The organism is Bacillus sp. FSL R5-0286, from assembly GCF_038593245.1.
Lineage (GTDB): Bacteria > Bacillota > Bacilli > Bacillales > Bacillaceae > Bacillus > Bacillus altitudinis.
The window spans coordinates 749,312-864,654 of the sequence record NZ_CP151977.1; the positions used below are offsets into that span (position 1 = coordinate 749,312).

Consider the following 115,343-nt stretch of genomic DNA (forward strand, 5'->3'; position numbering starts at 1 on the left):
AACGTTTGAAAAGATTTTCGGCATGAGTCCATCTCGGCTCATGGCAAAGGTTAAACGAACCTGAGCGTAGACAAGTGCAATTAACACTGTCGTAATCCCGATAATAGCACCTGCCGATATAATACCAGCGACACTATTTAGACCAACCACTTGTAAAGCAAAAGCGACAGGGTCACTGACATTCAGCTTCGTGTAGTGAACCATGCCTGTTAACACAAATGAAACCCCGATGTATAAAATCGTACAAACACCGAGCGCACCAATAATTCCGATCGGCATCGCTTTTTGTGGGTTTTTGACTTCTTCAGATGCATTAGCGATTGCATCAAATCCAAGGTAAGCAAAAAAGACAGTGGCCGCTCCAGCAATCACGCCATGGAAGCCCATCGGCATAAAAGGTGTCCAGTTTTCAGGTTTAACGTAAGCAAAGCCTGAAATGATAAAGAGGAGGACAATGGCAATTTTGATGAGCACAATGATGTTATTCAGCTTTGTGCTCTCTTTTACGCCTCTTGAGACAATAAAGGTAATGAGTAAAATAATGAGTGCGCCTGGCAGGTTAAAGATGGCCCCATCAGCGGCTCCGGGTGCAGCCGATAAAGCCTTCGGTATGTGCAGACCAAATCCACTGAGCAGTGATTGAAAATAGGATGACCATCCGCTTGCCACAGCAGAGAGCGCAACAACATATTCAAGCATTAAATCCCAGCCCATTAAAAAGGCGAGGAATTCTCCAAGTGTTGCGTAAGAATACGTATAGACACTTCCTGACACTGGAATGGACGAGGAAAATTCAGCGTAGCAAAAAGCAGCAAGGGCGCATGCGATCGCAGCCAAAATAAAAGATATAATAATCGCAGGTCCCGCATCTTTCGCAGCCGCAACCCCCGTTATCACAAAAATTCCAGTCCCGACCACACAGCCAATGCCAAGCAAGATTAAATCAAATGTATTCAAAGAACGGCTCAGCCGCTTCGTTTGACTTTCAAGCATGAGCTGGTCGAGAGACTTTTTTCTAAATAAAGAACTCATGTTGACCTCCTAATGGATAAATCTAAATCTTTTCGTAAGACGAATGTTAGTATATGCGTAAATGACAATTTAGTCAATTGGTTGAAAAACGCTTTAAATCGCTAAAGTATTAAATGTCACAAAAGGCTAATGTGTATCAAAAGACATCCGCCGTCATGTGACAGGCGGATGTGATAACAGGAGATTTACGTTTGTTCAGCAAATATTTTTTCGTTGTACAGCACACTAGGATGGGTTGGGTAATGGGATGAGGATGCAAGATGATGGGTTTTGGCTTGAGCCAAATCACCGAGCTGATAATAACAATAGCAAAGCTGAAGGTGAGGATACCATGTTTTATATTGTGTTAGTGTAAAGGCTGTTTCGATTTCAGGCGCTTTCAGTGCCTGCTCATACCAATAGATGGCCGCTTTGTATTTATTTTGTGCTTTGAAATGATCCCCAATCCGGCAGCAAAATTCTGGACGGGGCTGATCATATAAGAAGGATCGCAATAAGGAGGATAAGGCGGCTTCCTCAAAACCGACTGCATAATAGCAGTCAGCTAAATTTTGGCATGTGCGAATTTCATCCTCAATCCAGCATTGTTTTGTGGCTAAAAATTTGTGATAAAAGCGAATCGCCTTCACATGCTGCTTGTTATCTCGTAATTCATTAGCGAAGTAAAAGAGATCGCGAGGCGTCATCTCTTCGCCTTTTGCAAGCATGTTTTCATAAATGCGCAGATTGCGTCCAGGTTCTCCAGCGGTTGTTTTCTTACGCTTTTGATGGGTGACGGCGATATCAGCCGGTAAGATGTTGCCATACACCTGAAGAAACTCATGAACGGCCCCATACCACTGAAAGTTCAAGGCACGCTTGACGAGCCGATTTCTTCTATATTTAAAATTCACCTGACCGTCCTCACTAAATCCAACATGGTAAAACATCGAGACGGCATCTACTGCGGGATCAAGCGTCTGTTTGAGCTGAATCAGTTTTTGCTGGTCCTCTTCAAGTAGGACATCGTCGGCATCCAGCCATAAGATATACTCTTTAGTCGCATGGGAAAATGCGAAATTGCGTGCTTTTGCAAAATGCTGGACCCATTCAAAGTCGAGTACCTTTGCTGAAAAGGAGTGAGCAATGTCCTTTGTTTGATCCGTTGATCCTGTATCAACAATGATCATCTCATCTACAATGTCTTGAACAGAAGACAGGCAGTCAGCCAAAACCTCCTCTTCATTTTTCACAATCATACATAAACTAATGGTTATCATCTTTAGATCACCTCTTCATAGTGTATCGAGCATCAAAAGGAAACATTCTTTTCAGAAGCGGGTTTTTTAAAACTAGTTTTCTGCTACTGGCTGATTTAAAATAAAGGAAGAATCTATGTAAGGGCTGATAAAATGAGTTTATTGAATGTAGAAGGATTATATAAAACCTATGGCGAAAAAACGCTGTTTGACCATATCTCTTTTCATATAGAACCAAAGGAACGCATCGGGTTAATTGGACCGAATGGAACAGGGAAGTCAACGCTTTTAAAAGTCATTGCAGGACTTGAATCATTTGAGGAAGGCGACATCACAAAGGCAGGGACACTTGATATCGAATTTCTCGAGCAAGATCCTGAAATGAGCGGGGATGAAACGATTCTCGACTATATTTTTTCAGGAACAGCACCGATGATTCAAACGATGAAAGCCTATGAAAAGGCGCTGGCTGATTTAGAGCATGATCCACAAAACGAGGCAAAACAAGAAGCACTTATGCGTATGCAAAATAAAATGGATCAGGACGACGCATGGGATGCGAACCTTTCGGCGAAAACGATTTTGACAAAGCTTGGCGTTAAAGATGTGAGCCGATCTGTTCATGCGTTATCAGGCGGACAGAAAAAGCGTGTGGCGATCGCCAAAAATTTAATCCAGCCTGCGGGTTTGCTGATTTTAGATGAGCCGACAAACCATCTAGACAACGCAACCATTGAATGGCTTGAAGGATATTTGAGTCAATACAGCGGGGCTGTCATTCTTGTCACCCATGATCGTTATTTCTTAAACCGTGTCGCCAATCGGATTTATGAATTAAATCAGGGGCAGCTTTACACATATAAAGGAAATTATGAAGTCTTTTTAGAAAAAAGAGCGGAACGAGAAGCAGAAGCTCAAGTAAAAGAAACGAAACGTCAAAACCTGCTTAGACGTGAGCTTGCATGGCTCAGAAGAGGGGCAAAGGCTCGAACGACAAAGCAAAAAGCACGTATCGGCAGAGTGGAAGAGCTGAAGGATCAAAAGGGACCTGATGCAAAGGGAGAGCTTGATTTTGCGATCGGTTCTCACCGGCTTGGAAAACAAGTGATTGAGGCAGAAGAGATCAGCATCACATTTGCTGGTCAAACCCTTGTGGACCAGTTCAGCGATTTAGTCGTGCCAGGTGATCGTATCGGATTTATCGGACCGAATGGAGTGGGCAAAACGACTTTACTCAATTGCCTGGCGGGTAAAATCGAACCGACGAATGGACAATTGACCATTGGACAAACAGTCCGCATTGGCTATTACACGCAGGACCATAACGAAATGAATGAAGAGCTGAATATCATTGATTACATCAAAGAAACAGCTGAAATTGTCAAAACGGCAGATGGCGTCATTGTGACAGCAGAGCAGATGTTGGAGCGATTTTTATTCCCTAGATCCATGCAGCGCACGTTTATCCGCAAGCTGTCAGGGGGAGAGCGCCGCAGATTGTATTTATTGAAGGTATTGATGGAAGAGCCGAATGTTCTCTTTTTAGATGAGCCGACGAATGATCTTGATACAGAGACGCTCAGCATTTTAGAGGATTATTTGGAGCAGTTCCCAGGCGTAGTCATCACCGTGTCGCATGATCGTTATTTCTTAGACCGAGTCGTCCATCGTCTGCTTGTGTTTGAAGGGAATGGACGTATTTCACACTTCCAAGGTGCTTACAGCGATTACATGGAGCAAGAAAAAGAACAGAAGCGGACAGAGACAAAACCAGCTGAAAAACAAGGAGAAGCTGCACCGAAAAAGAGGAAAAAACTATCCTATAAGGACCAGCTTGAATGGGATGGGATTGAAGATCGGATACAAGCACTAGAGGACAAACACCAGCAGCTCGAAGCCAGCATTGCTGAGGCTGGCAGTGATTTTGGGAAAATTCAAGAGCTGATGGACAAGCAAAAAGCCGTCGCTGAAGAACTAGAACAAGCAATGGACCGCTGGACAGAACTGTCGCTGATGATTGAGGAATTAGAAAGTAATGAAAAATAAAGGTTGGCAAAAAAACTGTAGAGACATTCTACAGTTTTTTTTGATAAGAACATTTGGCATAAGCATCGTGCTGATGAATGGATTCTTCATTTCGACACTCAATTTGAAAGCCTTTAATCCAGTTTTGTTCGTACAACTCTGCCGCAATTAATCTCGCAACATCCTCTACAAAACGTGGATTTTCATAGGCCTCTTCTGTCACGTGTTTTTCATCTGGTCTTTTGAGTACAGGGTAAAGGGGCGCACTCGCATTAGACTCGATGATCTGCAGTAGATCTGCTTTCATGTCATCAGGGAGTTGACCTTGTTCAAACAGCTCTACCTGAATAGATACAGTACCGCGCTGATTATGTGCGCCGTATTCACTGATTTCTTTTGAACAAGGACATAGCGTTGTCACTTGAGCAGTGCAGCCAATATGACAAATCCATCCGTTTTCTTCATGAAAGTGGATGTCGTATTGCACGTCTGCATGCATCAAACCGGACTTTCCGCTGATGGGACTCTTTTTTTCCATGTACCACGGAAAGGAAACTTGAATCGAGGCAGATGGCTGATTCATATGCTTGGCAAGCTGTGCGGTCAATTCTTTTAAGGAATCCACATCAACCGGCTTTCCGCTCTCATAAAAGGAGTGAAGCTGCTCGGTGAGACGGCTCATATGAATGCCTTTTTGATGAGCTGGCAAATATGTACTCAGCGTAAAATTAGCGGAAGAGGTTTGGTGCTGTGGAGCCGTTTTAGACAAAATATGTACAGGGTACGACACACGGCAAATTCCGACCTGTTCCAGATCAAAATAATAGTCTTGTTCGGTTTGTTGGATGTCTATCATGTCCTCTTTTTGACAAGGTTTTGATCTAGCGCTTGGCGGGACAGAACCGAATTGTGCGTGTCGTTCTTTTTTGGATGGAAATGAACGCATAGGGTACCTCCTTTAAAACGTAATGGTTCCTATTTATTCTGCATCAAACCACAATAGAAATCAAGTCATCAAACATTAACGTTTACGTTAAGGTAACAAAGGTGTATAATAAAACATGAATTGATGAGCAGGAGGCACTGGCGATGGAATGGATGAAAATTGATCAAGTGGCGAAAAGAAGCGGTCTGACGAAACGGACGATTCGTTTCTATGAAGAGATTGGTTTATTATCAGCACCAAAGCGGACAGAGGGCGGTGTCAGACTTTACTCAGAGGATGACATGGAAGAACTGGAGAAAGTGATGCAGGCCAAAGAAGTGCTTGGCTTTTCTTTACAAGAGCTTCAGTCGTTTATGGAAATAGGAAAACAGCTTGAGCTGAATAAAGAAGGCTACTTGCTGTCACTTGACCCGAAGGAACGATTAGAGAAACTGTTAGATATTGATGCGCAGCTGACTGTGCAGCATCAATTGATTACAAAAAAGCTAGAAACGATTCAATCCTTTAAAAAGGATCTTGAAATGATGAAAGAAAGAGCGGCTCATGCCATTGAGCAATTACAAAAATAAACACCTCAGCGTGTTTATTTTATTTTGTTAAACAACTGTAGGAAAGGTTCTGATGGAATGAAGGAAGAAGAAGTGTTGAAACAGCGTACAAGTCTGCTTAGGCAGCCAAAAGCCGTCTGGGCCGTTGCCTTTGCATGTGTGATTTCATTTATGGGCATAGGGCTTGTAGACCCGATTTTGCCAGCCATTGCATCACAATTACATGCATCTCCAAGTCAGGTGTCTCTTTTATTTACGAGCTATTTGCTTGTCACCGGCTTTGTGATGTTTTTTACCGGTTTTATTTCTAGTCGGATTGGTGCGAAATGGACGTTATTAATCGGACTTATTTTTATTATTGTCTTTTCTGCTTTAGGGGGTACCTCTTCAACGATTAATGAATTAATCGGCTTTAGAGGGGGATGGGGCATTGGGAATGCCTTATTCATTTCAACGGCTCTCTCTGTCATTGTCGGCGTGTCTGTTGGAGGAAGTGCGAAGGCCATTATTTTATACGAGGCTGCACTAGGTCTTGGGATTTCGGTTGGGCCGCTCCTTGGCGGTGAGCTTGGAACGATCTCTTGGCGCGGGCCATTCTTTGGTGTGGCAGTGTTAATGCTCGTTGCTCTTTTAGCCATTACCTTTATGCTTCCACCTATGCAAAAGCCGCAGAAAAAGGTGAAGTTATTTGAAGCTGTTGGAGCCTTGAAATATAAGGGGCTTTTAACGATGGCATCTGCTGCTTTCTTATATAACTTTGGATTCTTTGTTCTTCTAGCTTATTCGCCATTTGTGCTTCATCTTGATGAGCATGGTCTTGGCTATGTCTTTTTTGGATGGGGATTATTTTTGGCTGTGACATCTGTCTTCTCAGCGCCGGTCATTCATCGCAAATTGGGTACATTAACAGCTCTTGTTGTTCTCTTTGCATCGTTTGCTGTGATTTTATTCGGCATTGGAATATGGACATCACATGTGGTCGTGGTCATTTGCGGTATTGTCATTGCAGGGGGAATCCTCGGCATGATCAATACGGTGCTTACGACGGCTGTGATGGGATCAGCTCCTGTTGAGCGTTCAATTGCATCATCTTCATACAGTGCTGTACGATTTATTGGTGGTGCGATTGCGCCTTGGATTGCGGGAGTACTCGCTGAAACTTACACAGCAAGCACCCCTTATTATGTAGGGGCGGCTGTTGTTCTCTTAGGAATGGTCATCCTGCTTCTTGGCCGTAAGCATTTGGTGAATATCCAGGCAGGTCATTAATAGAAAAAAGCCTCATATCTTTTGAAAAGATATGAGGCTTTTTTGTCGTTATAATACTTTGGTTGTCCAGGATTCACAATTCCAAGTTTCAGTGGCCACATCTTGATAAAATTCAGGTTCGTGGGAAATCAATAGGACGCTGCCTTTATATTCTTTTAATGCGCGCTTTAATTCTTCTTTGGCATCGACATCCAAGTGGTTTGTCGGCTCATCGAGAACAAGTAGGTTGGTTTCTTCATTGATCAGCTTACAAAGGCGGACCTTCGCTTTTTCACCACCACTTAAAACAGACACACGGCTTTCAATATGTTTTGTCGTTAAACCGCATTTGGCAAGGGCAGCTCTGACTTCATATTGTGTGTATGATGGGAAGGTGCTCCACACCTCTTCGATACAAGTGTTGCTGTTTTGTTCTTTTACTTCTTGTTCAAAGTAGCCTATATGCAGGAATTCTCCGCGTTCCACCTCACCAGAAATGGGGGAGATTTCTCCAAGAAGACTTCGGAGCAGTGTCGTTTTTCCGATACCGTTGGCACCGTATAATGCAATTTTCTGCCCGCGTTCCATTTTTAAATTCAATGGACGAGAGAGCGGTTCGTCATACCCAATGACTAAATCCTTCGTTTCAAAAATCAATTTCCCTGATGTACGTGCAGGTTTAAAGTGGAATTCTGGTTTTGGCTTTTCCGCTGCTAATTCAATCATGTCCATTTTATCGAGTTTCTTCTGACGAGACATCGCCATATTTCGAGTGCTGACACGTGCTTTGTTTCTCGCGACGAAATCCTTTAATTCAGCCACTTCTTGCTGCTGCCTTTTATACGCTGCTTCTAGCTGCTGCTTTTTCACTTCGTACACTTGTTTAAATTGATCATAATCACCAACGTATCGCGTGAGTTCTTGATTTTCGACATGATAAATCAAGTTAATGACACTGTTTAGGAACGGGATATCATGTGAAATGAGGATAAATGCATTTTCATATTCCTGCAAATAGCGCTTCAGCCACTCAATATGCTGTTCATCTAAATAGTTGGTCGGCTCGTCAAGAAGAAGAATTTCAGGCTTCTCTAACAGCAATTTCGCAAGCAGTACTTTTGTACGCTGTCCGCCGCTCAGCTCTGTCACATCACGATCGAGCCCGAGATCTGTTAACCCAAGACCTCTTGCAATTTCCTCTACCTTGGAATCAATGATATAAAAATCATTGTTCGTCAGGGCATCCTGAATGACGCCTACTTCTTCTAAAAGCTTTTCCAGTTCATCAGGATCTGCTTCACCCATTTTTTCATAAATGTCATTCATTGCGGCTTCCATTGAGAATAAATAATGGAATGCATCTTGAAGGACTTCACGAATGGTTCTTCCTTTTTCAAGCACGGTATGCTGATCGAGGTAGCCGACACGGACATTTTTTGCCCATTCGACCTTTCCTGCATCTGGCTCAAGCTTGCCAGTAATAATATTCATAAACGTTGACTTTCCTTCACCGTTGGCGCCGATCAAGCCGACATGCTCGCCTTTTAATAACCGGAAGGAGACTTCGTGGAAAATGGCTCTGTCGCCAAAGCCATGACTTAAATCTTTAACAGATAATATCATTTTTTACACCTCAAATAGATTCAAAACGGCTAGTGCCTCTCATGATTATATCGAACTGTCCGGCTCGATAAAAGCATCAAAAGAAAAATTGCGTTTCAAAGCTGATTTTGAGATACTTAAGGATAGATTGAATGAGGATAAAGGAGATCAACATGACGGAAAATTGGGCATTTTTGAAAGAAGCAAAGCCATTTATTCAAAAGAACTTTGAAGCGGCTGGCTTTGAGAAGCCAACAGCGATACAAGAACAAACAGCAGAGTGGATTACGGAAAAACGCGATGTGATCGCAGAATCACCGACTGGAACAGGGAAGACCCTAGCGTATGTTCTGCCGCTTTTAAATAAAATTGATGTGAGTATCAAACACCCGCAAGTCTTAATCTTGGCACCTTCAAGAGAGCTTGTGATGCAAATTTTTGATGTTGTGCAAGAGTTCAAACAAGGTTCAGACATCAAAGCTATTTCCTTAATAGGCGGGGCAAACATCAAGAAGCAGCAGGAAAAGCTAAAAAAACACCCGAATATCGTGGTGGCGACACCGGGTCGCGTACAAGAGTTAATCAAAATCAAGAAACTGAAAATGCATGAAGTGAAAACGATCGTGTTAGACGAGGCAGACCAGCTTCTTGTCCCAGAGCATATGAAAACGATCCAAGCGATCATTAAATCCACATTAAAAGAAAGACAAATTCTTTGTTTCTCTGCGACGTTGAAAGAGGAAACCGTTCAACAGATTAAAGACATTGCATCTGAACCAGAGGTATTGAGAATTAGCAGAAGCCAAGAAGAAGCGCAGAAGGTAGGGCATTATTTCCTGTTATGTGATCAGCGTGACAAGGTGAAATTACTGCAAAAGCTATCACGGCTTGAGGACATGCAGGCACTCGTCTTTGTGCGAGATATTACGAATTTGAGCATTTATGCAGAAAAATTAGCGTATCACCATGTCGACCTTGGCGTGCTTCACAGTGAAGCGAAAAAAGCAGAGCGTGCTGTCATCTTAAAGGAATTTGAACAGCGTGAATTCCCGCTTCTTCTTGCAACAGATATCGCAGCAAGAGGGATCGATATTGACGATCTGCCTTACGTGATCCATGCCGACCTGCCAAACGAAGAAGGCTATATCCACCGTTCAGGCAGAACCGGCCGCGCAGGAAAAGAAGGGGCTGTTATCAGCCTAGTCACACCTCAAGAGCATTCAATGCTTAAAAAAATGGCGAAAAAGCTAAATCTTTCGCTTCAGGAAATTGTTTATAAGCAAGGTCAGCTGCACCTTGCGCCCAAGCAAGCATAAAAAAAGGACCCTGCCGTTTGGCGGGTCCTTTTTGTGTTATGAAATTTTGACAAGTTGTTTTCCGACATTTTCCCCTTTGAATAGTCCAAGGAATGCATCTGGAATATGGTCAAAACCTTCGATAATGGTTTCTTTGTAAGTCAGTTTGTCTTCTTTTACCCATTGTGCGAGATCTTTTGCCGCCTCTTCAAAACGATCAGAGTAGTTGGCAACAATGAAGCCCTGCATCAATGCACTTGTTTTAATGAGTTTTGTTTGCACACGAGGGCCAATGTCTTCGCTTGCACTAATGTTATAAGAAGAAATGGCGCCGCAGACTGGAATACGTGCAAAACGGTTCAAATGATTCATCACAGCATCAGAGATTTCGCCGCCCACATTGTCAAAATACACATCGACACCGTTTGGACAGGCTTTTGCAATGGCGTCATCTAAATCATTTGTTGTTTTATAATTAATGGTTTCATCAAAGCCCAGTTCTTTTAAATAAGCCAGCTTATCATCAGATCCGGCAATTCCAACGACGTGGGCACCTTTGATTTTAGCGATCTGTCCGACAACAGAACCAACGGCACCTGCGGCTCCAGAAATGACAACAGTTTCGCCTTCTTTTGGCTGACCAATCGCAAGAAGTCCAAAATAGGCGGTTTGTCCTGGCATGCCCAAAATCCCTAAATAATAAGATAACGGCGCAATGGATGGATCAATTTTTGTCAGAGACTCTGCTTTGGCAGTAGAATATTCCTGCCAGCCAAGGAATCCAAGTACAAAATCACCTTTCTCAAATTGAGGAGATTTGGACTCGACGACTTCTCCGACCACTCCACCCTGGATCACTTCATTGAGTTTAAACGGAGGTGTATAGGATTTTGTATCTTGCATTCGTCCTCTCATGTAAGGATCTACAGACACATATTTCGTTTGAATCAAGACTTCGCCATCTTGCGGCGTTGGTATATCAACTGTTTCAAAATGAAAAACATCTTTAGTAGGTAACCCTTTTGGACGTTTTGCTAATTGAATTTGTTTTTGTTGACTCATGTCAAATCCTCCCTTTCACTTGCAACCTAGATTTACATTAACATGATGCTTCTTTTCGTTCAAAACATACGGTCTTTTCCAAGCACATACAAAAAAGCAGCCACCATCTAAAAGAAGGGGACTACTTTTTTTGAAGAGAGACAGAAAGGAGCGGCGGGAGACAACCAAACAGTTGATACTCATCCGCATCACGTTCTTTTAATAAATATTCATTTGCATTTTGCATGGAGGCTTTCATCATATCGTGCGTCACAAAAGGAAAAAGGATATTTAAATATGAGGACAACAGGTCTTGTGGATCTTGTTCGATTGACTCGATATCTCCAATGTTAATAATAATAGAAAAGAGATAATCGATGCAGATGTGAAAGTGCTGTTCAGCAAACAAAGTAAGCGACTTTGCTTTTGATTCTTCAGGATTCCATTTTTGAAAAAGCTGTTTCACCAAATCACTGACAACCCATGCATTAAACTGCTGCTCAGCTGAAAAATAATACATCAGCTCCACCCCATTTCTAGCCTCCAGTATAAGAATTGTACAACAAATGACAAGGAATGAATACAATTTTTCAGAAAATTTAGTCATTTTTATAGTCTTTTTGTCAAAAATAAGTCCATAGACGCATTAAGTTCACAGAGTAAAATGGATGTGCTGGAGGAAGGTTTAATGACAAAAGTGACGGGTAAAAGATTCGTAAGACGTTAAAGGAGGAATAATAAATGAAACCTGTTGTAAGAGAGTATTCAAATGATGAAACACTTCAAAGAGATGTGGAGCAATTAAAACAACTCGGTGTTGCAAGAGAGGACATTTATGTTCTGTCCCATGACGATGATCGAACTGAGCGTATTGCAAGCAACGCAGATGCCAATACGATAGGTCCAAAAGAAGTTGGACTCAAGCATGCGGTTGGAAACATCTTTAGCAAAAAGGGAGATGAACTCCGTAATAAGATTCACGAAATTGGTTTCTCAAAAGAAGAAGCTGAGACATTTGAAGAACATTTAGACGAAGGAAAAGTTCTTCTCTTTGTGACTGACCATGAAAAAGTGAAAAATTGGGCATAAACGCCATCGTAAAAAGCCTCTTACTTTTGTAAGGGGCTTTTTTTCATGCTGCGATAATTAAAATCTACCATCTGTCTTTTTCACTATAATAAGAAAGGTTGGAAAATTGGGATAAACAGTAAAATGTCTAATTGAAAATATAAAAATATCAAAGGATACCATCAAAAAAATGAAAAAAGTAGTGAAAATATCACAAAAAACCATTCGGGAAATAATTATGATATCTTTATTTTTATTTCAAAATGAAATAAAAAACTTGTGTAATTTAGTAGATAAATTTCTTAGTTCTATTGGTTTAAGTTGTATTTTTGTGTAGAAATAAGTGTTTTAAGGTCAAAAAACCACAAAATATACCTGTATTTTCAATTAGAAAATCATTCTAATGTTTAGGAAATAATTTGTTGACAAAATAATCTAAAAACAATATATTTGGCTTAATCAAGTCATTATGGAAGTAGTTGTTAAATTTTTGATAGGTGGATTTCAGGATCAATTCGGTAAATGATGATGCATTAAGACCTGAGGCAGAGCGATACGGAAGAAATATCTATTAGACAAAAAGAAATGGATGATAGATAGCTTAGAATGGTAGATTCGTTTTTCTACTATGCCTATTTCTCAATGATATTGTTCAAGGTATTCAGAGGATCATCATAAAGAAAACGCTTTCTAAACGCTATTAAGGAGGTGAACCCATATGAAGAAAATGTATAACAAACTGAGGCGCTGTAATAGTTGAATGGCTGTGGTTGTATGTGAAGATGAGTGCTGAAAAAGAAGAGTGACATGTGGGATGCTTCTCTCCTTTTTCAGAAAACAGATTTCCTAAAAAATCCATCTTTCATTTTATCATAAGGCTTTTTGCTTGAAAACCACCTTTGTTAGGAAAGGTGATTGTGAATTGAAGGAGGTCACGTGATGAAAAAGGCTTTGTATCATGAAGACAGCGGGTTGTATTTAGAGAAAATGCGCATGGCTTTTCAAGAACACTATGAGCAAAGAACAGATATGTGGTCCACTGATCCATCATTAACAGATGCTGCTGTGATGTCTCTCAAGGCATGGCGTTCCAGGGAAAAGGATGCACTTGCTTCTGTGCTGGATATCGGCTGCGGGAACGGCAGGGCTCTTGAACATTTACAAGGACTGTCGGCATATACCGGCATTGACCTTTATGAGCATGAGGAATGGCAAGGATTAAAGAAGAGAAAAGAGGTTCCTGTCCATTTTTATCATCAAGATTTTATGTCCTGGTCGATGAATCAAGGGCGCGAGCTGACGTTTGATCTGATTTTAGATCATGGCTGCTTTCACCATCAGCACCCTGATGACCACGAACGATACTTAAAGCAGATTTCCTCGCTGCTTCATGAAGGTGGTGTGTTTTCCCTTGTTGTATGGGGAGAAGAGTGGAAAACAGGCTTAATCGGAGAAGATGGACGCTTCCATTTTTCATTCTCAGATACTCAGCTTGGAGAAAAGATTTGTACATCAGGACTTGAGCTCGTTTCGATTACACCATTACAAGCGAAGGCTGGGATCAGCCAGCATCATGTCATTGCTGTCAAAATCTAGTGCAAAGGAGGATAAACGCGATGTTTGATGTGATGGTTCTTGGTGCATACCTAGGCGGGTGTCATGCTTCAATCAATGTAGCTGAATTGAAGTACGGACTATTCATCCAATCAAAGGGTACAACCGGATGACGTGCATTTGAAGGACCAGAGCTTCTAGTAAAGGAGAAAGCAGCTCGAAGCTAGCAGAGATATTCTTTTAGAGAAAGAGCATGTCAGTTTCCATTCAAGAATCATCAAATGGTGTTGCTCTCTTACAGAGAATACAGCGTATGAAGCTCGATTTCTGCTCCTTTGTACTGGACAAGTGACAGTCTAAAAAGAGTCTTTATGAAAGGTACTGATGGATGATTGGCATCGCACATCTATTCAGCCAGTATGACAGGAAATTTCTCCTGAGCCATGATTCTAGCTGGAACCGGTGCTCAGGATGCAAAGGGAGTGCATACACATATTCATCACGCCATCACTGCGCTGAGAGAGTTCAATGGGGTGCAGTGATGAATAGGGGGAGACAAATGAACAAGTTTGTAGCTGAACTACAATCAATGATTCATCATTTTACATTTCAAGAAAAACACTATTTGCTCGTGGGGCCAGTGAACCTGCCGATCTCTATTGAACATGAAGAAGTGCAGTTTACATGGTATGCCTTTGCGTCTGTAGAAGCTGATACAACGCCAACGGTTGAGTCTATTGTACAAATGAGTACCGAGCAGCAAACATTTTCCTCTTGTCTCCTTTTTGGCGACTTTGAAAATGAAGTGCCGCCGCTTGTGCGAATTCATAGTGTCTGCCAAACAGGGGATGTGTTTGGGTCACTGAAATGTGATTGCGGTCCACAGCTTGCATCATCGCTAAAAAAAATCACCGATTACGGAAAAGGCATGCTTGTGTATATGGCCAATCAAGAAGGGCGCTCTATTGGGCTAATGGCCAAAGCCTTCACGTATAAATTACAGGAAATGAAACTGGATACATTTGAGGCGAACAGGTTGATCGGCTGCGGAGATGATGATCGGCATTACGAGGAAGCAGCGGCTGTCTTGCACTATTTAAACAAAGGGAAACCATTGCATCTCTTAACCAATAATCCAGATAAAGTCGATTCCATTGCTGCTTACGGTCTTCCGGTTTTACGGTTTGATCATACGGTAGAAGCCTCTCTCTATAATGAAGCATATTTAAAGGCAAAAGCAGCATCAGGGCATATGGTCGATGAGAAGAAATTAATTAATCAGTAGATGAGTTTATTTAAAGAAGGCGGGAGAAAAGCGTGAAACCTGATATCAATTGGATTCAAATCCCAAGCGGCTATGCGACGATTGGAAGTAATGAAGAAGATATGAAAAAGGCATCAGAATTTTGGAAGGACAAACTTCTGAATCCAGCCTATGGCCGTGAGAAAAAATTTCAAAAATGGCTGTACAAAGAATTTCCATCTTATCAGCCGTATATGAGCGAATTTTTCATCTCAGATACGGTTGTCACCAATGAATGGTATCAAAGCTATTGCGACGAGACAGGAAAGCCTTATCCAGAGAGCTTGACGAACCTAGAACTTGGCGGGGGAAAAGACCATCCAGCTTGGGGCATGGACATCGAGGAAGCTTTCTCATTTTGTCAGTGGCTGAGCGGGAAGCTTGGATATGAGGTATCGATCCCTACTGAGGAAGAATGGGAATATGCTGCCAGGGGTAATACGAGACATCAATATCCTTGGGGAGATGAGTTTGATCCCTCTTACTGTAATACGCACGAATCAAATATTGAAAAAACGACACCTGTCCGTCATTACGAAAAAGGAAGATCTCTATTTGGACTATATGATATGGGTGGCAATGTCGAAGAATGGGTCAACACCAAGTATCACATATATGAAGGCGGAATTGAGGTTGTAGATGATTTAACCGAGACACTCGGCAGTGATTACTACATTTTAAAAGGTGGCTCCTTCGCAAGAGGCGGAGATTTATGCAGAGTCGCAAGAAGACACGGGAAACACCCAGACCCTGTTTTTCGATTTACTGGTTTTCGTGTAGTTACTCGTCAAAAACAACATATAAAGGTGGGAGTGTAAAACCATGCATAGAGGACCGATTACATCCGTTTTATCAACTCAGCATGACCAAATTGTCTACACAGGTGGCTATGACCGCTGTATTTATAAATGGGACCGTGCCACGGGAGAAGGAACATTCATTGGCAGTCACGAGCATATCATCAACTCTTTATCCCTTTCGGAAAATGGAACGTATTTAGCGAGTGCATCGTCAGACTATACCATTCAATTATATGATACTAGCACACATACAAGAATTCGTACGCTATATGGTCATGCGGATGACGTGGAAGCTGTCGCATTTGCAAAGCAGGATACGCTTCTTGTATCGGTGTCCAGAGACAGAAGATGCTTAGTTTGGGATATTGAAACGGGAGCCATTTTAAGAGAATTTCATGGACATAGCAAGGATGTATTAGCTGTATGGATTCATGAGGATAAAGCTTATACAACTGGTGACGATGGCTATGTCCTTGTATGGCTCTATGAAACAGGAGAAATTGTAGGTGAAATTGGCCCGTTTGATTATGAGCTGGATACCATCAGCGGCAGCAATCAAAAAGAAGTATTCGCCCTTGGTAGAGACGATGGCACGGTCATCATTTATGATGCCGCTACATTACAGGAGAAAAAAATCATTAAAGCTCATTTACAAGGTGTGAAACGTGTAAACTTTTCGCCGAGCGGTAACTACTTGCTTACAGCGGGTTATGACCATTTAATTAAGCTGTGGAATTATGAAACCGGTGATTTAATTGATACGCTGCTGCCTCATAAATATCAATGGGAGCGCTCGCTTGTTTGGACAGAAGACGAGCAAGCCATTTTAGGAGCCAGCTTTGGGAAAACGTATTGTGAATGGTCAATTCAAGAAGGAAAAGTGATCTCTGATGAGCAGGAATTGGCGACACCTTCTATTAATGATATTGCGTTGACTGAAGCGGGTGATATTATCACTGCATCAGATGACGGAAAATTCAGAAAGAATGGAATCGAAATCGCAAAATCAACAGGTGTTCTCACAAATGGAGTGGCTGTTGCACGGGATGGAAGCTATTATGCATGGGGCGATCATGCGAGTCAGGTGCATATTGTACACGAGTCATTGCAGCAAATGGTCTCTTTTGATCTCAACACAGGTCCTGTCAATAGTGTGTATTTCCATGAGGAGGATCGTCAATTTTATATCGGCACTTATGGCGGTTATGTGCATGTCATTTCGACAGAACACTTAAAGGAAATTGGCCGTTCTAAAGCACATGATTGCGCGGTCAAAGCATTAAAGGTAGAAGGAGATCATATCATCACAGCGGCAGTTGAAGGAACCATCTGTCTTCTCGATAAAAAGAGTTTGTCCTTAACAGCAGAATATATCGGGGCGACAGAGCTGTTAAATGATGTATTTATTGATAGCAAAAGAGATCGTATTGCCATTGTCAGCCGTGATAAAAACGTCCGATTGTTTGATTTGCATACAGGCAGAATTTTAATTCAGCACAACGAGCATCAATATTCCATTAAATCCATCACTGTGACAGACTCTGGCTATATTGTGAGCGGAGACTATTGGGGGTATATTGTGGTATGGAATCCAGAGCTAGATGTCAATACAGGTCCGATTCGAATTGCTAAGAATGGTATTAGTGCCATTAGACAACTAGGAAATGATGTGTATGCAAGCTCATATGACGGTGGTATTTATCATATTCGAGAAGATGGCACACATACGGAAGTACTGCGCTTATTTGAACAATTTCCGAAAGAAGTAATCTCTCATTAAGAAAAAGAATGTAAGCGGGGGATTCTCATGATAAGTGTTTGCAAGGAACATATGAAAAAAGGTCTGACTGTACTCAATTGTCCGCATGTGCTCCTCATTAATAAATATGAATGTCGCAAATGCTGTTTTTGTAAACAACGAGCATCATATAAACTGTTTTATTCCTTGCCTTACTATGATCGATCTGAAAAGAAACGGCTTGAGAAAGTATAGTACATGAGAATAGAACTCCTTCATTTTCTGAAGGAGTTCTTTCCCTTGAGAGAAGAAAGGAGCCCGAGATGAAAGACGATGTTTTTTATATGAAGCTGGCGATTGCCAACGCGAAGGCGATGAAAGGACAAACCTCACCCAATCCGCTTGTTGGTGCAGTGATTGTTCAGAGCGGTGAGATCGTTGGGATTGGTGCGCACATGAAGGCGGGCGAGCCTCATGCTGAAATTCATGCGCTGCAAATGGCAGGAGAAAAGGCGAAGGGAGCTGACATGTATGTGACACTCGAACCTTGTACACATCACGGAAAAACAGGCCCTTGCACCGAAGCGATCATCAAAAGTGGAGTGAAGAAAGTGTTGATTGCCACCCAAGATCCGAATCCGGTTGTTGCAGGTAAAGGAATTGCCTTTTTGAAAAAGGCTGGAATTGAAGTGGAGCAAGGGATATGTAAACAGGAAGCAGATCGTTTAAATGCGCCTTTTTTTCATTTGATGCAAACAAACCTTCCTTATGTCATTTTAAAATCAGCTATTTCGATAGATGGGAAAATTGCCACGGCTGATCAAGAAAGCAAATGGATCACTGGAATAGAAGCGAGAACAGAAGTGCAGCGCTTACGTCAAGAAGTAGATGCGGTGCTGACAGGAGTGGAAACGATTATTCAAGATGATGCCGGCTTAATTGTAAAGGATTTATTCAACCATCAGCCCATTCGTGTCATTTTAGATTCAACATTAAGGATACCGCTTCATGCCAAATGCTTAACAGATCATAGGGCAGAAACCATAATTTGTACATCACAAGATTATGATCATCAAAAGTATCAACAGTTGATACAAAAAGGTCATCAAGTATTTGTCACAAGCGGAGAACACCGGACAGATCTTCAGGATGTGTTACACCTGTTGAAGAAGCGCTCTGTGATGTCAGTGCTTGTAGAGGCAGGGGGTAGTGTGAGTGCGTCATTTTTAGAAGCATCCCTTGTGAACGAAGCTGTTATCTATATGGCACCTTTATTAATCGGAGGGAAAGATGCACCTACTTTTTTTGAAGGAGAAGGTGTGAAGAAACTAAAAAAGGCGATCCGTCCAGCGGATATTGAATATAGTATGGTAGGAAAAGATTTAAAAATGACGATGACATTTTAACGATGGAAAGAGGTCCTTGCACGTAGAGTGCAAGACCTTTCAAATTTTTTGATAAAAATAAAATTGTACATACACCTTTATCGATCATGATGAATACGATGGATGGGGGTGATTCTATGAGAAAATGTAGACAATGCGGAAAGATATACCCAACTCATTCGACAGACCACTACCAAAAAGGAAGCTGGTATGATGCGTATAAGGATGATGGCTGGGAATGTGATAGTTGTAAGAAAGGTAAATCAGACAAACCAAGGAAACCAGTAAAAAATCCATGCTGCGGAAAAGATCCTTGTGTGTGTGTCATTCAAGGACCGCCAGGGGGAAGAGGAAGGAGAGGGCCAGCAGGTCCGGCGGGTCCAGCGGGTCCAGCCGGCCCGGCAGGTCCACAAGGCCCAACAGGCGTTGGGTTAACAGGGATTGTAGCATTTGATCCAGCGGTAGCCCCGGCGTATCCAGTAGGTCAAGTGGTGACATATGATGGCAGTACGTATGTGGTAAATTCAGCACCACCAACAGGTACGCCTGATACATCGCCGGATTATACGCTTTTAGCAGCTGCGGGCGCAACAGGTACAGGACCAACAGGTGTCACCGGAGATCCAGGTCCGACGGGTGCAACAGGAGCCACTGGTGTAGGTCTAACTGGAGTCGTTCCTTTTGATGCGGCAGCGGCACCAGGATATCCATTGGGTCAAGTAGTGACATATGAAGGTGGAACGTATCTTGCAAACACAGCATCACCAACGGGTACACCGGATACATCACCAGATTATACGCTTCTAGCCGCTGCGGGTGCGACAGGAGATACGGGTGCAACCGGAGCAACAGGAACAGGAGCAACAGGAGATACAGGCGCAACTGGAGCGACCGGAGCCACAGGAGATACGGGTGCCACAGGAGCAACAGGAACAGGAGCGACTGGCGCTACTGGAGATACAGGCGCAACCGGAGCGACCGGAGCCACAGGAGATACGGGTGCCACAGGGGCAACAGGAACAGGAGCGACCGGCGCTACTGGAGATACAGGTGCTACAGGAGCGACCGGAGCCACAGGAGATACGGGTGCCACGGGAGCAACAGGAACAGGAGCGACCGGTGCTACTGGAGATACAGGCGCAACCGGAGCGACCGGAGCCACAGGAGATACGGGTGCCACAGGGGCAACAGGAACAGGAGCGACCGGCGCTACTGGAGATACAGGTGCTACTGGAGCGACCGGAGCCACAGGAGATACGGGTGCCACAGGGGCAACAGGAACAGGAGCCACGGGTGCAACGGGAGATACGGGAGCGACTGGAGCAACCGGAGCCACGGGTGCAACGGGAGATACAGGAGCGACAGGAGCAATCGGAGCGACCGGTGCAACGGGAGATACGGGAGCGACCGGAGTAACCGGAGCCACAGGAGTAACGGGAGATACGGGAGCGACCGGAGTAACCGGAGCCACAGGAGCAACAGGAGATACGGGAGCGACCGGAGTAACCGGAGCCACAGGAGTAACGGGAGATACGGGAGCGACCGGAGTAACCGGAGCCACAGGAGCAACGGGAGATACCGGGGCAACCGGAGTAGGGTTAGCTGGTATTTTGGCATTTGACCCAGCAACAGCTCCAACCTATCCAGTAGGTCAAGTGGTGACATATGAAGGTGGAACTTATATCGTAAATACAGCGCCACCAACTGGCACACCAGATACGTCTCCAGATTATACGTTATTGGCAGCCGCAGGTGTGACAGGCGCCACGGGAGATACAGGAGCGACCGGAGTAACCGGAGCCACAGGTGTAACGGGAGATACGGGAGCGACCGGAGTAACCGGAGCCACGGGTGCAACGGGAGATACGGGAGCGACTGGAGTAACCGGAGCCACAGGAGCAACGGGAGATACGGGAGCGACTGGAGTAACCGGAGCCACAGGTGTAACGGGAGATACGGGAGCGACCGGAGTAACCGGAGCCACAGGTGTAACGGGAGATACGGGAGCGACCGGAGTAACCGGAGCCACAGGTGTAACGGGAGATACGGGAGCGACTGGAGTAACCGGAGCTACAGGTGCAACGGGAGATACGGGAGCGACCGGAGTAACCGGAGCCACGGGTGCAACGGGAGATACGGGAGCGACCGGAGTAACCGGAGCCACGGGTGCAACGGGAGATACGGGAGCGACCGGAGTAACCGGAGCCACGGGTGCAACGGGAGATACGGGAGCGACCGGAGTAACCGGAGCCACGGGTGCAACGGGAGATACGGGAGCGACTGGAGTAACCGGAGCCACAGGTGTAACGGGAGATACGGGAGCGACCGGAGTAACCGGAGCCACAGGAGCAACGGGAGATACCGGGGCAACCGGAGTAGGGTTAGCTGGTATTTTGGCATTTGACCCAGCAACAGCTCCAACCTATACAGTAGGTCAAGTGGTGACATATGAAGGTGGAACTTATGTCGTAAATACAGCACCACCAACTGGCACACCAGATACGTCTCCAGATTACACGTTATTGGCAGCCGCAGGTGTGACAGGCGCCACGGGAGCAACCGGTGTCACCGGAGATACAGGTCCAACAGGAGCGACCGGAGTAACCGGAGCCACAGGTGTAACAGGAGATACGGGTGCAACAGGGGCTACAGGCGCCACAGGTGCGACAGGTGTAACAGGAGATACGGGTGCAACAGGGGCTACAGGAACAGGAGCCACGGGCGCAACCGGTGCAACAGGAGCCACAGGTGCGACAGGATCAAGTGCGATTATTCCATTTGCATCTGGTACGCCAGCTGTTTTAACCACAATCGCAGGCGGTCTAGTTGGAACATCTAGCTTGGTCGGATTCGGTAACTCGGCGACAGGTGTCAGTATTGTAGGCGGAATCATTGATTTAACCGGAGCAGCAGGCACATTGTTGAACATGGCATTCTCCGTTCCAAGAGCAGGAACCATTACTTCATTTGCCGGCTATTTTAGCACGACAGCAGCCCTTTCTTTAGTTGGCACGAGTATTACTGTAACTGCTAGTCTGTTTGCTTCACCGACACCAAATAACAGCTTCACTCAAGTAGCGAGCGTCACATTGGCTCCAGCGTTAACCGGGATTTTAACGCTAGGGGCTATTACAAACGGCATCGCTACTGGTTTAAATGTACCAGTCACACCAGAAACAAGATTACTTGTCGTATTCTCGGCATCAGCTACAGGTCTTTCCTTAGTGAATACCGTAGCAGGCTATGCAAGTGCTGGTTTATCCATCACGTAATAGGCACACAGGGATGACTCAATACTGAGTCATCCTTTTTTTGTCTGTGTGAATTTTCTCTTAACTTCATGAGAAAAAATGATATGATTTTCTTAGAGTCTATTCGGGTGAATCTACTGAATTAGGGGTTGTGGCGGTGAGGATGGGCAAAAGGAAAGTCACTTTACAAACAAAAATTTTGGGGTTAATTATTGGTCTTTTACTTGTTGTTATTGCCTTATTGACCATTTGTTTTGGTTTTTTGCAGACATCAGAAAGGCAGAGCCAAGCTGAACAGCTGGCGGTGCAAACTGCTAGAACGATATCTTATATGCCGCCTATTAAAACATCGGTGGCCACGGGAGATTCGCAAAATGAAGAACAGGCTGTGCTTGAGCAAATGAAGGAGCAAGTAAGAGCACATGCCATTTTCATCACCAATCAAAAAGGAAAGGTTCTTTTTCATACGAATCATGAGGATGTAGGGAAAACCATCAGTGTGTCGGAAGGAAGAAGTACACTGCTATTTGGAGGAACCTCCATATCAACGGGTGATTCTGATGGTGAAACCGTTGTCAGAGGAAGTGCTCCGATCATGAAAGAAACTGGCAGTTATGAAGAGATTATTGGGACAGTCAGTGTCGAATTTTTAAAAAGAGATATCGATCAAGCGACAGCTCATCAACTATTCAAATTAAGTTATATTGCCCTTCTTGTGCTCTTGCCTGGGGTTTTTGGAGCGATTTTTTTAACAAGGAGTATTCGAAAAGATATATTAGGGCTTGAACCGCATGAAATTGCTTCATTATATCGAGAAAGAGAAGCGATGCTGCATGCGATTAAAGAGGGAATCATTGCATTTGACCGTAAAGGTGCCATTACGATGATGAATACGTCAGCTGAACAGATGCTGCGCGTCTCTTCAACGCTGCCTCTTCATATTGATCAAGTGTTGCCAAATGCCAATCTTCTTTCCTATCTAAAGGTAGAGATGATTGAACCTAACATAGAATCAGTCGTCAATGATAAAACCTTCGTGCTAAATGTCAAAAAAGTGGTGCAGGACAATCGAGTATTTGGAGGAATTGTGAGCTTCAGGGAGAAAACCGAGCTGACAAAGCTGCTGGATACATTGACAGAGGTCAGTCAATATTCAGAAGACCTTAGAGCACAAACACACGAATTTTCGAATAAGCTGTACGCTATTTTAGGCTTGCTTGAGTTGAAACAAGTGGATGAAGCCATTGAGTTAATTAAAGAAGAGTATACACTTCAAAATCGCCAGCATGATTTACTCATGAAGCAAATTCGCTCTCCGAAGATACAAGCCATTTTACTTGGGAAGTTAGGAAAGGCATCTGAGAAAAAGGTTCATTTTCACATTGATGAAAATAGTTCATTGGAGCCGCTCCCAGCCCATTTAAGTTTATCTCACTTTATTACCATCATTGGCAATCTCGTAGACAATGCGTTTGAGGCTGTATTGAATAAAGAGAAAAGAGAAGTCAGCTTGTTCATCACAGATATTGGATTTGATATTATCATAGAGGTATCTGATTCAGGGGACGGTGTAGATGAAGGAGCCATTTCACAACTTTTCACAAGAGGACATTCATCAAAGGGAGAAGGGCGAGGTTATGGACTTGCCAATGTCAAAGAAGTGCTAGATGAACTTGGGGGCTGGATTGAAGTTGCGAACCAAAAAGAAGGCGGTGCCATCTTCACTGTTTACATACCGAAAGGCACAAAGGGGGAATAGGTTGTGATAAAGGTACTCATTGCGGAAGATGATTTTCGAATCGCTGCGATTCATGAATCTTATATACAAAAGGTACAAGGCTTTCAAGTGGCCGGCAAGGCAAAGAGTGCAAAGGATCTGTGGGAGGCACTTCAAAAAGAACAAGTGGATCTCATTTTACTTGATGTCTACATGCCTGATGAGCTCGGTACGAACCTTTTGCCGCTGTTAAGAGAGCGCCATCCTGAAGTGGATGTGATCATTATCACGGCTGCAACGGAAACGATGCTGTTAAGAGACGCATTGCATTATGGAGTCGTTCATTATTTAATCAAACCAGTGACCGCCCAAAAATTCACGCAGGTTTTAACCGAATATAAAGAGAAGAGAGAGTTAATCAATTCAAAAGAGGAAGTCAATCAAACGATGATTGATCTGTTTTTTGGTCAAATACAGGAAGAATCGCAGCAAAAGGATGAGCGAGACTTGCCAACAGGCATTAATTCACTGACTTTGGACAAAGTGAAAACATTCATGGCAGCAGAGATGAACGGAATTACAGCGGAAGAACTCGGAGAAAAAATGGGCGCATCACGTACAACAGCAAGACGATACGTAGAGTATCTTGTGACAACGGGAGAATGCCGGGCAGAGCTGGCGTATGGAATCATTGGTAGACCAGAACGAAAATATTATCCCGCCAAAAAACAAACGGAGTCATAAAAATGAAAAAAGGAATACTCTTACTCATTTTGGTCTGCCTTTGTACAACGCTCACCTTTAATGAAAAAACAGCAAAAGATTCTTTTCTGGAGCACAGCCCATTATATATTGTGGTATCAGGTGTACCTGATGGCGGATTTGACCAAACAGCTCAAGTGATGAAAACCGTACTAGAACAAGAAAAGCTGGTGAAGGAGCCTGTGCATATTCTTTATCAAAGAGGCGGAACGGTTGATAAAGGATGGACCTATATGATGGAGCGAGATGCCAATTATATTAGTTTAAATTCAAGCTTATTATTAAGCCGTAATTTGCTGGGCAGCAGTAACGTGACCATGAATGATGTCACCCCGCTTGCTATTCTTGCGGAAGAGTGGCAGGTAGTCGCAGTGCCAGTTGATTCTCCTTTCTCAAATGGAAAGGAGCTATTACACGCATTAAAAAAGAAACCAGATTCCTTAAAAATTGGGTTTGCCCCGGACTTTGGAAATGATGATCAAATCTCATTTGCACGGGCTGCCGAAATGGCAGGAATTGATCCGTACCGCATTCAGTTTTTAAAATTTGATAGTGCAGATGATTTATTCCAAGCGCTCATTGACCATGAGGTAGATGCGGCAACTACGACCTTTACGGAGGTTCGCCATGATTATGAAAAGAAAAGACTGAAGCTTGTTGCGACCACAACGAATCAGCGTTTAGAAGGATTCAAAGACGTGCCCACTTGGAAGGAACAGGGGATTCCGCTCATCTTCTCTCATTGGCGTGGTGTGATGGGACCAAAGCAAATGAATCAGCACGACATTCGAGCATGGGATCAGCTTCTTCAAAAAATGACGCAAACGAAGTCATGGAAAAATCAGTTAAAACAAAAAGGCTGGACAGGCCGCTATATGAACAGTAAAGAAGCAAAGGTCTTTATGGAAGATCAATTAAGGCGATATGAGCAATTTATACAAGGAGAAAAAGCGGTCAAATAAGACCGCTTTTTTTCATGGAACCAACAAACAACACAATTGCACAAAATGAACAAAAAGCATTTATCGACCAAAAAAGAATTAAAATTCATAATATTTACTTCAATTCAGGCGTCAGATATCATGACAGAAAGGGTTGGAAATGGGATACCAACATTTAATGAAAGCGTATACAACATAAGGGGTGAACAAAATGTTAGCGATCTTAGGATTTCTTATGATGGTTGTATTTATGGTTTTAATTATGACGAAACGTATGTCTGTTCTAACGGCATTGGTATTAACACCGATTGCATTTGCTCTTATTGCAGGTTTTCATTTTACAGAAATTTCAGACATGATTGTCAAAGGTGTACAGCAAGTTGCACCAACGGCGGTCATGATCATGTTTGCCATTTTGTACTTCGGGATTATGATTGATGCAGGTTTATTTGATCCGATGGTGGCAAAAATTTTAAACATCGTCAAAGGCGATCCATTAAAAATTGTTGTCGGAACAGCTGTCCTGACGATGCTTGTCGCACTTGACGGTGATGGAACCACAACGTACATGATTACAACAACAGCGATGCTTCCGTTATTTACACTGCTTGGCATTCGTCCGATTATTTTAGCGGGTATCGCCGGAGTCGGCATGGGGATTATGAATACGATTCCATGGGGAGGGGCAACACCTAGAGCGGCAAGTGCACTTGGCGTTGATCCATCACTTTTATTTGGCCCGATGATTCCAGTCATTGGCGCAGGGGTTTTGAGCATGATTGTGGTGGCATACTTTCTTGGGAAGTCTGAAAGAAAACGTCTTGGTGTTATTGAGCTCGAACAGCCGATTCATGCAAATGAAATGGCAGCGGCACTGCAAGATGATATTAAGCGACCGAAACTTTGGTGGTTTAACCTGACACTGACTTTGCTATTGGTTCTCTTGCTAGTGTCAGGAAAAGTAAGCTTAACGGTTCTGTTTGTTCTTGCCTTCTGTGTTGCCATTATCGTGAACTATCCGAATTTAGAGCAGCAGCGTGAGCGGATTGCGGCTCATTCAACAAATGTTTTGGCGATTGCTTCGATGATTTTTGCGGCAGGTGTTTTTACAGGCATCTTAACTGGGACGAAAATGGTTGATGAAATGGCGATTTCGATTGTTTCAGCTATTCCAGAGCAGCTTGGCGGGTTTATTCCAGTCATTGTCGCGCTAACAAGCGGGATCTTCACTTTCTTTATGCCGAATGATGCATACTTTTATGGGGTACTGCCGATCCTATCAGAAACAGCGGCAGCATACGGTGTCGATAAAATTGAGATTGCGAGAGCATCTATCATTGGTCAGCCGATTCATATGTTAAGCCCACTTGTTCCATCGACTCATTTACTTGTTGGACTCGTTGGGGTATCACTAGATCAGCATCAGAAATTTGGCATGAAATGGGCGGTTCTTGCAGTCGTCGCCATGACGGTGATGGCGGTTCTCATTGGGGCCATTTCGATCTGGTAATGAGAAGAGTGTCTGCTGCTTATGCAGGCGCTCTTTTTTAGGTCCTATTGCAGGGCAAGCTCCATTCATTTGCCCTATATAAAGCCATACATGATTCCTCCAAAAGATATATTTTTGAAAAATGCTGACACTTTTGCTGTTTTTTTCTTTATAATGCAAATCAACGAAGGGAGAGGATAGCATGTCCAAACAGAAAAGTACCATTCTTTTTGCTGCTGTATGCCTCATGGCAGGAAGTTTGTCGATGGTGACCCCAGCTTCAGCGAATGCAGAGACCCCTTATTATGGAAAAAGCTATGAGCAGCCAGCCTCGGTTCAAAAACTGTATCCTGAGCCTGACGAAACGTTTGATACCCCTGCTTTTCAGAAAAAAGGAAAAGCATTTACCACACAAGAAGAGCTTCAAGATTTTTTACGTGACATTGTCAGTAAAAGTCCTTACGCCACGCAGAAACAGATTGGAACATCCATTGAAGGCAGGTCCATTCCAGCCCTCTATTTTACAAAGGATCGCCACATCTCTCCACTGTCAAAAAAGCCAACGATCTGGCTTCAAGCACAAATACACGGAAATGAACCAGCCTCCGGTGAATCTGCCCTTGTCATCGCCAAACGACTAGCAGGTGATGAAGGAGAGCGTATACTGAGCCATGTCAACGTCATCATTGTCCCAAGAATCAACCCAGATGGTTCTTATGCATTTGACCGCAGGCTTGCAAACGGAATGGATGGCAACCGTGACCACATGACATTAGAATCTCCAGAGCTGACAGCCCTTCATCAAGAATTTAATCGCTTTGCACCCGAGGTCGTCATCGATGCCCATGAATATGATGTCGGTCAAAAGCAGTTCGAAGACATCGGTGCATCAGGTGCTCTCAAGTATCACGATTTGCTGATATTATCCGGTAAGAATTTAAACATTCCTGAAAGCATTCGATTAACGTCAAATGAATTGTACGTCAACGGAGTGCGTGAAGCATTGACGAATAAGGGATTTTCCAACGATTTATATTATACAAACACAAGAGGGAAGGACGGAAAGATCGACCTTTATGAAGGCGGAACCGATGCACGAATTGGCCGAAATGCCCTGGCGCTTTCACCAGCTTTATCATTTCTTGTAGAAAGTAGGGGGATTGGAATTGGCAGAGAGGACTTTACTCGGCGTGTGGCAGCACAAGTCACCACTCATGAAAAAATCATTGAGACAACAGTGAAGCATGCTAAGCAGGTGAAGCAGCAAATGGTGACGGAGCGGCTGAAACTTGTGAAAAAAGGTCTTCAATCAAACGATGATGATCAAGTAGTCATTCAAGATGCTTTCAAGGCGCCTGTGAACGATTCACTTGAAATGGTGGATATTGAGAAAGGACAAACCACCAATGTCCCAGTGCGTTTTCATAGTGCAAGTGATGCGGTTCCTGTATTGACAAGAGAACGGCCAACAGCTTATCTCATTCTCCCTGGACATGAAGGGGTAGATCGAAAACTTAGAGCTTTAGGACTGAAAAGTGTGACTTTGCCAGTTGGCATGAAAGTGCCAGTTCAAGCCTATGAGGTGACAAAACGAGTGGAAACAAGCAAAACAGATATTCAGCTTGAAACGAGACTCGTTGAAAAGAAACGTCAGCTACCAAAAGGAACAAAGGTATATGTGACTGCACAGCCAGAGACCAATTTGTTGTCACTTGCCCTTGAACCAGAATCAAAAGACAGCTATATGTCATCAGGTTTTATTGCATCGAAAGTAGGCGATGAACTACCAGTTTACCGATTCTTGTTATCTCAAAAGACGTTAGGTATAAATAAAAAGGACTAAAATCAAGTTCATTTTAGCCCTTTGTCAACCACCCTAGAAGCGGCACAGTGCGTGCCGCTTTTTCTATTTTCGTCCAGCTCTGATCTCATCGGTCATGCCTTCATACGGCGCTTCTGCGATAATCGTTTCATCGTTTACCCCAGCATGGTGGATGTACGTAATGTCTGCGAATTCTGGTACGACATACTTCGGATAGGTTTCATATTTTTCACGGGATTCTTTCATGAGGTCGATATAGTCATTTTGATAGCAAACGGTGATATCTGGACGTTCATGCACCCATTTTGGGAAGAAAATGACGCCATGCATACGTTTCTCTTCAGGCATAAAGTTCAAAGACACGTCTGTCCCAGTCGGTTCCGTCCAGGAAACTTTGTATACCCCTTTTGTCAGTTTCACAATATTCACTTCTTGATCACGAACCCAGCGGCCTCCAACCATTCCGCTATGAATGCGGTAATCAATGGTGTGATCATTTTTAATGTAAATCTCATATTCCCAGCCATTTTCATACGTATAAATCATATGAAGTCCAACGAATTGATCCATGTTTATTCCTTCTTTCAATTAAAATGATGTTGTTTCAAACATGTCATAATTTACATATTTATTTTAGGGTGTATGGTATACTATTGTCAAAGAATATGCGTTGGAGGCATGTCATGAGAGTACTGAAATATGCCATTCTTGGCTTACTAGATCAGCGTGAGCTGACGGGATACGATATGAAGAAACACTTTGAAGATTCCCTTGGACAGTTTTGGAGTGCGAAGCATAGTCAAATATACCCTGAATTAAAGCGGCTAACAGAAGAGGGTTTTATTGAATTTGATATTCACATACAAGGAAAGAAGCTAGAGAAGAAGGTCTATCAAATCACTGATGCAGGAAAAAGAGAACTGCATGAGTGGTTAAGGAAAAAAGGCCCGATTCCAGACACAACAAAAGATGAATTTATGTTAAAAACGTTCTTTATCTCATCTATGGATCAAAAAGAAGCGGCCGGTCTCTTCTCACATCAGCTGCAGGAGCGAACAAAGAAAGTAGAGATGCTTGAACAGAAACTGAACGTTTTAACAGAAGAAGATCCATCTGCCCAATCACTGCATTCAACACAATTCGGGCATTATTTAGTGCTGACAAGAGCAATTGAAAGGGAAAAAGGGTATGTTCGCTGGCTCCAAAAGACCCTTGAAGTCATTGATTCATCCATTGTCTAAGGACAATCGTCGCACGTTATGATAAAAAATGGTTTGAAACAAGTGAATTTATCAATAGAAACCGCTACAATGGATATATTCGTATTAAAGTGAGGCGAGTATGTTTGAGTAACCAAGAAGCGTTGTGGAATGAAGCAGAAGCTTTTATTTCTGTATGCTATGAAGAATTAGGCAAGTCAAATGAAGAAAAAGCAGCACGTCTGCATGAAATAAAAAAAGAAATTGAGTCTGACGGGATGTATACTCATACGCAGGAAGAATTAGCTCACGGGGCAAAAATGGCATGGCGCAACAGCAACCGGTGCATTGGGCGCTTGTTTTGGTCAACACTGCATGTGCATGACTGCCGGCATGTGACAACAGAAGATGAGGTGAAAGAGGCACTCTTTCATCATATTGAGTATGCGACAAATGGGGGTAAAATCAAACCGTCCATTACCATCTTCCCACCAGAGAATAAGGGGCGGAAGGAAGTCGTTATTTATAATCATCAGCTCGTTCGTTATGCGGGATATGAGTCGGAATATGGCATCATTGGGGACGAGGCATCACTTGAATTAACCAAGTTGTGTGAAGCGCATGGCTGGAAAGGCGAAGGCACGCATTTTGACCTTCTGCCACTTATGTTTCAGCTAAAAGATCAGCCGCCGGTTCTGTATGATCTTCCGAAAGAGATCGTTCAAGAGGTAGAGATCACCCATCCTGAATATGATGGATTCGGTGATTTAGGACTGAAATGGTATGCTGTTCCGATTATTGCTGATATGAAATTAGAAATTGGTGGCATTCATTACAATGCGGCACCGTTTAATGGATGGTATATGGGAACAGAAATTGGCGCACGAAATCTAGCTGACGAAAACCGCTACAATATGCTGAAGAAAGTCGCTTCTATTTTAGGACTGGACACGACAAAGAATGCGTCACTTTGGAAGGACAAAGCCATTGTCGAGTTGAATGTGGCGGTTCTTCATTCTTACCGGGAAGCAGGGGTGACCATTGTGGATCATCATACAGCTGCCCATCAGTTCAAACAATTTGAAAAACAGGAAGAAAAGGCTGACCGTAAGCTGACTGGTGATTGGACATGGCTGATTCCGCCAGTATCACCAGCTGCTACGCATATCTTCCATCGTCACTATGACAATACGATCGTGAAACCGAATTATTTTTATCAGGAAAAACCCTACCACGGGACGGAAAGAGCCTAGCGAAAAGCTAGGTTTTTTTGTATGAAATGAGTCTTTTGAATGTTGTTTGATTTGGAAAATGATGGTTTAATGTCGGTGGAATCAAAAAGGGGGAATATAGATGAAAAAAATGACGTTGCTCATATTTTTGGCTGTATTCGGTTTCAACGGATTTCTACCGCTAGGTGATGAGAGAGCTAAAGCAACTACTGGAACAATGGTTCAGAATGACATCGATTTAAAGGTGACAACCGATCGTTCAACTTATACTTCGCTTCATCCTCAGGTCAACGTCAACATGACCGCAACAACAAATGAAACACTTTATTATACAGCTGCTATTCGAAAACTTACTTTCCCAGTGACACCAGTCTTTACACACGAAAAGTCTATCTCTGGACAAAACGCTTTCGCAGCACCTACTCGTTTATTACTTCCTAACAGTGGATCAGCCAACTATGATGTTCATGTGAGTCTCTACAAAGATGTTTCACGTACAACCTTGATTGGTTATTATGTTGCAAACCCATTTACTGTTGTGAAATAAAGGATACACATCAACTATCCTCTAATCCGAAAGTCTTGATAATGGGCGAACTTGGTGAGCGGCTCCATGTCCAAATGTGTGACTTTTGAAAATGGACTACCTTTACGCACGGTCTCTAAAAAGTCAAAAACCTCCTGCTGCTCTCCTTCTACTTTTAACTCCACGTGACCCTCATCTGTGTTGCGTACCCAGCCTTTTATCCCTCGATTGACGGCCTCTCCTTGAACAAAATATCGAAAACCGACTCCTTGCACTCGTCCTTTTACAATAGCGTGATAATGAACCAATGTCATCTCTCCTTTTTTCTCATCGTACCATAACCTGCCTCGTTCCTTCACGTACCGACTATGATTTGACTGTCAAACCATGTAAAATAAAAACAATCAGACAATCAAAGGAGATGGCAAGAGTGGGGCAGACAAGGTACGACATTGAAGGAATTCAAGTAGGACAACCTATCACCACCTATGTGAATGGTAAAGAAATCAAAACAGCCATCAACAAAAAGCGTATTCACGAGCCTGTTTATTTGAGTAAGCTCAATTTTGATGGAGATGGTCAGGGTGATTTGGTCCATCACGGAGGTGATGATAAAGCCATTTGCGTCTTTCCATATGATCACTATACTTATTTTGAGCAATTTTTAGGAGTGTCGTTACAGGAGGCAGCTTTCGGTGAGAACGTGACCGTGCATCAGCTTGTAGAGACAGAAGTCCGTATTGGAGATGTATTTCAGTTTGGGGAAGCGATTGTTGAGGTCAGTCAGCCAAGACAGCCGTGTGTGAAGCTCTCTCTTAAGCATGGAAACATGAAGCTTGTGAAGGAAGTGCAGCAAACGGGATATACCGGTTTTTATTTGCGTGTGCTGAAAGAAGGAATGGTCTCTCCTGATGAAGCTCTTGTGTTAGTCGAAAAAGCGCCCCATCCCATCACTGTCCACGAAGTCAATGAAGTTAAATACCGTCAAGTAGATCAAAACAGGCTGAAAGCAGTTCTTGACGTAGATGCCTTAGCAGATGTGGTCAGGAAGTCTTTAGAAAAACGTGTTCAGCCCATATAAAAAAGCCGTACATCTGATATGGATGTACGGCTTTTCAACATTTAAGAGCTCGTTTTCTTTTGCTCAAGAAGATTTGCAAGGAAATAAGTTTTAAAGCTTTGAAGCTTTCTTCCTTCATGCTTGGTCACACCAAGCTTCTTTAATTCTTCGACATACCAGCCTTTGCTACCATAATGCATGATAGAAAACTCCTTTCAATGGAAACTGCCTGCATTGTAACATCTCAAAAAAGGACGTGAAAAGTGTGCAGGTGTTTAGAAATGAAAACTGATTCTATCTGCCTATGATCCATGTATATGCTGGAAATAATTATTTATGAATTTGGCGGGTTGAGGGTAACAATGATCATGCCGACTGTCATAATCATGATGACAATACCGAGGTAGGTCATCATGGATTGTTTTTTCTTAATACCTACAACCGTTAAAATAATACTTTCAATAAAGAAGATAACACCGATGATGATGAACCACATATCAAATAAGACCCCTTTCGCATATCTTTGCCTATTTTACCACAGGCATTTTTGTTTAGTCGTGACAGATTCGTGAAACGGGCATGAAAAAATCCCCTCCAGTGAAGGAAGGGACCCGCTTGCTTACAGCTTTGTTAAAATAATCGGTTCGTCTTTTGTGATCACAATCGTATGTTCAATCTGTGCGACCAGGCTCTTATCAGGTGTTTTAAATGTCCAGCCGTCATCCGCTTGATATATCGATTCAGCATTTGTTGAAATGAAAGGTTCAAAGGCGATGACTGTCCCATTCTTAAACAAAGCATTATCGAATGGATCATAATAGTTCAAAATATGGTTAGGTGCTTCATGCAGGCTTTTCCCAATACCGTGTCCTGTCAAGTTCTTAATGACGGTAAATCCTTGTTCTTTCGCTGTATTGTAGACCGCACGGCCAATTTGATTTTGTCTTTTACCGGCTTTCGCGTGCTTTAATCCTTCAAGGAATGCATCCTCTGCACACTGGCATAATGCTTCAAGACGAGCATCTCCTGTACCTAAAACGAATGAAATCCCAGTATCGGAATAATATCCATCAAGCTCTGCTGAGATATCAATATTAATGAGGTCGCCCTCTTGTAAAATGGTTTTTTCACTTGGAATGCCATGTGCGACTTCATCATTGACACTGATGCAAGTCGTACCGGGGAAATCATATTCTTTTTCAGGAGCTGAATTGGCTCCATGCTCTTCTAATATTTTTTTCCCAATCAAATCTAATTCTTTTGTAGACATGCCTGGTTTCGCTTGGCTTTTCATTTCTTCTCTTGCCAAAGCGACAATTCGGCCGACTTTTTTTAAGGCTTCTAACTCATGATCATGTTTGACAATCACTGTTCATTCCCGCTTTCTATAACTTCATTCTATTCAATAGCTTACCACATTTTACGCCAAAAGAGTAAAGGGTGAGATTCGGGTGAGATGTGGACAAATTGGTATAGATAACTAGATGTGCATATGATATATTTTTTATGAACATCATGAGAGATTTGTTCATGATGATGACGAAGGGGGGAGAAATAAGATGGTGTTTCAGTTTTTTCAAAAGTTAGGAAAATCATTTATGCTTCCAATCGCTGTGCTTCCTGCAGCGGGTATCATTTTGGCTATTGGGCGAGAAGATGTATTCAACATCCCGTTTATTCATGCAGCAGGAAATGCAATTTTTGCGAATTTGGCTTTAATTTTTGCTATGGGTGTAGCGATTGGTATTTCAAAGGACGGTAACGGGGCAGCGGCGTTATCTGGAGCGATCTCTTATTTTATTTTGTCAGCTGGTACCACGTCGATCAATTCGACCAACAATATGGGGGTATTGGGTGGTATTTTGTGCGGACTTTTGGCAGGTTACGTTTACAATAAATTTAAGGACACGAAACTGCCGGAATACTTAGGTTTCTTTAGTGGAAGACGGCTTGTGCCAATTATGACAGCACTTTTTACCATTCTATTAGCAGCCGTTTTTGGATATGTATGGCCTCCAATTCAAAGTGTGATCAATGATTTGGGAGAGTGGATTTTAAGTCTTGGAGCAACGGGTGCCGGGCTGTTTGGCTTCTTTAACCGCTTGCTCATTCCATTAGGACTTCACCATGTGCTGAATAATCTATTTTGGTTTCAATTCGGTGAATTCAGCGGAGCGACAGGTGATTTAGCACGGTTCTTCAAAGGCGATCCAAGTGCAGGTGTCTTTATGACTGGTTTCTTCCCAGTGATGATGTTCGGGCTGCCGGCGGCATGTCTCGCGATGGTTGTGACCGCAAAGCCTGAAAAACGAAAAGCAACAGCCGGTCTTATGATTGGAATGGCACTGACGTCATTTATTACAGGAATCACAGAACCAATTGAATTCTCATTTATGTTTTTATCTCCACTTTTATATGGTGTTCATGCGATATTAACTGGTCTTTCGCTCTTTATTGTCAACACCTTAGGCATTCATAGCGGTTTCGCTTTTTCAGCCGGTGCGATTGATTACGTTTTAAGTTTTGGAATTGCGCAAAAGCCCATTCTGTTACTTGTGGTTGGGGTCATCTATGGCGTGATTTACTTTGTTGTTTTCTATTTCCTGATTAAATTGTTAAAGCTAAAAACACCGGGCAGGGAAGATGATGACATCGAAGATATTCCAGGTGATGATACACATACTGCCGGAGCAAGTATGCTCGTAGAGGGACTAGGCGGCAAAGACAATATCACCACAATTGACCATTGTGCGACCCGTCTTCGTTTAACAGTAGAAGATACCAATTTATTAAATGAAGGTACATTGAAAAAAGCAGGTGCCAAAGGGGTACTGACGTCAGGAAAAACTTCCGTACAAATCATCATTGGAACAAATGTCGAATTTGTAGCCGATGATCTTCGCAAGGAAGTCGCTCGGGACTAAAAAAAGCGTTCAGCCAGATCAAATGGGCTGAACGTTTTTTTGTTTTCGCTGTTCGATCACCAGTACAATGCTGATGACAACAAGTAAAAACCATGAACTGATTTTACCAAGATGGACGAGAGACCAAGCATGCTGCTGATTTGGATATTGCCATGCTCCTAAAAAGGTCGTGACATTTTCGGCCACCCAAATAAAAAAGCCAATCAGCAAAAACGAGATAACAAGCGGCATACGAAAGGTCGATGAACCGACCTGAAAGGACACGGTTGTTTTTCGAAACACAACCACTAGGAGTAATGTCAGCCACCAGCGTAAATCATAGATCCAGTGATGAGTAAAGAAATTGAGGTAAATACATAAACTGATCCCAATCGAAAGATACGGCTGAGGCCATGCTTTCACCTTCACGTGAAGCCGAGTCAGTGCCTGATAAATATAGCTTGCCACGCTCGCATACATAAAACCGCTATAGAGCGGAACCCCAAATATTTTCGTATAAGCTTCTTCAGGATAGGACCATGAACCCATATGTACTTTGTAGATTTCTAAGCCTATTCCAATCACATGGAAGAGACAAATAACCTTCAACTCTGTCAGCGTCTCAAGCCGTAGCATCAGCATTAGAAGCTGTGCCATAAGGCAAAGCAGAAGAATAAAATCATATCGATGAAGAAAAGGAATAGACACGACCTTTGATAGGGCAAGCACCGTAAAGATCATGACAGGAAATAGACAAGAGATGGCCTGTAAATAAGCAAAATGAAATAATGTTTTCATACAAAATGTAACCCCTTTTCACTGTCTGAAATAACTTAGACGGTGATAACAAGGGAAAAGTTTACCTCAACTAGATATTCGTGAACAATTTGTGAATATATATGTGAAAAGGATCACAAATGATATTTCACATAGTATAATAAGATCATAAAGAAAATGTGAAATATTTCACATAATTTAAAAGGAGGCATCATCATGTTTACAAAATTCTTACAAACGAATGTATGGGCAGCGGTTATCCTTTTGGCAGCAAGACTTTATATCGGATGGACTTGGCTGACATCTGGTATTGGAAAACTAACAGGCGGATTCGATGCATCAGGATATTTGCAATTTGCCATAGCTGAACCTGTTGTGAAAGATGGACATCTTGTTTATCCGTTCTATGTCTGGTTTTTAGAAAATGTCGCGTTGCCAAATGCCGGACTCTTCAGTGTCATGGTCATGTGGGGAGAAATCTTAGTTGGTCTAGGACTAATTGTTGGATTGTTCACAACAACAGCAGCCTTTTTTGGAAGCGTGATGAATGTCTCTTTCTTACTAGCTGGAACCGTCTCTGTTAACCCGCTTCTTCTTCTGATCGCCGTCTTTATCATAGCAGCGAAAGGAAATGCCGGAAAATTTGGTCTTGATTATGTAGCAGGTCCAGTCCTTAAGCGAAAACTGAAAAGAAAGCCGCATTTAGAAGTGGCATCATAATAAAGAAAAGCATCCTGAGCAAAAATTCAGGATGCTTTTTATTTAGGAACCGGCTTTGATGAGGTTAATATGCACCACAGTCAGCTCGTGCTGACTGATATCTGGATCATGTCCGACGATAAATTCGAGCTCATAATCACCGGTCTGATAAACGTATTTCTTCTCTTTTGTTTGCGGGATGGTGCTGACTGAATCTGCTGATCTAAGCTGTTTCTTTAATAGGGAAGGAGTCATTCCTCCGATATTCGTTTCTTTTTCTACATTTGTTCCAAAATAACGGATTTCGTTAATCTTGCCTTTTTTGTCATAGTGAAAAGCAAATCCAGGGTTGCCCATCTCAGCATGATACAAATCAAAGCCGCTTTGACCCGTTTCTGGATAAGGCTGTCCTAGTTTATGCCGAACGTCTTTTTTTGTTTGAACCCCTATTTTGAGTCCTTCTGCATAGTATGGCATTTGTCCTTGATGTGCTAGCTGATAAATGCTGTTTAGCGCTGCTTTCGGCCCTTGAGGAATGGACTGTTCTGTCTGCGTTTGGGTCATGGTGTGCGCTGAAATCGCCGGGCTAAAACCGAATAAGGTGGAAGAAGCGAGTGAAGCGGTCACGACAAAAGCTGCTGTTTTTTTCATGATTAATCAATCCCTCCTTCTTCAACTATACCCGGTGCCATGTGGATCAAACGTAAAAAGCCCCAGCTGATCTTGGATCGGCTGGGGCCTTAAATGAGAAAGTTATTTGGAAGACGAGCTGGATTCATCTTTGGCGGAAGAGGAATCTTTTTCATCCTGTACTTTCTTTGTGTAGTCATAATCATTGCGCTCAATTGGTGTAAAGCCTTTAGGTTTGTAGAAACGGAGTAAATCTTCCGTGACAATCTTATCAGATGTCTCTAACATCTTTTTCACCGTTTCGTTTTCTTGTGATGCCTTTTCAGTCGGCTCGATTTTTTCACCTGTTTTGTTGCTGTAATAGTTGTTGCCTACTTTCGTGTAGTCCTTCGACACGAAGTCTCCATTTCTAAATGGCACAAGCTCTTTAAAGTTCTTCGATAAGATATCAGAACCAGACATTAAATAGTTCTTCGTATCATCTCCGAGCAGGTGGAGAAGGGTAGGCGCAACATCGACTTCACCAGAGTATTTATGAATCTGTCCGCCTTTTACGCCTGGCACATGGATAAAGAGCGGCACACGCATAAGCTGGGCATTTTCATAGTCTCCAATTTTTTCGCCAGTCACTTTTTCCATCGCTTCATTATGGTTTTCTGAAATGCCGTAGTGGTCACCGTACATAATGACGACGGTATTGTCATAGAGACCAGATTTCTTCAAGTCATTAAAGAACTGTTCAATGGCTTCATCTAAATAATGAGCAGATTGGAAGTAGTTATCAACGACGGAGTCTCCGAAGTCGCCAGGTTCAAAATCAGTATCACCTTCATCCATACCAAATGGGAAGTGGTTTGACAGCGTAATGAATTTTGAATAAAACGGCTGTTTCAGATTTTCAAGCATTGGCATGGATTCTTTGAAGAACGGTTTGTCTTTCAATCCATAGTTCTTCGTATCTTGTTCATTCATATCGTAGTACTCAGAATCGTAAAATCTGTCATATCCAAAGGACTTAAACATTTCATTTCGGTTCCAGAACGTTTTCGTATTCCCGTGGAATTCAGCGGACGTGTATTGGTCCTTTTTCAAAATGCCAGGAAGCGCCTGATATGTGTTTTGAGCTTTGTTAATAAACACAGAGCCTTGTGATAATGGGAAAAGCCCCGTATCCATCATAAATTCCGCATCAGATGTCTTTCCTTGTCCTGTTTGATGGAAGAAGTTATCAAAATAAAACGTTTTGTTGTCATGGGCTAATGAATTTAGGAAAGGAGTGACCTCTTTTCCATTCACCTTGTAATCAATGACAAAGTTTTGCAGTGATTCAAGAGAAATCGTAATAACGTTCATGCCTTTCGCTTTCCCGTAATAAGCCGGGTTAGGATCAGCGCTGTTCGCCTTTAGATAATTCTCTACATCTGTTACGTCACTTGAATTTGCCAGGGCACGCTGGCTGTTTGATTTCACATTTTGAATGGCATCAAACACCGTAAAATTATAAGCACCCAAGTATTTGACTAAATAATTGCGGTCGAACGATCTTGATAAAAGCTCTGGGCGATCAATTTCTGCTGCGATTAAGTTGACAACAAAAATCAGAACAGAGGACACAAGAACGAGTCTAAACGATTTTGTTTTTTGAACAGGTACAGTCGCTGTACTTGTTTGCTGCTGTCTTTTCATGCGGACTGCGAGTACGATCAAGATGATAGTATCGAGAAAGTAAAACATATCAGTCCAACGCATGAGTGAAAATGCACTATCACCTAATTGTCCGCCATTCGTTCCTGCCTGCATCACTGTAGGCAGCGTGATAAAGTCATTGAAGAATCGATAGTACACGATGTTTGCGTAAAGTAAAAAAGACATGAAAAAGTGAATCACAATGATAGCGGCAGGCTGCCATTTTTTCTTGAACAATAAAGCAAAGCCAAGAAAGAACAAGCTGGAGCTAATAGGATTCACAAAAAGCAAAATATGCTGAAGCACATTTGATATACCAAGTTTAAATTCGATTAAATAAGCTGTATACGTCTTGAGCCATAACAAGATGGCTGCAATTACAAAGAAGCCGAGGCCCCTTTTTTGAATAAATGTTTTCATTTAAACACTCCTTTTCTCCGTTAAACGGAAGAGGCGGAACGAAAGAAAACGAACCATTAGAATATACCATGAAATGCACAAATAGAAAAGTCATAACTGGTGAGCCGGTAAAGCAGCCTGTCCGCGCTAAAAATGGGAAGACATCGGAAATGTTCGATCTTCGAAAAACTTTTTATGAAATTCATCCTATTATTTACAGAAAATTCTGGTATTTTCCTGTTGCTATATCAATAAAACAGGTAAAAAGACACAAGTCTAAAGAATTAATTTGATTTCTACAATGGTGCTTTTAGGTGAATTTCCAGTGTTTATTAATGTTTATGCAGGTTAAGTAAAAAAAATGAGGGAATGAATGGATGAAATCACTGGATAATAATTCCTTCATAAAAATATATTGATATATTTTATTGCTTCATAAACATAAAGGTTTTGATGTGTAGTGTAAGGGTTTTATTCGTTTTGACGAGCGAACAAATTATCTAAATATACTTAAGCGAACAGTTCGACACTATAAACTTTTGAAACGGGGTCGATATAGACAGTGACAGGAAATCTTCCATTGAAAGGATTGATAGTATATGACTGTACGAGCACAGAACCTCGTTCAGAACTGGTTTCCGAGTGAGGACGGAAATGCAGAAGAGCGGAAAGAACTCATTAAATTAATGGAACAGATCATTTCAGGGGTCGATGACCTGAAGGATCCGAACCGTGCTCACCTAAAAGGTGAAAAGAATCGCGAGGAGGACTTTTACAAAAAGCTCACTGAAACAAGTCAAATTCCGATGAACGGACAACAAGCGGAACTTGTGAATGAAGAATTACTGAAGCTTTTACATAATCATCCATACCACACGAAGTATTTCTTCACGAACATTTTGCCAATGGCAAGTACACCAGGAATTCTAGGCATGCTGACAGCTATGCTGGTTAACGGAAACAACCTATGGGATGTGTATGGACCAGCAGGCGCAGAAGCTGAGGTCAGAGTGGTCTCAATGATGTCTAAGCTCATCGGATATGATCCAAATGTGAGCGGGGGCTACACAACATGGGGAGGTCAAGGGGCTATTTTCTCGGGGCTTCGTTTAGCAATTGCGAAAGTTGCACCGGAGTCATTACGAAAAGGTGTCCCGCAAAATCTTTATGCGTTTTGTTCTGATGCAGCACATTACAGCTTATTTAAGTCAATGGAAGCAACAGGGCTTGGCACAGACAACTTAATCAGAATTAAGACGAATAAAGATCATTCGATGGATATGGAAGATTTGCGTTGTCAAATGGAACGTGTTGCCCAAAATGGCGGAATTCCCGTTTATATTGTGGCAACAACCGGAACAACAGATGCCATTGCAATTGATGATGTAAAAGGGGTACGTGAAACGGCAGAAGCCATTGCTGAGGAGTATGGTCTCAAGGTGCCGCATATTCATGCGGATTCGGCGCTTGGTGGATTCTTTGCTTTCTTTAATGAGTATGATGTATCTGAAAACCCGCTGCAATTCTCAGACGGTGTTCTTCGTATGCTAAAAGAAATCAAAGCGAAATTCCAGCATCTTTCTCTTGCTGACACGATGTGCTTTGACTTTCAAAAGCTCGGCCAAACGCCTTACACATCTAGTTTATTCTTAGTGAAAAACGCAGCAGACCTAAAGCGTTTAGATCTGGAAGAACAAGAGACACCATACGTTGGTCATAGAGGCTACGGCGAATACCATACGGGTTATACACTGGAATGCTCAAGAATGGGAAGCTCCATCAGCATGCTAAGTGTGCTGCTAACGTTTGGAATTGAAGGATACCAGCGCTTGCTCGGTCAATTTTTAGAGGTGAACCTTGCATTTAGAGAAGCACTTCGTCAGGAAATTCCACAAGCAGAAGTCGTCAATGATGACAATGTCGGAATGGCTACATTGTTTAGAATTTACCTAGACGGCTCTCCTCGTTTTAAGGAAGAAGTGTCTGGAGAAGCAACTGCTATGGAAATTGAGCGCAACAATGATTTGAACAAAATCCTCTTTGAAAAGCTTGGAGAGAAAAGAGACGAAATGTTCTTTGGCGATACAACGAAGTTTTTACAAGTCAATGCCAAAGAAGGTCAAGAATTCTATCTAAGTGTGAGTAAATTTTTTGTGATTTCACCTTATACGTTACCGGAGCATATCCCTCATATCGTATCTTATTTAAAAGATGTGATTGCATCTGTTTGTGGACAACTTGAAAGTGTAGAGGCTTAAATTAAAATTGAGAGTGGAGATGTAGAAAAAAATGGCGAAACAAAGGAAGTTTGGGGGACTTACGATTTCCTCCAAAATCATGTCAGTCGTTGTCGTAACATTACTCGCAACCGTTGCATTATTCGTTCTAACATTTTATTTAGTTAGCCAGGATTTATCTTCCCAATTATTAAAGCAATTTGATTATCGATTAACAACAGATATTGATACAGCGAAAAAAGAAATCGATAATATGGATGGAAATGTCCTTAGCATTAGCGGGAAGGATGATCCTATTTATGTGGAGAGCAAAAAGAAATTCACAGAACTACAAAAAGATCATACGCTTGAGAACTTATACGTGTTATCAAATAAGGGCGGCAAAGAAAGAATCATCGTACTAACAGGGGAAGACAATGATTTTGATCAAGATTATGTCTTTTCAGATGAAATGAAACAAGCTCTTTCTGAAGATAAAATGGTCAAAAGTGACATTTACGTTGATTCGTATGGGACTCATAAATCCGTCTTTTTACCAATTAAAGATTCAGGCGGTGAACTCACGGGGATTTTAGGAATTGACTTAGATGCGTCTGTTGTTCCAGCAACAACGAAAAAGCTGACAATTTATATTACAGTAGCATCTGCGATTGTGCTCATCGGTGGATTACTCTTCTCATTCTTCATGGGAAGAAGAATTGCAAAACCAGCACGTTCATTAATGGAATCAGCGGATCGAATTGCAGATGGTGATTTAACTGGCATGGTAGAAGTTCAAAGTAAAGATGAGATCGGTCAATTAGCGGCTTCCTTCCAGAAAATGCAGGGACGGATCAAAGAGCTTATTGGAAAGATCTCAAACTCATCAAGTGAAGTATCGAAAATGTCTTCACAGCTTCGCACAGTGACAACAGAATCTAGTCAAAGTGCACAACAAGTGTCAGAAGCGATGACGAATATGAGTGAAGGAATCAATGATTCAGTCGCAAACATTACAGACTGCACAACATCTGTTGCGGAAATCGATACTCAAATCGAAGGCGTGACAAAAGAAGTGGATGAAATGAAATCTGTTTCATCAGAAGTACAAGAGCAGTCAGAATCTGGTCAAAAATTGGTGCAGCATGTGCTTGAACATCTCAACATGTTACACGACATGATGACAAGCTCAAAGCAGGCGGCAGAAGAATTGCAATCACATTCAACAGAAATTGAAAGTGTCATCTCCATTATTACGGACATTTCAGCGCAAACGAATCTGCTTGCACTGAATGCTTCTATTGAAGCCGCACGTGTAGGAGAAGAAGGAAAAGGATTTGCTGTTGTGGCTGATGAAGTCCGTAAGTTAGCTGAACAGTCAGCTGATGCAGCTAAAACGGTCTCAGACTTAGTCATTGGCACACAGGAAAATAGTCAGCGTGTCCTTGAAAGCGTGGAGGAAAGCAGTAAAGCAGTGGAAGAAGGCCGTGAGCAAATGAAAGGCACCTCGCAGAACTTCGCTGGTATTTATGATGGAGTGTCTCAATTTGCAAGCAGAACGAACAATTTGCTTCAATCTATTAAGCAGGTAGAACGCGCTTATCAAACAATTTCTACATCGATTGAACAAATTTCGGTCGTGTCAGAAGAACATGCGGCAAGCTCTCAAGAAGTAGCGGCAGCAACAGAACAACAAAGTGCTGGCATGCAGCAAATTTCAAGTGCGATTGAACAGCTCTCTGACATGTCAGAGGACTTGGCACAAATGGTATCTACTTTTAAAATCGACAAAAAATAACGAGAAAGCTGGCTCTTGTGAGAGAGTCAGCTTTTTTGCTATGCTTAACCAAAATATCAGACGATCTGAAAGGAGACGTGTCATGGATTTTGCGCAGAGATTGTCAGAAGAACGGATCAAAAAGGCGATGGACCATGGAGCTTTTGAAGGACTAGCAGGCTTTGGGAAACCTCTGCCAAAGGATGATGCTGCTCATGTACCTGAAGAACTGAGGATGGGCTATCGAATCATGAAAAATGCTGGCTTTGCCGGGGAAGAAACAGCTTTGAAAAAAGAACTAATGACGGTTAAAGAGTTACTGAAAACGAGTATAGATGGAGAAGAAAGAAAAAAACTCTCTCTCGTATGTGAGGAAAAACAAAAACGCCTTGATGAACTCACATCCAAGCGCCAAACGTTTGCTCGACCAGCCTCCTCCTTTTATAAGAATAGGGTCTACGAAAAACTAACGGAGCATAAAAAAAGATGATGACACGCTGCCTCTTTGAGCACATTGAGGGAGCTTTTTTTATGAAAGCGCTACATTTTCTTATTGACTACATGTATATACAAATATAAAATATGAAGTGAACATGTATATACAAGTTTTGATTCTTTTTTCTTATAAAAAAACGATCTCGGAGGGGATAGCATGGCTGATTATCAGGCAGCGGCAGATCAGATTGTGAAAGCCATTGGCGGCAAAGAAAACATTGATCAAGCCACACATTGTGTGACAAGACTTCGTTTTGTGCTAAAAGATGAAGGTAAGGTGGATGAGAAAGCACTAGAACAAATTGATGAAGTGAAGGGATCTTTCTCAGCGAATGGCCAATACCAAGTGGTCATTGGTCAAGGAGTGGTGAATCGGGTTTATGCCGAAATGGTCAAACAGACGGGAATCGGCGAAGCGACAAAAGAGGACGTCAAGCGTGCCTCTGATCAGAAATTAAACCCACTTCAGCGCGCGGTGAAAACGCTTGCAGATATCTTCATTCCAATCCTTCCAGCTATCGTGACAGCCGGTTTATTGATGGGGATTAATAATATTTTAACAGCTCCTGATATTTTCTTTGATCAAAAATCCATTGTGGATGTGTATCCGGCATGGGCGGATTTAGCGAATATGATCAACTTGATTGCAGGTACTGCCTTTACCTTTTTGCCAGCATTAATCGGCTGGTCGGCTGTCAAGCGGTTTGGAGGTAATCCACTTTTAGGGATGGTCCTTGGACTGATGCTTGTACATCCAGATCTGTTGAATGCGTGGGGATATGGAGCGGCGGAAAAGACAGGTGACATTCCTGTCTGGAATTTGTTTGGACTTGAAGTACAAAAGGTAGGTTACCAAGGGCAGGTTCTTCCGATACTTGTCGCTTCCTATTTACTCGCAAAGCTCGAATTATTTATTACAAAGCGGACACCTGAAAGTATTCAGTTGTTAGTTGTTGCACCAATTACATTACTACTCATTGGATTTTTATCATTTATCGTCATTGGTCCCGTTACATTTGCGATCGGAAACGTATTAACATCTGGACTCGTCACTGTATTCCAGCAATTCGCAGCACTTGGCGGCCTTTTATATGGCGGATTATATGCAGCGTTAGTCATTACAGGCATGCACCATACCTTCCTAGCGGTCGATATTCAGCTGATTAACTCAAAACTGCACGGCACGTTCCTATGGCCAATGCTCGCACTATCTAATATTGCTCAAGGATCAGCGGCACTTGCGATGATGTTTGTCTTAAAAGATGAAAAGCAAAAAGGGCTCTCGCTGACATCAAGTATTTCTGCTTACTTGGGGATTACTGAACCGGCGATGTTTGGGGTGAACTTGCGCTATAGATTCCCGTTTATTTTTGCCCTGATCAGTTCAGGGATAGCTGGTATGTTTATTGCCTCACAAGGGGTACTGGCAAGTTCAGTCGGCGTTGGAGGCATTCCAGGAATCTTCTCGATCATTCCGAAATATTGGGGGGCATTTGCCATCGGAATGGTGATTGTGCTGATCGTCCCATTCATTGGTACCCTTTTATATGCAAAACTTAAGAAGAAGGATGTATCACAAGAACTTAACTAGTGGTGGTGAAGGAAATTGAATCAACAAACAAACGAACCGTGGTGGAAAAAAGCCGTGATCTATCAAATCTATCCGAAGAGCTTTTTAGACACAACAGGCTCTGGTACAGGTGATATCAATGGTGTGACGAAAAAGCTCGACTATATTAAAGAGCTAGGGGCGGATTGTATTTGGCTGACTCCTATGTATGAGTCACCACAGCATGACAACGGTTATGATATTAGTGATTATACAAAAATCCATGACATGTACGGCACAATGGCCGATTTTGAGCACATGCTGAAAGAAGCACATGAACGAGGGATTCGTGTCATCATGGATCTAGCTGTGAACCATACATCTATCTTCCATGAGTGGTTTCAAGCCTCCCGAGAGTCGAAGGAGAACCCGTATCGAGACTATTATATTTGGAAGGAGCCGAAAGCGGACGGCTCTCCTCCGAATGACTGGCAGTCAAAGTTTGGCGGGCCAGCGTGGGAATTAGATGAAGCGACAGGTGACTATTATCTTCATTTATATGATGTTACCCAGGCAGACCTCAATTGGGAACATGATGAAGTGCGCAGGAAAGTATATGACATCATGCACTTTTGGTTTGAAAAAGGGATCGATGGATTCAGACTGGATGTCATCAATAACATTTCAAAGGATCAACGCTTTTTAGATGATGCCGGGCAATCAGTGCAAGGTGACGGGCGTATGTACTATACAGATGGGCCGAGAATTCATGAATTCTTGCATGAAATGAACCAGGAAGTGTTTTCGAAATACGATAGCATGACCGTGGGGGAAATGTCTTCAACGAATATTGCAGACTGCATTCGGTATACAAGACCTGATCGGCAGGAGCTGGATATGACGTTTAATTTTCATCATTTAAAAGTTGACTATCCTAACGGTGAAAAGTGGGCCATTGCGCCATTTGATTTTCTAGAGTTGAAATCAATTCTGTCAGAATGGCAGACGAAAATGCATGAGGGCGGCGGCTGGAACGCACTCTTTTGGTGCAACCATGATCAGCCACGCATCGTGTCTAGATACGGTGATGATGGCACGTACCATCAGCAATCAGCGAAGATGCTGGCGACCACCATTCATTTGATGCAAGGCACTCCTTATATTTATCAAGGTGAAGAAATTGGGATGAAGAATCCTCGCTTTGAGGACATTTCGTCATACCGCGATATCGAATCACTCAATATGTACGAAGTCATGCTTGAAAAAGGGAAAACAAAGGAAGAAGCTTTGGCGATTTTACAGGTTAAATCAAGAGATAACGCAAGGACACCTATGCAATGGACGTCGGGAAAAAATGTGGGGTTCTCAAAAGGTACGCCTTGGATTGAACCAGCTCAAAACGGCATTTCAGTAGAAGCTGCCTTAAAAGATGAGACGTCGATTTTTTATCATTATCAAGCCCTTTGCAGGCTTCGTAAGGAACTTGATGTAATCACCTATGGGAGCTTTACTTTACTGCTTTCAGATGATCCAAAGGTGTTTGCATATGTCCGAGAAGGCAAAGATGAGAAGATTCTCGTGATCAACCATTTTTATGCAGGCGAGACGGACTTTACACTTCCAGATGAGCTTGCAAAGGATGTCAATGAAATGGAAGGGCAAGTCTTGCTGTCCAATTATGAGGATGTGCCGGCAGATATCAAGGGATTTACGTTGCGTCCATATGAGTCAATCGTTTATCATTTAACCAAACGCTAGTAAATGGGGCGGAAGGAAAATGAAAGAGAATAAGTTTCGAGTGATTTATGATCAGCTCGCAAGACGAATTGAACAAGGTGAATGGCAGGATAAAGGCATCCTCCCATCAGAACATGAGCTGTCTGTCATGTATGACACATCCCGTGAGACGGTGAGAAAGGCATTAAACATCCTTGTGCAAAATGGCTATATCCAAAAAATTCGTGGGAAAGGCTCAGTATTGCTGAATCGAGAGAAAATGCAGTTCCCAGTTTCGGGTCTTGTCAGCTTTAAAGAGCTTTCCCAAACGCTTGGACGCAAGACGGTAACAACGGTTCATGAGTTCGGTTTAATCAAACCAGATCAGTATATTCAGTCTCAGCTGAAAATCAGTGGGCAGGAGGACGTTTGGGAAGTCATTCGCTCTCGTAATATTAGCGGAGAAGAAGTCATTTTAGACAAAGATTACTTCTTGCAAAAACATGTGCAGGTCTTGTCTAAGGACATTTGTGAAGGATCGATCTACGAGTATATTGAAGGAGAACTTGGGGTCTCGATTAGTTATGCTCAAAAGGAATTTGTGGTCGAGCCATGTACTGAAGAAGATGAGAGGTATCTCGATTTGAACGGGTTTGATCATGTGGTGGTGGTGAAGAATTATGTGTTCTTGGAGGATACGAGTCTATTCCAATACACCGAAAGCCGCCACCGGCTAGATCGTTTCAGATTCGTGGATTTTGCTAGAAGAGAGAAGTAGACAGGGCTGAGGCTCTGTCTATTTCAGGTTTGAGGGAAACAAGAGCAACATTCTAGGAGGACAAATGATCAGACTGAATAGACCATTAAAATTACGAGATTTAGAAATTTTTAGCGTGATGAAAGATCACAGGATTTTATGTTATGTCATCATTGAAGACACGCGAAAACCGTTTACGGAAGAAGATAGAAAATTAGAGCCATTATGTTATATGGATGAAGAAGACATTCAAGCGATTTTGAATGTATTTCATATTTCAATTATCAGTGATGAAACATTAAATGAAGAAGATTTAACCCTTGTGAAATCGTACTTTGCTGAATTTGTGAATAACACGAACTTAACGAATTTCATTACGAGAGAATATGTTCAAAAGGATTTATATGCCGTTGATGATGAAGATGATATCACGTTCTTTAATAGAATGCTGCGTCATATAGGGTCAGATGAAGTGAAAGAATTTGATGACCGTAATTGGATGTATTTATCCCAAGATTGATAGTGAGATGGAAAAAGGACAGAGCCGAAGCTCTGTCCCCAGCGTGTAGACAAACCCTCGCATTCGTTGTCAAATCTGTGCTCCGGTGCTCGACTTTCCTAGACTGCAAAGGTTTTCTATCACGCTGAAAAAAGACAAAGGGCTAAAATCAAGTACATTTTAGCCCTTTGTCCTCAATCTGAAAGGACAGAGCCAATGCTCTGTCCTTTTCTATTAAGATGATACTTTGTTTCTTGTACGCTTGCGCTGGTAGTAATAAAGGATACCGCCTGAGGCGAGCATGAGCAAGCCAATTAATACCGCTGTATACATCATCGTTGCAGTATTCGGCAGTGTGCCGCCTGGCATGCCGCTTCCATCCTGACTTGGATCCGAACCGCCTGGAGCAGAAGTTCCACCGTCTCCGCCATTTTGGTCTGGAGCTGTTCCAGCAGCTTCACTTTGATTGAGTACGGTGTATTCACTAAAGTGCTCCGTTTTACCTGAGACAATCCCGTTTTCGAATGAACCGTTACTTGTTTTGGCATAGCGGTTTTTCTCACGATCGACATAATAGACACCTGGTTTTTTCGCTTTTTCAGGCGCATCTAATGTAAAGAACAGTGTGACGGGATCTTTAAAGGTAGACACATTTTTCTGATCTTGTTTGATTTGGAAATCGTATGTGTCGGTTAATGCGTTTTTCACTTTATTTGTTTTTGCCATTGATATATCTGCTTGTTGCTCTGACAAATTGGAGAGCGGTAATGCTAGACCGACTTTGTCATGATAGATGGTGACGTTTGGATCTTGCTCTCGTTTCTTCAATTCAGCTACTTGCCCTTTTGATAGAGACAATCGAACCTTTTTCGCTTCGGTTGCTTTGTCTAAATAGAGCAATGCTTTGTTCGTATGCTGCACATACGTTTGGAATTTCTCATCATCTTGAATGTCATAGACGCCTTTTCCTTTCAAGCGAGGAAGGAATACTTCTTTCACTCGATGGTCGATGACTGGAGAAATATGACCGTCTGCCTGTTCAATTTGCTCTTTGAAAATTTCATAGTCAACATAGCCTAAGTCTTCACCATGAGACGCTTCTGTAAAGACGCTGTAGCCATCACCGCCTGTGCCGACAAATGCGTTAGTCGCCACGCGGTATGTTTTCTGATCATCAATGTCAGTCAGATTACCCTTTTGATCTTTCAATTTGACATCAATCAGTCTGCTGCCAGCTGGTTTACTCAGTGTAAACGTATATTCAATACCGGCTACATGAGGGAATGCGCCTCCGCCTTCTTCAATGCCTGAAAGACCTTGTTCAAGCGCTTTTTTAATTTGACTGCCTTTTAAATCTGCGACATATAGTGTGTTTCCAAAAGGCATCACCGTTAAAATATCCCCTAATGTGATATCTCCTTTTTCAATGCTGCCTCGAATACCGCCGCCGTTTGTAATGGCAAGGTCAGCCCCAGCAGATTCTTGTGCTTTCTTTAACATGCCATCTGCAATAAAGTTTCCTAGGTTCGTTTCCTTTGCACGGACGTGTTCACGCTGTCCATCTAAGAAGACATCTGACGTCCCGACTTTTTCGGTTTTTAAATCTTGGATATCTGCCTTGTACTGATCAAGAATCGCTTTTGCGTCCGCATCTTCTTTCACAGAGTCGTCGATCGTGATGAGGTCAAAAGTAGATTCTTTTGGCTGTACGACGCCTTTTTTGTCAAAGGCCACGTCTACTTTTCCTAAAAATTGTCCGTAGTCTTTTACTTGTGCAACAATCGTTGGTTCTTTTTTATTGATGACCTTTAATTTTTCAACAAGGGTGTGGGTATGACCACCAATGATGAGATCAATGCCATCTACTTTTTGAGCCAGTTCTAGATCACGGTTATAGCCAATATGTGTGAGCGCAATAATTTTATTGATTTTTTCTTCAGTTTGAATGGTTTTGACTGTTTCTTTTGCTTTTTTGTATGCATCTTGAAATTGAATGTTGGGACCACTGCTGGATGTAATCGCTGTGTCTTCAGTGGTTAGACCGAATACAGCGACCTTTTCACCATTTACATCAAGTAGAATGTAAGGGTAAATGCCAGCTTCTTTTTTCTCACCAGCTTTAAATGTTGCTGGTTTTTTCACTAAGTCGCTTAACTGTTTTTCCTTAGAGACATTCACGTTTGATGACACGATCGGGAAGTTCGGTTTTTCAAATTGATGACGGTTTTTAGCATCTACGCTGGATGCGTCACCTGTCAGGAATTGACGAAGGACAGATGGACCTTTGTCAAATTCATGATTCCCAAACGTCATGACATCGTATTTCATTAAGTTCATCAGTTTCAGATCGGCAAGTCCTTGCCATTTTGTGAAATAGAGATCACCAGAGAAGACATCTCCAGCGTCTAATAGAATATTGTTTTCGCTTTGGTTGCGAACTTCTTTGATCTTGGTTGCGCGTCTTGCTGCATCATCCAGATGGGCATGTGTATCGTTTGTATGCATCACCGTTAAATGCCAATTGTCTGTTGCAGGTGGTTCTGTTGTACCATCATCTTTAAACGCTAGCTTGTACACGCCAAGTCCGTCTGTGCTGGCATTCCGAATAAAGTCGACGCTGCTTGATTTCTCTGCGAACGGTTTGGCTAAAAGAGAAGATTCAAAAGTGACGGTTGCGCCTTTGATCGGTGCAATGGACCAGTTTTGATCTGCGCTTGGGTTAATGGTTTTTTGTTCAATAATATAATCCATCAGCACTTGGCGGTTCTCATCTGCTGAGGCGAGCACGACTTTATCTTGTGTGAGGTGCGGGAAGCCTCCGCCGCCAGATGCACGGTAGTTGTTTGTCACGACTAAAAATTCTTGATTGTCAGAAACGGGTTTTCCGTTGTAAGACAAGTTTTTGATGCGGTTCGCACTAGCGTTAACAAGTGTGCCTGTTGTGCTGTATTTAGCAGGCTGTGTGACATCTACTTGGTACGTCACACCATCAATCACATCAAAATTATATGAGCGGTATTCTTCGTTTAAAATAGGCTGTTCATTTGAAGTATTTGGTTTAATTTGGTTAAACTGACCTGCAGACATTTCAAGCCAGTCTTTTACTTCACTGCCTTTTAGTTTTACAATCTGTACGGTGTTATCGTAAAGATAGAGATCGCCGATGTTTTTAATCGCTAAATCACCTTTTGCGATATTTGTATAATAGTTCACACCATTGCGTCCGCCGGCTTTAAATGGCGCACCCGCAGAGAGTATCGGCAAGTTTTTGTACGAAGTATCTTTCATTTTTTCTTGTGCATACCATTTCTGGGCATCTGTCACGATTTGAATAGAAGGGTCATCCATCACTTGAGCGAAAAAGCTGTTAATGTCTGCTTCTGTTTTTCCAACTGGCTTTCTGACGTAATCTAGGGTGTTTTGGTGAGTTGTTTGAATGGCATCTTTCACTGTACTGTTTTGAGATGTCACCCCGGCAACGGATTCGATTTTGCCTGTTCCATCTGTGACTTTCCAGTTGCTTCCGTCTGGTTCTAGCGTTAAATCAATGACCCCGAGGTAGCTTCCCCAGTTTTTTGACATGACGACAGGAATGCCATTAATGGTTCCCTTTGCGACATCAAATTTGTCAACGCCGCTATATTCAGCGCTTGGGAATGTGCCATGCTGGTGGCCAGACACAATCGCATCAATGCCTTTTGTTTTCGTGGCAAGGTCAAAGATCATATTTTCTGATCCTTTAGGTGAAGCTGTTTTTTCAATTCCTGTATGAGCAAGAGCGACGATGACATCTGCGCCTTTTGCTTTCATTTCTGGAATGGTTTCATTGGCAGACTCCACAATATCTTGCACTTGAACTTGTCCATCTAAATGTTTCTTATCCCACGTCATAATTTGTGGTGGTACGAATCCTATGTAACCGACTTTCACAGTTTGGGAGGCTCCGTTTGCATCTTTAAAGGTTTTATCCTGAATGACATAAGGAGTAAATCGGTGTTCTCCGTTTAACTTTTTGACGTTCGCATTGACAATCGGGAAGTTGGCGCCCGCAATGGTACCGTCAAGAAAAGATAAACCGTAGTTAAATTCATGATTGCCGAGTGTACCTGCATCATATTTTAATTTGTTGAGTGTATGAATAATGGGGTGAACCTTTGTTTGATTGATGATGCTGTCTTTTTCATTTTTATAAACGTATTCTCCAAGAGGGGTTCCTTGAATCAGGTCTCCGTTATCAACAAGGAGTGTATTGGGATTTTGTGAACGGTGCTTGTCAATCAGCTCGGCTGTTTTTGCCAAACCGAATTCATTTGTTTCTTTGTCACTGTAGTAATCATAATTCATCATGTTCGCATGAACATCCGTTGTGGCTAAGATACTGACCTTTACGGCGCTGCCGCTTTCTGTTTCTGCATGAGTAGGTACTGCTGGGAGAATGAGACTAATCAACATAATGGAAGTGAGCAGAATAGACAGGTTTTTCCTTCGTTTAGACCTATGTGCTTGCTTCTTCACCTGATCTCCGCCTTTCTAATTTTTTTGACCACAATACCTATTGTAGAAATGTTTCGTTAACTTTTGTAGTTATTTTTTGCAGATTATTGTAAAGATAACATAAATCATACGAATTACCTTGTTAAGGGAATGTGAATGAGTCTAAATGCTTATTTTTCTGAAAGGGGGCTTTCTCATAGGGATAGGATGTTTGATTTCAATTGGCGGGGGTATAGTGTGTAGTGTAAACGATAATCAAGCAGGAGGGTTTCTACATGGGTAAGAAAATTGCAGTTGTCTTAACAGATTACTTTGAGGATGTTGAATTCACCGAGCCTGCAAAAGCCTTTAAAGACGCAGGCCATGAGATCACAGTGATTGAAAACGAAAAAGGAAAAACAGTGAAAGGAAAGCAAGGAGAGGCAGAAGTAAGAGTCGATGCGTCTATCGATAACGTGAAACCAGAAGACTTCGATGCACTTCTGATTCCTGGCGGCTTCTCACCAGACATTCTGCGTGCGGATGATCGCTACGTGCAATTCACAAAAGCCTTTATGGACGAGAAAAAACCAGTATTTGCGATCTGTCATGGACCGCAATTGCTTATTACAGCGAAGACGCTGGAAGGAAGAGGCGCGACCGGCTATACATCCATTCAAGTAGATATGGAAAACGCAGGCGCCAAATTCAAAGATGAAGAAGTCGTCGTTTGTCAGGATCAGCTTGTCACAAGCCGTACACCTGATGACATTCCAGCATTTAACCGTGAATCATTAAAACTGCTCGCCAAATAAGTAGTTTTGACAGGATAAACAAAGCCAGCACCTTGCGAGGTGCTGGCTTTTTCTGTGCATGGATGTAAGAAAGCGGCGTCAACCGCAATTCAGTATCAGGTGCACGATTATTTTCTTAAGCTTTTCAGCTCGCTTGCAATGGCTTGCATTTCACTTGGGCTGAATGAAGATTTTTTCATCACCATTTGGTGAAGAAATTCAATATCTTCATACTTATCTGGACTGAAGTCTTCGGCTTTGATGACTCCAATATTCAGCATATTGAGCTTTTGCGAAATGTCTTCAATCAGCTGATTGACTTCAGCCGCTTTTTGCTGTGACAAGGGCGGCACGTCCTTTCCTGCATGTGTCGAATAATATGTCTATTTTAACAGAAAAGCAAAAGAATAAAAGGGCTATTATGACGACACTGAAATGTTTTTTTCCTTTTTCTCCTCTTTGATCTTATCAATGATTCGTTTGGATTCAAACACCACAACACCTGATAAACCGATGAGGCCAATTAAGTTTGGAATGGCCATCAGTCCATTGAGCATGTCTGCTACGCCCCAAACGAAGTCATTCTTAAACACGGCACCGAAAAAGACAGCTATCACAAACACGATACGGTAATACATGACGTACGAATCCTTCGCCAAATATGTAAAGCATTTCTCTCCATAATAGGACCAGCCAATGATGGTTGAATAGGCAAACAGGAGCAGCCCGATTGCCACGATGGTTGAGCCAGCTGGACCGAGGAAGTGAGCAAAGGATAACGAAGTCAGCGCATCACTTTTTTCTGTTAAATACATATCTGCCATGACAATCGTAATGCCAGTGATAGAACAAACAATGATGGTGTCAATAAACACTTGCGTCATAGAGACGAGAGCTTGACGGGCAGGCATATCCGTTTTCGCAGCTGCAGCAGCAATTGGTGCTGATCCAAGACCAGCTTCATTGGAAAAGACTCCTCGTGCGACACCCCAGCGAATGACAGTTCCAATTGCACCACCTGCTACGGCTTGACCTGTAAAGGCATCTGAGAAAATAAGACTGACTGCACCAGGAACAAGATCAGCATTCATGACAAGAATGATGAGCCCGCAAATGACGTAAAATAAAGCCATGACTGGTACAAAAATAGATGTCACTCGGCCGATACTTTTAATTCCGCCTAAAATCACGAGTGCCGTAAAGGCAGTAATGATGATACCTGTTACCCATGTTGGAATTTGAAAAGTAGAATTCATGACGCCTGAGATGGAATTAGACTGTACCAGGTTGCCGATCCCAAAGGCAGCACTGGCACCGAAAACAGCAAATAGCACCCCTAGCCATCTCTGTTTTAAGCCATGCTCTAAATAATACATAGGTCCGCCAGACATTTCGCCTTTTTCGTTTTTGACCCTGTATTTTACAGCCAGAACAGCTTCTGCAAACTTGGTGGCCATCCCGAAAAATGCAGCAAACCACATCCAAAATACTGCACCAGGACCACCTGCAATGACAGCTGAGGCAACACCGACGATATTCCCAGTACCGACAGTTGCAGCAAGAGCCGTCATTAATGCTTGGAAATGGGAGATATCTCCCTCTGATGTTTTGTCTTGTTTTGAAAAAGCGAGCTTTAAAGAATAAGGAAGTAATCTAATTTGAATGAAGAGGATCCGAAAGGTGAGGTAGATTCCAGTACCAACAATTAAAATTAATAGGGGAGGCCCCCACAAAAAATTGTTCATCGTCGTGACAAACTGCTCAATGATTCCCATCTAATGTCCCCCTTTGTTTGTGTAATTCTCCTAAAGTTTCTCCTTTTTTTGTGTATTTTGTCAATGCCGATGGGAGTTTTTCTTGCAAAGTTTCCAAAAGAAAAAGGGCTTGATATGATAGAGAAAAGGTTTTCCAAAGGGACTCTTAGGGAAAAGATAGGAGGAGAATGAAGGATGATTCATGTATTATTTGTGTGCCTCGGCAATATTTGCAGGTCACCGATGGCAGAGGCGATGTTTAGAAAACGTGTCGAAGACGAAGGGCTGAGTGAACACTTTGTGATTGATTCAGCAGGCATTGGCGGCTGGCATCAAGGCAGTCCTCCGCATGAAGGAACACGTAAGCTGCTTGATGAAAAGGGCATCAGCTATGAAGGAATGACGGCAAGACAAATCATGGATAAGGATATCACCACATACGACTATATCATTGCGATGGATGCTGAAAATGTAGGCGCCCTCCGCAGTTTAGCCGGCTATGGAAAACATCACTTTATTGGCCGTCTTCTTGACTTTGTAGAAGACGACGATCGAGACGATGTGCCAGATCCTTATTACACTGGGAACTTTGAGGAAGTACATGATTTAATTGAAACAGGAATTGATCGTTTTTTGACGTATGTAAAAAAAGAGAAACACCTTTAACGGAAAGGAGATCAGATGAGATGAAAGAGAACAAACAAATCATGCTTCGGGGAGCTGTTATAGGCGCAGCCTGCGGCATATTGCTGACATTATTTCATCGTCCAACAAGAACTGTACTGAAAGAAAAATGGAATGACTGCCAGCAAAAGCTGGATGAATACCGCCTGGAGCCTGGCAAGATGTCTGCTTGCGTAAAGGAAAAAATGGAAGAAACGAAGCAATTGATGAGAACAGTCTCAGATGATTTGTCTTTTCTGAATGAACAGGTGAATCAGTTAAAGGAAACAACACCAAAGGTATTAGAGATTATTGAAGAAACAAAGGATCACTTTCAAAAGAAACAGAAAGATTGATCATTGGAGATGAGACGTATGGGTTTTGTTAAAGCGTTAATTGGACGCTTTTTGCTGCATGAAGGACCGGCAAAATCAGCTGAGCTTGCGTATTTCTTTTTGCTTTCATTATTTCCGTTTCTCATCTTCGTGCTGACGCTTGTTGGTTATTTGCCGCTGACATCAAAGGATGTTCTAAGCGTCATTTCTGGTTATGCGCCAGAGGGAGCGCTTTCGATGATTGAATCCATTGCCGAAGAGACGCTGAATAACCGTAACGGCGGATTGTTGTCATTCGGGATTATTGCGGCACTCTGGTCTGCATCCAACGGTATTAATGCGGTGGTCAGAGCATTTAACCATGCTTACGAAGTTGAGGAAAATCGTTCCTTCATTCTCGTACGTTTAACATCGATCATCTTAACCATTGCGATGGTGCTTACGATTATTTTTGCCTTGATGCTGCCTGTCTTTGGAAAAGAGCTTGGCTTATTCGTTGCCAAATTAGTAGGGCAGTCAGATGCCTTTCTCACCATTTGGACCGCCATGAGATGGATTATTAGTCCACTGATTTTACTGATTGTTTTTACATCCCTATATTATTTTGCCCCTAATATCAGGCTGAAATTGAAATTTGTGCTACCGGGTGCCATATTCGCTTCTGTTGGCTGGATTCTCGTCAGCATGCTGTTCTCATTTTATGTAGGCGAATTTGCCAACTATAGTGCGATGTACGGAAGCATTGGGGGAATCATTATATTAATGATCTGGTTTTATTTAACCGGCATTATGATCATCCTCGGCGGCGAGCTCAATGCGCTTTTACATAAGCGTAAAATCGTACCAGGCAAGCTGTAAAGAAAACCGGGCATCCTAAAGGAGAACGAACATGTTCAATCTTGACGGATGGGGGAATAACGAATGTCTAAACAATCGAAAAAAGGCGGAAGCAACACAAAACAAAACAAAGGCCATCAGCCAAAGCACAAAACAAGTGGAAGTGCGAATGGGCAAAATGGGTATCACTAGATGAAAAAACTCCTCTGCATAGGTGCAGGGGAGTTTTTAATGAGAAATGGATTCGTTTGGAGTGTCGACCACTGACTGTGTACGCCCAAATCGAACACAACAAAACACAAATAAAATCACAATGCTGACAAGGTAAAGTAAATTCATGCCCTCGAACGTCTGCACAAAGAATCCGCCAAGAACCGGACCGAGAATACTTCCTGCACTAAACGCCATACCGCACATCAAATTCCCAGCAGGCAGCAGATGCTTTGGCAATAAGTCCGTCATATAACTGATGCCAAGTGAGAAGGTCGAACCTACAGCCATACCTGCGATAAAGAAACAGATCGCAACAGCCAAAACGGACTGAATGAAAATCCCTGCTAAAAGGAAAAAGAATGAACCGACGAGTGTCACAACTAAAATCATGCGTCGTCTGCCGAAACGGTCACTCAGCATCCCAAGAGGAAGCTGAAAAACAATACTCCCAATCGCAAACGCAGGTAAAATAAACGCAACAGCATCTATCGTCACCCCGCTTCTCAGCGCATACACAGGGAAGTTACTATTGAGCGTCGTTTCTAAAAAGCCATAGCAAAACGGCATCATAAACGCTACCCAGCCAAATTGAAACGCCTTCTTGAAGCGCTTCAAACTATTTGTCTGCTCTGACGTCTGCATTTCACCTGTATCAGGATATGTATTTTTTAAAACAAACACAAGCAGCCAAATACACAAACTAACTGCACCAGACACAATAAACGGCAAGGATGGATTGATTTCAATGAGTGGTGTTAAAAAAGGGCCAGCGGCAAAACCGAGACCAAATGATAACCCATACAATGAAATATTTCGCCCGCGATTTCTAGATGATGAGGCATAGGTTACCCACGTCTGTGTGGAGAAATGAAGCATATGATCACCGATGCCAATCATCAGCCGCAAGAAGAACCAGACGACATAAGATTGAATAAAGACAAAGCTAAACAAACTTAAAAAGACAGCAGCGCCCCCAATGACGATTAATGGTTTAAATCCGAAGCGGCGCAGCGGGGCTTCCATAAAAGGAGACGCAAGCAACACGCCGAGATATAAGCCGGTGGCATGCAGTCCGTTTAACGTCGGGGAAGTGCCGGCATGTTCGAAAATAATCGAAATAACTGGCAGTAACGCTCCCTGCGAAAAACCAGATACGGATACAAGTAAAATTAAAATCATAAAATGAATTCTCGACATAAGAAGCTCCTTACAAGTTCATGCTTTCATCGTACAATGGAACCATAGGGGTTTCAATAGAAAGGTGGAAAAGGAATGAAGCTGATATACGAAAATGATCGGTGGGTCGCAAATGCTGATCAAAGGCAGCTGTCTATTTCGGGAAATAAAGAAGCGGGATACAGGCCGTATCAATTGTTCACCTCGGCTATTGCGGGCTGTTTTGGAGAAATGGTCATTCATGTATGCCGGAAAAAACGAATATCCTATCAAGGACTGACCATTACGCCTGAAACGACAAGAGAAGGAACTGTAAACAAAATCACTCATATTCATTTACATATGATCTTTGAAAGCATCAGCACCTCTGATGAACAGCTGGAAAAAGTAATGAAACTTGCGTTGAAGCATTGCTCCATGGTGCAATCCGTGAAAGGAACGATTGATATCACCCTTTCACACGAACGAATCTAAATGTATATGATGCCGGCACTCACGAAAGAATAACAGTCAGATATGATGTAAAGGAGATTGGCTGTATGAATCGTTTGTTTCTTGTGATTGTCGCAATCGGTGTTCCATTATCTGTAATTGGCAGTTTTCTTCATTTCCCACAGGCTGTCATGTTCGCCGTCTATTGTATCGCCATCATCGGTCTTGCAAGTTTTATGGGAAGAGCGACAGAGAGTCTTGCCATTATAGCGGGACCAAGAATTGGCGGTTTGTTAAACGCTACTTTTGGAAATGCAGTTGAATTAATCATTTCATTTTTTGCATTAAAACAAGGACTCACCGCTATTGTCCTTGCTTCACTCACTGGCTCAGTGATCGGCAATTTACTGCTCGTGGCTGGACTGTCATTTTTCGTTGGCGGATTGAAATTTAAACGACAAGAGTTCAATGTCCACGATGCAAGGCATAACTCTGGGCTGCTTATGTTTGCGATTATTGTGGCATTTGTCATTCCAGAAGTCTTTTCCATGGGGATGGCAGAAGATCGTCAATTTGTTTTAAGTATCGGCATTAGCATCGTGATGATTTTGCTTTATGTCGCAGCACTCTATTTCAAACTGGTCAGCCACAGAGGTGTTTATGTTGCCAAGCAGGAAATTGCTGAAGGGGAAGCAGCGACGGAAAAAGAAACACCAGAGTGGTCGGGGAAGTTTGCCACGGCGATTTTACTCCTTGCGACAATTGCTGTGGCGTATATTTCAGAGCGGCTCGTCCATACATTTGACACAGTCGGAGAACAGTTTGGCTGGAGTGAGCTGTTTATCGGGGTCATCATTGTTGCGATTGTCGGTAATGCAGCAGAACACGCTTCTGCTGTCATTATGGCATATAAAAACAAAATGGATGTCGCGGTCGAAATTGCTTTCGGTTCCACGCTTCAAGTCGCCATGATGGTCGCACCGATCCTTGTGATCAGCTCTCTGTTTTTTGAAAAGCAAATGCCACTGATCTTCTCATTACCAGAGCTCATTGCCATGGCATCCGCTGTTTTACTAACGGTCATCCTTTCAAATGATGGGGATACGAACTGGTTTGAAGGTGCTACATTGCTCGCTGCCTATTTCATTATGGCGATTGGATTTTTCCTTTTATAATCTTTTGTGGATAAGGGACGTCTTTCGGGAAAATACTATGGAAAAATGAATGAGAAAGAGTGATGATATGAAAAAGATGCCCCGCATCATGTTTGTTGTTCTCTTATCCTTAAGTTTTCTATACAGTTTTCCAGCCGAGGCAGCAAAGCCGTTTAAGGTGCCATCGTCTGTCGCCAGTATCTCAAAGGAAAATACGTATCCAAATGCATCACAGGATCAACCGCTGCTCCAGCCGAGCGAGCTGACGGCCGAATTATTTAAAACAACAAGTGTACCAATTGAAAATACACATTTAATTAAAATGCTGAATGAATCCAGTATCTCAGGTACACCGCTAGCAGTTGGCTACAGGGCAACGATTTTTCTTGGAAGATGGGCACTCAGCTATGATTCAAACGAAACCGTCGCCAATTGGGAATACAAAAAGGTGAACACGAATCACATTGATAATAGAGGCGGAAACAAAACAGCCATCGGCAAATATGTGCAAAAGCAACAAGTAAAAGTAAGTGGAGGGCTCACAGCAAAAGTACCAAACCCAGAAGATGTGAAAACATTGATGATGCAAAAAGCCATCCAAAAAACAAAACTTCCGCTCGCCTTCGACACAGTGATTGGTGCAGGAACAAAGCGAGATCAGTCCTACCACGTATCTCCGAAAAAAGCAGCAACCCTGCATGCATACGCTCCAGCCATTAACGAAAAAGGAAAGGTTACTTACGGAGAAGTGTATCTTGTGCTCAAGGGAAATAAACGCAAACTTGTCGTAAAAAATGTGACCTCACAAGGAATCGGCGCTTGGATTCCTGTTCAGGATCACCTGACGTTTGGGTTTCAAGGGATGAATTAAAAACAGTCATCTCCTCTTACCAAGGGGAGATGACTGTTTTTTGATTAAGATGTCCTATCTTTTTTCTTTTTCATTTCATGAATGTAAAAATCAAAGGCGTTATATAAAAACCATACAAAGAAAAGAAAGAGAAAGACTTTAGTGAATATCGTCAAATTGTTGAAAATTAAGCATAGGCCAATAAAAGGGAGGATCATAAAGCCATAATACGAAAACCACCATGTTTTAAAAATGAAACTCAGCTCCTTGGTTATTTGTGGAAACGACTCTTTCTTCATATTACATGGTCTTGAGTAGAACGTAAACCTTACCTAGACAATAAAAAAGCCAACGCGGAAGTTGAATGAATCCAACAACTACGATGGCTTAGCTGATTATTCCCCTAAATCCACATTATGATAAACTTGCTGCACGTCTTCAAGCTCTTCTAATACATCGATTAGTTTCTCGAATTGTGCTTTCGATTCATCATCTAATGTCACTTCGTTTTGAGGCAGCATTGTGATTTCAGCGACAGTAAATTCTTCTACGCCTGCCTGTTTGAACGCTTCTTGAACTTGATGGAATTGATCTGGTTCAGCGTAGACGATCACCGTATCATCTTCTTCCATAATGTCACGTACATCAATGTCTGCTTCCATTAAAAGTTCAAGCGTTTCTTCTTCACTTTTCCCCTCGACACCGATCACCGCTGTTTGGTCAAACATGTAAGCAACAGATCCACTGACGCCCATATTTCCGCCGTTTTTCCCAAATGCTGCACGAACATCAGACGCTGTGCGGTTGACGTTATTGGTCAGGGCATCAACGATCACCATAGATCCGTTTGGACCAAATCCTTCGTAACGCAGCTCATCGAAGTTCTCTTCTGCACCGCCTTTTGCTTTTTCAATCGCACGGTCCACAATGTGTTTTGGGACACTATATGTTTTTGCACGTTCTAGGACAAAACGAAGTGCTTGGTTTGATTCTGGGTTTGGCTCACCTTGCTTGGCAGCCACATAGATTTCACGCCCGAATTTTGCGTAAATACGACTTGTATTGGCATCCTTTGATGCCTTCTTTTCTTTAATGTTGTTCCATTTACGACCCATCTTATTCACTCTCTTTCACTTAGTAAATACACAGTATGAGGGTCCCCATGCTGCATGAAATCAATCTGCTTTCTATTATACATGAATCAGTCAAGAGGATAGAAGTAAGAGGGCTGAAAAGAAAAGGATTCCTTAGCTGATATGTCCAAGTTGTTCAAGCGTCTTATTTTTCTCATGCGGTCTAGTCAGCTCATCACACCGAATGATTCTACCATCTAATAAAGTAAATAACGCCATCACATCTATTAGACCGTGGTCTCCTGTGGACAGCTCAATATGTACAGTGTAACGAAAACACCCTTGCTGAGTCTCTTCATCAAACAACATATCATGAAAGGCGGGGATGTCGAGCTGTTTGGTCATGACTTTTAATGTGGAGAGATGCTTTTTAAATTCATTAAGGGAAGAGACCTTTCCATCAGTGACTTGCTGATAATCTGAAGAAAAATAAGTCTCCACCTTTTCTATATCTAATTGGATTAACACCTCTTGATACATTTGCTTAATAAAAAAATCGCTTCAGTTTTTCTCAATGTAAACACCCTTTCTTTTAGTTAACTGGTGAACTATATAATATTATAATTAACTGGTTAACTAAAAACAATTAAAAAATAACCCCATCACAAATGAGGTTATTTTGCAGGCTGTGGATAGACGAGATCCTCAAGCAATTTCACATCATGCTGGTGAAGTTGTGTGATCATTTCTTTTCGCACAGCGAGGGCGGCTTCGAAGTATTTTTCATCCTCGACCATTCCTTTTACGGTGATCTCAATCCCGCGATTCAATTTATTGAGCCCCATAATGCCATGAACCTGAAAAGGTTCAATGGCGTTTTGGAATTCATCTTTTTTCAGTAAATCATGATGCATTTGATTTAACTGATCACATGCTGTTTCTAGCGCCTTGAAAGCAATGTCAGGATTTTGGTTTGCGCTGATCAAGACTGACTCTGTGATACGCATGTAGTGCATATTGTAGTTTTGGATTTGACGAATGTCTCCGTTTGAAATGGTTAACAGCTTGCCGCTCCATTCTCTAATTTGCAAAGACCGGAGACCAATTTCTTCAATGGTTCCGTTAAAAAGATTATTGACCGTCACATAATCACCTTTATGAATTTGCCTTTCATAAATGAGGAAGATGCCGGCTAAAATATCACGAATCAAGGTCTGAGCGCCAAAACCAATGACAATTCCAGCAACACCAGCCCCCGCAAGAATCTTCCCAAAGTCATGAAAGAATAGAGAAATCACATATAAGACAAAACATATGGAAGCTGTATACTTTGAAACCGATTTGACCAAGCTCTCAATCGTTTTTTTCTTCTTGTCTTCAATGAATTCAGTGCGTTTAAAGAAAATCTGAAGCGCTTTGTTGATCATAAAGACGGCAAGCCAAAGAATGAGGCCAACAAGGAGAATTTCAATGTATTTGTTCTTGACCACTGTCAGAAATGTTTCGTCCATCTATCGGTTACCCCCTGGCTGTACGAGAAGTAAAATCAACATCTTGATAATAACTGTTTTTCACAAGAACATTCGGACCAAGGCATTGCACACTTGGGCAATGACAATTCAGTTCTTTTGCCAATTTTGTGTTCATCCAGCGTGTATAAGCTGATTGCAACGTATCGGTTTCAATATTTCCTAATGGCGGTGTATCGCCAAAGTCTGTCACAATAATATTCCCATCAAAAATATTCACATTCAATCGTGAACGACCATCAGGGTCATTTCGTACTGTCACATTTTTCGCTTGACGCAATCGAGTCAAGAGGCGCTGGTCTTCTTCATCTGTGCTGCATGAATAAAATGGCAATGTGCCAAACAGCATCCATGTGTTCTCATCACGAACATCGAGCAGCTGATGAATCGCATCCCGCATTTGCGGAAGCGACAATGATTCAAGGGCGCTGGCAAAATCACTTGGATACATCGGATGAACTTCATGGCGCTGGCATTTCATCTCGTCCACGATTTGACGATGGATGTGTTCAATATAAGGAAGCGTACGCTTATTCAGCATCGTTTCAGCAGATACGGTTACACCCGCTTTCACAAGTGCTTGACTATTCTCAATCATGCGGTTAAACAATTTCTCGCGCTGCTCAAAGGTTGGCTTTCGGTCCATCATTGCAAAACCAACCGTAGCAAACTCTTCGACTGTTCCCCAGTTATGTGAAATGTGTAGGACATCCAAGTATGGAATAATCTCTTCATATCGAGCCAAATCAAGTGTTAAATTCGAATTAATTTGGGTACGGACGCCGCGTTCATGGGCATACTTTAATAAAGGAACGACATATTCCCGTACAGATTTCAGAGACAGCATCGGCTCTCCGCCTGTGATGCTAAGGGAACGCAAGAGCGGTACTTCATCTAAACGGCGAAGCAGTAAATCGAGTGGCAGTGCATTCGGATCTTTTGGCTGCAAAGTATAGCCAACCGCACAGTGCTCACATCTCATGTTACACAACGTCGTTGTCGTCAATTCAATATTTGTCAGCTTCATTTCTCCGTAATCCTGCACATCGAGATAGGCTTCCCAAGGGTCGAATGCAGGTGTAATCGGGCGAAGTGCTGTTTTTTGGTTCATGGTATCTATCTCCTTTTCATTCGGGCAAACATAGACCCGCCAACAGTTAATTTTAAGCCCCATCACCGTTATACGCAAGAGGGGACACAATTGATTTACAAAGGAAAAAAAGATAAGCTATAAACAAATGCTAAAGGGAGTGTATCTATGGGCAAGGCAGCAGACAGCAAAGAACAGCAGGTTGATTATTTAAAGAACCGATTAGATATGTTTATGAATGTGATTGATTCATTAGATCCTGAATCCACAGACGTTGAGGATATAGACAGACTCATCCAGATGATCGACGACCTGGAAGCGAAATATGAACGGTTTAAAACCGATTGGAAGGAAGAATAGCTCGCGCTGATGCGGGCTTTTTTCTTTAAATTGGCAGGTCAAAAAGTGTATGAGTACCCGGTATATTCTGCACAATAGAAGAAAAACCGGGAAGTGACGTAAATGAAAAAATGCATACTGATCTGTCTATGTGCGCTTTTTGTATCGATGCCTTTTTCAAACTTAGAAGCCGTGTCTAATCAGCCGATTCATTGGGGATTTGCTAAAAGCAAAGAGCACAAGCCAGCAGATGCCGGTAAGGAACTGACGACACTCTTAAAGAAATATGATGCTTTCTATTTAGGAAATACGAAAAAGAAAGAGATTTATTTTACATTCGACAATGGCTATGAAAATGGGTACACACCCAAAATCTTGGATGTGCTGAAAAAACATCAAGTACCCGGCACCTTTTTTGTGACTGGGCACTTCGTAAAGGACCAGCCTAAGCTCGTCAAACGTATGGCAGAGGAAGGTCATATTATTGGCAACCATTCCTATCACCATCCAGATTTAACAACAAAGAGCACGAAAGAAATCAAAGAAGAGCTGGATCGTGTCAATGAAGCGGTATACAAAATCACAGGAAAACAAGATAACCTCTACCTTCGTCCACCGCGCGGGGTGTTCAGTGAAAGGGTACTAAAGGAAACGAAACAGCTTGGCTACCAAACCGTTTTCTGGTCAGTAGCGTTTGTAGATTGGCACATCCACCATCAAAAAGGAAAGCAGTATGCGTACAATCAAATGATGAAACAGGCGCATCCGGGTGCCATTTACTTACTTCATACCGTCTCAAGGGACAATGCCGAGGCACTTGATGATGCCATCACTGCTTTAAAAAAACAAGGATATACCTTTAAAAGCTTAGACGATCTCATGCTTGAAAAAGTATGGCATCTCCCTCAGCTATAGAAAAAAGCTTGCAGACATCTGCAAGCTTCAGCGTGTAGCCAAACCCTCGCATTCGTTGTCAGTCCTGCGTGCTGGTGCTCACGAATGTGAAATTCGCTCCGCGCCAGTACTCGTCCTTCCTAGACTGCAAAGGTTTTCTATCACGCTGAAAAGAAGACAAAGGGCTAAAATCAAGTTCATTTTAGCCCTTTGTCAACAATCTGAGGCTTGCAGACACTGCAATCTTTTTGACTTATCCTTCTCTTATTTTACGCTGGAACAAAAGGGGACGATGACGAGTAAAGGAGTCAATCAAGCCCTCACCGAAAATCGTGATGCTTTGCTCCCAAGGATGTCCTAGTAAACCCCAAGTCATCTCTTTTGATAAAAAGAAATAGTAATCTCCATTTGGGAGCACAGGAACTCTCCATTCTCCAAATTCATCTTTTTCAAATGAGCCGTATGGTGTGATCCAATAGCAGTCGTGCTGCCAATCAAGTACCTGCATATATTCGTCCGTTCCGGTGATATTCTCCTGAAAAGACAGCAGTGCCTTCTTTTCAAGGTCTTCATCCCCACTTAGGAGAGAAGGGTCCTCGAAATAAGCAGAGATATCATATGTGATGTAAGGAGATGGTGCTTGAAAACCGGGAAAGCGAGAGATGCTTGGGTTAAATTTAAACTTTTGATCAAATGTTTTCCATGCGTACTTTAGTTCTTTGTCTGTCAGTGGAATCCAGTTTTCCATAGTATCTCCCTTTCAAGCACTTCTCTCAAAAAACTATTTAAAAATCCTAAACCATCCTTTATGTTTAAACCACAAAAGCATCCCTGAGACAAGCAAACCCATGAAAATCAGTACACCAAAATAGCCATATTTCCAGTGTAATTCAGGCATGTTATCAAAGTTCATCCCATACACCCCAACAATAAAGGTCAGTGGAATAAAAATCGTCGAGACAATGGTCAGTGTCATCATGATGGCATTCATTCGGTTGGAATTTAGTGTTTGATAGCTGTCTCGTAAATCGGCTGTCATATCACGGTTTGACTCAACGATCTCTGTTAGTTTCAATAAATGATCATAAATATCATTAAAATATGCTTGCCGGTTTACATCGCTTTTCATCATATTCGTGTTCACAATTCGATATAAGAGGTCCCTCATCGGGATAATGGTTCTGCGCAGTTTGAGCAAATCGGATCGAATACCGAATACTTCGTTCATTAATGTACCATACGTTTTATGCCCTTCTTCATCCTCGATTTCATTGAGCCTGTCCTCAATTTGATAAATAATAGGAAAATAATCATCGACGAGCTGGTCAATCAGCATATAAGCCATATGCTCTGGACCGCTCTCTCGTGCTTTATCAGACCCTTTGAGCTTTCGGATGACTCGATCAATGTAGGGTGCTTCCTTCAAATGAAAAGTAACGATATAGTTTTCTCCAACAAACAGGTCGACTTCTTCAGATCGAAGTGTTTTTTGATTGAGGGCATGAAGGACGAAAAATAAATACCCTTCGTAAAAATCAAGCTTCGGCCGCTGTAAATAATGGAAGCAGTCTTCAATCGCAAGCGGATGGAACTGAAAAAATTCCTTTAACAGTGCTGCTTCCTTTTCCGTTGGCGCATAAAAATCAATCCAATACCAGGCAATATCGGGGCTTGAAAGCTGCTGCAATGTTGCATGTTCAATCAAGTCGCCGTTTTTTGTCACTGCAAGTTTTTTCAGCATGTGCACCCCTCCAGACTTGCATTATATCATGAAGCAGCAGCGGTGAACTTATACGTTTTCACCATAAAAAAGCCGATCTCATCGCTGAGATCGGTCCAATGTGCGTGTATGATTGATGGATAAAGCGAGAATTAAGGACGACGGAAGTTGACGAAACCACCGTTACGGTCGAACCAACCTCTAAATGCCCAGTTGATGTAACCGCCATCACCTTTGTTTGTGAAAGATCCATTTTCAAATACCCAAACTCCGTACGTAATGCTTCCGTATTTAACAGTAGCAAACGTTTTAACACCGTTGAAACGAGTCTCATAGCCTTGGCTTAAGTTAAAGACCATGACATTGTATTTTGCGCCAGCAGCATAGAAAGCAGACTCCATTAATCCTTTGACAAAGCCTTCACGGTTCGTGTTAGCATTTGCAGCATTAATTAATGCATTGGCAATTCCAAGTACGTCAAAGTTAATGTTAACATTTGTCGCATTTGTTGAAGCTTTACCTTCAGCAGCTTTGTTTAACACAGTTTGCTGAATAGTTGTTGAAACTGGAGCAGTTTTTTGCTCAGCAGCGTCAGCGAATACTGGTAGTGTCGAAGAAACAGCAGTGGCAAGGGCAACAGAAAGAATTGTTTTTTTCATTGGTCGGATCTCCTTTGTTTTTAAAATTTGGGTCTTCTTTTAGTAAAACGTGAAACTAGGTGAAGCCGGTTATCAATGAGGTAAATATGTTCCTGCAAGATGAAACAAATGATTGCCTAATCCGCTAATTCCTTTGTTCACCTCCTTGATATGTCATAATTATACAAATATTTTTGAAATAGAAGATATCACCCATAGGTTCTATTTCTAATTTAAGGAAAATGATCCTAAAATGTTGAAGATTGCTGTCGAATTTTAGCTGAATTCGACTAAAAATTTTCATCTATCCAAAAGGAGAATGACCATAAATAAGGAAGATATAACTGATAAATTCTTGTACTCTTTATATTTAAAAGTATTCAATATAGAGAATCATTCATGCAAAGTGAAACAATCACATCTGCGTGTGTTGGCAGAAAGGAAGAGGAAAAACATGTGGGAAAAACACTTATTGGTTGAACCGCCCTATCACTTTGATCAAGTGCTGAGACGTTTGTCGAGCGATCCATTAAAGGCGGTCGATCTGGATAAAAGAGAAATCAAAGTACCGATGAGGCTGAATCATAAACCGTACATTGCAGTCGTTCAAGCGACAGGAACAAAAGAAGCACCTTCGTTCCGGGTACAGGCAAACGGGCCGGAGGAAGCGATCCTTTCTGAGGTGAAGCGGATATTTGGCATGGAACATCAATTACATGCCGTGCATGACCATTTTGCTCAAACAAATCTTGCGCCCATTTTTGAACGTCATATCGGAACGCCGCTTATGCTGGATTTCCATCTATATCATTGCTTGATGAAATGCATCATTCATCAGCAGCTCAATCTTGCCTTTGCTTATGAGCTGACGAAACGGTTTGTTCATACGTATGGTGAGCAAATCGACGGCGTCTGGTTTGACCCTTTACCGGATACCATTGCATCACTTGAAACCGACGATTTGAGAAAACTGCAATTCAGTCAGCGAAAAGCGGAATATGTGATTGATGTCTCAAAGCGAATAGTGAGCGGCTCTCTGAATTTAGAAGAATTACACGACTTAACGGATATTGAAATTGAAGAACGTCTGCTTCCGATTAGAGGGATTGGACCTTGGACGGTTCAAAATGTCCTCATGAATGGACTTGGAAGACCAAATCTCTTTCCAATGGCAGATATCGGGGTTCAAAATGCGATCAAACGTCACTTTGACCTGCCAGAAAAGCCAACAAAAGAAGAGATGGCAGTTTTAAGCAAGGAGTGGGCACCGTATTTAAGTTACGCCTCCCTTTATTTATGGAGAAGTATAGAGACAGATAAATAATTGAAAGGCATTTTCGCTCTTCGTCCAAGTCGTGATATACTATTCAGATGGAATAAAATGAGGACAACCGATAAAGGTTTAAATAGAACGGAGAGAATAAACGTGAAAGAAAAACAGCAAGGAGCCCTTCTGCAAAAGGGGCAGCAGTTCCCGCTTACCATTAAACGCCTTGGCATTAATGGGGAAGGGGTCGGTTATTTTAAAAAGCAAGTAGTCTTTGTCCCAGGTGCACTTCCAGGTGAGGAAGTAGTAGTTGAAGCAACGAATGTCCAAGCGAAATATGCAGAAGGTACGGTGAGGAAAGTCCGCAAGCGCTCAGAACATCGAGTGAAACCGCCGTGCCCAGTATACGAAGAGTGCGGAGGCTGTCAGCTTCAGCATTTGGCATACGAGCAGCAATTAAAGGAAAAACGCGATATTGTCATTCAATCAATGGAGCGTCATACAAAGCTGTCGGTTGAAAAGATCGATATTAGACCAACAATCGGTATGGAAGATCCGTGGCACTACCGGAATAAAAGTCAGTTCCAAGTCGGAAGATCACATAGCGGCGACATCATCGCAGGGCTTTATGGGCTGAATTCTCATAAACTTGTTCCGATCAAGGAATGTATCGTCCAGCATCCGAAAACGAACAAAACAACAGGCGTCGTCCGCAAAATTTTAGAGAAATTCGGCGTATCTGTCTACAACGAGCGGACAAGAAAAGGCGACGTGCGCTCGATTGTTGTGCGTGTCGGCTTTGAAACAGGTGAAGTACAAGTCGTCCTTGTCACATCAAAGCCTGAGTTTCCAAAGAAAAAAGAAATCGCCGAAGCCATTCAAAAACGTCTGCCAGAAGTGACGTCTATTATGCACAATATTAATGGCGAAAAAACGTCAGTCATCTTTGGGCATAAAACATCGCACCTAGCTGGCAACATGGTCATCCAAGAATTTTTAGGAGACGTCTCCTTTGAATTGAGTGCACGGGCTTTCTTCCAATTGAATCCGAAGCAGACATTAAAGCTTTACGACGAAGCGAAAAAAGCGGCCAAACTGACTGGCAAAGAAAAGGTAGTCGATGCGTATTGCGGCGTTGGAACCATTGGAATGTGGCTCTCAGATGGAGCAAAAGAAGTAAGAGGTATGGATGTCATCAAAGAATCAATTGATGACGCGAAGAAAAATGCCAAAAAACACGGCATGAAAAACGCAACTTATGTGACAGGCACAGCCGAACACTGGCTGCCAAAATGGGTCAAAGAAGGCTTCCGTCCCGATGTTATCGTCGTCGACCCGCCAAGAACAGGCTGCGAACGCACTTTCCTAGACACGGTTAAACAAGTCAAACCAAAACGCTTTGTCTACGTCTCTTGCAACCCATCTACACTAGCAAAAGACCTCGAATACATGTCAAAAGACTACAAGATCGAATACATGCAGCCAGTGGATATGTTTCCGCATACGGCGCATGTGGAGTGTGTGGTGTCTTTAGTCCTTAAATAATAGTGGGCAAAGAACCGCGAAAGGCCATTATGATCATTTAACCTTCTAATATGAAGTAATCACCAAATTTTTTTTAAGTGAGCATAAATATCACCAGTCATGTTTTATCAATGGAAGTTTTATATGAATATATGCATGGTGTTATCGCAGATGGTATATATGGTCCAAAACCAAAGAAAAAGGCGCAGCTCGAAGCCTTCTTGAAGTAAACAAATAGTCCCCTTGAAATTCCAAGGGGACGTTTTTGTTTATTCGATGATTTATCCTCTTTTTAATACTCGCATACTTTATCTTCGCACTCGGGTTTTTCTTTAGCATCTACAGTGAAAGATATGACTTCGTCATTGCCCTTATCATAGATTCCCCATATTTCTTTTTTCTTATTTTCATTGAGATAACCATTAATTTCAATACCGCCCATTGGGTTTATCTCATAATCATCAGTATAATCAATTCGTTTAATATCATTATAGTTTGTTTTAATAAAGTCAGTCATTCTTTTCTTAGCCAAGGAATACAATTCTTCTTTTTTAGCTTCTTGGGCAGCTGTTTTTTTGTCGTGTTGTTCCTTCATAAATATCCCTCCAAGTGTTATAATAACCAAAGTTATAAGGATAATTATGTATTTTTTCATAAAACCATCCTTTCTATCTTAGATTTTACATGAGAGAAGGGGCATTGTACATGAATACAAAGACGGACATACCTAATTTAACAGATAAAGATTATTTTTCTCTGAGCCAAAATACATATAGTGAAAAGAAAATGAGAAAAGCCTATGAGAATAAGACACCACTTGTAAATGATTCAAAAAAAGCTTTTTATGTAGACAAAATCAAAAAAGACCCAGACACAGGCCTAGATGTTTATGTATTTGTCCAAGCCAAGAAAAAAGAAGGTAAATGGGTTAAACCAAAAGAACCTGAGAATGTTGTCGTAGGTTTTCAAGGAACAAATCAAGAACAAATCAAAGCTGACGTGATAAGTGCAGATGGCGGCAACGTGGTAATGGGTCAAGACCCGAAAAAGAAAGTCAAATACATCATGAAAAAAGAGGCACCTGAAAACTCTAAAGCGATTACCAAGTATAACGGTAGTATGGAACAAGCCATGTTGTTGAAAAGTGGAGAATACAAAATTGTCACTAAGACATCTCAATTTGATCAAGGTGATAAGCTCGTCGCCAATGAAGTGAAAAAGTATGCTGGCACTAATACAGTGATTTCAACAACGGGTCACTCACTTGGAGGGGCAGATGCAGAATACGCTGGTGTAAACAATCATGTTTACAGTGTAGCCTTTAACAACCCTTCCATTGTTAAACTGCATGATGAAGAAACTCAGAAGAAAATCAGAAACGGCGAATTTGATTTGTATCATAAAGCCATCATTAATCCTGATGATATGGTGGGGGCAGGTTGGTTGTTGGAATATGACAGGCACAATGGAACGACAATTTATACGAAAGATCCTAGTCAATCACGAAGAGAGCGTATAGATCGGTTTGTGTCTCCGTTTGGTGTTCCTGGGGTTTTAGGAAATTTGATTACTTCCTTCTATGGCCAAGCATTCGCAAAAGATCCGGATACTCATAGTTTAAATGAGTCGAACTTTACTTTTGATAAGAATGGTCATATCAAAAGTGTGGATGGAAGCAAAGGTGTTTATAACCAGAATATCGAATCGTTCTCATCTTATTCAGGTATGAATGGACAAACCATCAAAGTGGATGCCAAATATGCAAAAGAATTAGCTCGTCGATTACAGGCAGCTATCGAAGACTTAAAAACAAAAAAACAAGCAATTGAACAATTCCCTCACGATCACAGCAAAATGATTTATGACGTGAAATCTATTTGCGGAAAGAGGTTAGGAGAATTCAAGGATTTAGATCCAAGTGACGTTGAAAAAGCTATATTGTTTCACGCCCCTTTTGTGAAAGATGGAGCAGCATTTTATGACTCAGAAGAACAGTATCAAACTGAGGCTTCTCTACATTATTTGATTAGAGATTTAGAGGATATTAGTGAGTTTATTGTGAAAATGGCGGAGGATTTAAAAGATAAGGATAATGAATTAGCAAGATGGTTACGGTTGTAAGGAGGATTTCAATTGCCATATGGAGTTAATATGGATGCAGATGAGTTTTACAGACGATTACAACAGAATGAGGAATTAAAAAAAATTGTAGGTTCAAGTTTAAAAACGCATTGTCAGAATCTAAAAGAAGACACAAAACATGCGTCAGACTTTTCTTCAGCACAACAGGTTGTAGCTGAAGTGTATGTTGCTTTACTCTCTTCATTTGAAGGAAAAGCTAAGGATGCATTGATACAAAGACTCAATGAAAATGCGAAGATGCTGACAAATGCAACAGAGAACAGAAGTGCCTTTCTAAGAAGTATAAAGACAAAATAGTGAACATAACCTCTTCGCAACGATGTGACAGAGGTGTTTTTTTATTTGGGAATCGTCTTATAAATTCCTTGACGCTTTATTCACAACTGGTATCAGCTTATTATTTAATATGACACATAAACGTTGACAAGCAAGATGATTAATACCGTGCATGTGGGGACAGTTGTATCGATGGTACCAGTGTAAAGAGTGAAATGAATAAAAATGGTTTGTGACTTGAATACTGGCTTCTCGTTTGTACGATCATCACGGATTTTTTTATTAACTTATTGAGAGAGAGCGATCAAAGAATTTTTAATTCATGGAAAGGTGGAGGATGAGATTGAGTCAATTTAACATCTTAACAAACTATATCCCTATGCTTCAAGGCGATGATATTGGTGAATGGGTCATAGATAAAGAAAATGATGGAACAGCAGAACATCCGATTCAGATGCCCTTTGTGAATTATTCCGAAACGGTCCGTCGTTTTATCGAGGATGTCTATACCTTTGCAGAACAACATCAAGAAATGGAGCTTACCCGCTACAGTGAGATCCTCAAAGAAAATGGCATTGAGGGTGGAATGAACGATTTAGTGAATGTGGACACCTCAAATGTAAATGCGCAGTGTGTACTGGCTCTCATCATGGGGGTTCTGAGAGCTGAACGATTTTGCGAGGGTGTCATACTCGATTTCTTTACAAACGGAACTATTGTCAAGTGGCTTGAAAGATTGGAACGTTTGGAGTAAGAGAGACTAGATTTCGGGGTGATCAAATGAAAAACAAAACAGATGTAGCCCACATGTTTCCTCCTACGAAAATAGAAGAAATTGATCATATTTTATTATATGATCTTGATGCAATAAAAATGGAAAAAGAAGATGAACGTATAAAATTCATTTTACAAGATCCCTATTGTCCTGATAAACATCATATTCACAGTGTGTATGTCATCTATAAAAGGTCTATACTCAATTTACTTGAAGGTAGGATTCGTTCTATTGATAGTCATGAATTCATGACTGCTAAGAAAAAGGAGCGAACGATTTCTATAGAAGATATAGAATATGTATTAGAGATCGCTACAGTTGTGGTTCTTGCAAGTGAAAATAATGGAATATTGACGAATTATTTTTATAGTGGAGTCGGACAAAGGTTAGATTGTATTTTTAATCTATGCTTAGGTTATTCAACAGATTTACAAAAGAAAGAACATAAAGTAAGTTTGCAACGATTTATGGATGATATAAAGATTGTTGAGCAGATGGGATTGTTAGAAAAAATAGTAGGATAATGAGCAAAACCTAGATGTTAGAGAAATCTAGGTTTTTTTTTGTGCTTTTGAAAAATTTAATCAACTTCTTGTTGACCTTCCCCTTAACTGAAAGGTTTATACTGTGAACAGATCAACAAATCGGAGGAGATGCAGGATGTTCAAGATCGGCGATTTTTCTATGTTAAGTAAAGTGCCTGTCAAAACCTTAAGATATTATGACCAAATTGATTTATTAAAGCCTCAGCAGATCGATCAAGATTCGGGATACCGTTATTACTCAGCTGAGCAGTTACTTGAGGTCAATCGAATTTTTCTTTATAAGGAATTAGGCTTTACGTTAAAACAAATGGGGCAGCTTCTTCGTGAAGATATCTCAGTAGAGCAAATTCAGGGCATGTTTCTCTTGAAAGAGAGTGAGATTCAGCAATTGATCGAGAGAGAACAACAGAAATTAGCCCGTATTAAGGAGCGGATGCATCTCATCAAACGAGAGGGGTGTGTTGAAAAAGAACAGGAGGTCATCATTAAATCTGTTGAAAGTAAACGCATCATGTCTTTTCAATCCAACGGAACTGTTGAAGAAATCCCTTCATTCTTTCAAATGTTTCATCATTTATTACATAAACATCAACAAGAATCGATCTCGGGACCACAAGTAGTGTTATGGAGAGAATCACTGGATAAAGAAAGTGAGTTCGAATTTGAGGTGGGGTATTCCGTCAAATCGTTAAGGTGCTCGCTTCCTCAGGGAATGACAATTCGCACGTTACCTGCAGAAGACACCATGGCAACACTCTTATTTCATTCACATTCTCCATCCGCACAAACTGCTTGTGTTGACCTGGCGACATGGATTGAACATAACGGATACCGCGTGAAAGATGATCAGCCGGGCCGAGAAATCTATTACCCATTGTCAGAAAATGAAGAAGGCAGACTCATTGAAATTCAAATTCCTATTAAGAATGAAATCAAATCGTAAACATGGCCCAAAGGAGAAACGTCACGATGCAAAATAAAACCGTTGTCTATTTACTTGCTTTAGCAGCTTTTTTAATCGGAACGATCGAATACATCATTACTGGCATTATTCAAATGGTCGCACATGATTTACATGTCACAACGTCTACTGCTGGCTTATTGGTCACATCTTTAGCACTTTCGGCCGCAATCGGTGCACCGATTGTCATCGCACTAACCATCAATATGGACCGTAGAAAAATATTAACATGGACGCTGATCATTTTTATTTTAAGTAACTTCATCACAAGTATCAGCCATTCGTTTGAAATGGTCATGATCACAAGAATTTTACAAGGAATCAGTGGGGGAACGGCGATTGTAGTGGCGATGGCGGTTGCAACTCGTCTTGTAGAACGGGAAAAAAGAGGAACAGCCATTGGCATCATTTTAATGGGATTAAGCAGCTCCTTGGTTTTAGGCGTTCCAATCGGGACATTTCTAAGCAGTATGATCGGATGGAAAGCATTATTCGCAGCCATTGGAGTGATCACGCTTATTCCGCTGATTGTGGTGTATAGGCGGATCCCTTCTATGAAAGAACAAGAACCGGTGACGCTTCGTATGCAATTATCGATTTTAAAAGACAAGCGTATATTACTTGCAGTGGCAGTCACGTTATTCTATGTAGGGGGATATTCCACGTTATTTACCTATTTAACGCCCTTCCTGCAAAAGTCAGCCAACCTAAGCATCACAGAAATCAGTGGCATTTTGTTACTAGCGGGAATATGCAGCTTTTTGGGATCAAGCCTTGGAGGGATGGCAGCAGATAAAAAAGGACCCATCTTCACGATTTTTTCTGGCATCATCTTGCAAATCATGATGCTCATGCTACTAGCATTTGTCACAGGGAATCTCGTGGTCATGGTGGCTGTTATCATGATATGGATGATCGCAACATGGAGTACATCACCAGCTCAGCAGCTATATCTTGTAACCCTTGTTCCAAAATCTCCTGATATCGCATTAAGTGTCAATACATCATTTATTCAATTCGGATTTGCTTTAGGATCGGGTTTAGGGGGGATTGTGTTAAACGGAACCTCTGTATTGAACCTAAGCTGGCTCAGCGCCGGTACGGTTTTCCTTGCGTTACTCATGACCATTCTCATGGTGACGTTTGACCGATTTTCTCAACATAAGCGTTTGAAGGTGATCGAGCAAGGAAGGTAACTTAAATTCAATTTTGTATGGAAGGGACTACTTATTTCGGGTAGTTCCTTTTTGGTTTGAAGAATGCACCAGTAAAGTTGTTTATTTGATACAATAGGGGGCAATATCCAAAGATTGAAGGCATTCATATATTTCTTTTAAAAACGATGAATATCAAACAAAAGAACCACTAGACGAGGAGAGAAAATAAATGCAAATAAGCGAAGAGATCATCAATCGAAAAGGTGCTCGAAAGGGAACTGATATCCCTCATGACGTCTTGTTCCTTTTGAATCAGGGAAAAATAGAGAGTGTGAATTTAACTGAATGGCTGGCTGTCAATCATATGACGTTATTACGTCATGTTTTGCCATCCGTTGGTTTAGACCATCATTTAGACGGTTTAACATCTAAGATCACTCAACAAAAGGCTGAGTCTGGAATGAAAGCAATTCGTCTCATCGGTCAATTGTTAGATGAATGGCTACAGAAAGAGAATGGGGAAAAACAAGCGGAAGTGCTACAGGCATTTACTCACCATGTATCTGATAGCGTCCGTTGTTGGGCTGCTTATATGAACAAACAACGTTTATCAACTTTGGAAGAGAAATTGGTGTACATTCAGCCATTTGCAGCTGATCATCATTTTGGAGTTCGAGAAATTGCGTGGATGTCAGTGAGAGAAAGTCTAACGGATCAGCTCGATCAAAGTATAGAACATTTAACAGCATGGGCTAAAAGTAAAGATGAAAATATTCGCCGATTCTCAGTAGAAGCTATTCGCCCAAGAGGTGTTTGGACAAAGCATATTGAGTCATTAAAACAAGAGCCAATGAGGGCACAGCCTATTCTAGATTTGCTCAAATCTGATCCATCAACATATGTTCAAGATTCTGTAGGAAACTGGCTCAATGACGCTAGTAAAACACAACCAAATTGGGTCATAAACCTGTGTGAACAGTGGTTAAAAGATTCTGATACAAAAGCAACCAGCAGAATTGTCAAAAAAGCCAAAAGAACGATTGTGAAGGGGAATTTTTAAACACTAATATGAACTGATTAGACAGTTCATGAAAATGAGTAAGCAGTCAATTCAGCGGTTTGAGAATAGGACTAAACCCATAGAGGCAAGCGAAAAAGTAAAGGGAATTACTCTTTACTTTTTTCGTGTGTGAAAAACCAAATTCACAATAGAAAGGAAAAATATTGAAACATTTTTCCGATAAAAACGTAGTACAGATAGAGCTTTTATTAGAACCAATAGAGAAGGAGAGGAGTATTGTATGGAACAAGTAGCACTGAAAAAGATGAGAACAAACCAATTAGTCACATGTAATTTAATAGCTGGCATCATGATCGTGACGTTTTCAATCTTTTTTCAAATCTTACATATTCAATTAACTCATTTGTTTTTTTGTCTAGGAATTGTCATGCTCTTTCAAAGTATTTTAGGATTCTTTAAAAGGAAATCAACAAAATCTTTCATTCCCATTTTTGAGAAGGTAGCTATTTATGAAAAAGAGAAGTTAGGAAAAGAGTGGGAGAAAGAACAGAGAACAGAAAATATTTCGAGAGTAGTATTGAGTGGTCTCATGTTTTTTCAGTCATTTAGCTTCCGAGATGTAACAAACCCATTCTTTGAAATACAACCTGCATTTCTATTTTTCTTAATGGCTATGTTTCTAGTTATTATGAATGTAAGCATGCTTTTTCGCTTTAGAAAAATTGATCGATCTACTGAGGAACACGAATTAAAAGGGTATACAAAGGAATCAAATATGATGGGTTTGGTTTTAGGCCTTTTATCAGCTATCATCCTATTCGGCTTTATCATTATTTTCGTCCTTCCATAAGATAATCACTCAACAGATTGAGGTGAAACAAATGAATGAAACTCTACAGCATCTAATAGATGATACAAGAAAGAAGTTCGGCTTAGATGATTATCGTTTAAAAAACTACGAGTATTACCGAAATGTGAATATGTTTAATGAAACAATTTATAAATTGTGTATGGAATGGTTTCCTCCACATGAAATGGAACCTGTGGACGAAGATTTAAACCCGGATGGCACAGCCGTGATAGAAGTGAATTTGAATACAGGAAAGGTTGAGAGTGCTGTTTTTGTCATGGGTAAAACATATGCAAAGGAGGGTGTGTGCTTTGATAGCGCCCAGAATGACGCCATCAAATGGATTGAACAAGAAACAGGGTTGATATATGGAGAGCACTTTCACTTGCATAAGGAGGAAAAAGGGGAGCTTATTTTTGAAGAAAAAATTGCTGGTGTACCAGTGACCCCTTCAGGCATGATTGATGTGAAATGGGATGAACATGGACAACTCATTTACTTTGTTCATCACGGCCCATTTGTCTCAATAAAAAAGCACAGGGCTGAAAAATATACGCTGCTCATTGAGAAGATTGAAAGCTTAGCCCTTCAGCAAGTGCAACGAATCGAATGGCCTTCCTTTAATCAGAATAAAATTCGTCCAATTTATGCGTTAGAAGAAGTGTATGTAAAGAATGATGGAACCGGAATCCTCCCGTTTGAAGGTACGATACAGGAACATCAATGTCTCAATATCAACCAAATCATCAAATGGGATGAACCAATAACTGAACCTTTTGTAAGAAAGGAATTAAATATTCAAGAAGACATCTCAGATGATCAAGCCTTTTCAATTGAACCCTCACCAGATACAATGCCAATAACAGAGGAAGAAAAAGATAAGTGTTTGAAAGCAGTTCAAAATTTGTTGAGGCAGGAATATCCTAACGACACCGGAAAATGGGTTTGCATTTCTCTTCATCGTGATCATTACATTCATGCAACAGTAAAAGCAAATAGACAAGAGAGAAGCTTGCTTACAGATAAAATCTTGATATTCATTGATGCCCTTACATTTGAAGCCGTTAATTACATAGATAGAAAAGAAATGTTTAAGGAGTGTGGCATGTTGGATGAACTCCAACCCCCTGGTAAAATCACCATGACAAAACAAGAAGCCTTCGAAAAATTAAAAGATCGGTTAGAGCTGACCCCCATCTATGTATATGATTTTACAGAAAAGCAGTATGTCTTATGTGGAAAACTAGATTGTCATGATGGAGTGGATGCAGTGAGCGGGGAAGTCATTCCTTTACAGGATATTTGAATTGGCACTTTACGCTATTGAAAGAACAGTCAGTGCTGTTCTTTTTTTTGTCCCATCTCCCTCTTTTTTGCAGAAAAATGGAATTTTGTAGCAGGAAGTTGTCGTTTCATCACGAAAGAAAACAGGTAAGAATATGATCATAGGTCCATTGATTGAATTCGTGGTGGAGTCAATGAGATGACATAGGATACGTTATACATATTGAACATTCGTTACAGTACAGTTGATCTACAGTTCATGTCTAAAAAGTGAGTGATCATGTCTCAATCCGTATGCGAAAATACGTGTACCGAGATCATATGATGAGTTGGTTCCGTTTGTTTTTAGGTGAGTTTGAAGCCAAGTTAGAAGAAAGTGAGGATATCTACCTTGAGTACATTGGAAGTGTTTCGTCAGTTTTTGGTTGACCATTATCCTGCGTTACAAGATGAGCTTTGGCTGAAAGATGTTGATACCCTTCGAATCTCTCCTATTCTTCATCCTTTTCTGAAAAGCAAGCTGCCAGAAGGGATTGAAAAATTCACTTGTGTCCTATTCACGCAGCAAACAGATCAAACCACTGCCCCGCTCAAAGTATACCTTCTATTAGATGAATATGGGCAATCGCTTTACGCCATTGATTTGATGAATGAACAAATCGTGCTTCATTAATACAGAACCAAAAAGCTGCTTGAGAATGTCTCAGCAGCTTTTTTTTTATGATGAACATTAGTTTGTCATATCAACCAATCTGCGGTGCAAGTTGTCCAATTCTTTTTTTGTTGGAAAAGAGCTGATCAGCAGCGTAGATCGACCGAATTGAAGAGGAAGCTCAGTATCGGTCACAATCATATCAACCCCAAGTTGATCCATCGTGACATCATTTAACGTATTTTCTGGACTTGTGAAAATGTGAATGAGAGGAGGCACGCTTAATTTAATTAAATCAGCAATAAACAAACTATGATAATAACCTAATGTTGAAGTAACAAAAATGTTCAGCACGTTTCTCCGTTCCATCTCCAAATGAACAAGCCCTCTCCAAGAAGATGTAATGATACGAATCAATTCCCGTTCATTTTTCACAAAAGAAGCGAGGATATCGTCTGTTTTTAACTCTTGGATGATATGACTAATCCTCGAATAGAAGTAGGGAAACTGTTTTTTCACCTCTGATAAATAGCTCGATTTCTTTTTGAAAAGGAATCCATCTCTCACGGTAATTTCATTGGAATACACATAATATTGGAGAAGAACGAGTGTCATCACCTTACGATTCGCTATTTCTTGATGAAAAATCGACTCCAACTGGGTGATAAATGAATGAATGGCATCATAGAGGCGTGGTGTATGCGACTGAAAGAACGTCAATTTTTCTTCGACAGACTCAATTGATTTAAAGTGTCCAATAGCTGGTTCGATCAATAGCAAAAAGACAAATTCATGATGATCCAGCGTCACATCAAATACGTCTTTGGCCATTCGGCAGATGTGCTCTTCCCATCTTCTAATTTGATCATAGATTCCTTTAGCTGTAGAGGTTTGTTTTTCTTCAGTCATTGAGTATGTATATTTACGGCTGATTGTAAAACCTTTTCGCATTCGGTGAATGGAAACGCCGAGCCACAGGCAGTATTTATCTATCGCGACATCTGGTACATTGACTTCGAGCACCTGAAATAGTTCTTGTAATAAATGAACTGCGTCTTGTTTTTGAATATCATCAAATGGCCAAAGGCGGCTTCCATACACTTCAAATAAAAATTCAACAAAGAATTGACGAATCTCCTTCTCATTCCCATGAAACTGCATACTATCTGGGCGTAACTCGATGTCATAGGATGTAAGGATCGAGTTGATTTTATGAATTGTGTTATACAATGTGGATCTACTGATATTCAGCGTGTCCATCCATTCATAGAAAGATCTATTTTCTTCAAAAAAAATGCCGTCAATCAATCGAATTTCAATCGTATCCTTTAGAATTTCTTTGATATAGTAATCCACTCGTATCGTCTGCGTATTACAAATGGATATGCCTTGTCTTGGCTTTATGTGGATTAACGGTTCTCCGTTCTCGGTTTGGAACGATTTCATTTGTTCTATATCGCTTTGAATGGCTCGAACAGAACCGATATGTTCATTCGATATCTCTTGAAGGCTCCACCACTTATTTTTGGATACAAGCAATTTTAAAATGTTTATCCATCTCTTTGATTTATTATCAATGAGCTCCATCAAACAACTAACTCCTTTCTTTGGCTTACCTCTATATATTATGAAGTTCAGATGAAGAACATTTGAGCTCAAAATAGGCATGAAATGATTGTAATGTTTTGCCTAAATCGTTTTGTCTTCACTTTTGACGATAAAAGAGAAAAAAATTAGACGAAAACAAATGTTATTCGCTGATTCTCCATATTTTTCTTTTAAAAGGTGATAAGTATGCCATGAATCCTATAAAAATGGATCATTTTGTTTATTTTTTTGCTGCTCAAACGGTAAATGTAAGAATAAAAAGCATCGGCTTTTTGATTACCATATGAAAGGGAGTAGAAGGAATGCGATCTATATGATGCTGAACTATCTCACCATACATACCATATGAGTCATGCTTGTTTTATATGAACGTTCTATATGTGAATACATGCTTATATATGCATGTACTAATCATTTGTTGTTCATTCCAGTATAAATAGAAAAATTCACATGTCTTCTTTTCATGTTCCCTCTCACTATTCCCCATTGCTATAGACCCCTATCCAGCTACTATATCTACTACTAATGATTGATCAACTCATTTTATTCATAGGGTCTTAAGGTGCAATTTTTAGAAAAATTTGATCAGAAGCGGAGTGATGTATCAGACAGTATACAAATGATTTTTTAATCGTTGTTAAAAATTAATTGTAGAAAAGGGTGGATGTATTGAAAAGAATATTGTCGCTGGCACTGATGACCGTGTTAGTCATACAGTCTAGTATATTAGGAATCTTGCCTTTAGCAGGGGCACAAGCTAAAGACATTCAAGAGAATATTTATGGGAATATTGAGTTTGCTGATAGCGAAGGCAACAAGTTATCAAGCATAGAAGATCAGCAAGTTAGAAAGGCCATTGTGCATTGGTCTATTAAAGGAATTGATCTCAAAAAGCAATATCCGTATATTCTCTCTCTTCCTTCAGTCATTCAGGTAGAGAAGGAGCAGAAAGAACTCATTACTGTCGATGACATACCTGTTGGTGAGTATACCGTTTCGAAACAAAATGAAGTGACGGTCACATTCAATGAGGATATTGAGCTTGATCCGAATTTAGAAGGATCTATAGATATTGACGTCACCAGTATAGCTGAGAAAAAAGAGAAAACAAAGCAAAACGAGCGTGAAGAAAACCTTTCAAAAGATGATTCAACCTCATCGGAAAAAGACAAAGTTGCTAACAATCAAGAAACTGTTCAAAAGACACAAAGCGATGAAGATGAATTACTAAAAAACAAAGTGAACGTGTCTAATCGTGTAGGATTGCAAAGTGTCTCAAAACAAATGACGATCCAAGAAAATCTTCTCACTGATGCGCAATTGATATTTGAAGATCAAGAAGGAAATTCAGTAGAAAGGCCTGATATCAACTCACTGATTTCCATTAACTATAAGTGGGCCATCCCGAATGGTCATAACTATAATGGCGGCGATGAATTCCATTTCAAGGTTCCAGAGGAATTAGTCATTTATGAAAAAATCGATCGTCTCGAGATGAAATTTAATCAATCGACCATCGGTTATTTTTCTGTAGATGAAAGCGGAAATGCCTCCATCGAGTTCACAGATTTTATTAAACAATATTCAAATATCCAAGGAACACTTCAAGTATGGACACAATTAGATAAAAAAACAGTGATCACAGAAGAAAAAGAAGTGGTGATTACCCCGATTGAAGGCAAAGATACGATATCGATCCCGATTCAATACATTCCAAATGGTCCAAATGTTTCTAAAAAGGGAGAACCCAATCGATCTTACAATGCTGAAACCATTCAATGGACAGTCGATTTTAATATGGACTTAGATGATGTGAAACAAGCGAAACTGTTAGATCCGATTCAAGAAGGTCAAGCGTTAAAAAAAGATTCAATCAAGCTTTATCGTGTAGATACAAAGCTAAATGGTGAAACATCGCTTGGACAGCTGCTTGACGAAAACCACTACACAATCGGCCAAACAGCAGATGGTCAAGATTTCACGATTGAATTTAAAGATGACGTGCATCTCGCTTACCGTTTAATGTATGAAACGGACATTACGAATCAAGATCAGTCTGCGTTTCGTAATAAAGCGTCCCTTGTCTCTGCTGATAAAGTGATTAGTTCAGCAGAAGGAACAGTGAATGTGACAAGAGGCAGTCCTTTAAATAAAAAAGCCGCCCACTACGATCCAGTCACACAAACGATTACTTGGGAAATTCGGTATAACTATAACGAAAAAAAGCTGGCTCAAAAGGATGCTTTGATAGAAGACTTCTTTAACGGTACACAGGCGCTAATATCTGACTCAATTCAAGTCAAAGAAGTCACAATTGATCAGAACGGCAACGAAGCAGGAACAAAAGCATTTGAAAATTACGTGGTTCAACCTCAAAAAAAGGATGAACAAAACGGGTTTACCTTGCAATTCAATCAAGATATTCAATCGGCTTATCTCATCACATATCAAACAAAAGCAACCGAGCGGATTTTCGAAGCTGAAGAGATTATCAATACTGTGACAGCTGGCAAAGAGAGCAAACAAGCGAAGCAAAGAATTGATCAGCAAATCCTAACGAAAAACCACGGAACACCGAATTACAAGAACAAAACCATTCCATGGCGTATCACCTTCAACAAAGATCAACAAACCATGAACAATCTACTATTAAAAGATACGTTCACAAACGAAGGATTGACGCTGCAAAAAGATAGTTTAAAAGTGACGACAGGTAATACAGTGCTTGAAGAAGGCACAGATTATCAAATCGTTGAACATGCAAATGGATTTGATATTCAATTTACGAAAGAAATCAAGACAGAACATACCGTCACATATACAACGTCTTTTGATTATGAAAAAAGAGCAGATAAAGATCAAAAGAACCTGCGTAACCATGTAAAACTTGAATGGGTAAATGAAGATGGCAAGGATTTGACGAAGGAAAATCAATCTGTCTTTACGCCTGACACATACACGCAGTCAAATGGATTCAAGAACGGAACATATGATGCAAAGAAAAAAGAGATCACATGGAATATTGGTGTGAACTATAATTTGAAACATCTAGAAGAGGCGAAAATCGAGGATTTCATTCAAGGAAATCAGCGTTTGCTTAAAGATTCAATTATCGTCTACTCGCTTGATTTACAAGGCGGGGAAAATGGGGCGGAAGAAAAAGAGGTATTAGCGAAAGAACATTATGACATCAAATTCCTTGAAAATGAAAAGGGAGAATCAGGATTCGAAGTCACTTTCAAACATGCCATTGATTCCCCATACAAAATCACGTATCAAACAAGTGTTGAAGGAATGGATTTAGTACAGAAAACCTATGAAAATAAAGCGACCCTGTATGATGGAAAGACGAAAGAATCAGACGTGAATGCTGTGGTGTCCATTCCAAATGGAGGGAAATACACGAGCAAATCAGGAAATCAACAAGGGAAAGTCATTGATTGGAAACTGAATATCAACTTTGGTCAATCAACAGTCCAAGATGCGACGATTATAGACCATCCGAGCAGTAACCAAGCCATAATAGAAAACTCATTTCATCTGTATTCGACAACAATAGATGAAAGGGGGCAAGTGACCAAAAAGGAAGAGCTGGAAAAAGGGAAGGATTATGAACTAGACCTTGAATTCGATCCAGATTCTTTTCAAATCAAATTTAAAGAAGAAATCACGAGACCCTATATTTTAGAATACCAATCTCTCATTTTAGATAAGGTGGGAAGTACACTTCAAAACGAAGTAACGTTTAGAGGTGAAAATGTAAAAGAAATCAAAAAGGAATCCGAAGCCTCAATTGTGGTCAAACGTACCGCTGGCATGGGAGATGGCACAGGAGCGATTGGCGCTTTAACCATTCATAAGGTAGATGCGAGTAGTGGAAAAGCGCTAAAAGGAGCAACCTTTTCTCTGACAGATGCTGCGAGCGGTATCGTCATTGGAACAAAGACAACAGATGAAGAAGGAGCTCTTCGATTTGATCGTCTTCTGTATGGTGACTATATCGTGACAGAAGAGAAAGCACCTGATGATTATTTGAAAACGAAGGAACCGATCAATGTCACGATTGATCAGCCTTACGAATCAGGAGATCAAACGAAAACAGGAAATAGCATGACGGTGCAAAACCAAGAAATCCGTCAGCATGTCAAGCTCACGAAAAAAGATAAAGAAACGGGTGCGGCATTAGAAAATGCAGAATTTGAACTGAAAAATGAATCTGGAGATACCGTTCAAACCCATTTGAAAACGGATGAAAAAGGAGAAATCCTTTTCAAACATCTTGAGCCAGGTTCCTATTATTTTGTTGAGACAAACGCACCGAAAGGCTATCAATTAAATCAGCAAAAATGGCCGTTCACCATTAAAGAAAATCAAACAGAAACAACGGTTGTCACCGCAGTAAATGACATCATCAAAGGCTCTGCAGAATTGAGCAAAATAGGTGAAGGCGGAGAGAGACTAGAAGGTGCACAGTTCAAGCTCTTAGATCAAGATGGGCATGAGCTAAATGATGCGCTTGTCACAGGAGAAGATGGCAAGATCACGATCAACGAACTAAGACCGGGTACGTATCAGCTCATCGAAACAAACGCACCAGACGGTTATGTATTAGATGAAACACCCATCACATTTGAAGTCCCACTCGATCCAAAAGAACCAGTCATCATTTCACAAAAGAACCTCTATGAAACAAGTGCATTAGAAGTGTTGAAAGAAGGAGAAGATGGCAAGAAGCTTCAAGATGTTCGATTTGAAGTCTTGGATCAAAATGACAAAGTCGTGCGTAAAGATTTGACAACAAATGAAGATGGGAAGCTTTTGGTCGATCACCTCAAACCGGGCAAATATCAGCTTGTGGAGACAGAGAGTATTGATGGTTACCAAAAGAAAAATAAACCTTATCCGTTTACCATCGAAATCGCACAAAAAAAACCGGCAGAGATCAAAGTGATCAATGATCTCAAAACTGGAGCTGTCCAGCTCACGAAACTCGGTGAAAAGAATGATGTGCTTGAAGGAGCAGAATTCAAGCTAGTAGATGCAAATGGAAAAGAGATAAAAACAGGTCTCGTCACAGATGAGAACGGGAAGATCATCGTCAACGATCTGAAACCTGGAACCTATCAGTTTGTTGAAACGAAGGCTCCATTCGGTCATGAGCTTGACGAAATACCTGTCACTTTTGCTATTCCATTTAACCCTGAGAAGCTGGTCAGTGTGACAAAAGAAAATAGCCGCACAACTGGCGGAGTACTGTTACACAAAAAAGGTGAAGATGGGAAATCATTAGAAGGGGTTGTCTTTGATCTATCTGATGCCAAAGGAAAGATAGTGGCAGGAGGAGAAGGGATTACAACCAATCAGGATGGAAAGATTACCTTCACAGGTCTAAAACCAGGAACCTATCAATTTGTTGAAAGAAAGAGTCTTGAAGGCTATGAATTGAGTACGAAACCACTTGTCTTTGAAGTTGAATTAGGTCAAAAAGAATTGATTCAAGTGGAAGCCATCAATCAGCTCAAGAAAGGCTCTGTAGAACTCACAAAAATAGGGGAAGAAAAAGAAAGATTGAAAGGCGCAGAATTTACACTTTTCAATGACGATGGTAAAGAATTGATGTCAGGTTTAACAACCAACGAAAAAGGCATCATCACTGTCAACGATTTGAAACCAGGCGCTTACCAATTGGTTGAAACGAAGGCTCCTTTTGGACATCAACTTGATGCAGAACCAGTAGACTTCAAGATTGATTTCAATCCAAATCAACTGGTGAAAGTGACAAAAGAAAATATTCGGACGACAAGTGCTGTAAAGCTTCAGAAAAAAGGGGAGGATGGTCAATTGCTCGCTGGCGTGACCTTTGACCTGATTGATGCACACGGTCAGCGTGTGAAGAAAGACTTAAAGACAGACAAAAACGGTCAACTGACAGTCGATCAACTGAAGCCAGGAACCTACCAATTTGTTGAAACAGCAAGCATTGCCGGCTATGAATTGGATCAGACACCTGTCTCATTTACGATTCGTTTAGGTCAAGACAAACCAGCAAAAGTAGAAATGATCAACAAACTGACGCCGGGAGCAGTGGAACTGACCAAAGTGGATGCTGAAGGACACACGCTGGAAAACGCAGAGTTTGCTCTTCAGAGTAAAGACGGGAAAACGTTGAAGAAATCACTTGTAACGGATCAAAAAGGAAAGCTTCACATCAACGATCTAAAACCGGGAGAATATCAATTCGTTGAAACGAAAGCGCCTCACGGCTATGAATTAGATGATCGGCCGATCCGGTTTACGATTGAGAAAAATCAGCAGAAGCCTCTTCAATTAACAGCGAAGAATCACTTGATTTTAGGAAGTCTGCGTATCATAAAGGTAGACCAGCAGACAGATAGAACCTTAAAAGGTGCAGCCTTTGACATTCGTACAAAAGCTGGGAAAACGATAAAATCTGTGACAACAGGAAAAGACGGAGAAGCCATTGTCAAAGGGCTTAAACCTGGTGAATATACACTCACAGAGACGAAAGCTCCAAATGGTTATGTAGCGTTAAAAAAACCACTCGCTTTTACAATTCAAATGGGCGAAGTGGAGATCAAGACATTGATTGTAAAAAATGCTCCAATGAAGAATGAAGTGGACCACACAAATCCTCCAGCTTCAAATCAAGGGGATCAACATCCGCCTCATGACTCAAACGGTGAATTGCCAAAGACTGGAGAAGAATGGCTACGTTATTTGATGTATGCAGGGATTTTACTAGTAGTGTCTGGAACTGTTCTTCTTGTAGTCAGAAGAAGAACCATTCAGTAAAAGGAAGGAACGAGTGTATTGATGAAAAAAAGAACCTTATTAGGCAGCTTTTTGGTGGTCGCGGGACTAATGCTCATCTCCGTTCCTTTTCTATATGAGTGGCGAACTTCTCAGGAGACAGCAGCCATGGAACAGGCATTGAAAATGATTGAAGAAAATGACAGTGATGCCCTTTCTTCTATTCCACATTTAACTGTGTCAGAAGAAGACCTGCGAGATACGATGGAGCTTGAGATCCCGTCAATTGATTTAAACGAAAAAGTGCTTCCTGTTACAACAAAAGAAAATTTAGGGATTGCACTGACTCAAATCAAATCTCATCAAATGCCAGGTGAAGGAAATTTCACGATTGCAGGCCATAGAGGGTATAGAGGCGACCGGCTTTTCCGGCAGCTGCCAGAGGTGCCTAAAGGAGAAAAAGTCGTCTTACATCATCAAGCTGAAACATACGAATATAAAATTGTCAGCTCAGCTACGATTGAACCGACGGATGTTGATGTACTAAAGGATCGCGGGAAAAATGAACTGACATTGATCACTTGTACTCTTGATGGCCAGAAACGATTTGTCTTAAAAGGAATACGAATCAATGCTTCAAAGGATAAGCAACCGTCGGATGTATAACACCAACATAATAGATGATGGGTATGCTGGAAAAGCAGCGTTCACGACCGACATGTTACACCAACTGTTAGTAGAGCATTACCCCACTTTAAAAAACGAACGTTGGGATGTGGATATAGATACAATTCGGACTTCGCCTATTCTTCATCCTTTATTAAGAAGAAAGATTCCGATAGGTATTGAAAAATTCACCTGTGTTTTGTTCACGCAGCAGACAGAGTCCTTTGGAGAGCCTTTGATTGTGTACTTTTTATTGGATGAAAAAGGCGAATCGATTTACACAATGGATCTCTTGCTTGAGCAGCATGATCCACATTAAACAAGAAATAAAAAAGGAAGGTCTTTGATTAACGGGTACGGTTTTAAGGTGGGAAAATTGTATTAGTCATATAATGAGGACTCTAATTCGTATATGAATTGGAGTTCTTTTATTTGTTTATATGAAAGAGTACGAGCTATCGTCAAGACCTGTGCAGAATATATGGAGTATAGTGAAAGCGAAGTCGTTGATATGTTGTTGCTCCATATTTTAGATGATAAAGATTTTATAAAATGGATTGAAAATAGACGTAATCATCGGCGGATTGTGGTTAAACGGACCAAAGAAGATCATCTAGTTTTTATCCCTTCCCCTATTTCTTCGGCAGAAATATCGGAAAGAATAATGTTTTGACTCCAAACTTCTGATAAAATTCATTTAGATATCCATCATTCGTAGGTGTGGAGGTAAAAGAATGCTCAAAGAAGACCCTGAATATATTTTTCGTCATGATGCCCAACCAGAAGTTGTTCATGATTTAGCCGATGTAGATGAAAATGCCACCGAGTTGTTAATCACAGGAAAAACAAAAAATATTGAAAGGTTGAACTCTTTTTCTAACCTCACGAAATTGTGGATTTACAAAGTGAGCCAAAAGGAATTCAATACGATCTTGAGCTTAGTTAATCCCAAAATGCTCTATATGCGTGAACTGAGAGTAGAAGATTTATCAATCATCAGTTCTCTTCAAGATGTTGAGGTATTGGCACTTGAATGGAATACAAAGGCACAAAGTTTATGGGATCTATCAAAAAACACTTTTTTAAAATCTTTATCCATAACAGATTTTTCAAAGTTGAATGACATAGCCCCTTTGCAAAAAAACACTGGTTTAGAATGGTTGCAATTGTCAGGCGGGATTTGGAATACATTAAATTTAAATACTCTTCAACCTTTAAGATATCTTAAGAATTTAAAATATCTGTGCTTATCAAATATAAAAGTGAAGGACGAGTCTTTAGAGCCAATATCGGCATTAGAGGGACTCAAGGAACTTGACATTTCAAACCAATTTCCGACAGAAGAATACGCTAGATTATCCGTAACTCTTCCAAATACGAAGTGTGATCGTTTTGCACCATACATCTTTTTATCAAGTCCTATTGTAGATAAAGATGTAATGGTAATTGGAAAGCGGAAACCGAAATTAAATTCAAAAGTCGATGGGGAAAAGTTGCAAAAATACGAAAAACAATATAAAGCGTACCAAGAAAAGTATAAAAATTAACTTAAAAAGCAATGGATAATCTATTCCATTGCTTTTTCTATTACGCAAACAACTTCAGCCCAACGACGCCAATCACAATCAGCAGCAAGCTGAGGATACGAATCATGTTTTTCGGCTCTTTAAATAGAATCATATTAAACAAGACAGAACCCGCTGTTCCAAGTCCAATCCAAACCGTATAGGCAACGGAGACTTGAACGGAAGAGAACGAGGCGTACAAAAACAAAAAGGATAAGGCAAATCCGCCGACAAATAAAATGCCTGTCGTGAGTTGCTTTTTCTTACTGAACATATTGAGACCAATGGTTCCGCCAATTTCGCAGGCAGAGGCCAACAGTACAAAAAACCAGCCCATTTATACCGCTTCTCCTTTCTGCTCATGTGCATCTCCATCAGACACTTTCAGTCCAATAATTCCGAGAATTAAAATGCCCATAAATAAAAGCTTTTCTAATGAAAACGAACCGCCGAACAGCGCATAATCCATCAAAGACGTACCAATCGTTCCAACTCCGGCAAACACGGCGTACACAGTCCCAGTCGGCAGCTTCTCGCAAGCTTTCATTAAAAAATAAAAATCAACCGGGATCAGGCAGATAATGATCGCCCACTCCCACACAGCATCAGCTCTATTTAAACCAAACACCCAAAGTAATTCAAATAAACATGTGAGTGCAACATACATCCAGCTTTTTTTCATTGTATTTCCTCCTAAAACTGAAAACTGACGATTCGTCATTTTGAAGCCAAAAAAGAGCGTACAGCAAGTGCTGTACTAAGTTAAGGTGTCTCTATGCCGAGTGCGTAAAGGAGAAATTGCTTCACCTCTCGCTTTTGAATCAGAACCTCTTCTGTATCTGTTTCTGTAAATAAGTACATTTGCTCAGCAGACGATTCAAGTAAACCGATAATGAATTTGGCTGCATATTGACAGTTCAGATTCGCACGGACTCTTTTGTCCTGCTTTGCCTTTTCTAAAAAAGCAGCGACCCATTTGTAAATCGGTTCATAAATATCTTCCCATTCCTTTAAATGCTCGGTGGCAGCTAAACCTGAGTAGGTCAGGGCAAGGACATCACGGTATTGTCTTGTAAAAGCGAAAATGAATTCAACAAGCGCATCTGCTTGATCGAGGACATCTGCATGCTGAGTTAATTCCTTTTCGATCGCAGGCACCATCTGTGCAATCAGATGTTCAGCGATGGCAGGCATGACAGACAGCTTTGAAGGAAAATATAAATAAAAAGTTCCTTGCGCTACTCCTGCTGTTTTCACAATATCCGATATGGTCGTCTTTTCAATTCCCTTCTCTTTAAAGGCATCAATCGCAGCAAGCATAATCTTATCTCGTTTCGACACATCATCACCGACCTTAAATGACTGAATGTCAGTCAGTTTAGCGGAAAAATGACGATTTGTCAATATGGGTTTCTCGTCATTGAATAGGAGAATAAGTGATGAATAGATGCGGGCAGGCCTGAATAAGCTGTAAATATGGTCAAGCATGATGTGAGAAAGGGGCAGCTCTCCGTATGACATTCAGTGCGATGTTTTCCATGACTTATTTTCTCTTGCTCGTCCCGCTCTATTTACATATGAGATACAGACAGGCGAAAAAACAAAAACGATTTATCTATTTACGAACTGAAATCGTTCTTGCCTGTCTGTTTATGTATACAAATGTTTTATTATATTTGACGGTCTTTCCTAATCGTTTTTCCGCACCAAGGGATCAGGTGAGTGTCAACCTCATGCCTTTGCAGTCCATTTATCAAAATCTCCATGCCTATCATCATGGCTATCCCAATCTTGTTTTTTTAAATTTGGCAGGGAACATTTTGTTATTTGTGCCACTTGGTTTTTTTCTTTATCAAGCATTCCGAACCTTGCGCTTGCAAAAGGCAATTCTTGCTGGCTTTTTCTTGTCAACAATAATTGAAGTGCTTCAATGGATATTCTCGCAATCTGGTATGATTACAAGAAGCAGCGATATTGATGATATTCTCTTAAATACACTTGGCACAGCGCTAGGTTGTATGTTGTATCGGATGTATCAACGAAGGAAGGAGAAAATCAAGTGAAGCGAGTTTGTATCATTCCATGTGGGGCGAAGAAAATATGGGACGTCCATCCAGAGGCAGGGAGCCAGCCGGCGAACCTCGTTTATTTAAGTCCGCTGCATCAGCGTACGAAAAGCTATGCCCGAACGTTCTTTTCAGACTACCTAATCATTTCAGCGAAGCATGGATTCTTAAAGGCAGATGATATTATTCATGAAAATTATGATGTGGCTTTTGGTACACCGCATACTGATCAGATAACAAGAGAAGCACTAAGTCAGCAATTTCATGAAAAACATCTCACTGCATATGATGAATTAGTGATACTAGGTGGAAAGAAATATCGAAAGGTGATCGATCCGTTATTACTTCCTCATCAGACAGCGATTTATCCGCTGGCTCCATATAAAGGAATTGGCTATATGCTTCAGGCGTTAAAGCAAGCCGTTGAGACAAAAGTAGAACTTCCGCCGCATATTTAACGTATTCACATCTACCGGTAAGCAGGGTTTTGATCATTAAAAAGAGAATGAATGAAGTAGCGATGCTGATTGTTTCATATCTTTTCAGCAGCCACTTGGATGTCCGCATCGCTTATTAGAGTGGCTCAATGAAAAAGGAGGCGTATGAACATGACAACCATCTATTTAGCTGGCGATTCAACCGTTTCATCTTACCCAGATCGTCCTGTTCAAGGAGGGTGGGGAGAGTTTTTACATCGCTACACAGCGCAGGGTGTGAGCGTCGACAACCGCGCAATCGGTGGAAGAAGCTCAAAAACATTCATTGAAGAAGGACGGCTTGATAAAATATTGGCTGACATTCAGCCTGGGGACTGGCTGTTTACACAAATGGGGCACAATGATGCTTCAACGGAGAAGCCCGAACGGCATACAGATCCTTTCACAACGTATAAAAGTTATTTGTCTCAATATATTCACGGAGCAAGAGCGAAAGGAGCTACACCGCTTTTATTAACGCCAGTCGGCCGCTTTCATGAAAAAGACGGAGAATATATCAATGATTTCCCTGATTACTGTGCCGCAATGAAAGAACTAGCTGATGAAGAAGAAGTCCTTCTTGTAGATTTAAATACGGCAAGCCTTCAGTTTTATCAAATTTCCGGCATAGAGAAAACGACTTCTTACTTTATGCTGTCAACAGGCATAGAGGATCGCACGCACTTTACAAAAGAAGGAGCAGATGCGATTGCAAGGCTTGTTTCGCTGGAATTAAAGGACCTTGGATTAACGATTGTGTGATGGATGACAGGACGAGAAAGCGCTCGTCCTGTTCTTTTTTTGCAGAAAGCTATTGATTCCCTTCACCAGAGTAGACTACAATAGGTACATATGATAATGAGAATCAATATCACTTATAAATAGATCAATCGATGAAAAAACGGAGGGACTCAAATGACAGATCAGCTTGAATTGTTTGACGTCACCATTATTGGCGGCGGTCCAGCAGGAATGTACACCGCCTTTTATAGTGGGATGCGGGATTTAAAGACGAAGGTACTGGAGTATAACGAAAGCCTTGGCGGAAAAATCCTCCTCTATCCTGAAAAGGTTATTTGGGATGTGGGCGGTTTGCCGCCAACAAGAGGTGAACAGCTGATTCAGCAGCTAGAAACGCAGGCGAAAACATTTGAACCAGAGATTGCGTTGAATCAAAAAATCACGCAATTCGAGCGGGATGAGAATGGTCATATCCTGCTGACGGCTGAAAATGGCGATCGTCATTTGACAAAGACCCTCATCTTAGCCATGGGTCACGGAATTCCAGTTCAGCGAAAACTTGAAATCGAGCATGCAGACCGTTATGAGGTAACAAACCTTTATTACACCGTGCAGGAACTAAAGACGTTTGCAGGGAAGCGGGTGGTCATCTCTGGAGGCGGAGATTCAGCTGTTGATTGGGCAAATGCCCTCGTTCCAATTGCTGAAAGTGTGACCGTTGTGCATCGTCGTGATATGTTTGGTGGACATGAAAAAAACGTCGCCAACATGAAAGCATCTAGTGCTCGCATTCTCACACCGCATGAACTCACAGAGCTTCATGGTCAAGGTGACAAAATTGAAGCCGTCACCATTCAGCACTTAGAAACAGGCGACATCGAACGAATCGAAACCGATGCTGTCATCGTCAACCATGGCATGAAAGGTGATTTAAGTGTTCTATCAGAATGGGGACTCAAGCAAGGTGAGTGGGGACTCATCGAGGTCAATGAAAAGATGGAAACCAATTTACCTGGCGTCTATGCAGTTGGCGACTTATGCACACATAAAAGTAAAGTGCGTTTAATTGCCGGTACGTTTGTTGATGGAGTCAATGCACTCAATAGCGCAAAGCTATACATCGAACCAGAAGCAGAAAAAGTAGCGTACGTGTCTTCACATAATGAACGCTTTAAAGAGAAAAACAAAGAATTACAAACGGCTGGAGCGCGATAATCACCATTCAGTCAGACATTGAAGTGCTAAAATGGTTTATTTTAGCACTTTTTTATATGGAAGGAGAAAGAGGAAATGACCGCCTATACTCATACAATTCTTCGCATGAAAGAAAGCAGTAAACGATCTCTTTCTGTGAAACAAACGGACTCATGGCAAACATCTTCACTGATGTTCTTGACTACGGACGGTGCGGTAAGACTTGACATGGAAGGAATTCGATATGAGCTAAACGCCAAAGACAGTGTGTTGATCCGCTCAGGAATAGATGTCATGGTTCAATCTTTATCCAGCGAGCAAGTGGTAATCTATACTGTCACATTTGACCAATTCACTCTAGCACAAGATGCACAAAATGAATTGGTCTATAAGGTGAATCACGATAATCTCCCTGATAACGGGGAAGTGGTGAAAGGCTCTGCCGTCCTTTTTTCTTACATCAAACAAATACAGACGAGCCAAATCATACAAGAACAGGCGAAATGGCTGGAAGAAATCATGTTCATTTTCCGTAAACAATCCAAGCCATACAACGAAAAAGTGCATTATTCGATTAACATGATCTTGCAGTATATGGCTGAGCATTATGATCAAAAACTAACAAGAAAAGACTTAGCTCATAAGATGGGGTTTCATGAGAGTTACTTTTCTACCTTTTTCAAACAAAGTATGGGGATGAGTGTGACAGAATACATTGCACAAATTCGAATAGACGAAGCCAAAAAACGTCTTTTACAAACAGACGATCAAATTCAAATCATAGCACGGCAAGTCGGGTATGCAGACAGTTTATATTTCAGCAGGAAGTTCCGTCAAAAAACAGGGAGAACGCCCAGTCAGTTTCGAATGAACCGAAGACCAGAGCGGATTGCTGCTTTTCAATTTGTCGGGTCATTGGTTGCAATAGGCATTGAGCCTGTTTGTATTGACGAAGAAACCTATCTCCATTCAGATATACTGAAAGAACAACTGGCCGGTTCGCTCGTCATAAATGAACATACGCCTGATGACGTCTTTAAATCACTTCAATTAGATGTCATCATCGTCCCTAACTATTATTATTCAAAACCTGCATTGATCAAGCGGTTGGAGCAAATCGCACCAGTTCTTGTTCTGCCATACGCCGGTCATCATGCTGTACCAAAGGTACTGTCTATAGGACGCCTTTTAGGAAGAGAAAATGAGGCAAACGATTGGGTGAAGCGATTTGAACAGCATAGTCAACAGGCAAGAAACACCCTGTCTTCCTTTAGAGAAAAAGGCGAGACCGTTGCAATCTATGAAATGAGAGGACATGACAAAGTGTATATGTGGTCCTATGAGGCAAGAGGGGCCTTCTATCTTTACGAAACGCTTGGCTTAAAACCTCCAAAAGCCATTTTAGAAGAAGTTCTTCTTCCTAATCAACATACAGTCATTCCTTTAGAGAGACTTGGAGAATACGAGGCGGATCATATGTTTTTTATTGTCTCTGACCAATATGGGTGGTATAAGCAAATGGACAAGCGAATGGAAGAAAGTGATGTTCTTCGTCAATTATCGGCTGTGAAAAATGGTACCTTTTATCCAGTAAAACTGGAGGAGTTTCGATTTGATGAAGGAGAGCGTGCACTTCTTTTGATGGACCGGTTTGTCTCTCAATTGACACAGCCAGCCTATCCAACAATTGTCCATATGTAAGTTGCGAGAATCCTCCATAGACCACGACAGATGAGGTTGATAGAATACATGAGACTAGTAATTGATAACTATTCTCATTTGAAGTGGCGAAAATGAAGGAGGAATATGGAGATGAAAAAGACGTATTGGATATGTGCTGTCATTCTTCTAATGATATTGACGGCTTGTGGCAATAAAGAACAAGCCAAAACAGCAGAATCAAAGCAAGAAACGAAAACGGTTGAAACAGTGAAAGGAAAGATAGAGATTCCAGCTGAACCTAAACGAATTCTCGTAGATGGATATTTAGGGAGTGTGATTGCACTTGACGTTCAGCCTGTGGGATCGACCACGCAGGATTTAAAGAACGTACACTTAAAGGACAAGATAAAAGGAATAGAGGACATCAGTGACGAGCGTTCAGCTGAAAAAGCACTTAGCTTAAAGCCTGATCTGATTATCACAGCAGTACAGGATGAAAAAGTCTATGATGTGTACAAAAAAATAGCGCCTACCATCGTGTATCCTTACGGTTCTTTCAAAGATGCACATGAAGAATTAACGACGCTGGCAAAAATTTTAAATAAAGAAGAGGAAGGAAAAGCATTCCTCACCGCCTTCGATCAACGAATCGAGGCTGCTAGGAAAAAAGTGAAGTCTGCTTTAAAAGAGAATGAAACGGTCTCGATCATGGGCGCTTTTAAAAATGATGTCTATGTATATGGTAACGGAATTTATCGAGGCGGGCAGGCATTATATCAGCAATTACAAGTAAACCCGCCAAAACAGGTCAGAGATACGATTTTAAAAAGTAAGACAGGGTATGAAGTCATTTCTTATGAAACCCTTCCTGAATATGCAGGAGATTACATTTTCATTGATGAAAGCAACGGCGGAACATTTGATAAAAACAATTCTATTTGGAAGAGTCTAGAATCTGTCAAAAAAGAGCAGACCTATCAAATGGATACAGAGTTCTTCTGGCCTTACGATCCGATTGCAGTAGCCAATCAAGCGGAAGAGTTTGCTGACATATTGACAGAAATGTCTGATCGGTAGGAGGTCTGTCAATTGTTAAAGCGTTTCTTCTCATACTACAAACCATATATGGGGCTGTTTATATTAGATTTTTCCTGTGCGGTACTGGCAGCCTTACTCGAATTATCCTTTCCCCTTGCCATCAGTAAAGTGATGGACGATTTGCTGCCAAATGGTGATTGGGATGCCATTTGGTTTTGGGGCATTCTGCTCCTCGTTTTATACGTGATCAGTTCTACGATGCATTATGTCGTGACCTATTTTGGGCACAAATTAGGCATTAATATAGAAACAGATATGAGGAATCAGCTATTTTCTCATGTGCAAAGAATGTCCTTTCGCTTCTTTGACAAAAAGAAAACGGGAAAACTCGTGTCTCGTATGACAAATGATTTAATGGATATTGGTGAAATTGCGCATCATGGCCCGGAGGATTTATTTATCGCGATCATGACACTCACGGGTGCCTTTGGCTTGATGCTGTCGATTAATTGGCAGCTGGCAGTTCTCACATTTATTGTCGTTCCATTCTTGATCGGATTATCCGTCTACTTTACGAAAAAAATGTCTGCTGCTTTTGATAAAATGTTCTCGAGTATTGGTCAATTCCATTCACGTGTGGAAAACAATATTAGTGGCATACGGGTTGTGAAAGCATTCGGAAATGAATCACATGAAATGGACCGATTTATTGAACATAACGAGCAATTTAGAAAGACAAAGCTAACCACATATCAAATGATGGCTGTGCATACCGCTGTCAGTCATTTTCTTATTAAGAGTGTGACAGTGTTTGGCCTTGTATGCGGCGCATGGTTTGTGCTGCAAAAAAATATGACGTATGGGGAATTTGTGTCATTTGTACTATTAATAGGCATCTTCTTAGGACCCATTCAACAAATCAATGCAGTCATTGAAATGTATCCAAAAGGTGCAGCGGGCTTTAAACGATTTGCATCACTCATCGATCAATCGCCAGATGAAAAGGATGCGGATGATGCCATTGAAGTTGATCAGTTAAATGGGGATATCGTTTTTGAGCATGTGTCTTTTCAATATGAATCAGACAAACCGGTTCTTCATGACATCAATCTTGAGGTGAAACAAGGAGAGACCATTGCGGTCGTAGGTTCCTCTGGTGCTGGGAAATCGACGCTTTGCAGTTTGCTGCCACGTTTTTACGAATGGCAGGAGGGTACCATTACAATTGATGGCATAGAGACAAGAAAGATGACACTGCCTTCGCTGCGGAGACAAATTGGTGTCGTCCAGCAAGATATTTATTTATTCCATGGGACCATCCGAGAAAACATTTTATACGGAAAACTCGATGCATCTGATGAAGAAGTGTGGCAGGCAGTGGAGAAAGCCCAACTGAAGGATCTTGTAAATAGCTTGGCAAATGGGCTTGATACGATCATCGGTGAACGCGGAATGATGTTATCTGGCGGACAAAAACAGCGTATCTCCATTGCACGTATTTTCCTTAAAAATCCGCCAATTTTTATTTTAGATGAAGCCACATCTTCTCTGGATACGGAGACAGAATCCTTTATTCAGGGCTCACTTGAAGAACTATCTGAAGGACGAACCACGTTTATTATTGCGCATCGCCTAGCGACCATCCAGCATGCTGATCGGATTGTGGTTTTAACAAAAGAGGGCATCAAGGAGCAAGGCAGGCATGAAGACCTGCTGGAAATGGACGGGATGTACCGGCGTTTGTATGAAACACAATTTAGAATGTAAAAGAGGAAAAGCCGGCATATTGCCGGCTCGGCGTGTAGACAAACCCTCGCATTCGGTGTCAGTCCTGCGCTTCGGTGCTCACGAATGTCAAATTCGCTCCGCGCCGATGCTCGTCCTTCCTAGGGCTGCAAAGGTTTTCTATCACGCTGAAAAGAAGACAAAGGGCTAAAATAAAGTTCATTTTAGCCCTTTGTCAACAATCTGAAGCCGGCATATTGCCGGCTTTTTAGCGTGTGATCATCATCCGACCATTAACTGCGGGGGGCAAATAACATCACACTGACACCAGCTAAACAGATCAAAGCACCCATCCAGTCATAGAAATCAGGGGTTTTGCGATCGACCCACCAGCCCCAAAACACAGCGAGAACGACAAAAACACCGCCATAGGCCGCATAAACCCGCCCAAAGGTCGGGAACTGCTGGAATGTAGGGATGACGCCGTAAGCGACCAAGATGAGGCTACCTGCGATTCCGTAGCTGACGGGTTTTGCTTCACGCAGCCACAGCCAGACAAGATAACCGCCACCTATTTCAGCCAGACCAGCTAATAAAAAAAGAACAATCGTTACAATCATTTTCGGACACTCCAGTTCTCCTGTTTCGTTCTATTATGACATGATGAAAGGGTGCGTTCTACCTGATGTAAATTGAGAGACTAATGAGAGTTTGCTAAAATCAACTGAACAGTGAATGAAACACATGGATGCTTGACTTTCCTTGAGGCGAGTGATCCAAATGGTCAATCCATCCGTTGAGTAAGTACATTCTCATGAGGAACACATTTCCTTTTTCAGCGCTCTTTTTTTCTCCTTGAAAAAAGAGTAAAGTACAAAGGAGGCTTATCTCAGCAATTTGAGTGATGAGCCATACGTGAAGATTTCATGATGAATGCATAATGCTCTTTCTCATGAAAAAGGAAGGAGATGACCATGGACACACTGAAGGATTTTGAGCTGTATCACAAGATCAAACATGATCGACATAAGCCCTCGCTTGAATTATTGTACGATCGCTATGAACGTGTGTTATATTCGTTTATTTATAAAATGACTGGAAACCGTGAGCTGGCGGAGGAAGTGCTTCAAGAAGTCTTTATCAAGCTTTGGCGCGGCATAGGAGAATACAATACAGATAAAGGGAAATTTTCCTCATGGTTATTTATGATGTCACGAAACACGGCAATCGATCTATTAAGGAAACACCGAAATGAAACAGCTCTTGAAGATGAGCATATTGAATACTTGGCAGATCATCAAGAAGATGTGTCAAAAGAAGTAGAATGGAACGAAGAAAAACAAATCATACGTGAAGCAGTATTAACATTGTCGAAAGAACAGCAAACCATCATCGAAGATGTCTATTTTAAAGGAATGACACAAAAGAGCATTGCGGAAAAACTAGGCATCCCTATTGGAACGGTGAAGGGAAGAGTTCGATTGTCATTGAAGCATTTACGAACGAAACTGTCTCGCGGAGGAAAGGAGGAAGAGGCATGACTCAGTGTAAACATCAAGTCATTGATTACTTTAACGGGCATTTACAAGGAGAAGAAAAGACGCAATTTGAAGAACACATCAAACATTGCTCGGATTGCAAAGAAGAGCTTGAAGAACTGACATCGCTCATGTCTGATATTCCGTTTCTAGCAGAGGACGAAACGCCTCCGGCAGGGATGAAAGACCGCATTTTATCAAGAGTATTTGAAGAAGAGATACGAGAGACAACAATCGCTGCAAAATCGAACCCGCCTCAAGATCTCAAAATAGTTCGTGATGCAAATGAGATGAAACTGCCAATGAAGAAGAAAAATCAATGGCTTTTGCCTCTCATTGCCGCACTACTTCTCATTTCTGCAGCTGGGAACGTGTATTTCTTAACAAATGGAACAGATCAAGCAGAACAACCTGTCAAAGTTGTTGCGACAAAATCACTGGCATCTGCAGAATCGGCAAAAACAACGGGTGCTTTTTCAGTGATTGAGCATCACGGCAAAAAAGAGCTTGTAGTGAGTGCGGGCGGATTAAAAGACCAGCTTGATTCATCAGCTGTTTATCAAGTATGGCTCATTAAAGGAGATCAGCCCGTTCCGGCCGGTGCCTTTAAAACAGATAGCAAAGGGGAGGGCACCGTCACCTATGCATTATCTGAAAAAGAAGCAAACGAATCATGGGATACTGTGGCTGTCACCCTTGAACCAAAAAAGGATAACAAGCTTCCGCAAGGCCCTGTCGTACTGAGTGCTGCATTTTAAGCTTGATTCATGAAGGATGCCTTTTTCAGGGCATCCTTTTTTGATAGGCAGAAGGAACCTTATGACAAATGAGACGTACTACATATAGAGGTGAGACACATGCAGCGATACATAGAAAAACAACTATTTCTCTTATCAGGTAGACACGCATTTACCGCATTTTATTTTTTGGTGATCCCATTCATTATAAAAGACCTTTTTGAATCAACTCCTTTACTTATGGTCATGATCGCTCTTTTTATCATTCATCATCTAGTGACAAGTATCGTATGGTTTTATAAATCAAGAAACATTCGAAAGCGTCAATCAGGTGACCTAACCAAACGGGGACATCTCGTTGTTCAGATCGTGCAGAGGCTCGAACAGCTCATGATGCTCGGTTTTGTGATGTTATTGATTAGTGGATGGATGCAGGGAGACATTGTGACGCTATCATTCACAATTTTTCTGTTCATCGTCGTTTTCTTGCAGCACATTCAGTTTTATTATGTTCAGTACTTTTTTAAATCGAGCGGCTGGTTCACCTATGTCCTCTCTTTACAAAAGGCTCGTCCTTCTTACATCGTGAGGGAACGAAGGGCTTTGAAGAACTCCTAAATGTGCAATCGCTTGCTGACTGATCCATCAGCATCAGAAATGTATGATAAAATGTGGAAAAGAAGCATGGAGAAAGGGAGTGCGAGCGAGTGAAAGCAGTTGGATTATTTGAGTATTTGCCAATTGAGCATGAACAAAGCTTGATCGATCAGGAGGTGGCAAAGCCCAAAGCAGCTGGCAGGGATATTTTGGTGAAGGTAGAGGCTGTGTCGGTGAATCCAGTGGATACAAAGGTGAGGTCACCGAAGAATCAGAAGGAAGAAGAACTGAAAATTCTTGGCTACGATGCAAGCGGTACGGTGGTGGAAGTAGGCGAAGCGTGTACGTTGTTTCAGCCGGGTGACCACGTCTATTACGCAGGAGATATCACGCGACAAGGCTCAAATAGTGAATACCAGCTTGTGGATGAGAGAATTGTGGCGAAAAAGCCTGCAAATCTCTCTTTTGCCGAAGCAGCTGCCATGCCTCTTACAACAATTACGGCATATGAAGCGCTATTTGACCGAATGCATATGAAGCGGAATGCAGAAGGCTCGACCTTGCTGATCATCGGTGGTGCAGGCGGAGTGGGCTCCATCGCCATTCAACTCGCCAAATTAGCAAAGGCGACTGTAATCGCCACTGCATCAAGACCTGAAACAAATGAATGGTGTCTCTCATTAGGGGCTGATCATATCATTGACCATCACCAGCCGCTCTTAGCGCAGCTTCGGGAAAAAGGGATTGGCGAAGTGGATTACATTTTATGCTTAAATGATACAGATGGCCATTTCAAAGGGATGGCAGAAGCGATTAAACCTCAAGGGACGATCTGTACCATTGTTGAAAATCAGCACCATTTAGACATTCAATTACTCAAAAATAAAAGTGCTGCATTTGTATGGGAATTCATGTTCACACGGCCGATGTACAAAACCTCGGATATGATGAAGCAGCACGAGCTTTTAAAAGAAGCGAGTACATTATTTGAAGAGAAGAAGTTAAAACACACATTAACAAAGGTGCTCAGCCCCATCAATGCCGCCAATTTGAAGCAGGCACATCAAACACTTGAGCAAGGGAAGATGATAGGTAAATTTGTTCTAGAAGGATTTTAAGGAGGGGCAGCAGATGACATCATTACAATATCCGATTGGCTTATATGAACCGGTGGACCAACAAACGAAAAAGCAGCTGGAGGCATGGATTGATGAGCTGGCACTCATTCCTCAAAAGTATGAAGAGGCAGTTGTCCCATTGACAAATGATCAGCTGGATACCCCATATCGGCCAGGAGGATGGACCGTTCGTCAGCTCATTCACCACGTAGCGGACAGCCATCTGAACGCCTACTTGCGATTTAAACTTGCGCTGACAGAAGAAACACCGCACATACGTCCATATGATCAAGAAGCATTTGCTTCACTTCCTGACAGCAAGGCGCCTATCAGTCTATCACTGCCGTTAATCAGCAGTCTGCATCGCAGGTGGGTCACATTACTTCGCGAGATGACAGAGGAAGATTTCAACGCTGCATATTACCATCCAGCTGATCAACAAACGGTGTCCTTATATGATGCAACAGGAATGTACGTCTGGCATTCACAGCATCATCTCGCCCATATCACGGAATTAATCAAAAGAAATCAGTGGAAGTAAAGGAGTCAACACATGTCTAGTAGAAGAATTGTCGGCGCTATGTTTATCTGCACGGCGGCATTGTTTTATATAGCAAAATTCGTTTTGTTTGAGATTCGTTATGGTGGAAATGTAGGCGGAGAAAGAACGATCGAGGAACTGGAAGATATACTCCCAGGCGGTACGTGGATCAGCATCATTTTTCTCATTATCGGTTTAGGTTATCTCCTGTGGGATGACCGAGAAGTCATTCGTCAATATCTTTTCACCCCAGATAAACAAGGAAAAGAAGAATTAAAAAAGACGGACCTCAAGTGACCGTCTTTTTTTCTTTTTTATCCACGTTCGGGACGAAGTGCTTTTTCTAAAATAGCTAGACCTTCATTGACTTTTTCTTTTTCTTCGTCATTGAGCCGTTGCAGGGAATTTTTAATTTTTTCATGCCCTTTTTGATAAATACTTCTGAAAATATTTTTCGCTTCCTCTGTCAATTCTACGACAATGATTCGACGGTCACGCTCAGAATGCTTTCGTTCCACAAAGTTCGATTGTTCTAACCGATCAAGCAGCCCTGTCATATTGGACAAAGAAGCCCCCATTTTTTCAGCAATTTCGGACACCTTAAGAGAGCCATGGTTATTGAGCAGCATAAGCACCTTCATTTGAGGCATACTCATATCCAGCTTCATCCATTCAGAAACATCTCCAAGTCCTGCAGCAGTGAGCACTTTCATATACAGCACCCATGTCTTTTTTTCCTCAGGAGATAGGATTTCCTCTTTTAGTACGGTGGTGTCATGAATATTATATTCCACGCTTGTTCACTTCCTTTAAGCGACTCTTTTCTTTATATTACTGATTTTTACTTCTAATTGAAAGTATCATGAAGCTTTTGAATGTTAAACTGCATGAATTAAGTGGTATTTGTTGTATAATAATGGTCAGTTGAAATTAATGAAGCAACTTAGAAAGTTGGGAAAAACATGTGGAACAAAAAAACGGGTATGACGATCTTAAAAATGCTCTTTCCGATCGTGATCATCCTTGTCTTAATTTTTGTCGCCAAGCAGGAGCTGAGCGGCCTTTCCATTAAAAAGACGTTTTATATTATTGACAGCTTGAATCGAATGGACTTGTTTATTCTTGTCTTTCTTGGACTTGTCGCTGTTTTATCCATGTCCTTATATGATTTTATTTTAAGAAAAAGCCTTAATATGCCTATCAGCGGCTGGAAAACGATCCGAATTTCTTGGATCGCCAACTCCTTTAATAGTGTGCTTGGTTTCGGTGGTTTATCAGGAGCAGGGCTTAGAACGCTTCTATACAAGGAATACATAACAGATACGAAAAAACTGCTGAAAGGCATTGCCCTTTTAACATCCTCTGTTCTGCTGGGCTTATCTATTTTCAGTGATTTGATTTTAGTTAGGGTCCTGCCTGTTGAAAGTATTATTAGTCAGGAGCCGTGGTTATGGGCATTTGTCATTATTTTTGCTTGTATTGTGCCCATTTACATCATCATGGCGTCCATTCGAAAAAGCTCGATTGAGAGCGGTGAAAACGGACTAAAGCACCCGATCTATGCTTATATTGGTGCATCGTTTTTAGAGTGGCTGGCAGCTGGTCTTGTCATGTACATGGCTGTTGTCTCTATGGGGATGAACGTTGATGTCCGTATTGTATTAGGCGTCTTTGCGATTGCGTCAATCGGCGGTTTAATCAGTATGGTTCCGGGCGGATTTGGTTCGTTTGATCTGATCTTTTTACTCAGTATGCAATACATTGGGTTTGATAAAGAGATGGTACTGACAGCGCTTGTATTGTACCGCTTCGTTTACTCCATTTTCCCGTTTATTCTTGGACTTTGTCTAGCGGCATACGATTTAACTGGAACAACACTCAGGCGTCTTGAAGGCAATCCGAGAATGGCGCCTGCTATTGAAACAACAAACGTCTTAATTGTTTTGCACCGAGCTCTACTCATCCGTTTATTGTACGGATCTTTGTCCATTTTAACGTTTGGAAGCGGTTTGCTCATTATGGCTTCCGTTGTGCTTCCTGTTGATCGTTTAGGTGTGATCACAACCATTCCACGCTTTTTGTTATCAGGATTTAATGGTCTTTCTTTAATGTTCGGGATCATTTTAATGATTTTGTCCATTGAAGTGTATAAAAGAACGAAACGGTCTTACCTATTGACAATGATTGCCCTAGCAGGCGGCTTTGTGTTTACTTTACTAAAAGGGTTTAACCTGAGTTTGATCTTTATATTGCCGGTCATCATGGTGGTATTTTTCTCGCTTCGAAATCAATTTGTGAAGCAGCAGGCGCCTTATTCTTTGAATCAGTTTGTGGCCGCCGCCGCCGGATATTTACTCGTGTTGTTTAACTATAATGTCATTGGAAACTTCATTTGGATGAAAATTGGTCATTTTCTAAGCAAGGACTATTTGGTTCATAATGAACGGCATATCACGATGACCAGTATGATTGCTTTAATTGGCGTCCCTCTTTTCTTTTTCATTAGCAAATTGATTTTTAATAAAAAAGCAGTTCCAATCGGTGAAGAAGCCGATGAAGAAAAATTAAAAACTTTTCTCGAAGAAAAGGGAGGAAATGCTCTTAGTCATCTAGGTTTTTTGGGAGACAAAAAATTGTTTTTCTCAAGTGATGGAGAGGCGATGCTTCAGTTTGGCCGGATTGGCCGTTGCGTAATTGTGCTTGGAGATCCTTCTGGGCGTAGAGCCTCTTATCCGCTTGTACTGGAAGAATTTTTGGAGCAGACAGAAAAAGCAGGCTATCGTGTCGCTTTTTATCAAGTAGAACGTGAAGGAATGGCGCTTTATCATGACCTAGGTTTTCACTTCTTTAAGCTTGGGGAAGAAGCGATGGTCAATTTAGAAACGTTCTCTTTGTCAGGAAAGAAAAAATCAAACTTACGGGCTGTCGCAAATAAATTTGAACGAGAAGGCTATACGTTTGAAATGCTGGAGCCGCCCTTTTCAGAGGAATTGATCTCAACCTTAAAACAAATCTCTGACAGCTGGCTGGGCAAGAAAAAAGAAAAAGGATTTTCATTAGGCTATTTCCATGAAGACTACATTCAAAAAGCACCGATTGCGATTTTAAAGGATGAACAAGGGCAGATCATATCTTTTGTGTCCTTAATGCCGATGTATCAAAAAGGAGAGATATCCATCGACCTCATGCGTCATATGCATGATGCACCGAACGGGATGATGGATGCACTCTTTATCCACCTGTTTCAATGGGCGAAAGAAAAAGGCTACACATCCTTTAACATGGGAATGGCGCCATTATCGAATGTAGGCACGTTCCACCAGTCCTTTCTGACAGAACGTTTGGCGAGTGTCATCTTCAATAACGTCAGATATATGTATAGTTTCAGCGGCTTACGGTCATTTAAACAGAAATATAAACCAGAATGGCGCGGAAAATATTTAGCGTATAAAAAGAATACATCACTTCCTGTCACAATGGTGCTCGTCACTAAGCTGATAGGAATGGACCCAAATCGAAAACGGCGTCCATAAGTCCAAAGAACCTTTACCTTTCACTAGGTGAAGGTTTTTTTAGACAAAAGAATAGCAAAAGTGGTAAAGTTGAAGGGTAAGGGGGATGTTCACATGACACTAAATGAATGGTTTACAAAGGGATTAGCTGAACGTACATATGTACACAACATGGAGAAAAACCGTGAAAACTTACTCACGGTGTACAACCAGTACGCAATTCATCAAAAGGAAAAAGAGCTGCTTCAAAAACTTCAAAAGAAAAAGCTCAGAGCGCTTGTGATCACGGCAGATTGGTGCGGTGATGCGATGGTCAATGTACCTATTTTCATGCGTATTGCAAATGAAGCACTGATTGATGCGCGCTATTTCATTCGGGACGAGCACCTAGACCTGATGGATCAGTATTTAACGAACGGGACCGCAAGATCGATTCCGATTATCGTCATCATTGATCAGGACGGGAAAGAAGTGGGGAAATGGGGACCTCGCTCAGCAGAAGCTCAGCGCTTTGTCGACGAGAAAAAGCCGGATAAAGATGCACCCGATTTTGAGGAAGCATTTAAAGTGTTTGCGAAAGAAGCCGCACATCACTATACGACAGATCGTTACTTATGGAAAGATATTGAGAAAGAAATAGTAGAAGTTTTGGCAAAAATATAAACCAAAAGACTACTTCGCCGCAATGGGAAGTAGTCTTTTTTTATCTTGTTTTTGCGTTTTACCTACAAAACACCGCATAAAGATGTAGAAAAACCGCAGAATTCTATCAAATACCGCAGAAAACCGCAAAGCATCACGATTTTCCCAACCACTTTTAGTTGAAAAACCTCATATATGCCATGAAATCAGCTATTTTGCCCTTATCTAAAGGCTCATATAACGCACGTCGGATGGCTTTTTCCCAATACAAGAGGCCCAGCAACTATAGTAATCTAGTTGTAATCTCCTTTGAACGAACTAAAAAAAATAAATGAAGGAAAAGGGCTGGCGATCAATTTATGAAAAAAATCATCTATCTCGATCAAGAAAAAAAGAAGCTCGCTGAATCAAAGAAAAGAGAACAGCGTTCCATCAAATCACTCAGACTGCTTGTGTTTTATGACGGACAAAGTCCTTCATGTGCAAAAGCGATTGACCTGTTGAAATCACTCGATTGGAAAAACCGAATTCACTTTGAATCATTTAGAAACTCACAGCTGCTGAGACTGAATAAAATTAGTGAAGAGAAGGCAGAGAAACGAATCGTGTCTATTTCCTTAGCGAAAAATCAAAAAAACTCAGGGATCTATACGTGGCTGAGAATGGCTTGTCACATCCCTGCATTATGGGGAACGGTCCCATTCATTGTACTCAGCATTTGGCTTGGCTTTGGGCAGCATGCTTACGATTATTTTGCGAGAAAACGGTACATTCATTCTGTCGAACAAGTCACCCGTCCCGATACAGATCAACAAAAGACCATCTAATCATAGAAAAAGCATGACCTTCGATCGGCAGAAGGTCATGCTTTTTTGTAATACGGGATATATGATGCTAAGTGATCAAGCAGCTTCGTTGTGTAAGACATATATGCACGCTTATCAAGCTCAGAAGCCGCATAGGAAAGCAAGGTTCTAAGAGCAAACAAGTACTCATTGTGGAGCTGATTGTGTTCAAAGTAAGGAATCGCTGCTTCTACTAAATAAGTTTTCAAATCATGAGGATTCTCTTCAATCATCAATTTATAGATTTTAATCATATATAAACAGTTTGGTTGAATACGAGGTTGTTTGAGCAGCTCGTGTATATATGGAAGCGCCTTTTTGCGATCATATTCCGCATACAATGTCGCGATTTCATAGAGCGTTTCACAGTAACGATCTTCTATCTGTTCTTGATTAAAATAATTGAGTGAATCTAGTAAATAAGGCACAGCGGATGAGAAATCGCCTTGGCGTTTTAAAAGAACCCCGTAATAAAAATAAGCTGTCATCTTAATATAAGCATCAGGGTGAAGCGATGTGTGTAAAATCACTTCTTTTAAATATCTTTTAGCTGTTTGAAAGGCCTTTAATTCCAGTGAGATGACCCCATGAATGAGTGTACAATGAATGACCCGCTTGAAATTATTTTTTTGTCTATACAAATCCATTGCTTGATGTGTGGCCTCAAGCGCATCACCGAGATGCCCCATGGCTCCAAGTGCTTTTGCATAGTGATAATACAGGTCGCTCTGTTCAACAGAAGCGTAAGAAAAGCAGCTTTCAAGTCTTTTCAATCCTTCTTCGAGCTGACCGATTTTAATCTGGTGGATGCCATCTAGATATTCAAACGTTTCTTTTTCTGTGTCAATAAAGGTTTTTTCAAACTTCTTAAGCACGCGGTGCGTTTTTAAGGCAAGCTGCTGTTTTTCTGTTAATAAATAAAATTGAAATAAGGACAAATGATACTGAATCCCTAAATCTAGCGAAAAGAACTGTTCCTCGTGATGAATGATCATTTCTGCATTTTGCTCTGCTTGATCGAGCGCATAGAAATACATGTTCATTTGAAACTCATCGAGCAATGACAGCAGGTGACGCGCCTTTTGCGACAGCGTTTCTTGACTAATTCCAAGCCGTTCAAGCAAAAGATTGATCGTATCTTGATTGGCCTCTTTTGAGCCATTTTCAATTTTACTTAAATGAGAGACAGAACAAATTCCTTCTGCCAACTCCGATTGGGTCATATTTTGTTTATAACGATAGAGTTTGATGATTTGCCCAATATTGATTTTCATTCCATCCAGAAGCCTCCCTTCCAATCATGGGTTGAAAGCTTTTTGAAAAAATAGCCGTATGAGACAAAGTGGAAATACCTGAAATCATTTCATCATCTTGGCTTTTTTCTCAAAATTTGTTTAAAACGTAATATGATTGTAACATTACTTGAAAAAGTCAAACAACTTTTTAGCAGAGAGGTGAGGTCTTATTTGCAAACAACACATGATCATGTTTATAATGTGAATGAGAATCAATTTCAATTAAGGTTGATTGAAAGGATGACATATATGCCAGAAACAAAACAACAAACAGAAGCGTTAACGGTTCGAGACGCTGTCAGATATAGACGATCGATTCGAAAATTCAAAGAAACGCCGGTGAGCATTGAACAGCTTCAGCCATTACTAGAGGACGCAGTCTATGCACCCAATCATAAAATCACGGAACCTTGGCGTTTTTTATATGCAGTGACGGATGAAGCAAAAGAGGTATTTGTTGAGCGGTTTATTGCTTTCTTTAAACGCAACAATCCAGACGCAAAAGAAGAAAAGATCAATCAGTACAGAGATTATTTTTCTAAAGTACCAGCACTTTTACTTGTTGTTCTAAAAGAAGACGAAAATCCAGTTGTGAGAAATGATGATTTTGCCGCTGTGAGTGCGCTCATTCAAAACTTCCAGCTGCTGGCTTGGGATCAAGGAATCGGTATGGTATGGAAGAGCGGCCGTATTTTATACGACAAAGGGTTTCAACAGGATATGGGATTAAAGGAAAACGAACGCTTTGCCGCGATTCTTCACATCGGTTATCCAGAAGAGGTGCCTGAGGAAAAGTCACGTCAGAAGGCATCAAGCCTGCTAACTGAAATCAAATAAAAACAGACCTTTTGATAGGGTCTGTTTTTTTTTACTTATTGTTTTTTTGCACGCTGATCGGCTGCTTTCATACGTGCCATCGCTTTTACGTCATTCGGATCTGCAAGTTCTTTGGAAAATTCAACATATTCGCCATCTGTCTCTTGTGCCGCAAGCTGGTGATTGGATTTTTTGTGTTGGTCTTTTTTCAAAGCTTTTCCCTCCTTTACAAGATCACTTTAGTTATGTGCTTGTAAAAGAGGAATATCCGTTTTATTTGTTTCTTTTTTCTGCTGCTCTTTCCGCTTTTTTGAATTCCTGCTGATACAGAACTTCCTGGGTTTTCTTCAGTTTTGAAGTCGGCTGGTGTTCTTTTTTCTTCATCAAAATCGCCCCCTCATCTCATTTTTAATAGGATGGGTGTTTTTGACAAAATTTATTCCTCTGAATGCAAAATCGCTTCTTTTAGCTCAGGGTGTAAAAATTCATAAGAAGACAGCTGTGCCTTTTTCGGCAGAGCACGTTGGCCTTCTAATACAAGCAATGACATGTCGCCAAGTGCGGTTTTGATGACAAAGGACGGCACCTTCAGCCAGTGAGGGCGATGAAGGACAGATGCAATGGTTTGCCCCAGCTGCTTCATTTGAACAGGATTTGGAGACGTGACATTGAGTGGACCTGATATGTGTTCATGTTGAATGGCATACGCAATGAGATGTGCTACATCCTCCACGTGAACCCAAGATACCCATTGCGAGCCAGAGCCAATCGTTCCACCGGCAAACAGCTTGTATGGCAAGGTCATAAGAGGAAGTGTGCCTTTTTCTCCTAGCACTACCCCAAAGCGTGTATAAACCGTGCGAATACCGAGCGCCTCAATTTTTTGCCCTTCAGCTTCCCAAAGTTTAGATGTATGACTTAAAAAGTCTGTATCGGCTGGAGGGGCCTCCTCCGTAAAGTCTTCTGTCTTGGAAGTGCCGTAGATACCGACAGCACTTGCTTGAATGAGCACAGATGGTTTCGATTCCTGCGCTTCTATAATGCGTCTCACTTCTTGTGTGGATTGAATACGGCTGGAGAGAATGCCTTTTTTTGCTTTGTCCGTCCAGCGTGTGAAAATGGATTTTCCAGCAAGGTTAATCCATACATCAATCGCAGGCAATTCATGTTCAGGTTTAGCACCATCTGTCAGCCACTGCACGTAATGTAAATGATTTTGTTCGGATTCCTTTGGATTTCTTGTTAAAATATATAGATGATGTCCTTCAGCTGCGAGCACCTTTGTGACATGCTGGCCGATAAACCCGGTTCCTCCGGTAATGGCGATATTCAATTGACATCTTCTCCTCTCATATACATACCTATATCTTTCACGATTTTGAATCAGAAGAAACATCCTGACTGTTTGAAAAAAGGAGTGATCACAGGATGCCCTATATTACGAAAATCTCTGCTCAGAAAAACAATACAGAACGCGTGAACATCTTTCTTGATGAAAAGTACGCTTTTAGCGTTGATCTAGATGTGCTCGTCCAGCATGATTTGAAAAAGGGAAAAGAGCTGGACGAAGCCGATATCATAGAGATTCAATTCGGTGATGCAGTAAAAAAAGGATTTCAGCAGGCCGTCGATTATTTATCGTATCGGATGAGATCAGTGAAAGAAGTCACCGATTATTTGACGAAGAAAGACATACCAGCACCTGCTATTAGTGAAATTATACACAAATTAAAACATTATAAGTATGTAAATGATCTTGAATTTGCAGAAGCGTATGTAAGCACCCACCGAAAAACGAATAGCAAAGGCCCGTCAGTGCTAAAAAAAGAATTAAAGCTGAAAGGCATAGACGATGACACCATCGAACAAGCACTATCGCAATATCCGAATGATTTGCAGCTAGAGGAAGCAGTGAAACAAGTGCTAAAGCTGGTTAAGAAAGAGAAAAACCGGTCCGCAAAAGAAATTGAACAGCGTATCAAATTGCAGCTTCAGCGAAAAGGATTTTCATTTGATATCATTGATAAAGCCCTTCAAGAAGCCTATGATGGACAAGAAGAGGAAAAGGAAGAAGAAGCCCTTCACTATATGCTTGAGAAGGCAAAACGCAAGGTAGGTTATGACGGATCATTTGAGAAAAAAATGAAAGTGAAGCAATTCCTTTACCGAAAAGGATTTGATCTTGATACAATTGATCACGTTTTAGACAAAGGGGAATGACAGATGGAAAAACGCTATAGTGAAATGACAGAATACGAATTAAAGCAGGAGATTGCCGCTCTTTCTGAAAAAGCAAGAAAGGCTGAGCAGCTAGGCATTGTGAATGAATATGCCGTGTTGGAGCGGAAAATTGACATGGCGAAAGCCTATTTATTAGATCCAGCTGCTATTCAGACCAAAACGACTTATCACATCAAAGATACAGACGAGCAGTTTTATGTGGAGTATTTAAATGGTGTTTTTGCTTGGGGCTACAGAGTTTCAGCGCCAAATAAAGAAGATGCCCTGCCGATTTCAATGCTTACGCAAAAGGACTGATCCCTAGAGATCAGTCCTTCAGCGTGTAGACAAACCCTCGCATTCTTTGTCAGTCCTGCGCTCTGGTGCTCACGAATGACAAATTCGCTCCGCTCCAGTGCTCGTCCTTCCTAGACTGCAAAGGTTTTCTATCACGCTGAAAAGAAGACAAAGGGCTAAAATAAAGTTCATTTTAGCCCTTTGTCAACAATCTGAAGGACTGATCGTTAGAGATCAGTCCTTTTCTTTACTTCGAACGTTGTTTACGGACGTTGTTCTGAAGTACGATGTCGTGCTGCGTTTGCTGCGTTTCTCCGTTGACCTGAGAGG

111 protein-coding genes (2 of these 111 running past the window's edge) are annotated in these 115,343 nt (G+C 41.4%); 74 read left to right on the forward strand and 37 right to left on the reverse strand.

Translation table 11 applies throughout. From position 1 onward, the window contains the following. A protein-coding gene (locus NST24_RS03720) for an amino acid permease (RefSeq protein ID WP_008344176.1) crosses the window boundary here: on the reverse strand, positions 1-1,032 show its 5' portion. It extends 360 nt beyond the left edge of the window; 1,032 of the gene's 1,392 nt are visible here — the first part of the coding sequence; its start codon is at positions 1,030-1,032; its stop codon lies beyond the left edge, outside the window. Positions 1,033-1,217: 185 nt separating this feature from the next. Then, positions 1,218-2,291, reverse strand: a complete 1,074-nt coding sequence (locus tag NST24_RS03725) for a glycosyltransferase family 2 protein (protein ID WP_342462345.1) — start codon at positions 2,289-2,291, stop codon at positions 1,218-1,220. Positions 2,292-2,423: 132 nt separating this feature from the next. Between NST24_RS03725 and NST24_RS03730 the strand changes: the two genes are divergently transcribed. Continuing rightward, positions 2,424-4,316: an ABC-F family ATP-binding cassette domain-containing protein gene (locus tag NST24_RS03730; protein ID WP_335364334.1), complete on the forward strand. Its 1,893-nt coding sequence runs from the start codon at positions 2,424-2,426 to the stop codon at positions 4,314-4,316. 28 nt (positions 4,317-4,344) lie between these two features. Here NST24_RS03730 and folE2 read toward each other — a convergent pair whose 3' ends face one another. Further along, a complete protein-coding gene (folE2, locus tag NST24_RS03735) occupies positions 4,345-5,241 on the reverse strand; it encodes a GTP cyclohydrolase FolE2 (protein WP_342462346.1) in 897 nt (298 codons plus the stop codon). A gap of 143 nt (positions 5,242-5,384) precedes the next feature. Between folE2 and NST24_RS03740 the strand changes: the two genes are divergently transcribed. Both NST24_RS03740 and NST24_RS03745 read left to right on the forward strand, forming a co-directional pair. Beyond that, positions 5,385-5,810, forward strand: a complete 426-nt coding sequence (locus NST24_RS03740; protein ID WP_017366797.1) for a MerR family transcriptional regulator — start codon at positions 5,385-5,387, stop codon at positions 5,808-5,810. A gap of 57 nt (positions 5,811-5,867) precedes the next feature. Beyond that, complete coding sequence (locus NST24_RS03745; RefSeq protein ID WP_342462347.1) at positions 5,868-7,058, forward strand: MFS transporter; 1,191 nt, start codon at positions 5,868-5,870, stop codon at positions 7,056-7,058. 48 nt (positions 7,059-7,106) lie between these two features. Here NST24_RS03745 and NST24_RS03750 read toward each other — a convergent pair whose 3' ends face one another. Continuing rightward, positions 7,107-8,660 (reverse strand): ABC-F family ATP-binding cassette domain-containing protein, encoded by a 1,554-nt coding sequence (locus tag NST24_RS03750; RefSeq protein ID WP_008343192.1) that lies wholly within the window; start codon positions 8,658-8,660, stop codon positions 7,107-7,109. A 152-nt stretch (positions 8,661-8,812) separates the two neighbouring features. Between NST24_RS03750 and NST24_RS03755 the strand changes: the two genes are divergently transcribed. After that, the gene (locus NST24_RS03755) at positions 8,813-9,955 is read left to right on the forward strand and encodes a DEAD/DEAH box helicase (RefSeq protein ID WP_178896590.1); all 1,143 of its coding nucleotides are present in this window, start codon (positions 8,813-8,815) and stop codon (positions 9,953-9,955) included. 36 nt (positions 9,956-9,991) lie between these two features. Here NST24_RS03755 and NST24_RS03760 read toward each other — a convergent pair whose 3' ends face one another. Beyond that, the gene (locus NST24_RS03760; protein WP_024718590.1) at positions 9,992-10,996 is read right to left on the reverse strand and encodes an NADP-dependent oxidoreductase; all 1,005 of its coding nucleotides are present in this window, start codon (positions 10,994-10,996) and stop codon (positions 9,992-9,994) included. Positions 10,997-11,117: 121 nt separating this feature from the next. Then, a complete protein-coding gene (locus NST24_RS03765; RefSeq protein ID WP_173407840.1) occupies positions 11,118-11,495 on the reverse strand; it encodes a YfmB family protein in 378 nt (125 codons plus the stop codon). A gap of 221 nt (positions 11,496-11,716) precedes the next feature. Between NST24_RS03765 and NST24_RS03770 the strand changes: the two genes are divergently transcribed. From NST24_RS03770 to NST24_RS03825, 12 genes are all read left to right on the forward strand, one after another. Next, positions 11,717-12,064, forward strand: a complete 348-nt coding sequence (locus NST24_RS03770; RefSeq protein WP_007496775.1) for a general stress protein — start codon at positions 11,717-11,719, stop codon at positions 12,062-12,064. A gap of 918 nt (positions 12,065-12,982) precedes the next feature. Further along, complete coding sequence (locus NST24_RS03775; protein WP_008343184.1) at positions 12,983-13,639, forward strand: methyltransferase domain-containing protein; 657 nt, start codon at positions 12,983-12,985, stop codon at positions 13,637-13,639. Positions 13,640-14,156: 517 nt separating this feature from the next. Continuing rightward, positions 14,157-14,882, forward strand: a complete 726-nt coding sequence (locus tag NST24_RS03780; RefSeq protein ID WP_017360404.1) for a GTP cyclohydrolase II — start codon at positions 14,157-14,159, stop codon at positions 14,880-14,882. 32 nt (positions 14,883-14,914) lie between these two features. Continuing rightward, the gene (locus tag NST24_RS03785; protein WP_024718589.1) at positions 14,915-15,718 is read left to right on the forward strand and encodes an SUMF1/EgtB/PvdO family nonheme iron enzyme; all 804 of its coding nucleotides are present in this window, start codon (positions 14,915-14,917) and stop codon (positions 15,716-15,718) included. Positions 15,719-15,722: 4 nt separating this feature from the next. Continuing rightward, positions 15,723-17,480, forward strand: a complete 1,758-nt coding sequence (locus NST24_RS03790; protein WP_342462348.1) for a WD40 repeat domain-containing protein — start codon at positions 15,723-15,725, stop codon at positions 17,478-17,480. A 281-nt stretch (positions 17,481-17,761) separates the two neighbouring features. After that, complete coding sequence (ribD, locus tag NST24_RS03795) at positions 17,762-18,844, forward strand: bifunctional diaminohydroxyphosphoribosylaminopyrimidine deaminase/5-amino-6-(5-phosphoribosylamino)uracil reductase RibD (RefSeq protein ID WP_342462349.1); 1,083 nt, start codon at positions 17,762-17,764, stop codon at positions 18,842-18,844. Between the two features lie 116 nt (positions 18,845-18,960). After that, a complete protein-coding gene (locus NST24_RS03800) occupies positions 18,961-22,095 on the forward strand; it encodes an exosporium glycoprotein BclB-related protein (RefSeq protein WP_342462350.1) in 3,135 nt (1,044 codons plus the stop codon). 142 nt (positions 22,096-22,237) lie between these two features. After that, positions 22,238-23,833 carry a sensor histidine kinase gene (locus NST24_RS03805; protein WP_212361153.1) on the forward strand — a complete coding sequence of 532 codons (1,596 nt, stop codon included), beginning with the start codon at positions 22,238-22,240 and terminating at the stop codon, positions 23,831-23,833. Positions 23,834-23,836: 3 nt separating this feature from the next. Further along, the gene (locus tag NST24_RS03810; RefSeq protein ID WP_025206910.1) at positions 23,837-24,535 is read left to right on the forward strand and encodes a response regulator; all 699 of its coding nucleotides are present in this window, start codon (positions 23,837-23,839) and stop codon (positions 24,533-24,535) included. 2 nt (positions 24,536-24,537) lie between these two features. Next, the gene (locus NST24_RS03815) at positions 24,538-25,515 is read left to right on the forward strand and encodes a tripartite tricarboxylate transporter substrate-binding protein (RefSeq protein WP_342462351.1); all 978 of its coding nucleotides are present in this window, start codon (positions 24,538-24,540) and stop codon (positions 25,513-25,515) included. 190 nt (positions 25,516-25,705) lie between these two features. Continuing rightward, positions 25,706-27,004, forward strand: coding sequence for a citrate:proton symporter (locus NST24_RS03820; protein WP_024719341.1), 1,299 nt, complete (start codon positions 25,706-25,708; stop codon positions 27,002-27,004). Between the two features lie 181 nt (positions 27,005-27,185). Beyond that, a complete protein-coding gene (locus tag NST24_RS03825; protein WP_342462352.1) occupies positions 27,186-28,826 on the forward strand; it encodes a M14 family metallocarboxypeptidase in 1,641 nt (546 codons plus the stop codon). A 63-nt stretch (positions 28,827-28,889) separates the two neighbouring features. Here the strand turns inward: NST24_RS03825 and NST24_RS03830 are convergent, their stop codons facing one another. After that, positions 28,890-29,375, reverse strand: a complete 486-nt coding sequence (locus NST24_RS03830) for a phenolic acid decarboxylase (RefSeq protein WP_008341777.1) — start codon at positions 29,373-29,375, stop codon at positions 28,890-28,892. Between the two features lie 113 nt (positions 29,376-29,488). Here NST24_RS03830 and NST24_RS03835 point away from each other — a divergent pair, with 113 nt between their 5' ends. From NST24_RS03835 to NST24_RS03845, 3 genes are all read left to right on the forward strand, one after another. Further along, a complete protein-coding gene (locus NST24_RS03835; protein ID WP_039168079.1) occupies positions 29,489-30,046 on the forward strand; it encodes a PadR family transcriptional regulator in 558 nt (185 codons plus the stop codon). A gap of 104 nt (positions 30,047-30,150) precedes the next feature. After that, positions 30,151-31,257, forward strand: coding sequence for a nitric oxide synthase oxygenase (locus NST24_RS03840; RefSeq protein WP_024719345.1), 1,107 nt, complete (start codon positions 30,151-30,153; stop codon positions 31,255-31,257). Positions 31,258-31,357: 100 nt separating this feature from the next. After that, positions 31,358-31,783, forward strand: coding sequence for a hypothetical protein (locus NST24_RS03845; RefSeq protein WP_342462353.1), 426 nt, complete (start codon positions 31,358-31,360; stop codon positions 31,781-31,783). A gap of 14 nt (positions 31,784-31,797) precedes the next feature. Here the strand turns inward: NST24_RS03845 and NST24_RS03850 are convergent, their stop codons facing one another. Continuing rightward, positions 31,798-32,070 (reverse strand): acylphosphatase, encoded by a 273-nt coding sequence (locus tag NST24_RS03850; RefSeq protein WP_039962563.1) that lies wholly within the window; start codon positions 32,068-32,070, stop codon positions 31,798-31,800. Positions 32,071-32,192: 122 nt separating this feature from the next. Between NST24_RS03850 and NST24_RS03855 the strand changes: the two genes are divergently transcribed. Then, on the forward strand, positions 32,193-32,843 hold the full coding sequence (locus tag NST24_RS03855; protein WP_017358777.1) for an MOSC domain-containing protein: 651 nt from the start codon (positions 32,193-32,195) through the stop codon (positions 32,841-32,843). A 41-nt stretch (positions 32,844-32,884) separates the two neighbouring features. Here NST24_RS03855 and NST24_RS03860 read toward each other — a convergent pair whose 3' ends face one another. From NST24_RS03860 to map, 3 genes are all read right to left on the reverse strand, one after another. Next, positions 32,885-33,022, reverse strand: coding sequence for a YflJ family protein (locus NST24_RS03860; protein WP_008341771.1), 138 nt, complete (start codon positions 33,020-33,022; stop codon positions 32,885-32,887). 134 nt (positions 33,023-33,156) lie between these two features. Continuing rightward, positions 33,157-33,318 carry a hypothetical protein gene (locus tag NST24_RS03865; RefSeq protein WP_008341770.1) on the reverse strand — a complete coding sequence of 54 codons (162 nt, stop codon included), beginning with the start codon at positions 33,316-33,318 and terminating at the stop codon, positions 33,157-33,159. Positions 33,319-33,441: 123 nt separating this feature from the next. Further along, entirely contained in the window at positions 33,442-34,191 is a 750-nt protein-coding gene (gene map, locus NST24_RS03870; protein ID WP_008341769.1) for a type I methionyl aminopeptidase, read from the reverse strand. Between the two features lie 190 nt (positions 34,192-34,381). Between map and nagE the strand changes: the two genes are divergently transcribed. Beyond that, the gene (gene nagE / locus NST24_RS03875) at positions 34,382-35,746 is read left to right on the forward strand and encodes an N-acetylglucosamine-specific PTS transporter subunit IIBC (RefSeq protein WP_065459989.1); all 1,365 of its coding nucleotides are present in this window, start codon (positions 34,382-34,384) and stop codon (positions 35,744-35,746) included. 18 nt (positions 35,747-35,764) lie between these two features. On the opposite strand, the gene NST24_RS03880 is transcribed toward nagE, so the two are convergent. Then, on the reverse strand, positions 35,765-36,523 hold the full coding sequence (locus NST24_RS03880; RefSeq protein ID WP_342462354.1) for a DUF817 domain-containing protein: 759 nt from the start codon (positions 36,521-36,523) through the stop codon (positions 35,765-35,767). 195 nt (positions 36,524-36,718) lie between these two features. Between NST24_RS03880 and NST24_RS03885 the strand changes: the two genes are divergently transcribed. Beyond that, positions 36,719-37,222 (forward strand): DoxX family protein, encoded by a 504-nt coding sequence (locus tag NST24_RS03885; protein WP_017366814.1) that lies wholly within the window; start codon positions 36,719-36,721, stop codon positions 37,220-37,222. A gap of 42 nt (positions 37,223-37,264) precedes the next feature. Here NST24_RS03885 and NST24_RS03890 read toward each other — a convergent pair whose 3' ends face one another. Together NST24_RS03890 and NST24_RS03895 are read right to left on the reverse strand one after the other, a co-directional pair. After that, complete coding sequence (locus NST24_RS03890; RefSeq protein ID WP_342462355.1) at positions 37,265-37,852, reverse strand: YjgB family protein; 588 nt, start codon at positions 37,850-37,852, stop codon at positions 37,265-37,267. A 102-nt stretch (positions 37,853-37,954) separates the two neighbouring features. Then, entirely contained in the window at positions 37,955-39,937 is a 1,983-nt protein-coding gene (locus tag NST24_RS03895) for an LTA synthase family protein (protein ID WP_017358781.1), read from the reverse strand. A 578-nt stretch (positions 39,938-40,515) separates the two neighbouring features. On the opposite strand from NST24_RS03895, the gene NST24_RS03900 reads away from it, so the two are divergent. The 7 genes from NST24_RS03900 (at position 40,516) to NST24_RS03930 (ending at position 48,946) form a co-directional block, all read left to right on the forward strand. Next, complete coding sequence (locus NST24_RS03900) at positions 40,516-42,174, forward strand: pyridoxal-dependent decarboxylase (RefSeq protein ID WP_342462356.1); 1,659 nt, start codon at positions 40,516-40,518, stop codon at positions 42,172-42,174. Between the two features lie 31 nt (positions 42,175-42,205). Then, positions 42,206-43,930 (forward strand): methyl-accepting chemotaxis protein, encoded by a 1,725-nt coding sequence (locus tag NST24_RS03905; RefSeq protein ID WP_342462357.1) that lies wholly within the window; start codon positions 42,206-42,208, stop codon positions 43,928-43,930. An 82-nt stretch (positions 43,931-44,012) separates the two neighbouring features. Then, positions 44,013-44,399, forward strand: a complete 387-nt coding sequence (locus tag NST24_RS03910; RefSeq protein ID WP_008341761.1) for a DUF1992 domain-containing protein — start codon at positions 44,013-44,015, stop codon at positions 44,397-44,399. 162 nt (positions 44,400-44,561) lie between these two features. Then, positions 44,562-45,995: a PTS system trehalose-specific EIIBC component gene (gene treP / locus NST24_RS03915; RefSeq protein WP_017358785.1), complete on the forward strand. Its 1,434-nt coding sequence runs from the start codon at positions 44,562-44,564 to the stop codon at positions 45,993-45,995. Between the two features lie 15 nt (positions 45,996-46,010). Next, a complete protein-coding gene (gene treC, locus NST24_RS03920) occupies positions 46,011-47,711 on the forward strand; it encodes an alpha,alpha-phosphotrehalase (protein WP_342462358.1) in 1,701 nt (566 codons plus the stop codon). 19 nt (positions 47,712-47,730) lie between these two features. Then, the gene (treR, locus tag NST24_RS03925) at positions 47,731-48,447 is read left to right on the forward strand and encodes a trehalose operon repressor (RefSeq protein WP_007496585.1); all 717 of its coding nucleotides are present in this window, start codon (positions 47,731-47,733) and stop codon (positions 48,445-48,447) included. 64 nt (positions 48,448-48,511) lie between these two features. Continuing rightward, positions 48,512-48,946, forward strand: a complete 435-nt coding sequence (locus NST24_RS03930; protein WP_268431497.1) for a terpene synthase — start codon at positions 48,512-48,514, stop codon at positions 48,944-48,946. A gap of 213 nt (positions 48,947-49,159) precedes the next feature. On the opposite strand, the gene NST24_RS03935 is transcribed toward NST24_RS03930, so the two are convergent. Further along, positions 49,160-53,440 (reverse strand): multifunctional 2',3'-cyclic-nucleotide 2'-phosphodiesterase/3'-nucleotidase/5'-nucleotidase, encoded by a 4,281-nt coding sequence (locus NST24_RS03935; RefSeq protein WP_342462359.1) that lies wholly within the window; start codon positions 53,438-53,440, stop codon positions 49,160-49,162. Between the two features lie 254 nt (positions 53,441-53,694). On the opposite strand from NST24_RS03935, the gene NST24_RS03940 reads away from it, so the two are divergent. Further along, complete coding sequence (locus NST24_RS03940; RefSeq protein ID WP_007496591.1) at positions 53,695-54,213, forward strand: type 1 glutamine amidotransferase domain-containing protein; 519 nt, start codon at positions 53,695-53,697, stop codon at positions 54,211-54,213. 107 nt (positions 54,214-54,320) lie between these two features. Here NST24_RS03940 and NST24_RS03945 read toward each other — a convergent pair whose 3' ends face one another. Beyond that, a complete protein-coding gene (locus tag NST24_RS03945; protein ID WP_008341757.1) occupies positions 54,321-54,536 on the reverse strand; it encodes a DUF1128 domain-containing protein in 216 nt (71 codons plus the stop codon). A gap of 75 nt (positions 54,537-54,611) precedes the next feature. Then, on the reverse strand, positions 54,612-55,967 hold the full coding sequence (locus tag NST24_RS03950; RefSeq protein ID WP_203144183.1) for a sodium:alanine symporter family protein: 1,356 nt from the start codon (positions 55,965-55,967) through the stop codon (positions 54,612-54,614). A 174-nt stretch (positions 55,968-56,141) separates the two neighbouring features. Here NST24_RS03950 and NST24_RS03955 point away from each other — a divergent pair, with 174 nt between their 5' ends. Genes NST24_RS03955 through NST24_RS03970 form a run of 4 tightly spaced genes read left to right on the forward strand, consistent with a single transcriptional unit; the run spans position 56,142 to position 57,977 of the window. Beyond that, positions 56,142-56,612 carry a low molecular weight protein-tyrosine-phosphatase gene (locus tag NST24_RS03955; protein WP_008341755.1) on the forward strand — a complete coding sequence of 157 codons (471 nt, stop codon included), beginning with the start codon at positions 56,142-56,144 and terminating at the stop codon, positions 56,610-56,612. Between the two features lie 20 nt (positions 56,613-56,632). Then, positions 56,633-56,965 carry a hypothetical protein gene (locus NST24_RS03960; RefSeq protein WP_342462360.1) on the forward strand — a complete coding sequence of 111 codons (333 nt, stop codon included), beginning with the start codon at positions 56,633-56,635 and terminating at the stop codon, positions 56,963-56,965. A gap of 18 nt (positions 56,966-56,983) precedes the next feature. Next, positions 56,984-57,802 (forward strand): YhjD/YihY/BrkB family envelope integrity protein, encoded by an 819-nt coding sequence (locus NST24_RS03965; protein ID WP_060832167.1) that lies wholly within the window; start codon positions 56,984-56,986, stop codon positions 57,800-57,802. A gap of 31 nt (positions 57,803-57,833) precedes the next feature. Further along, positions 57,834-57,977: a hypothetical protein gene (locus NST24_RS03970; protein WP_162484020.1), complete on the forward strand. Its 144-nt coding sequence runs from the start codon at positions 57,834-57,836 to the stop codon at positions 57,975-57,977. 32 nt (positions 57,978-58,009) lie between these two features. On the opposite strand, the gene NST24_RS03975 is transcribed toward NST24_RS03970, so the two are convergent. Then, positions 58,010-59,191: an MFS transporter gene (locus NST24_RS03975; RefSeq protein ID WP_342462361.1), complete on the reverse strand. Its 1,182-nt coding sequence runs from the start codon at positions 59,189-59,191 to the stop codon at positions 58,010-58,012. A gap of 75 nt (positions 59,192-59,266) precedes the next feature. Between NST24_RS03975 and NST24_RS03980 the strand changes: the two genes are divergently transcribed. The 3 genes from NST24_RS03980 (at position 59,267) to NST24_RS03990 (ending at position 61,627) form a co-directional block, all read left to right on the forward strand. Then, complete coding sequence (locus NST24_RS03980) at positions 59,267-59,644, forward strand: OsmC family protein (RefSeq protein WP_024720244.1); 378 nt, start codon at positions 59,267-59,269, stop codon at positions 59,642-59,644. A 65-nt stretch (positions 59,645-59,709) separates the two neighbouring features. Beyond that, the gene (cax, locus tag NST24_RS03985) at positions 59,710-60,777 is read left to right on the forward strand and encodes a calcium/proton exchanger (RefSeq protein ID WP_342462362.1); all 1,068 of its coding nucleotides are present in this window, start codon (positions 59,710-59,712) and stop codon (positions 60,775-60,777) included. 88 nt (positions 60,778-60,865) lie between these two features. Beyond that, on the forward strand, positions 60,866-61,627 hold the full coding sequence (locus NST24_RS03990) for a YfkD famly protein (protein WP_224559743.1): 762 nt from the start codon (positions 60,866-60,868) through the stop codon (positions 61,625-61,627). A 374-nt stretch (positions 61,628-62,001) separates the two neighbouring features. On the opposite strand, the gene NST24_RS03995 is transcribed toward NST24_RS03990, so the two are convergent. From NST24_RS03995 to yfkAB, 4 genes are all read right to left on the reverse strand, one after another. Further along, a complete protein-coding gene (locus NST24_RS03995; RefSeq protein WP_007496614.1) occupies positions 62,002-62,721 on the reverse strand; it encodes a YebC/PmpR family DNA-binding transcriptional regulator in 720 nt (239 codons plus the stop codon). A 132-nt stretch (positions 62,722-62,853) separates the two neighbouring features. Next, entirely contained in the window at positions 62,854-63,207 is a 354-nt protein-coding gene (locus NST24_RS04000) for a nuclear transport factor 2 family protein (RefSeq protein ID WP_235672226.1), read from the reverse strand. Between the two features lie 146 nt (positions 63,208-63,353). Beyond that, positions 63,354-64,190 carry a mechanosensitive ion channel domain-containing protein gene (locus NST24_RS04005; RefSeq protein WP_025206933.1) on the reverse strand — a complete coding sequence of 279 codons (837 nt, stop codon included), beginning with the start codon at positions 64,188-64,190 and terminating at the stop codon, positions 63,354-63,356. 7 nt (positions 64,191-64,197) lie between these two features. Then, on the reverse strand, positions 64,198-65,319 hold the full coding sequence (gene yfkAB, locus NST24_RS04010) for a radical SAM/CxCxxxxC motif protein YfkAB (protein WP_017358799.1): 1,122 nt from the start codon (positions 65,317-65,319) through the stop codon (positions 64,198-64,200). A gap of 147 nt (positions 65,320-65,466) precedes the next feature. On the opposite strand from yfkAB, the gene NST24_RS04015 reads away from it, so the two are divergent. Both NST24_RS04015 and pdaA read left to right on the forward strand, forming a co-directional pair. Beyond that, positions 65,467-65,658 (forward strand): SE1561 family protein, encoded by a 192-nt coding sequence (locus NST24_RS04015; RefSeq protein ID WP_003218031.1) that lies wholly within the window; start codon positions 65,467-65,469, stop codon positions 65,656-65,658. Positions 65,659-65,760: 102 nt separating this feature from the next. Further along, positions 65,761-66,552 (forward strand): delta-lactam-biosynthetic de-N-acetylase, encoded by a 792-nt coding sequence (gene pdaA, locus NST24_RS04020; RefSeq protein ID WP_039168013.1) that lies wholly within the window; start codon positions 65,761-65,763, stop codon positions 66,550-66,552. Positions 66,553-66,784: 232 nt separating this feature from the next. Here the strand turns inward: pdaA and NST24_RS04025 are convergent, their stop codons facing one another. From NST24_RS04025 to NST24_RS04035, 3 genes are all read right to left on the reverse strand, one after another. Next, positions 66,785-67,279 carry a DUF2716 domain-containing protein gene (locus tag NST24_RS04025; protein WP_135010384.1) on the reverse strand — a complete coding sequence of 165 codons (495 nt, stop codon included), beginning with the start codon at positions 67,277-67,279 and terminating at the stop codon, positions 66,785-66,787. A gap of 33 nt (positions 67,280-67,312) precedes the next feature. After that, positions 67,313-68,272: a magnesium/cobalt transporter CorA gene (gene corA / locus NST24_RS04030; protein ID WP_041090710.1), complete on the reverse strand. Its 960-nt coding sequence runs from the start codon at positions 68,270-68,272 to the stop codon at positions 67,313-67,315. A 131-nt stretch (positions 68,273-68,403) separates the two neighbouring features. Next, the gene (locus tag NST24_RS04035) at positions 68,404-68,910 is read right to left on the reverse strand and encodes a hypothetical protein (RefSeq protein ID WP_024720250.1); all 507 of its coding nucleotides are present in this window, start codon (positions 68,908-68,910) and stop codon (positions 68,404-68,406) included. Positions 68,911-69,343: 433 nt separating this feature from the next. On the opposite strand from NST24_RS04035, the gene NST24_RS04040 reads away from it, so the two are divergent. Then, positions 69,344-70,213, forward strand: a complete 870-nt coding sequence (locus NST24_RS04040) for a DNA-3-methyladenine glycosylase (protein ID WP_342462363.1) — start codon at positions 69,344-69,346, stop codon at positions 70,211-70,213. A gap of 96 nt (positions 70,214-70,309) precedes the next feature. Then, positions 70,310-71,701, forward strand: a complete 1,392-nt coding sequence (rlmD, locus tag NST24_RS04045; protein ID WP_045034519.1) for a 23S rRNA (uracil(1939)-C(5))-methyltransferase RlmD — start codon at positions 70,310-70,312, stop codon at positions 71,699-71,701. Between the two features lie 271 nt (positions 71,702-71,972). Here rlmD and NST24_RS04050 read toward each other — a convergent pair whose 3' ends face one another. Continuing rightward, on the reverse strand, positions 71,973-72,335 hold the full coding sequence (locus tag NST24_RS04050; protein WP_178896506.1) for a DUF1433 domain-containing protein: 363 nt from the start codon (positions 72,333-72,335) through the stop codon (positions 71,973-71,975). Positions 72,336-72,385: 50 nt separating this feature from the next. Here NST24_RS04050 and NST24_RS04055 point away from each other — a divergent pair, with 50 nt between their 5' ends. From NST24_RS04055 to NST24_RS04100, 10 genes are all read left to right on the forward strand, one after another. Beyond that, on the forward strand, positions 72,386-73,801 hold the full coding sequence (locus NST24_RS04055; RefSeq protein WP_159159462.1) for a lipase: 1,416 nt from the start codon (positions 72,386-72,388) through the stop codon (positions 73,799-73,801). Positions 73,802-73,813: 12 nt separating this feature from the next. Further along, positions 73,814-74,119: a hypothetical protein gene (locus tag NST24_RS04060; RefSeq protein ID WP_041506592.1), complete on the forward strand. Its 306-nt coding sequence runs from the start codon at positions 73,814-73,816 to the stop codon at positions 74,117-74,119. 322 nt (positions 74,120-74,441) lie between these two features. Beyond that, on the forward strand, positions 74,442-74,852 hold the full coding sequence (locus NST24_RS04065) for a DUF6508 domain-containing protein (protein WP_326377213.1): 411 nt from the start codon (positions 74,442-74,444) through the stop codon (positions 74,850-74,852). 26 nt (positions 74,853-74,878) lie between these two features. Then, positions 74,879-75,397 carry a hypothetical protein gene (locus tag NST24_RS04070; RefSeq protein ID WP_342462364.1) on the forward strand — a complete coding sequence of 173 codons (519 nt, stop codon included), beginning with the start codon at positions 74,879-74,881 and terminating at the stop codon, positions 75,395-75,397. 136 nt (positions 75,398-75,533) lie between these two features. Continuing rightward, positions 75,534-76,361: a MerR family transcriptional regulator gene (locus NST24_RS04075; protein WP_025206945.1), complete on the forward strand. Its 828-nt coding sequence runs from the start codon at positions 75,534-75,536 to the stop codon at positions 76,359-76,361. Positions 76,362-76,387: 26 nt separating this feature from the next. Beyond that, on the forward strand, positions 76,388-77,575 hold the full coding sequence (locus NST24_RS04080; protein ID WP_342462365.1) for an MFS transporter: 1,188 nt from the start codon (positions 76,388-76,390) through the stop codon (positions 77,573-77,575). Positions 77,576-77,765: 190 nt separating this feature from the next. Further along, positions 77,766-78,596 (forward strand): DNA alkylation repair protein, encoded by an 831-nt coding sequence (locus NST24_RS04085; protein ID WP_342462366.1) that lies wholly within the window; start codon positions 77,766-77,768, stop codon positions 78,594-78,596. A 241-nt stretch (positions 78,597-78,837) separates the two neighbouring features. Further along, entirely contained in the window at positions 78,838-79,407 is a 570-nt protein-coding gene (locus NST24_RS04090; RefSeq protein WP_342462367.1) for a hypothetical protein, read from the forward strand. A gap of 31 nt (positions 79,408-79,438) precedes the next feature. Beyond that, a complete protein-coding gene (locus NST24_RS04095) occupies positions 79,439-80,713 on the forward strand; it encodes a hypothetical protein (RefSeq protein ID WP_342462368.1) in 1,275 nt (424 codons plus the stop codon). Positions 80,714-81,082: 369 nt separating this feature from the next. Next, positions 81,083-81,364 carry a hypothetical protein gene (locus NST24_RS04100; RefSeq protein WP_024720262.1) on the forward strand — a complete coding sequence of 94 codons (282 nt, stop codon included), beginning with the start codon at positions 81,083-81,085 and terminating at the stop codon, positions 81,362-81,364. A gap of 57 nt (positions 81,365-81,421) precedes the next feature. Here the strand turns inward: NST24_RS04100 and NST24_RS04105 are convergent, their stop codons facing one another. Continuing rightward, on the reverse strand, positions 81,422-82,930 hold the full coding sequence (locus tag NST24_RS04105; RefSeq protein ID WP_342462369.1) for a helix-turn-helix domain-containing protein: 1,509 nt from the start codon (positions 82,928-82,930) through the stop codon (positions 81,422-81,424). A gap of 681 nt (positions 82,931-83,611) precedes the next feature. Here NST24_RS04105 and NST24_RS04110 point away from each other — a divergent pair. The 4 genes from NST24_RS04110 to NST24_RS04125 all read left to right on the forward strand — a co-directional run bounded on the left by NST24_RS04110 (position 83,612) and on the right by NST24_RS04125 (position 91,935). Further along, the gene (locus NST24_RS04110; protein ID WP_342462370.1) at positions 83,612-89,764 is read left to right on the forward strand and encodes a SpaA isopeptide-forming pilin-related protein; all 6,153 of its coding nucleotides are present in this window, start codon (positions 83,612-83,614) and stop codon (positions 89,762-89,764) included. Between the two features lie 21 nt (positions 89,765-89,785). Continuing rightward, positions 89,786-90,388 carry a class D sortase gene (locus NST24_RS04115; RefSeq protein ID WP_041506702.1) on the forward strand — a complete coding sequence of 201 codons (603 nt, stop codon included), beginning with the start codon at positions 89,786-89,788 and terminating at the stop codon, positions 90,386-90,388. Continuing rightward, complete coding sequence (locus NST24_RS04120; RefSeq protein ID WP_216895769.1) at positions 90,381-90,707, forward strand: hypothetical protein; 327 nt, start codon at positions 90,381-90,383, stop codon at positions 90,705-90,707. Before NST24_RS04115 ends, NST24_RS04120 begins: the two co-directional genes overlap by 8 nt. A gap of 415 nt (positions 90,708-91,122) precedes the next feature. Beyond that, on the forward strand, positions 91,123-91,935 hold the full coding sequence (locus tag NST24_RS04125) for a leucine-rich repeat domain-containing protein (RefSeq protein WP_342462371.1): 813 nt from the start codon (positions 91,123-91,125) through the stop codon (positions 91,933-91,935). 40 nt (positions 91,936-91,975) lie between these two features. Here the strand turns inward: NST24_RS04125 and NST24_RS04130 are convergent, their stop codons facing one another. From NST24_RS04130 to NST24_RS04140, 3 genes are all read right to left on the reverse strand, one after another. Next, complete coding sequence (locus NST24_RS04130; RefSeq protein WP_007496650.1) at positions 91,976-92,290, reverse strand: multidrug efflux SMR transporter; 315 nt, start codon at positions 92,288-92,290, stop codon at positions 91,976-91,978. Then, positions 92,291-92,635, reverse strand: a complete 345-nt coding sequence (locus tag NST24_RS04135) for an SMR family transporter (RefSeq protein ID WP_003217798.1) — start codon at positions 92,633-92,635, stop codon at positions 92,291-92,293. Between the two features lie 80 nt (positions 92,636-92,715). Continuing rightward, entirely contained in the window at positions 92,716-93,294 is a 579-nt protein-coding gene (locus tag NST24_RS04140) for a TetR family transcriptional regulator (RefSeq protein ID WP_342462625.1), read from the reverse strand. Positions 93,295-93,467: 173 nt separating this feature from the next. Here NST24_RS04140 and NST24_RS04145 point away from each other — a divergent pair, with 173 nt between their 5' ends. The 7 genes from NST24_RS04145 (at position 93,468) to NST24_RS04175 (ending at position 100,897) form a co-directional block, all read left to right on the forward strand. Continuing rightward, positions 93,468-94,016 carry a VanZ family protein gene (locus tag NST24_RS04145; RefSeq protein WP_256689105.1) on the forward strand — a complete coding sequence of 183 codons (549 nt, stop codon included), beginning with the start codon at positions 93,468-93,470 and terminating at the stop codon, positions 94,014-94,016. Beyond that, a complete protein-coding gene (locus tag NST24_RS04150; protein ID WP_025206957.1) occupies positions 94,013-94,477 on the forward strand; it encodes a DUF6884 domain-containing protein in 465 nt (154 codons plus the stop codon). Before NST24_RS04145 ends, NST24_RS04150 begins: the two co-directional genes overlap by 4 nt. A gap of 150 nt (positions 94,478-94,627) precedes the next feature. After that, positions 94,628-95,257: a rhamnogalacturonan acetylesterase gene (locus NST24_RS04155; protein ID WP_039167979.1), complete on the forward strand. Its 630-nt coding sequence runs from the start codon at positions 94,628-94,630 to the stop codon at positions 95,255-95,257. Positions 95,258-95,410: 153 nt separating this feature from the next. Then, positions 95,411-96,451: an NAD(P)/FAD-dependent oxidoreductase gene (locus NST24_RS04160; protein ID WP_024720272.1), complete on the forward strand. Its 1,041-nt coding sequence runs from the start codon at positions 95,411-95,413 to the stop codon at positions 96,449-96,451. Positions 96,452-96,526: 75 nt separating this feature from the next. Beyond that, on the forward strand, positions 96,527-98,131 hold the full coding sequence (locus NST24_RS04165; RefSeq protein WP_342462372.1) for an AraC family transcriptional regulator: 1,605 nt from the start codon (positions 96,527-96,529) through the stop codon (positions 98,129-98,131). A 111-nt stretch (positions 98,132-98,242) separates the two neighbouring features. Next, positions 98,243-99,169 carry an ABC transporter substrate-binding protein gene (locus NST24_RS04170; protein ID WP_024720274.1) on the forward strand — a complete coding sequence of 309 codons (927 nt, stop codon included), beginning with the start codon at positions 98,243-98,245 and terminating at the stop codon, positions 99,167-99,169. 12 nt (positions 99,170-99,181) lie between these two features. Then, positions 99,182-100,897, forward strand: coding sequence for an ABC transporter ATP-binding protein (locus tag NST24_RS04175; protein ID WP_342462373.1), 1,716 nt, complete (start codon positions 99,182-99,184; stop codon positions 100,895-100,897). 251 nt (positions 100,898-101,148) lie between these two features. Here the strand turns inward: NST24_RS04175 and NST24_RS04180 are convergent, their stop codons facing one another. Continuing rightward, a complete protein-coding gene (locus tag NST24_RS04180) occupies positions 101,149-101,475 on the reverse strand; it encodes a YnfA family protein (protein WP_017358827.1) in 327 nt (108 codons plus the stop codon). Between the two features lie 354 nt (positions 101,476-101,829). Here NST24_RS04180 and NST24_RS04185 point away from each other — a divergent pair, with 354 nt between their 5' ends. The 6 genes from NST24_RS04185 (at position 101,830) to NST24_RS04210 (ending at position 105,683) form a co-directional block, all read left to right on the forward strand. After that, the gene (locus tag NST24_RS04185; RefSeq protein WP_342462374.1) at positions 101,830-102,396 is read left to right on the forward strand and encodes a sigma-70 family RNA polymerase sigma factor; all 567 of its coding nucleotides are present in this window, start codon (positions 101,830-101,832) and stop codon (positions 102,394-102,396) included. After that, positions 102,393-103,151 (forward strand): anti-sigma factor, encoded by a 759-nt coding sequence (locus NST24_RS04190; protein WP_342462375.1) that lies wholly within the window; start codon positions 102,393-102,395, stop codon positions 103,149-103,151. The genes NST24_RS04185 and NST24_RS04190 overlap by 4 nt, the downstream gene beginning before the upstream one ends. Before the next feature lie 99 nt (positions 103,152-103,250). Next, positions 103,251-103,748, forward strand: a complete 498-nt coding sequence (locus tag NST24_RS04195; protein WP_342462376.1) for a hypothetical protein — start codon at positions 103,251-103,253, stop codon at positions 103,746-103,748. A gap of 89 nt (positions 103,749-103,837) precedes the next feature. Further along, a complete protein-coding gene (locus NST24_RS04200; RefSeq protein ID WP_342462377.1) occupies positions 103,838-104,845 on the forward strand; it encodes a zinc-binding alcohol dehydrogenase family protein in 1,008 nt (335 codons plus the stop codon). 13 nt (positions 104,846-104,858) lie between these two features. Continuing rightward, positions 104,859-105,386 (forward strand): YfiT family bacillithiol transferase, encoded by a 528-nt coding sequence (locus tag NST24_RS04205; protein ID WP_041506578.1) that lies wholly within the window; start codon positions 104,859-104,861, stop codon positions 105,384-105,386. Positions 105,387-105,398: 12 nt separating this feature from the next. Then, positions 105,399-105,683 (forward strand): hypothetical protein, encoded by a 285-nt coding sequence (locus NST24_RS04210; RefSeq protein ID WP_041506577.1) that lies wholly within the window; start codon positions 105,399-105,401, stop codon positions 105,681-105,683. 17 nt (positions 105,684-105,700) lie between these two features. Here the strand turns inward: NST24_RS04210 and NST24_RS04215 are convergent, their stop codons facing one another. After that, entirely contained in the window at positions 105,701-106,180 is a 480-nt protein-coding gene (locus NST24_RS04215; protein ID WP_008341672.1) for a MarR family transcriptional regulator, read from the reverse strand. A gap of 168 nt (positions 106,181-106,348) precedes the next feature. Here NST24_RS04215 and mprF point away from each other — a divergent pair, with 168 nt between their 5' ends. The 3 genes from mprF to NST24_RS04230 all read left to right on the forward strand — a co-directional run bounded on the left by mprF (position 106,349) and on the right by NST24_RS04230 (position 110,367). Then, positions 106,349-108,919, forward strand: a complete 2,571-nt coding sequence (gene mprF / locus NST24_RS04220; RefSeq protein ID WP_342462378.1) for a bifunctional lysylphosphatidylglycerol flippase/synthetase MprF — start codon at positions 106,349-106,351, stop codon at positions 108,917-108,919. Positions 108,920-109,012: 93 nt separating this feature from the next. Continuing rightward, the gene (locus NST24_RS04225) at positions 109,013-109,561 is read left to right on the forward strand and encodes a thioredoxin family protein (protein WP_008341670.1); all 549 of its coding nucleotides are present in this window, start codon (positions 109,013-109,015) and stop codon (positions 109,559-109,561) included. A gap of 338 nt (positions 109,562-109,899) precedes the next feature. Then, positions 109,900-110,367 (forward strand): DUF393 domain-containing protein, encoded by a 468-nt coding sequence (locus NST24_RS04230; RefSeq protein ID WP_024720282.1) that lies wholly within the window; start codon positions 109,900-109,902, stop codon positions 110,365-110,367. 35 nt (positions 110,368-110,402) lie between these two features. On the opposite strand, the gene NST24_RS04235 is transcribed toward NST24_RS04230, so the two are convergent. Continuing rightward, a complete protein-coding gene (locus NST24_RS04235) occupies positions 110,403-111,659 on the reverse strand; it encodes a transcriptional regulator (RefSeq protein ID WP_008341668.1) in 1,257 nt (418 codons plus the stop codon). A 270-nt stretch (positions 111,660-111,929) separates the two neighbouring features. On the opposite strand from NST24_RS04235, the gene NST24_RS04240 reads away from it, so the two are divergent. Further along, on the forward strand, positions 111,930-112,517 hold the full coding sequence (locus NST24_RS04240; RefSeq protein ID WP_024720283.1) for a nitroreductase: 588 nt from the start codon (positions 111,930-111,932) through the stop codon (positions 112,515-112,517). 35 nt (positions 112,518-112,552) lie between these two features. Here NST24_RS04240 and NST24_RS04245 read toward each other — a convergent pair whose 3' ends face one another. The 3 genes from NST24_RS04245 to NST24_RS04255 form a co-directional block, all read right to left on the reverse strand. Further along, positions 112,553-112,708, reverse strand: a complete 156-nt coding sequence (locus tag NST24_RS04245) for a YfhD family protein (protein WP_008341997.1) — start codon at positions 112,706-112,708, stop codon at positions 112,553-112,555. Positions 112,709-112,769: 61 nt separating this feature from the next. Beyond that, entirely contained in the window at positions 112,770-112,880 is a 111-nt protein-coding gene (locus NST24_RS04250; protein ID WP_017358836.1) for a YfhE family protein, read from the reverse strand. 52 nt (positions 112,881-112,932) lie between these two features. Next, positions 112,933-113,829 carry a TIGR01777 family oxidoreductase gene (locus NST24_RS04255; RefSeq protein WP_342462379.1) on the reverse strand — a complete coding sequence of 299 codons (897 nt, stop codon included), beginning with the start codon at positions 113,827-113,829 and terminating at the stop codon, positions 112,933-112,935. A gap of 95 nt (positions 113,830-113,924) precedes the next feature. Here NST24_RS04255 and recX point away from each other — a divergent pair, with 95 nt between their 5' ends. Beyond that, on the forward strand, positions 113,925-114,716 hold the full coding sequence (gene recX, locus NST24_RS04260) for a recombination regulator RecX (protein WP_017358838.1): 792 nt from the start codon (positions 113,925-113,927) through the stop codon (positions 114,714-114,716). 3 nt (positions 114,717-114,719) lie between these two features. Continuing rightward, a complete protein-coding gene (locus tag NST24_RS04265) occupies positions 114,720-115,034 on the forward strand; it encodes a YfhH family protein (protein WP_008341991.1) in 315 nt (104 codons plus the stop codon). A gap of 226 nt (positions 115,035-115,260) precedes the next feature. On the opposite strand, the gene NST24_RS04270 is transcribed toward NST24_RS04265, so the two are convergent. Then, a protein-coding gene (locus NST24_RS04270; RefSeq protein WP_003217811.1) for a YpzG family protein crosses the window boundary here: on the reverse strand, positions 115,261-115,343 show its final stretch. It continues 91 nt past the right edge of the window; only the last 83 of its 174 coding nucleotides appear in the window; its start codon lies beyond the right edge, outside the window — the gene reads right to left on this strand; it ends in the stop codon at positions 115,261-115,263.

Bases quoted from the DNA above. Each gene is read 5' to 3' on its own strand.
- NST24_RS03725 (WP_342462345.1), bottom strand. From the start codon at position 2,291: ATGATAACCATTAGTTTATGTATGATTGTGAAAAATGAAGAGGAGGTT.
- NST24_RS03730 (WP_335364334.1), top strand. From the start codon at position 2,424: ATGAGTTTATTGAATGTAGAAGGATTATATAAAACCTATGGCGAAAAA.
- folE2 (WP_342462346.1), bottom strand. From the start codon at position 5,241: ATGCGTTCATTTCCATCCAAAAAAGAACGACACGCACAATTCGGTTCT.
- NST24_RS03740 (WP_017366797.1), top strand. From the start codon at position 5,385: ATGGAATGGATGAAAATTGATCAAGTGGCGAAAAGAAGCGGTCTGACG.
- NST24_RS03745 (WP_342462347.1), top strand. From the start codon at position 5,868: ATGAAGGAAGAAGAAGTGTTGAAACAGCGTACAAGTCTGCTTAGGCAG.
- NST24_RS03750 (WP_008343192.1), bottom strand. From the start codon at position 8,660: ATGATATTATCTGTTAAAGATTTAAGTCATGGCTTTGGCGACAGAGCC.
- NST24_RS03755 (WP_178896590.1), top strand. From the start codon at position 8,813: ATGACGGAAAATTGGGCATTTTTGAAAGAAGCAAAGCCATTTATTCAA.
- NST24_RS03760 (WP_024718590.1), bottom strand. From the start codon at position 10,996: ATGAGTCAACAAAAACAAATTCAATTAGCAAAACGTCCAAAAGGGTTA.
- NST24_RS03765 (WP_173407840.1), bottom strand. From the start codon at position 11,495: ATGTATTATTTTTCAGCTGAGCAGCAGTTTAATGCATGGGTTGTCAGT.
- NST24_RS03770 (WP_007496775.1), top strand. From the start codon at position 11,717: ATGAAACCTGTTGTAAGAGAGTATTCAAATGATGAAACACTTCAAAGA.
- NST24_RS03775 (WP_008343184.1), top strand. From the start codon at position 12,983: ATGAAAAAGGCTTTGTATCATGAAGACAGCGGGTTGTATTTAGAGAAA.
- NST24_RS03780 (WP_017360404.1), top strand. From the start codon at position 14,157: ATGAACAAGTTTGTAGCTGAACTACAATCAATGATTCATCATTTTACA.
- NST24_RS03790 (WP_342462348.1), top strand. From the start codon at position 15,723: ATGCATAGAGGACCGATTACATCCGTTTTATCAACTCAGCATGACCAA.
- ribD (WP_342462349.1), top strand. From the start codon at position 17,762: ATGAAAGACGATGTTTTTTATATGAAGCTGGCGATTGCCAACGCGAAG.
- NST24_RS03800 (WP_342462350.1), top strand. From the start codon at position 18,961: ATGAGAAAATGTAGACAATGCGGAAAGATATACCCAACTCATTCGACA.
- NST24_RS03805 (WP_212361153.1), top strand. From the start codon at position 22,238: ATGGGCAAAAGGAAAGTCACTTTACAAACAAAAATTTTGGGGTTAATT.
- NST24_RS03815 (WP_342462351.1), top strand. From the start codon at position 24,538: ATGAAAAAAGGAATACTCTTACTCATTTTGGTCTGCCTTTGTACAACG.
- NST24_RS03820 (WP_024719341.1), top strand. From the start codon at position 25,706: ATGTTAGCGATCTTAGGATTTCTTATGATGGTTGTATTTATGGTTTTA.
- NST24_RS03825 (WP_342462352.1), top strand. From the start codon at position 27,186: ATGTCCAAACAGAAAAGTACCATTCTTTTTGCTGCTGTATGCCTCATG.
- NST24_RS03830 (WP_008341777.1), bottom strand. From the start codon at position 29,375: ATGGATCAATTCGTTGGACTTCATATGATTTATACGTATGAAAATGGC.
- NST24_RS03835 (WP_039168079.1), top strand. From the start codon at position 29,489: ATGAGAGTACTGAAATATGCCATTCTTGGCTTACTAGATCAGCGTGAG.
- NST24_RS03845 (WP_342462353.1), top strand. From the start codon at position 31,358: ATGAAAAAAATGACGTTGCTCATATTTTTGGCTGTATTCGGTTTCAAC.
- NST24_RS03860 (WP_008341771.1), bottom strand. From the start codon at position 33,022: ATGCATTATGGTAGCAAAGGCTGGTATGTCGAAGAATTAAAGAAGCTT.
- NST24_RS03865 (WP_008341770.1), bottom strand. From the start codon at position 33,318: ATGTGGTTCATCATCATCGGTGTTATCTTCTTTATTGAAAGTATTATT.
- nagE (WP_065459989.1), top strand. From the start codon at position 34,382: ATGGTGTTTCAGTTTTTTCAAAAGTTAGGAAAATCATTTATGCTTCCA.
- NST24_RS03880 (WP_342462354.1), bottom strand. From the start codon at position 36,523: ATGAAAACATTATTTCATTTTGCTTATTTACAGGCCATCTCTTGTCTA.
- NST24_RS03885 (WP_017366814.1), top strand. From the start codon at position 36,719: ATGTTTACAAAATTCTTACAAACGAATGTATGGGCAGCGGTTATCCTT.
- NST24_RS03890 (WP_342462355.1), bottom strand. From the start codon at position 37,852: ATGAAAAAAACAGCAGCTTTTGTCGTGACCGCTTCACTCGCTTCTTCC.
- NST24_RS03895 (WP_017358781.1), bottom strand. From the start codon at position 39,937: ATGAAAACATTTATTCAAAAAAGGGGCCTCGGCTTCTTTGTAATTGCA.
- NST24_RS03900 (WP_342462356.1), top strand. From the start codon at position 40,516: ATGACTGTACGAGCACAGAACCTCGTTCAGAACTGGTTTCCGAGTGAG.
- NST24_RS03905 (WP_342462357.1), top strand. From the start codon at position 42,206: ATGGCGAAACAAAGGAAGTTTGGGGGACTTACGATTTCCTCCAAAATC.
- NST24_RS03910 (WP_008341761.1), top strand. From the start codon at position 44,013: ATGGATTTTGCGCAGAGATTGTCAGAAGAACGGATCAAAAAGGCGATG.
- treP (WP_017358785.1), top strand. From the start codon at position 44,562: ATGGCTGATTATCAGGCAGCGGCAGATCAGATTGTGAAAGCCATTGGC.
- treR (WP_007496585.1), top strand. From the start codon at position 47,731: ATGAAAGAGAATAAGTTTCGAGTGATTTATGATCAGCTCGCAAGACGA.
- NST24_RS03930 (WP_268431497.1), top strand. From the start codon at position 48,512: ATGATCAGACTGAATAGACCATTAAAATTACGAGATTTAGAAATTTTT.
- NST24_RS03940 (WP_007496591.1), top strand. From the start codon at position 53,695: ATGGGTAAGAAAATTGCAGTTGTCTTAACAGATTACTTTGAGGATGTT.
- NST24_RS03950 (WP_203144183.1), bottom strand. From the start codon at position 55,967: ATGGGAATCATTGAGCAGTTTGTCACGACGATGAACAATTTTTTGTGG.
- NST24_RS03955 (WP_008341755.1), top strand. From the start codon at position 56,142: ATGATTCATGTATTATTTGTGTGCCTCGGCAATATTTGCAGGTCACCG.
- NST24_RS03960 (WP_342462360.1), top strand. From the start codon at position 56,633: ATGAAAGAGAACAAACAAATCATGCTTCGGGGAGCTGTTATAGGCGCA.
- NST24_RS03965 (WP_060832167.1), top strand. From the start codon at position 56,984: ATGGGTTTTGTTAAAGCGTTAATTGGACGCTTTTTGCTGCATGAAGGA.
- NST24_RS03970 (WP_162484020.1), top strand. From the start codon at position 57,834: ATGTTCAATCTTGACGGATGGGGGAATAACGAATGTCTAAACAATCGA.
- NST24_RS03975 (WP_342462361.1), bottom strand. From the start codon at position 59,191: ATGTCGAGAATTCATTTTATGATTTTAATTTTACTTGTATCCGTATCT.
- NST24_RS03980 (WP_024720244.1), top strand. From the start codon at position 59,267: ATGAAGCTGATATACGAAAATGATCGGTGGGTCGCAAATGCTGATCAA.
- cax (WP_342462362.1), top strand. From the start codon at position 59,710: ATGAATCGTTTGTTTCTTGTGATTGTCGCAATCGGTGTTCCATTATCT.
- NST24_RS03990 (WP_224559743.1), top strand. From the start codon at position 60,866: ATGTTTGTTGTTCTCTTATCCTTAAGTTTTCTATACAGTTTTCCAGCC.
- NST24_RS03995 (WP_007496614.1), bottom strand. From the start codon at position 62,721: ATGGGTCGTAAATGGAACAACATTAAAGAAAAGAAGGCATCAAAGGAT.
- NST24_RS04005 (WP_025206933.1), bottom strand. From the start codon at position 64,190: ATGGACGAAACATTTCTGACAGTGGTCAAGAACAAATACATTGAAATT.
- yfkAB (WP_017358799.1), bottom strand. From the start codon at position 65,319: ATGAACCAAAAAACAGCACTTCGCCCGATTACACCTGCATTCGACCCT.
- NST24_RS04015 (WP_003218031.1), top strand. From the start codon at position 65,467: ATGGGCAAGGCAGCAGACAGCAAAGAACAGCAGGTTGATTATTTAAAG.
- pdaA (WP_039168013.1), top strand. From the start codon at position 65,761: ATGAAAAAATGCATACTGATCTGTCTATGTGCGCTTTTTGTATCGATG.
- NST24_RS04025 (WP_135010384.1), bottom strand. From the start codon at position 67,279: ATGGAAAACTGGATTCCACTGACAGACAAAGAACTAAAGTACGCATGG.
- corA (WP_041090710.1), bottom strand. From the start codon at position 68,272: ATGCTGAAAAAACTTGCAGTGACAAAAAACGGCGACTTGATTGAACAT.
- NST24_RS04035 (WP_024720250.1), bottom strand. From the start codon at position 68,910: ATGAAAAAAACAATTCTTTCTGTTGCCCTTGCCACTGCTGTTTCTTCG.
- NST24_RS04040 (WP_342462363.1), top strand. From the start codon at position 69,344: ATGTGGGAAAAACACTTATTGGTTGAACCGCCCTATCACTTTGATCAA.
- NST24_RS04050 (WP_178896506.1), bottom strand. From the start codon at position 72,335: ATGAAAAAATACATAATTATCCTTATAACTTTGGTTATTATAACACTT.
- NST24_RS04055 (WP_159159462.1), top strand. From the start codon at position 72,386: ATGAATACAAAGACGGACATACCTAATTTAACAGATAAAGATTATTTT.
- NST24_RS04070 (WP_342462364.1), top strand. From the start codon at position 74,879: ATGAAAAACAAAACAGATGTAGCCCACATGTTTCCTCCTACGAAAATA.
- NST24_RS04075 (WP_025206945.1), top strand. From the start codon at position 75,534: ATGTTCAAGATCGGCGATTTTTCTATGTTAAGTAAAGTGCCTGTCAAA.
- NST24_RS04080 (WP_342462365.1), top strand. From the start codon at position 76,388: ATGCAAAATAAAACCGTTGTCTATTTACTTGCTTTAGCAGCTTTTTTA.
- NST24_RS04085 (WP_342462366.1), top strand. From the start codon at position 77,766: ATGCAAATAAGCGAAGAGATCATCAATCGAAAAGGTGCTCGAAAGGGA.
- NST24_RS04090 (WP_342462367.1), top strand. From the start codon at position 78,838: ATGGAACAAGTAGCACTGAAAAAGATGAGAACAAACCAATTAGTCACA.
- NST24_RS04095 (WP_342462368.1), top strand. From the start codon at position 79,439: ATGAATGAAACTCTACAGCATCTAATAGATGATACAAGAAAGAAGTTC.
- NST24_RS04105 (WP_342462369.1), bottom strand. From the start codon at position 82,930: ATGGAGCTCATTGATAATAAATCAAAGAGATGGATAAACATTTTAAAA.
- NST24_RS04115 (WP_041506702.1), top strand. From the start codon at position 89,786: ATGAAAAAAAGAACCTTATTAGGCAGCTTTTTGGTGGTCGCGGGACTA.
- NST24_RS04120 (WP_216895769.1), top strand. From the start codon at position 90,381: ATGTATAACACCAACATAATAGATGATGGGTATGCTGGAAAAGCAGCG.
- NST24_RS04125 (WP_342462371.1), top strand. From the start codon at position 91,123: ATGCTCAAAGAAGACCCTGAATATATTTTTCGTCATGATGCCCAACCA.
- NST24_RS04130 (WP_007496650.1), bottom strand. From the start codon at position 92,290: ATGGGCTGGTTTTTTGTACTGTTGGCCTCTGCCTGCGAAATTGGCGGA.
- NST24_RS04135 (WP_003217798.1), bottom strand. From the start codon at position 92,635: ATGAAAAAAAGCTGGATGTATGTTGCACTCACATGTTTATTTGAATTA.
- NST24_RS04145 (WP_256689105.1), top strand. From the start codon at position 93,468: ATGACATTCAGTGCGATGTTTTCCATGACTTATTTTCTCTTGCTCGTC.
- NST24_RS04155 (WP_039167979.1), top strand. From the start codon at position 94,628: ATGACAACCATCTATTTAGCTGGCGATTCAACCGTTTCATCTTACCCA.
- NST24_RS04160 (WP_024720272.1), top strand. From the start codon at position 95,411: ATGACAGATCAGCTTGAATTGTTTGACGTCACCATTATTGGCGGCGGT.
- NST24_RS04165 (WP_342462372.1), top strand. From the start codon at position 96,527: ATGACCGCCTATACTCATACAATTCTTCGCATGAAAGAAAGCAGTAAA.
- NST24_RS04170 (WP_024720274.1), top strand. From the start codon at position 98,243: ATGAAAAAGACGTATTGGATATGTGCTGTCATTCTTCTAATGATATTG.
- NST24_RS04180 (WP_017358827.1), bottom strand. From the start codon at position 101,475: ATGATTGTAACGATTGTTCTTTTTTTATTAGCTGGTCTGGCTGAAATA.
- NST24_RS04185 (WP_342462374.1), top strand. From the start codon at position 101,830: ATGGACACACTGAAGGATTTTGAGCTGTATCACAAGATCAAACATGAT.
- NST24_RS04190 (WP_342462375.1), top strand. From the start codon at position 102,393: ATGACTCAGTGTAAACATCAAGTCATTGATTACTTTAACGGGCATTTA.
- NST24_RS04195 (WP_342462376.1), top strand. From the start codon at position 103,251: ATGCAGCGATACATAGAAAAACAACTATTTCTCTTATCAGGTAGACAC.
- NST24_RS04205 (WP_041506578.1), top strand. From the start codon at position 104,859: ATGACATCATTACAATATCCGATTGGCTTATATGAACCGGTGGACCAA.
- NST24_RS04210 (WP_041506577.1), top strand. From the start codon at position 105,399: ATGTCTAGTAGAAGAATTGTCGGCGCTATGTTTATCTGCACGGCGGCA.
- mprF (WP_342462378.1), top strand. From the start codon at position 106,349: ATGTGGAACAAAAAAACGGGTATGACGATCTTAAAAATGCTCTTTCCG.
- NST24_RS04225 (WP_008341670.1), top strand. From the start codon at position 109,013: ATGACACTAAATGAATGGTTTACAAAGGGATTAGCTGAACGTACATAT.
- NST24_RS04230 (WP_024720282.1), top strand. From the start codon at position 109,900: ATGAAAAAAATCATCTATCTCGATCAAGAAAAAAAGAAGCTCGCTGAA.
- NST24_RS04235 (WP_008341668.1), bottom strand. From the start codon at position 111,659: ATGAAAATCAATATTGGGCAAATCATCAAACTCTATCGTTATAAACAA.
- NST24_RS04240 (WP_024720283.1), top strand. From the start codon at position 111,930: ATGCCAGAAACAAAACAACAAACAGAAGCGTTAACGGTTCGAGACGCT.
- NST24_RS04250 (WP_017358836.1), bottom strand. From the start codon at position 112,880: ATGAAGAAAAAAGAACACCAGCCGACTTCAAAACTGAAGAAAACCCAG.
- recX (WP_017358838.1), top strand. From the start codon at position 113,925: ATGCCCTATATTACGAAAATCTCTGCTCAGAAAAACAATACAGAACGC.
- NST24_RS04265 (WP_008341991.1), top strand. From the start codon at position 114,720: ATGGAAAAACGCTATAGTGAAATGACAGAATACGAATTAAAGCAGGAG.